This is a genomic window from Lentzea kristufekii (assembly GCF_033949925.1).
GTDB lineage: Bacteria > Actinomycetota > Actinomycetes > Mycobacteriales > Pseudonocardiaceae > Lentzea > Lentzea kristufekii.
The window spans coordinates 1-115,343 of sequence record NZ_JAXAVV010000007.1 but is presented as its reverse complement, the minus strand read 5'-3'; the positions used below and the strand labels follow the sequence as shown (position 1 = coordinate 115,343).

Below are 115,343 nucleotides of genomic sequence, written 5' to 3'. Positions count from 1 at the left end.
TCTGGAACGCGGCATCCCGTTGGTCGTGGCGATCCTGGCGGTGCTCAAGGCCGGAGCCGCCTACACGGTGCTCGACGTCGCCTTCCCCGCTGCCCGGCTGGAGGCCGTGACCGCGCTCGCGGGCGTTCGCACCGTCATCACGACCGTGCCGGACGGCACCTCGGACGCTCCGCCCGAGGTCGCGGTGACACCGGCGGACTCAGCGTGCGTCATGTTCACCTCCGGCTCGACCGGCCGCCCCAAGGGCGTGCTGACCTCGCACGGCGCGCTCACCGGCACGCTGACCGGCCAGGACTACGTCGAGTTCGGCGCGGACGAGGTGTGGTTGCAGTGCTCGCCGGTGTCGTGGGACGCGTTCGCGCTGGAACTGTTCGGCGCCTTGCTGTCCGGTGCGACGTGCGTGCTGCAACCCGGCCAGTCGCCGGAGCCGGAGCGGATCGCGGAGCTGATCGCCGCGCACGGCATCACGACGGTGCACGTCTCCGCGAGCCTGTTGAACTACATGCTGGACGAGCACCCGGACGCGTTCATCGGCGTGCGGCAGCTGATGACCGGCGGCGAGGCGGCGTCACCGGCGCACGTGCGGACGGCGTTGCGACGCCACCCGGACCTCCGCCTGGTCAACGGCTACTCGCCGGTCGAGAACACGATCTTCACGCTCTGCCACCGCATCACCGTCGAGGACACCGAGCGGCGCAGCGTCCCGGTCGGCCGCGTTCTGGCGGGCAAACAGGTGTACGTGCTGGACCGGTGGTTGCGGCCGGTGCCGCCGGGAACGCCCGGTGAGCTGTACATGGCCGGCGACAGGCTGGCGCACGGCTATCTCGGGCAGGGCGCGGCGACGGCTCAGCGGTTCGTCGCGAACCCCTTCGGCGGTGGACGGATGTACCGCACGGGCGACCTGGCGCGTCAGGACGCGGACGGCACCGTCGAGTTCCTGGGACGTGCGGACGACCAGGTGAAGATCCGCGGCTTCCGGGTGGAGCCGGGTGAGGTGCGCGCGGTGCTGGCCGGGCATCCGGACGTGCGGCAGGTCGAGGTCGTGGTGCGGGAGGACCGGCCGGGCGACAAGCGGCTCGTCGCGTACGTGGTCGGTGGCGCCCAAGGGCTTCGTGACCACGCCCGCGCCCGGTTGCCCGAGCACCTGGTGCCGTCGGCGTTCGTGGTGCTGGACGCCCTGCCGCGCACCGACACCGGCAAGCTCGACCGGCGGGCGCTCCCGGCACCCGACGCGGTGGTCGTGGAGGGCCGTGCCCCGCGCACCGCGAACGAACGCGCGTTGTGCTCGTTGTTCGCCGAAGTCCTCGGCGTGCCGTCGGTGTCGATCGACGACGACTTCTTCCGGCTGGGCGGCCACTCGCTGCTGGTGATGCGGCTGCTCGGCCGGATCCGCCGGGAACTGCACGCCGAACTGTCCGTCGCCACCGTGTTCGACGGACCCACCGTGGCCGATCTGGCCGACCGACTCGTACTCGCGAAGAAGGCCAGACCCGCTCTGCGGGCGCGGGCCCGGCAAAAGGAGACGTTGTGAGCCCCCTGTCCTTCGCCCAGCGCCGGCTGTGGCTGCTGCACCGGCTCGACCCGGCAGGCGCGCTCTACAACGCCACCTACACGCTGCGGCTGCGCGGCCCGCTCGACGTGCACGCGCTGGAGTCAGCGCTGGCCGACGTGGCCCTTCGGCACGAGACGTTGCGCACGGTGTTCCCGGACGTCGACGGCGAGCCGCACCAGCTGGTGCTGGACACCGTTCCGGCGCTTCGGAAGGAGTCCGGCGAGACGGGCCTGTGGGACGCGATGACCGAGGCGTCCGGGTACGACTTCGACCTGGCGGCCGAACACCCGTGGCGGCCCACGCTGTTCCGGGTGTCCGAACAGGACCACGTGCTGCTGTTCGTGATGCACCACATCGCCACGGACGGCTGGTCCTGGGGCCCGCTCACCCGTGATCTCGCCACCGCCTACGCCGCACGGCTGACGGGGGAGGCGCCGGAGTGGGAGCCGTTGCCCGTCCAGTACGCCGACTACACGGTGTGGCAGCAGGAGGTGCTGGGCTCGGCCGACGACCCGGACAGCGAGATGGCCGGTCAGCTGGCCTTCTGGCGCGACGCCCTCGCCGGACTGCCCGAGCAGGTCGTCCTGCCCACCGACCACCCCCGTCCGGCCGCGGCGACCCATCGCGGCGCGGCGGTGGAGATCTCGGTCGGCTCCGCGGTGCACCGCCGGCTCTCGGACCTGGCCGCAGAGACCGGCTCGACGCTGTTCATGGTGCTGCAGGCCGGTTTGACGGCGTTGCTGTCCCGTCTGGGCGCCGGCACGGACGTCCCGGTGGGCACGGCGGTGGCCGGCCGCACCGACGAGGCGCTGGACGACCTGGTCGGGTTCTTCGTGAACACCCTCGTGCTGCGCACCGACCTGACCGGTGACCCGACGCTGCGCGAGTTGCTCGGCCGGGTCCGCAAGACCGACCTCGCCGCCTACGCGCACCAGGACCTGCCGTTCGAGCGGCTGGTGGAGGAGCTCAACCCGGAACGCTCGCGATCGCGGCACCCCCTGTTCCAGACGATGCTCGTGCTGCAGAACGCCCCGGAGGACGCGCCGGAGTTCGCCGGTCTGACCGTCGAGACCGGTTCGGTCGAGCTGCACCCGGCCAAGTTCGACCTCACCGTCGACCTCGCCGAGACCGCGGACGGCGTGCGCGGCTGGCTCACCTACGCGCTGGACCTGTGGGACGAACCGTCGGCAACCCTGCTGGCACGCCGCTTCACGGCGTTGCTGGACACGTGGTCGGCGCAGCCGGACGTGCCGCTGTCGCGCGTCTGCACGCTCCTTGATGAGGAACGGGTCGCGCTGGCGCGGTGGAACGCCACCGACGTCGCCTACCCGCACGACCGCACGCTGGTCGAGTTGTTCGAGGAGCGGGTGGACACGGCCCCGGACTCCGTTGCTCTGGTGTTCGACGGCGTCGAGGTGTCGGCCGCGGAACTGGACGCTTCGGCGAACCAGGTCGCTCACCGGCTGATCTCCCGTGGCGTCGCGCGCGGTGACCTCGTGGGTGTGCTGGTGCGGCGTTCACCGGACTTCGTGGCCGCGATCCTCGGGGTGCTGAAAGCGGGTGCGGCGTACGTGCCGCTCGACCCCGGGCATCCGGACGACCGGATCGCGTCCGTGGCGGGACAGGCACGCCTGGACCTGGTGGTGACCGACGACCCGGGCCGCCTGGCCCGTGTGGCGATGCCGCTGGGAACGGGCGAGGAGTCCGCTTCGTGGCCGGGCGTCGCAGTGCCGGCCGGACCGGGCGACGAGCCCACCACGCGCCCCGCTGTGGCGATCACGGCTGAAGACGTGGCGTGCGTGCTGTTCACGTCCGGCTCCTCCGGCGTGCCCAAGGGCGCGATGTCCTCCCACCGGGCCACGGTCAGGACCTTCTTCGGGCAGTCCTATGTGGACTTCGGGGGCTCCTGGCTGCAGTCCGCCCCGGTCTCCTGGGACGGGCTGACCCTGGAGATGTGGCCGCCCCTGCTGCACGGCGGGACCTGCGTGCTCGCCCCGGGCCAGGTCCCCGATCCCGCGGTGATCGCACGGCTGGTGGCCGAGCACCGGATCACCACGCTCTGGATGTCGGCCGGGCTGTTCGCGGCCGTGCTGGACACCCACCCCGAGGTCTTCGGCGTCGTCCGGCAGGTGATGACCGGCGGCGAGAGTCCTTCGGTCGCGCACCTCGACCGCGTCGTGCGGGAGTTCCCGGACGTGCGACTGGTGCACGGTTACGGGCCGGTGGAGAGCATGGTGTTCGCCACCACCCACCAGATCACCGAGGTCGACGGGCCGGTGCCGGTCGGCGGGCCGATCGCGAACACCTCCGTGCACCTGCTGGACGGCGACCTCAACCCGGTGCCACCGGGTGTCGCGGCGGAGATCTACCTCGCGGGCGACGGGCTCGCGCACGGCTACCTGAACCGGGCCGCCACCACGGCCGAGAGGTTCGTGGCGTGTGTCAATGGCAGACGGATGTACCGCACGGGTGACGTCGGTCGGTGGCAGCCGGACGGGACCGTCGAGTTCCTGGGCCGCGCCGACGACCAGGTCAAGATCCGCGGTTACCGGGTCGAGCCCGGTGAGGTCGAGGCCGCGCTGCTGAGCCATCCCGGTGTCGACCGGGCGGCGGTCGAGGTGCGCGCGGACGGGAGCACCGGCAAACGACTGGTCGCCTACGTCGTCGGCAGTGCCGACGGCCTCCGGGAGCACCTGGCGGAACGGCTGCCCGACTACATGGTGCCGGCGGCCGTGGTGGTGCTCGACGCGTTCCCGTTGACGCCCAACGGAAAGCTCGACCGGCGTGCGTTGCCCGAGCCCGAGCGCGCCCAGACCGGCGGCCGGGCACCCCGGACCGCGCGGCAGGAGGTGCTCTGCGGGATCTTCGCGGACCTCCTCGGCGCGGACCGGGTCTCGCTGGACGACGACTTCTTCGCGCTGGGCGGGCATTCGCTGCTCGCGGCACGGCTGGTCGCGAAGGCGCGCACCGCGTTCGGCGTCGAGATGGCGTTGCGGGACGTGTTCGACCGGCCGACCCCGGCGGCGCTGGACGCGTTGCTCGACTCGCTCGGCAACGCGCGCCAGGCGGTGACGCCGAGGCCGCGCCCGGAACGGATGCCGCTGTCCCACGCGCAGCGCAGGCTGTGGCTGCTCGAAGACGTGCACGGCCCGAGCGCCGCCTACAACGTCCCGATCGCCCTGCGCCTCAACGGATCGCTCGACCGGGACGCACTGCGCGTCGCCCTGGTGGACCTCGTCACCCGCCACGAGCCGTTGCGCACGGTCTTCCCCGCTGTGGACGGCGAGCCGTACCAGGTCGTGCTGCCCGTGGAGGTCGACCTGGTCCCGCTGGACCCGGCGGCACTGGAGGAGAGCGCGACCCGGCCGTTCGACGTGCGGACCGAACCGCCGCTGCGGGCGTACCTCGCTGCGGAGGCGCCCGATCGGCACGTGCTGTTGCTGGTCCTGCACCACATCGCCGCCGACGGCTGGTCGGTCGCGCCGCTGCTGCGCGACCTGTCCACCGCGTACGCCGCACGTCGCAACAACACCGCGCCGCAGTGGAAAGCCCTGCCCGTCGAGTACGCCGACCACGTGCTGTGGCAGCACGACCAGGACTTCAGCGAACAACTGGGCCACTGGCGCACGGCGCTGGCCGGCCTCCCCGACGAGGCGAGTCCGCCCGCGGACCACCTGCGGCCCGCCGCTCCCAGCCACCGCGGCGGCCTGGTGACGGCGCACGTCCAGGCCGACGTGGCCGGGCTCGCGCGGTCCGGTCAGGCGACCCAGGCGATGGTCGTGCAGGCCGCGTTCGCCGCGCTGCTGTCCCGCCTCGGCGCGGGCACGGACGTCCCGGTGGGCGTGCCGGTCGCCGGACGGGGCGACGAGGCGCTGGACGACCTGGTCGGGCTCTTCGTCAACACGGTGGTGCTGCGCAACGACGTCTCGGGCGACCCGACGTTCCGCGAACTCCTCGACCGGGTGCGGGAGACCGGCCTGGCCGGCTACGCGAACGCCGACGTGCCGTTCGACCGGGTCGTCGAGGAGCTGAACCCCGTGCGCACCCTGGCCAGGCACCCGCTGTTCCAGGTGATGGTCGTGCTGCAGAACAACGCCGAGGCCGACGCCGAGTTCCCCGGTTGCGAGACCGAGCTCGTCGAAGTGGACCGGCACACGGCCAAGTTCGACCTCACGCTGACCCTGCACGAGACCGGCGACGGGCTGACCTGTCACCTGGAGTACGCGACCGACCTGTTCGAGGACCGCACCGCCACCGCGATCCTCGACCGCTACGTGCGGCTCCTCACCGCCGTGGCGGAGAACCCCGGCCTGCGACTGTCCGAAGTGGACCTGCTGACCCCGGGGGAGCGGCACAGGATCGCGGTCGAGTGGAACGACACCGGCGCCGTCGAGTCCGACGAGTGCCTGCACGAGATCTTCACCCGCCACGCGCTGCGGACACCGGACGCCACCGCGTTGATCCACGAGAACGGACGCACCACCTACGCCGAACTGGACGCGCACGCGAACCGTCTCGCCCGGCACATCGACGCCGACGCGGGTGCGCTCGTCGCGATCTGCCTGCCCAGGGGACCGGAACTCGTCGCGGCCGTGCTCGCGGTGCTCAAGCTGGGTGCGGCCTACCTGCTGCTCGACCCCGACCACCCGGCGGAGCGGCTGGCCGCGCTGGTGCGGCAGGCAGACCCCGCGCTGACGGTGGTGGGCGGCCCGGAACCCCTGCCCGGCCGGTTGGTCGACCTCCACGGCGCCGCCGGACTGAGCGCCGAACCGCTGAACCGCCGCGTGCGGCCGGACGCCGCGATGTGCGTGATGTTCACGTCGGGATCGACCGGCAGGCCGAAGGGCGTGCTGACCTCGCACCGCGCGATCGTCGCGACCCTCACCGGCCAGGACTACGTGGCGTTCGGCGCGGACGAGGTGTGGCTGCAGTGCGCACCTGTCTCCTGGGACGCGTTCGCGCTCGAACTGTTCGGCGCCCTGCTCTCGGGCGCGGCCTGCGTTCTTCAGCTCGGCCAGTCACCCGAACCCGCGCGGATCGTCGAGCTGATCGCGGCCCACGGCATCACGACCGTGCACCTGTCGGCGAGCCTGCTCAACTTCGTGCTGGACGAGTACCCGGCCGCGCTCCACGGCGTCCGCCAGGTGATGACCGGCGGTGAGGCCGCGTCGAAGGCGCACGTGCGGACGTTGCTGGAACGCCACCCGGACGTCCGGCTGGTCAACGGCTACTCGCCGCTCGAGAACACCATCTTCACCCTGTGCCACCGGATCCTGCCGCGCGACGCCGGACGCCGGAGCATCCCGGTCGGCCGCCCGCTCGCGGGCAAGCAGGTCTACGTGCTGGACGAGCACCTGCGGCTGGTCCCGCCGGGCACGCCCGGTGAGCTCTACATGGCCGGCACCGGTCTGGCGCACGGCTACCTCGGTCAGGGTGCCGCGACCGCCGAGAGGTTCGTCGCCTGTCCGTTCGGCGGCCGCATGTACCGCACCGGTGACCTGGTGCGGCAGGACGTGGACGGCACGGTCGAGTTCCTGGGACGTGCGGACGACCAGGTGAAGATCCGCGGGTTCCGGGTGGAACCCGCTGAGGTCGCGGCCGTGCTGAACGCCCACGAGGACGTCCGGCAGGCGGAGGTCGTGGTGCTCGACGGGCCGCGGCTGGTGGCCTACGTCGTGGGTGGCGCCGATCCCGTCGCGCTGCGCGGGTTCGCCGCGGCCAGACTGCCCGACCACCTGGTGCCGTCGGCCTTCGTGCTGCTCGGCGAACTGCCCCGCACCGCCAACGGCAAGCTCGACCGGGCCGCCCTGCCCGTTCCCGACATCACCACGTCCACCGGGGACGCCGCTCGCACGCCACGCCAGCAGATCCTCTGCGGCATCTTCGCCGGCTTGCTGGGCCTGCCCGAGGTGTCGCTGGACGACGACTTCTTCGCACTGGGCGGGCATTCGCTGCTGGCCGCCCGGCTGATCAGCAGGGTGCGCACGGTCCTGGGCGTGGAACTCGCGCTGCGCGAGGTCTTCCGCACGCCGACCGTGCGCGGTCTGGACGCCCGCGTCGACTCCCTCGCCGCGGCCAGGCCGTCCGTGCGCGCCGCCGAACGTCCCGACCGGCTTCCGCTGTCGGCCGCCCAGCGCCGGCTGTGGTTCCTGAACCGCATGCAGGGGCCGGGAACGACCTACCACGTGCCGCTCGCGCGCCGGCTGCGCGGACCGCTCGACACCACCGCACTGCACGCCGCGCTCGGTGACGTTCTCGCACGGCACGAGGTGCTGCGCACGGTGTTCCCCGACCGCGACGGCGTGCCCGAGCAGGTAGTCCTGCCCCACGCCGAGTGCGCGCTGGACATCACCAGATGCGATGAGAGCGAGCTGGACGCGCTGCTGGCCGCCGAGTCGGCGAGGCCGTTCGATCTCGCGACCGACCTTCCCCTCCGGGCCACGCTGTTCCGTCTGTCCGAAGAGGACAACGTTCTGCTGGTCGTGATGCACCACATCGTGACCGACGGCTGGTCGTGGGGACCGCTGCTGCGTGACCTCGGCACCGCCTACGACGCCCGCCGCGCCGGTGCTGAGCCCGACCTGCCGCCGTTGGAGGTCCAGTACGCGGACTACGCGCTGTGGCAGCAGGAACTCGACACCGACGCCCAGGCCGGGCACTGGCGGACGGCACTCGCCGGGCTGCCGGAGGAGATCGCGCTGCCCACCGACCGGCCGCGTCCGGAGACCCCGAGCCACCGCGGCGAGCAGCTGGCCGTGTCGCTCGACGCCGAGGCACACCGCAGGTTGCTGGCGATCGCCCGCGAGTGCGACGCGACGCTGTTCATGGTCGTGCAGGCCGCGCTGGCGCTGATGCTGTCCAGGCTGGGCGCGGGCACGGACGTCCCGCTGGGCACGGCGGTGGCCGGCCGCACCGACGAGGCGCTGGACGACCTGGTCGGGTTCTTCGTGAACACCCTGGTGCTGCGCACCGATCTCGCCGGTGACCCCACCTTCCGCGAGCTCGTCGGCCGGGTCCGGGAGACGGACCTGGCGGCGTACGCGAACCAGGACCTGCCGTTCGACCAGGTCGTCGAGGAACTGAACCCGGTCCGCTCGCCCGCACGGCACCCGCTGTTCCAGGTGTTCGTGACCGTCCAGCCCGCCACGCCCGCCGCCGAGCTGTCCGGAGTGGACGGTGAGCCGGTCGAGATCGCGGTGACGGCGGCCAAGTTCGACCTCGCGCTGATGCTGGCCGAGACCGTGGACGAGGACGGCCCTGCCGGGATCACCGGCACGCTGGAGTACGCGGCGGACCTCTTCGAACCCGCGACGGCCCGGGCGCTGATCGCGCGGTTCGAACGCGTCGCGACCGATCTCGACCCGGACGCGCGGGTGTCGAGGGTGGACGTGCTGTCCGCCGAGGAGCACGACCTGCTCGCCGAGTGGAACGACACCTCCGCCGACTACCCGCGTGACCGGTCGCTCGTGGACCTGTTCGAGGAACAGGCACAACGCCGCCCGGAGAGGGTCGCGCTGGTCTTCGGCGACGAACGGCTGACGTTCGCCGAGGTGGACGCATGGGCGAACCAGGTGGCGCACAAGGTGCTCGAACACGGCGTGGGCCGGGGCGACCTGGTCGGTGTTCTGGTCGAGCGGTCACCGGCGTTCGTCGTGGCACTGCTGGGAGTGCTGAAGACCGGGGCGGCCTACGTGCCGCTCGACCCGACGCACCCGGTGGCGCGCATCGTGGACGAGGCACGGCTCGACCTGGTGGTCAGCCACCCGTCCGTCGCCGGTCTGCTGCCGGACCACCTGGACGTGGTGCGGGTGGACGACGTGCACGGCGAATCCCCGACCAGGCCGGGATTCCCGGTCGGCGGGGACGACGTGGCGTGCGTGATGTTCACGTCCGGCTCGTCGGGCGTGCCGAAGGGTGTCGTCACGACGCACCGGGCGGCCGTGCGGATGTTCTTCGGCCAGCGTTTCGCCGAGACGGGCGGGGTCTGGTTGCAGGTGGCGCCCGTGGCGTGGGACGCGGCGGCGTACGAGCTGTGGCAGCCCCTGGTGCACGGCACCACGTGCGTGCTCGCACCGGGCCAGGTGCCCGATCCGGCGTTGATCGCCGAGCAGGTGTCGCGGTACGGCGTCGACAGGATGTTCCTGTCGGCCGGTCTGTTCGCCGCACTGGTGGACACCCGTCCCGAGGTCTTCTCCCAGCTCGCCGAGGTCTACACCGGCGGTGACTCCGCGTCGCTCGCCCATCTCGGTCTTGTGACGCGCGACTACCCGAACGTCCGGCTGGTGCACGCGTACGGGCCGGTCGAGAGCATGATCTTCGCGACCACGCACCAGATCACCGAGGTGACCGGGCCGGTCCCGATCGGGGCGCCGATCGCCCACACCACGGTGCACGTGCTGGACGGTGACCTCAACCCGGTGCCGCCCGGTGTCGCGGGGGAGATCTACGTCGGCGGCGACGGCCTCGCACTCGGGTACCTCGGCCGGCCGGGCGCGACCGCCGAACGGTTCGTCGCCTGCGCGGGCGGCCGCCTGTACCGGACCGGCGACCTGGGCCGGTGGCGCGCGGACGGCGCGATCGAGTTCCTCGGCCGCGCGGACAGCCAGGTCAAGATCCGCGGCTACCGGGTCGAGCCGGGGGAGGTCGAGGCGGCGCTGACCCGCCACGACCGCATCGCCCACTCGGTCGTGGTCGTGCGGGAGGAACCGGCGACCGGCAAGCGCCTCGTCGGCTACGTCGTACCGGCGGCCGGGTGCCAGGTCACCGCCGAGGAGGCCCGCGAGCACGTCGGCGCGCTGCTCCCGGCGTTCATGGTGCCCGCGGCGGTGGTGGTGCTGGACGCGCTCCCGCTGACGCAGAACGGCAAGGTCGACCGCCGGGCACTGCCCGCGCCGGTCGTGCAGGCCGGTGACGACGCACCGCGCAACGCCCGCCAGGAAGTGCTGTGCGGCATCTTCGCGGACCTGCTGGGCACGCCGAAGGTCGGTCTGCGCGACGACTTCTTCGCACTCGGCGGGCACTCGCTGCTCGCCGCGCGGCTGGTGGCCAGGATCCGAGCCGCGTTCGACACCGAGATCGGACTGCGCGAGGTGTTCGACGCGCCGACCGTGGCCGCGCTGGAGGCACGTCTGGACACCGGCCGCCGTGCCAGGGAACGGGTCGTGCCGGTCGAACGACCGGAGATGGTGCCGCTTTCGTCGGCGCAGCAACGGTTGTGGACGGTCGAACAGGTCCAGCAGCCCGGTGCCGCCTACCACGTCCCGATCGCTCTGCGACTGACCGGCGACCTCGACGTGACGGCACTGCGCGCGGCACTGGAGGACGTCGTGCACCGGCACGAGGCGTTGCGGACGGTGTTCCGTCAGCGCGACGGTGTGGTGTACCAGGAGGTCCTGCCGGCGGCGGTCGACTTCGCCGAGTCGCACGGCACCGTCGAGGAGGAGTCCCGCAGGCCGTTCGACCTCACCGCGAGCCCGCTGCGGGTACGGCTGATCCGTGCCGGCGAACGCGAACACGTGCTGCTGATCGTCGTGCACCACATCGCGGCCGACGGCTGGTCGATGCGACCGCTGCTGACCGGCCTCGCCGATGCCTACACGGCCCGCATCGGCGGCAACGCTCCACAGTGGACGCCGTTGCCGGTCCAGTACGCGGACTACACCCTGTGGCAGCAGCGGTTCCCGATCGACGACCAGCTCGCGCACTGGCGGCAGGCCCTCGCCGGCCTGCCGGAGGAGGCGACGCTGCCGGCCGACCGGCCCCGTCCCGCCCGGCCCGCCCACCAGGGCGACGTCGTGCCGTTCACCATCGGCGCGGACGTGCACCAGAGCCTCACGGCGGTGGCACGGGCCGCCGGTGCCACGTCGTTCATGGTGCTGCGCGCCGCGTTCGCCGCCCTGCTGTCCCGGCTGGGCGCGGGCACGGACGTCCCGCTCGGCACCCCGGTCGCGGGACGGGCCGACGAGGCGCTGGACGACCTGGTCGGGTTCTTCGTCAACACGCTCGTGCTGCGGACCGACCTCTCCGGTGACCCGACGTTCCTGGAACTGCTCGGCCGGGTCCGCGAGCACGACCTCGCCGCCTACGACCACCAGGACCTGCCGTTCGAACGGCTGGTGGAGGAGCTGAACCCGGCCCGCACCACGGCCAGGCACCCGCTGTTCCAGGTGATGGTCGTGCTGCAGAACAACGCCGAGGGCGAGCTGACGCTGCCGGGCCTGGAGGTGCGGACGCTGCCCGCGGCGACCGGGGCGGCGAAGTTCGACCTCACCCTCGGCCTGCGGGAGGCGTTCGCGCCGGACGGGACGGCGGCCGGCCTGACCGGTGAGCTGGAGTACGCGACCGAGCTCTACGACCGGGAGACGGCCGAGGCCGTGGTGACCCGGCTGGCCCGGTTGCTCAAGGCGGTCGCCGGGAACCCCGGCACTCCGCTGTCCACAGTGGACCTCCTGGGAGCGGACGAACTGCACGTCGTCACGGGGGAGTGGAACTGCTCCGGCGACAGCCCGCACCGGGACGCCACCCTGCCGGAGCTGATGACCGGACGGCCCGACGCCGTGGCGTTGATCGACGACCGCGAGGCCGTCACCTACGCCGAACTGCACGCTCGCGCGAACCGGCTCGCCAGGAGGCTGGCGGCACAGGGCGCCGAAGCCGGGGACACGATCGCGGTGTGCCTGCCGCGCGGCGTGGACCTCGCCGTCGCCATCCTCGCCGTGCTGAAGGCGGGTGCGGCGTACGTCCTGCTCGACCCCGACCACCCGGCCGACCGCCGGCAGGCGCTGCTCGACCAGGCCGGACCGGTGTTCGTGCTGGAGGACGTCGACGGCGGCCACTACTCCTCGGACGACTTCACCCGCGTGATCACCGCGGACAGCCCGGCGTGCGTCATGTTCACCTCGGGCTCCACGGGACGTCCCAAGGGCGTCGTCGTGTCGCACCGGGCGCTCGTCACCACGCTGACCGGCCAGGACTACGTCGGTTTCGCCGAGGACGCGGTCTGGCTGCAGTGCTCGCCGGTGTCCTGGGACGCGTTCGCGCTGGAGCTGTTCGGACCGCTGCTCTCCGGCGCCGCCTGCGTGCTGCAACCCGGCCAGACCCCGGAGCCGGCGCAGATCAAGCGCCTGGTCGACACGCACGGCGTCACCGCGCTGCACGTCTCGGCCAGCCTGCTCAACTTCCTGGTCGACGAGATGCCCGAGGTGTTCGACGGCGTCCGCGAGGTGATGACCGGCGGCGAACCCGCCTCCATCCCGCACCTGCGCACGCTGCTCGACCGGCACCCGTTCCTGCGGATCGTGAACGGCTACTCGCCGCTGGAGAACACCATCTTCACGCTCTGCCACGCGGTCGAGCCGCGGGACCTGGAACGGATCAGCGTGCCGGTCGGCCGCCCCGTGACGGGCAAGCGGGTGTTCGTGCTCGACCGATGGCTGCGTCCGGTGCCGCCGGGCACCCCCGGTGAGCTGTACATGGCCGGTGACGGCCTCGCGCACGGGTACCTGGGCCAGACTCCCGCCACCGCGCAACGGTTCGTCGCCAATCCGTACGGCGCGCCCGGCGAACGCATGTACCGCACCGGCGACCTGGTGCGCCAGGACCGCGAGGGCGTGGTGCACTTCCTCGGCCGCGCCGACGACCAGGTCAAGATCCGCGGCTTCCGGGTGGAACCCGGCGAGGTGCGCGCGGTGCTCGCCCGTCATCCGGGCGTGCGGCAGGCCGAGGTCGTCGTCCGCGAGGACAGTCCCGGCGACAAGCGGCTCGTCGCGTACGTCGTCGGCCGTGCCGAAGGCGTGCGGGAGTTCGCCGCGAAGCACCTGCCCGACTACCTCGTGCCGGCCGCGGTCGTGGCGCTGGAGTCGTTGCCGCGCACGCCCAACGGGAAGCTCGACCGCGCCGCACTGCCCGTCCCGGACGTGCGACGGGTCGCGGGCCGGGCGCCGCAGACCCCGCACGAGGAACTGCTCTGCGGCCTGTTCGCCGAGCTGCTGAACGCGCCCGAGGTGACCGTCGACGACGACTTCTTCGCGTTGGGCGGCCATTCGATCCTGGTGATGCGCCTGGTCAGCCGGGTCAGGTCGGTCTTCGGCGCGGAACTGGGCGTGCGGACCGTGTTCGAGAACCCGACGGTCGCGGGCCTGGCCGCCCACCTGCCGGCGGCCGCCCGTCCCGCCCCACGGCCCGTGCTGCGGGCCCGTCCGAGGTCCAAGGAGACGTTGTGATCCCCCTGTCGTTCGCCCAGCAACGGCTGTGGTTCCTCGATCGGCACGAGGGAACCGGCGCCGCCTACAACATCCCGCTCGCACTCCGGCTGCACGGAACGCTGGACACAGAAGCACTTGAGCTCGCACTCACCGACGTCGTCGGACGGCACGAGGCGTTGCGCACCACGTTCCCCAGCCGTGACGGCGAGCCGTACCAGGAGATCCTGGACGACGCGAAGGTCGTGCTCGCCGTGCTCGAACCGGGCGATCCGGCCGTCGTGCTGGGCCGCGCGGCGCGGGAGGCGTTCGACCTCGCCGCCGACCCGCCGTTCCGGGCGCACCTGCTCGAGCAGGGGCCGGAAGACCACGTGCTGTTGCTGGTGATGCACCACATCGTCAGCGACGGCTGGTCGCTCGGACCGTTGCTGCGCGACCTCACCACCGCCTGCACCGCACGGCTGGCGGGCAAGGCGCCGGACTGGGAGCCGTTGCCCGTGCAGTACGCCGACTACACGTTGTGGCAGCAGGACGTCCTCGGCTCGGCCGACGATCCGGGCAGTGTGCTCAGCGCCCAGCTGGCGCACTGGAAGGCGAAGCTGGCCGGTCTGGCGGAGGAGATCCCGCTGCCGGTCGACCGGCAGCGCGACGGCGACACCGGCACCGCGGGCGCCGCCGTGACCACGCTGCTCGACGCCCGCACCGCGCGCGGACTTGCCGTGCTCGCCGAGGAGTCCGGCGCGACGCTGTTCATGGTCGCCCAGGCCGCGTTCGCCGCGTTGCTGGCCCGCAGCGGCTCCGGCGAGGACGTCCCGATCGGCACGGTCGTGACCGGCCGCGGCGAGGAGGCGCTGGAGGACCTGGTCGGGTTCTTCGTCAACACGCTGGTGCTGCGGGTGGACGTGTCCGGTGACCCTTCGTTCCGCGGGCTGCTGGCCAGGGTCCGCGAGGAGTCGCTGGACGCCTACGGGCACCAGGACCTGCCGTTCGACCGCCTGGTGGAGGAGCTGAACCCGGTGCGGGCACCGGGCAGGCACCCGCTGTTCCAGGTCATGGTGCTCGCCGACACCGGCGACGACTCGAACGGGCTCGCCCTGCCCGGCCTCACCGCCACCGCCGAGCCGATCGGGCCCGGCGCGGCGAAGTTCGACCTCACCCTGTCGCTGCGCGAGGGGCGGGACGGGGTGGCGTGCTCGCTGGAGTACCTGACCGGCCTGTTCGACGACGCGACCGCCGAGATGCTGCTGGAGCGGCTGGTCCGGCTGCTGGACCAGGCCGCGGCCGACCCGGACCGGCCGTTGTGGGACCTGGACGTGCTGTCCGCGGAGGAACGCGCCGCGGTGCTCGCCACCACGGAGCCGCCGGCGACCGCCGCCACGGTGCACGAGCTGTTCGCACGCCAGGCCGCTCGCACCCCGCACGCCGTCGCGCTCGTGTCGGGCGACACCGAGATCACCTACGCGCGGCTGAGCGCCGAGGCCGACAATCTCGCCGGTTTCCTTATCTCACAGGGGATCCGGCGTGGGGACGTCGTGGGTGTCCACATCGGACGCGGCGTGGAGATGGCGACCGCGTTGCTGGCCGTCCTCAAGGCGGGCGCGGCCTACTGCGTGCTCGACGTCGACTTCCCGCCCGCACGGCTGGCGTCGATGGTCGCGTCCCTGCCGGTGCGGCTCGTCCTGACCGACCGCCCGTTCGACGTGGACCTGCCCGTGGTCGCGCTCGACTACGTCCGGCCGATGCCCTTCACAGCAACGGAAACCGGTCCTGACGACCTGGCGTGCGTCATGTTCACCTCGGGCTCCACCGGTGCCGCGAAGGCCGCCGGCACCCCGCACCGCGCGCTGACCGGCACGCTCGTCGGCCAGCGGTACGCGGGGTTCGGCCCCGGCGAGGTGTGGCTGCAGTGCGCCTCCGTGTCGTGGGACGCCTTCGCCACCCAGCTGTTCGGTCCGTTGCTGGCCGGCGGCACGTCGGTGCTGTACCCCGGTCAACGGCCGGAGCCCGCGGTCATCGCACGGCTCGTGGTGCGCCACGGCGTGACGGTGCTGGACGCGTCCGCCAGCCTGTTCAACCACCTCTGGGACACCAGCCCGGAGATCTTCACCGGACTGCACTGGGCGTTGACCGGTGGTGAAGCCGCCTCGGCCGGGCACGTGCGCGCGGTGCTGGCCGCCGTACCGGGCATCGGCGTGGTCAACGGCTACGGGCCCGTCGAGAGCATGGGCTTCACCACCTCGTTCACCGTGCCGCCGGGCTGGGACGGCACGGCGGTGCCGATCGGTTCCCCGTTGGCGGGCAAGGTCGCGGTCGTGCTCGACCACCGGCTGGCGCCCGTGCCGACCGGTGCGGTGGGGGAGTTGTACGTCGGCGGAGAGGGCCTCGCGCACGGCTACCTCGGCCGGCCGGGACTGACCGCCGAACGGTTCGTCGCCTCGCCGTTCACCGCCGGGGCACGGCTGTACCGGACCGGCGACCTGGTCCGCCGCCGCGCCGACGGCACGCTGACCTACCTGGGCCGCGCCGACGACCAGGTGAAGATCCGCGGGTTCCGGGTCGAGCCCGCGGAGATCGAGGCGGTGCTGACCGCGCATCCGGACGTGACGGCCGCGGCCGTGGTGGCACGCGAGGACGGCCCCGGCGGCAAACGGCTCGTCGCCTACGTCGTCGGTGACGCCGACCCGAAGCGCCTGCGGGAACACCTGGTGGAGCGGCTGCCGGAGCACATGGTGCCCGCCGCCTTCGTCGCGCTCGACGCGTTCCCCCTGACGCCCAACGGAAAGCTGGACCGCCGCGCGTTGCCCGCGCCCTCGTACGCCGTCGGCGGCAGCCAGCCGCGCACGCCCCGGCAGGAGATCCTGTGCGGGCTGTTCGCCAAGGTGCTCGGGCTCGAGGCGGTCGGGCTCGACGACGGGTTCTTCGACCTCGGCGGGCACTCGCTGCTCGCGGCGCGACTGCTCGCCTCCATCCGCACGGTGTTCGGCGTCGAGCTGGGCATCCGCGTGCTGTTCCGCGACCCCACGCCACGCGGTCTCGACGGTCACCTGGACACCACGGCGCCGATGCGCACCGCGCCCCGCCCGGAACACCGGCCGGAACGGGTGCCGCTGTCGTCCGCCCAACTGGGTGTGCGGCTCGCGATGGAGGTGGCCGACCACGCCTACACCGCGCCCCATGCGTTGCGGCTGCACGGCGATCTGGACCTGGCGGCCCTGCGGACGGCGTTGCTCGACGTCGTCGAACGGCACGAGGCCCTGCGGACGGTGTTCCCCGAGGACGCCGCCGGATGGCACCAGGTCGTGCTGCCGGCGGACGAGCTGGTGTTCGAGGTCGGGGACTGCGCCGAGGCCGAGCTGGAAGGCACCTTGGCCGCGCTGGTGGCGCGCCCGTTCGACCTCGCCGCCGACATCCCGCTGCGGGTGCACGTGCTGCGCATCGGCGAGCGTGACCACGTGTTGTTGCTGGCGCTGCACCACATCGCCACGGACGGCTGGTCGACCGGCGTGCTGCTGCGCGACCTCGCCGAGGCGTACCGGGCTCGTATCACCGGCGTGGCACCGGACTGGCGGCCGCTGCCGATCCAGTACCCGGACCACAGCCTGCGGCAGGAGCTGTCCGACGAGTCGCTCGAGTTCTGGGCCGAGACGCTGAACGGTGTCCCGGACGAGCTGCGCCTGCCGGTGGACCGGCCACGTCCGGTGGTGTCCAGCAACGTCGGCGACGAGGTCCGTGCGCACATCGACGCTGGCACGCACGGTGCGCTGGTCGCGTTGGCACGGGCCAACCACGCGACGGTGTTCATGGCGTTGCACGCCGCCGTGGCGACACTGCTGACCAAGCTCGGCGCGGGCACCGACGTCGTGGTCGGCACCGTGGTCGCCGGCCGCGGCCCGGAGGACCTCGACGACCTGGTCGGCCTGTTCGTCAACACGCTCGCGCTGCGGGTGGACCTGTCCGGTGACCCGGACTTCACCACGGTCCTGCAGCGCGTGCGCGAGGCCGACCTGGCCGCCTACTCCCACCAGGACGCGCCGTTCGACCGCGTTGTGGAGCGGGTCAACCCGGAGCGTTCCAGCACCAGGCACCCGCTGTTCCAGGTGTCGCTGGCACTGCAGGACGGGGTGGACGGCGTCGAGGACGACGCGCTGGGCCTGCCCGGCCTGGACGTGCACACCCTCCGCACGACGACCGGCGGGGCGAAGCTCGACCTGTCGCTGGGATTCGGGCAGACCCCCGACGGACTGGAGGTGTGCCTGGAGTACGCCGTCGACCTGTGGGACCGCGCCACCGCCGAGAACCTGCTGACCCGGCTGGTCCGTCTCGTCGAGACGCTCGTCGCCGACCCCTCGGCACCGCTGAGCCGGATCGACGTGCTGACCGCGAACGAGCGGGAAGCCGTTCTGCGGCAATGGAACGACACGTCCGCCGACCACGATCTCGACCGGCCCGTGCACGCGCTGATCGCGGAGGTCGCCGCGCGCACGCCCGGCGCACCGGCGGTCGTCGCCCACGACGGCACGCTCACCTACCGCGAGCTGGACGAACGGGCCAACCGGCTGGCGCACCACCTGATCACACTCGGCGCGGGCCGCGGCACCGTCGTCGGGGTCTGCACGGACCGGGACACCAGCAGCATCGTGGCGTTGCTGGCCGTGCTCAGGACCGGCGCGGCCTATCTGCCGGTCGATCCCACCTACCCGGCGGAGCGGCTGGTCTACATGCTGGCCGACGCGGACGCGCCGGTCGTGGTGACCCAGCACGCGCTGGCGCACCTGGTCGCGTCCAGCGACGCGGCGAAGGTGCTGCTGGACGGGGAGATCCCTGGAAGTCCGGTGGCGTCGGCGCGCCTGGGCGATGCGGCGAAGGTGCTGCAGGGTGGGGAGATCCCTGGAAGTCCGGTGGCGTCGGCGCGCCTGGGCGATGCGGCGAAGGTGCTGCAGGGTGGGGAGATCCCTGGAAGTCCGGTGGCGTCAGCGCGCCTGGGCGATGCGGCGAAGGTGCCGCCGTACGGAGAGATCCTCGCCTACCCGGTGACGCCGCCCGTCGTGCACGTGCACCCGCGCGACGCCGCGTACGTCATCTACACCTCCGGCTCCACCGGCCGTCCCAAGGGCGTGGTGGTCGAACACCGCGCGCTCGCCAACCAGACGGCCTGGCTGGTGCCCGCGCTCGGGCTCGTGCCGTCCGACCGGTCCAGCCACCTGTCCGCGCAGGGCTTCGACGCGGCGGTCGCGGAGATCTGGCCGACGCTCGTGTCCGGCGCCGCCCTGCACCTGCCGTCGCAGCAGGTGCTGGAGGACACCGAGGCGCTCGCCGAGTGGATCGCGGAGAGCGCGATCACGGTGTCCTCACTGGCCACCCCGCGACTGGAGGCCATGCTCGACGAGCCGGCGCTCGCCGCGTCCTCGGTGCGCGTCCTGCACACCGGAGGCGACGTGCTGCGCCGTCGTCCGCCCGCCGGCATGCCGTTCGAGCTGTACAACACCTACGGCCCAACGGAATGCACGGTGAACTCGACGTGCGGCCCGGTGCCGCCTGGCGCGGACGTGGACCTGCCGCCGATCGGCACGCCGATCGACAACTACGTCGCTCTAGTGCTGGACGAGCACCTGCGGCCCGTGCCGCCCGGTGTGGTCGGCGAGCTGTACGTCGCGGGCGCGGGCCTCGCGCGCGGTTACCTGGGCGCCCCCGGCCTGACCGCGACCCGGTTCGTGGCCTCGCCCACCGGCGGGCGGATGTACCGGACGGGCGACCTCGTGCGCTGGCTCCCGGACGGGCGGCTCGCGTTCCACGGCCGCGCCGACCAGCAGGTGCAGATCCGCGGCCTGCGCATCGAGACCGGCGAGATCGAGGCGGCGCTGTGCGCCCTGCCGGAGGTCGCCCAGGCGGCCGTGATCGTGCGCGACGACCGGCTGGTCGCGTACCTCGTCGCGCCGGACGGGATCGACCCGGCGGCGGTGCGGCGCCGGCTCGGCGAGTTCCTGCCCCGCTACATGGTGCCCGAGGCGTTCGTCGTGCTGCCCGCGTTGCCGTTGACCCCCAACGAGAAACTCGACCGGCGAGCCCTGCCCGCACCGGAGGTCGTGACCGCGGAGGCCCGCCCACCAGCGACGGCCCTGGAAGCGACGCTCTGCGCGTTGTTCGCCGAGGTGCTCGGCCGGGCGTCGGTCGGGCCGGACGACGGTTTCTTCGACCTCGGCGGCCACTCGCTGCTGGCGGCCAAGCTCGTCTCCCGGATCCGGGCGGAACTGGGCGTGCGCCCGGAACTGCGCCTGCTGTTCGACGCCCCGACCCCGGCCGCCCTGGCCGAACGGCTCGGCACGTCGGCCGCCGGTGATCCGCTGGGCGTGCTGATCCCGTTGCGCGCCAACGGGGATCTCGCACCGGTGTTCTGCATCCACCCCGGCGCCGGCATCGGCTGGGAGTACTTCGGCCTGCTGCCGCACCTCGACCCGCGCCGCCCGGTGTACGCCCTGCAGGCGCGCGGCCTGACCGACCCGTCCTCGATGCCCGCGAGCCTCGCCGAGATGGCCGCCGACTACCTGGACCTGGTCCGCACCGTCCAGCCGGACGGCCCGTACCACCTGCTCGGCTGGTCGTTCGGCGCGGTCGTCGCGCACGAGATGGCGACCCTCCTGTCCCCGTCCGACGTCGGCCTGCTGGCCCTGCTGGACGGCTATCCCGAGACCGAGGAACACCCGCCGGTGTCACCGGACGACCCGGACCTGCTCACCCCGTTGCTGCTGTCCCTCGGCTACGAGCTCGACCGGCCCGTCCGCGACCGCGCCGAGTTCGACGAGGCCATCCGCGACCAGGCCGGCCCGCTCGCGGGCTTCGGCGGGGCCGCGCTGCCCGAGGTGTTCGCGGCGAACGTCAACCTCCACAACCGCCACAGGCCGTCACTCCTGGCCGCGGGCGCGCACGTGTTCGAGGCCACGCAGGGCAAATCCCCGGCCGACCCCACCCCGGACACGTGGCTGCCGCACTTCACCGGCCGCGTCGAGGTCCACCGCGTCCACAGCACCCACGGCGGCCTGACCGCCCCGGAACCACTGGCGTCCATCGGCGCCGTCCTGTCCACCCACCTCTCCAGCGAGGAGCCCCGCTCATGACCGCCACCCTGAACACCACCCACGTCACCTCCGTCCACCGCTACTACGAGCTCGTCGACGCAGGCGACGTCACGGGCCTGGTGAACATGTTCAGCCCCGACGCCACCTACCGCCGCCCCGGCTACGCCCCGATGGTCGGGCACCAGGAGATGACCGCGTTCTACGGCGGCGCCCGCGTGATCCGCGAAGGCCATCACACCGTCGACAAGGTGGTGGAGGGCGAGGACGAGGTCGCGGTCTACGGCACGTTCGCCGGCGTGCTGCACGACGGCAGCGACGTGAACCTGAGGTTCTCCGACTTCTTCGAGTTCACCGACGACGGCCACTTCGCCCGCCGGGACACGTTCTTCTTCGCCCCGCTGGTCTGACGCCTGCGGCCCGCCGGTGAACCACACCGGCGGGCCGTGGCTCACAGGTCGGCCAGCGGTACCGGCCTGCCCAGCAGGAACCCCTGCGCCTGGTCGCACCCGAGCGTCCGCAGGATCTCCAGCTGCTCCACCTGCTCCACCCCCTCGGCGATCACGGTCATGTCGACCGCGTGCGCCATGGCGATGATGCTCGTGACGATCGCCTCCGCCTCGTCGGACCGGCCCAGCCCCGTCGTGAAGGAACGGTCGATCTTGAGCGTGTCCAGCGGCAGGGTGAGCAGCTGCGCGAGTGACGAGTAGCCGGTGCCGAAGTCGTCGATCGCCAGCCGCACGCCCAGGTCGCGCAACGCCGTGAGGGTGCGGGCTGCGAGCGCCGGGTCGCGGGTCAGGGCGCTCTCGGTGATCTCCAGGCACAACGAGCTGGGGTCCAGCCCCGCCTTGTGGGTGGCGTGCCGGATCGCGGACACCAGCCACGGGTCGTCGAGCTGGCGGGCCGACAGGTTCACCGTCAGCTCCAGGCCCGGTGCCAGGTCGGCGATCTCACGGGTGGCGGTGTGCAGCATGTGGGCGCCGACGATGTTGATCAGGTCGCTCTCCTCGGCGAGGGTGATGAACTCCGCCGGGGAGATGAGGCCGTAGCGCGGGTGCGTCCAGCGCAGGAGGCCCTCGACGGCGGTGCGCTCGTCCGTGCGGAGGTCGACGATCGGCTGGTAGGCCACCCACAGCTCGTCGCTCAGCGGCGCCGTGCGGAGGTCCTGTTCCAGCTGCAGCCTGCGCTGGATGCGGTCGCGCAGCTCGACGTCGAAGAACGCGATGCGGCCCCGGCCCCTGGTCTTCGCGTGGTACATCGCGAGGTCGGCGTCGCGGAGCAGGTCGGCGCCGTCGCGCGGGTCTCCCGGTTCGGCCAGCACGATGCCGACGCTCGCGTCGACGTGCAGCCGCCGGCCGTCCACGGAGATCGGCCGGTTGAGCTCGGCGCGGACGTGGTCGGCGAGGGAGGTCGCCTCGTCCGGGCCGGCCACGCCGTAGGCGATGACGGTGAACTCGTCGCCGCCGAGCCTGCCCACGACGTCGCCGCGGCGGGAGCTGCGGCTCAGCCTCGACCCGACGACCCGCAGCACCTCGTCACCGGCGCTGTGGCCGAGGGAGTCGTTGATGACCTTGAACTTGTCCAGGTCGATGAACAGCACTGCGGTGAGCCCCGACCGGTGGGCCCTGGCGGCGGGGCTGAGGCGGTTGATCGTCACCGTGCGGTTGCACAGGCCCGTCAACGCGTCGTGCGTCGCCTCGTGCTCCAGCTGGCTGTCGATCATGCGGCGTTCGGTGATGTCGGTGAACGAGATGACCGTCGCCGAGGGCGTCATCCCGTCCTGGGTCAGCGCGCGGGCGCTCAGCGACAGCCAGACGTGGCTGCCGTCGGGACGCCGCGCACGGAGGATCCGGCCGTGTTGAGCCTTGCCGGTGGCGCGGGTGATGGCCGACGCGTACTGCGCGTGCGGGACCGGCTGCCCGGACTCGTCGTACAGCTCGGCCAGGGACGCGGGCTGGCCGATCACCTCCTGGGCGCGCACGCCGAGGATCCGCTCGGCCGCGGGGTTGACGGACTCGACGAGGCCGGTGGCCCCGACGACCAGCACGCCCTCCTCGATGGCCGCGACCACCGAGGTGAAGTGGTGCTCGGCCCGCCGGCGCGCGGTCTCGTCGGCGCAGATCAGCACGTACCCGCCGTCCATCCGGGCGACCGACACCCGCACCGCCAGCGCACCGCCGTCGGAGCGCCGGTGCACCGCGTGCACCACGCCTCCGGCCTCCAGCACCTCCAGCGGGTCCAGCGGCGCCCCCACCACCTGACCGATGGACTGCCCGATCGCCTCGGCCGCGCGCCGGCCGTAGACGTTCTCCGCGCTGCGGTTCCAGCTGGTCACGACGCCGTCGGAGGTGGTCGCGATGAGCGCGTCGCTGACGTGCGCGGCGAGGGCGGCCTGGTAGCGCAGGACCGCCGCGGCCGCCTTCTGCTCGGTGACGTCCCGCATGATCACCTGGAACGCCGGCCGGCCCTCCCACGTCGTGCGCACGGAGACCGACTCGATGTCGGTGGTGCCGCCGTCGAACCGGACCAGCACGGCGTCGGCCGGGTCGCTCGTCGCGCCCGGCTCGGTCAGCTTCGAGATCCGCTGCATCATGTCCTGCTGCGAGTCGGGGTGCACGAAGTCGGTGATCGGGCGCCCGACCACGTCGGACTCGGACCGCGCCCGCACGAACTGGACCGCCGCCGGGTTCGCGTACACCAGCAGGCCCGCCTCGTGCACCACGATCGCCTCGGGGGCGAGGTCCACGAGCAGCCGGTAGCGGTCGGCGAGGTCCGCGAGCTCCTGCTGCTGGACGTGCCGCCGGGTCACGTCGGCGACGACGCCGACCAGGGCGCGGGCCGGGCCGTGGGTCGAGACGCGGGCGCGGAACTGGAGCCAGCGCGTTCCGATCGGTGTTTCGAGAGGTTGTTCCAGCTCGAAGTCCTGCCACGCCGCCGCCTTCGTGGCCACGTTCAGCGGTGCGGTCAGCTCGGCCAGCCGGGCGCGCACGGTCTCCTCGTCGGCGCCGGGCACGCCGATGACCGCGTCGAGGCCGGGCATCCAGCCGAGCTCGCCGGCGTCGAGGTCCAGCCACCACACGACGGCGGCGCCGACCGAGAGCGCGAGCTCGACCAGCAGTTCCTGATCGAACCCGGCGTCGCCGATCAGGCCGCTCACGTCTCGGCCCCCAGATCCGGGTGTTGGCACTGTGAAGTCCTACTACACACTCGACCAGAGCCGCATCCGTCTGGCGTGAACATGGTGAGCCGTTATATCCGGTCGCCGGGACCGCCCGATGATCAGGGTTCGCTTCTGACAGTCCACTGTGGACGGTTGAGCGCCTTTCCGCAAGCCGGTTTACACCGTTATCCTTCCCCGAAGAGGTGTCGGCCCTCAGTCTGGGGGAGCTGGATATGGTCGCGCAAAGCATGGGCATTTGCGGAATCGGCGTGGTCAGCGCGTACGGGTGGAACCGCCGGTCGCTCTGGGAGGGACTGATGAGCGGCAAACCCGCCGCGTCGATCGTCCCGGAGCTGAACCGGTTCCCGGGCGACACGGTCTGGGCCGCGTACGTCGCGCAGGGCGGTGACCCGGTCGACGGGCCGAGCCGCTTCGCGCGTGCCATGCGAGCCGCCGCCAGGGAGGCGATCGACGACGCGGGCGCTCGCGGCTGGCGTCCCGGTCGGAGGGTCGGGCTGCTGCACGCCGTCGTGCTGGGCGAGGTGGACCTGTGGCGCGACTTCTACGTCACGCGCGGTGGCGAGTTACCCGTGCACGACTACTTGGCGTTGATGCCGTCCACGCCGATGTCGACGTTCATGCAGGAATACGGTTTCCACGGCCCCGCCATGAACGTCTCGGCGATGTGCGCGTCCGGCAACGCCGGATTGATCACGGCGAAAGCGTGGCTGGACGCGGGAATCGTCGACGACGTCGTGTTCGTCGCAACGGATCTGTCTCTGACCCCGGAGAACGTCTCCCACTTCGTCCGGTTGGGAGTGGCCATCGTGGACGCGGAGCCGCTCGACGCGTGCCGCCCGTTCCAGGAGGGCAGCAGGGGGTTCGTGATGGGCGAGGCGTCGGTGGCGTTCGTCCTCTCGCGAAACTCGGTCAACCCCTACGCCCTCACTCTCGGTGGCGCGATGTCTCACGACGCGTACCACGTGACGTCGATCGATCCGCGGCTCGACCAGGTCACCGCGTGCTTCACCGACGCACTCGACAACGCCGGGGTGAGCGCGGCCGACGTGCGCTACTTGAACGCCCACGGTCCGGGCACGGCGCAGTGCGACACCGCTGAAGCGGCGGTGCTGGACCAGCTCTTCGGCCCGGACACCGGGATCTACTCCGTGAAGCCGCTGACCGGGCACTGCCAGGGCGCGGCGTCCGCGATCGAGGTCGCGGTGACGGCGATGGCGTACGACACGGGGACGATCCCGGCGTCACCGGTCGTCGCACCGGCACATCCCCGGCTGCTGGACGGGCCGACGCCGTTGCGCGGCGGCCTCACGATCAAGTCGTCGCTCGGCATGGGCGGCCACAACTCGGTGGTGGTGCTGGCGCCACCGGCCTGAGGCATTGCGTTCTACCGCAATGGGTGTCGCCGCGGCCCCGTGGTCCCTACGGTCGGCCTGATGTGGAAGCTGATGACGGCGGCACTCGCGGTGCTGGCGAGCGTGGTGGTCCCTGCTCAGAGCGCTGCGGCGGCCGAACGGTTCTGGGAGCTCCAGCTGAACCTGTGCAACAGCGGGATCGCCGGCTGCTACCGGCAGGGCCGTTCGGTCACCGAGGCCGGAGACCTGATCGTCCGCCTGCGACCGGACCTCGTGACGCTGAACGAGATCTGCCGCAACGACCTGCCGGACCGCCTCGTCCCGTCGATGGTCACGGCCTGGCCGGGTGACCGCGTCTACCAGTTCTTCGCGCCCGCGCTGAGGAAGGACACCGGCACGCCGGTGAAGTGCACCAACGGCCAGGACTACGGCAATGCGGTGATCGGTCGCGTGGCGGCGGCGGACTACCAGGGCGTGAAGACGTGGACCGGCAGGTACACCAGCCAGGACAGCGGCAACGAGCAGCGGACGTACGCGTGCGTGTACGCGATCGGTGACCACCTGGGCTGCACGACCCACCTGTCGGCGTCGAGCGAACCGGTCGCGCTCGCCCAGTGCCGGTCCCTGCTGTTCGACGTGATCCCGCAGATCAGGGCGGCGGAAGGCTTCACCGGCAGGACCGTCGTCGGCGGCGACTTCAACCTGGAGTACGACACCTCCGACCCGGAGAACGCCCAGAACTGCGTCCCGCCCGGCCACGTCCGCAAGGGCGACAACAGCGTGCAGCACGTCGTGTTCTCCCACGACCTGACGTTCGTCAGCACGCAGAAGTACTCGATGCGCTACACCGACCACCCCGGCTTCCTGGTCCGCCTGACCAGGCCCTGAGCCCGGCCAGGCGGGACCTCGTTCAGCAGGCGGGGAAGAACGCCCTGGTGCCGCCGGTGGCCTGCCGGTCGCTGAACCGGCATCCGAACCGCGGATCGTCCGTCCGGCGCACGTCGTCACCGGCCGGCCGCTTGCCCCGGTCCACCCACGTGGTCAGGTCGCTCCACGCGGTCCCGGCCTCGGCGGGGGAGAACTCGCAGTGGTCGACCGTGCGGATGGCGCGCTGCACCACCAGGTGGGTGCGGCCGAAGCGGGCGGCGTCGTCGCGGTAGTCCTGCTCCATCGAGAACGGCACGAACAGGTCGCCGATCCCGTGCAGCGACACGACGGGAGCACTCGGCAGGCCCTGCACGGCGGGGATCTGGGTCAGGGCCCACGTGTGGCGCGCGACGGGGTTGGCGGCCCGGACCCGTTGCACGGCCGCGTTGACGTCCACCGGCGAGTTGGGCCGGTAGCGGGTGGTGAGGTTCGTGGCGATCTGCAGCGGGTTCTCCGCGAGGCTGGTGGTGGAGGAGTTGGTGACCAGCCCGAACAGGAAGTCCTTCCAGTAGGCGTAGGCCGCCTCGGTGCCGGGCCGAGCACCGCCGGACAGGGTGGCGACGATGGCCTTGAACTGGTCGTCGCGGCCGGCCAGCGCTTCCTTGATCCGGGGCACCACGACGGTCGCGTAGTCCGGCGGCAGCGGGTAGGCCTTGATGCCGGTCAACGCCTGCGCGACGAGGTGGTAGCTCAGGAAGTAGTCGAACAGCTCGTGGTCGCCCAGCACCCCGCACATCGGCAGCGCACCCGCGTAGAACCCCGGATACTGCTCCAGTGAACGGGCGATGACGTGCCCGCCCATGGACGCACCGGCCAGGAAGACCTTCGACGGCCGCTGCACCTTCCGCGCGAACAACGCGGCGAGTTCACGGGTCGTCGTGACACCGGCCCGGACGTCGTAGGCGTTGCTGTAGTAGGAGGACGCGGCCCACGCGTAGCCCTCGTCGAGCCAGCGCTGCCGTAGTCCGAACGGCGGAGCGTCGACGGTGAGGACCTTGCCGTCACCGCGATAACCGTGCGCCCACATCGCGAGCCGCCCGTTCCAGCGCGGCGGCACCTCGATGATGTAGCCGGCGTGGCTGTGCACGCCCTGCAGGACCTTCGCCGGCTTGCCACCGACCAGTGCCGGGGCGAGAGGCGGGTTGACGATCGTGTAGCCGGGCAGCGGCTGATCGCCACCGCCGGTGGCCGCCGCCGGCTGCGCGACGACGGACACGAGGAGGAACGACAACGCGACGCTGAGCAGTCGTCTCATGTCCGGGGACGCTACCTGCGGGCGGGCGTCGGCGACAGGAGTCCGTTCGGCCGTACGGCGATCGGCTCACAGGAAGAGGTCCATGGGGGATGCGGCGGGTCGCGATCCGGACAGCTTGTAGTAGAGCGCGTAGCACTGGCCGTCGGTCAGCGTGCAGAGGTAGTCGAGGATGCAGCGGTTGGTGTTGCCGCCGCTCGGCGCGTACGTGGTGATCTCGTCGCGCAGCCTGCGCGGGAGGCGTTTGAAGTCGGCGTTGGAGTTCTTCCACCGCAGGAGGTACTTGACGAGCTCGCGCAGGATTCGCTGCTGGCCGCGTTGCAGCAGAGCGATGTCCGGCCGCTTGATGACGAAGTTCTTCGTGACCTCCTTGAGCAGCTGGACCTCGTGCCACGCCTCCGCGTCCAGCGCGATGTACGGGCCGTGCGTCCAGAACACGTCGTCGCTGATCTCGACGCTGTTGATGTACTTGCCGATCAGTTTCGACCCGGCGGAGCGGGCCCGTCCGACGGTCTGGACGCCGCCGTCGTTCTTCGCGGAGAACGAGGCCTTGAGCTCCTCCTTGACGACCTTGACCGCCTTGGCGAAGAGGTCCTCGCTGAAGTAGTCGGGGTAGTCGATGCCGAGCCGGTCCCGGAGCTTGCGGAGCAGGCCGTCGTCCTCGTCGAGGCGCAACTCGTCGAGCACCGCGCGGACGTCGAGGATGCCGGCGAGGTAGAAGTCCTCCAGGTCGTGGATCGCGTAGGTGATGTCGTCCGCCACGTCCATGATGGACGCTTCGAGCGACTGGGTGTCGGGGAGGAACCCCTCGATGTCCGCGATGAACTCGCGCGCTTTGTCGAAGTCGTCCTTCTCCGACCGGTACACGCTGAACTTCCGCCAGCGCCTGCGGTAGTTCGCGTCGTTGCGCAGCTTGGCGCGGTGGTCGTCCTTGAGGGTCGGGTCGCGCTGCCAGGGGTACTTGGCGATCGCGACCAGCGTGGCGCAGGTGAGGTTCAGGCCGTGGTAGTCGTTGCTGCGCGTCTCGCCGAGCAGCACGGTGCGGAACGTCTGCGCGTTGCCCTCGAAGCCGTCCGGCAGCCGCAACAGGCCGCGCGCCACCTTGTCGAGGGTGATCTCGCCGATGTGGCCGAACGGCGGGTGGCCGAGGTCGTGCGCGAGTGCGGCTGCCTCGACCACGTCCGCGTCGATGCCGCCGAGCCGGACGACGAGTTCACGCGCCGGCTTGTCGTGCAGGAGGCGCTCGGCGATGCTGCGCGCCACCTGGGCGACCTTCTCGGAGTGCGTGAGCCTGTTGTGCATCAGGGCCATGTCCTCGAACGGCGTCACCACCTGGGTGACACCGCCGAGCCTGCGCCAGGCGACCGAGTAGAGGATCCGGTCGCGGTCGCGGCGCGCCTCGGAGCGCGTGTCCTGGGCGCCCCTGGCGTGCCGGGGCACGACCAGCCTGGCGTGGCGGCGGGGGTCTCCGCTGGTCAGTCGTACCAGTTCGTGTTCGGGACGGTGCCCGTCGTCCTTGGTCATGGCGCATGGTGACGTGCCGTGGTTGACCGGTTGTCGACCGGTTGTGGATGCTCCGGTCAAGGGAAAAGTTGGCCGATATGTGCCACCCCGACCACCTTGCCGCAGGTGCGGCGTCTCATTAGCGTCATTTCCGGTAAGGCCGAATTCCCTTCTGGCACAACGGTTGCCGGAGCCCCGGAGGACTCGATGGTGAGCTCGCCCGCGCGTGCGAACGCGCTGCTGTCCGTGCAGGGGCTGGTGAAGCGCTTTCCCGGCGTGACCGCGCTGGGAGGTGTGGACTTCGACGTCCGCGCGGGGGAGGTCCACTGCCTGCTCGGGCAGAACGGCGCGGGCAAGTCGACGCTGATCAAGGTGCTGTCCGGTGCGCACCGTCCCGACGAGGGCGAGATCCGCTGGCGGGGCGAGGTCGTGGAGTTCGGCGACCCGACGGCCGCGATGCGCAGCGGTGTGGCCGCCATCTACCAGGAGCTCGACCTCGTGGCCGGGTTGTCCGTGGCGGACAACGTGTTCCTCGGCCACGAACTGTCCACAGCGGGCTTCAGCCGGCGGGCGGAGGCGCGCCGCAGAACGCGTGCGCTGCTCGATCGTCTGGGGCACAGGGACATCTCGCCCGACCGTGACGTCGGCCGGTTGTCGGTGGCGCACCAGCAGGTCGTCAGCATGGCCCGTGCGCTGTCGCTGGACGGGCAGCTGCTGATCATGGACGAGCCGTCGGCCGTGCTGGACCCGGACGAGGTGCGGGTCCTGTTCGGTGTCATCAGGGAGCTCACCGCCCAGGGGGTGGCGGTGATCTACATCTCGCACCGGCTGGCCGAGATCAGGGAGATCGGCGACCGGGTGACCGTTCTCAAGGACGGCCGCACGGTCGCGACGGGTCTGCCCGCCCGTGAGGTGAAGACCTCGGAGCTGATCTCGTTGATGACCGGGCGGGTGCTGGACAACGTGTACCCGCAGCGGTCACCTCTCGACCCGGCCGCACCCGAGGTGCTGGTGGTGCGCGGACTGGCCGACGGCGACCGCTTCGCCGGCGTGGACCTCACGGTCCGCGCCGGTGAGGTGGTCGGGCTCGCCGGTCTCGTGGGATCCGGACGCTCGGAGATCCTGGAGACCGTCTACGGCGCGCGCAAGGCGGCCGAGGGCACCGTGGAGGTCGACGGCAGGCGCCTGCGACGAGGAAGCGTCGGCGCCGCCGTGCGCGCGGGAATGGGGTTGTGCCCCGAGGAGCGCAAGAGCCAGGGGCTGCTGCTGGACCAGGCCGTGTACCGCAACATCACCGTCTCGTCGATGTCGTCGTTCGCGAAGTTCGGGTTCCTGGACGACCGCGCCGAACGGGTCCGCTCGAGCCAGCTGACCGAGGCGCTGGACGTCCGGCCGGCCGGCGTCGACCGCGTGGTGCGCGGACTTTCCGGAGGCAACCAGCAGAAGGTCGTGCTCGCGCGGTGGTTGCTGCGGGAGTGCCGGGTGCTGCTGCTGGACGAACCCACCCGCGGCGTGGACGTGGGGGCGCGCAGCGAGATCTACGAGCTCGTCCGTCAGCTGGCCGACTCCGGTGTCGCCGTGGTCGTCGTCTCCAGCGACGTCGAGGAGGTGCTGGGCCTGGCCGACCGGGTCCTGGTGGTGCGCGAGGGCCGGGTGGTGCACGACGGCCCGGCCGACGAGATCGACGAGTCCCGGGTCCTCGACCTGGTCATGGAAGGACAGCCCGCATGAGCGAGGACACCGCCGCCGTGCCCACGCAGCAGCAGACGCCCCCGGTCGCCAAGGAGTCCGGCATCACGGCGCTGCTCGGCTCCCCGGCAGGCCGCAACACCGGTCTCGTGGTCGCACTGGTCCTGTTGTGCATCGGCGGTGTGGTCACCGCGGGCGACCGGTTCGCCGACATCGACAACGTGCTCACCATCCTGCGGCTCGCGGCGGTGATCGGCGTCGTCAGCATCGGCATGACGTTCGTGATCACCGGCGGCGGCATCGACCTGTCGGTGGGCGCGATCGTCGCGCTCTCCTCGGTGTGGGCGACAACCCTTGCCACGCAAGGGATCGCGAACGACACGCACTGGATCGTCATGGTGTTCACCGCGTTGCTGGTGGGCGGTGCGTGCGGACTGGTCAACGGCGCGCTCATCGCCTACGGCCGGGTCGTGGCGTTCATCGCGACGCTGGCGAGCCTGGCCGCCGCCCGCGGTCTCGCCGAGATCATCTCCAACCGCAAGACGCAGATCGTGAACGTGCCGGGCTTCGCCGCCTTCTTCGACGCGTCGGTGCTCGGGACACCGGTGCTCGTGCTGATCTTCGCACTGGTCGCCGTGGCCGGGTGGGTACTGCTCAACCGCACCACGTTCGGGCGGCGGACGTTCGCCGTCGGCGGCAACCCGGAGGCGGCCCGGCTGGCCGGCATCGACGTGCGGCGCCACACCGTGATGCTCTACTCGCTGCTCGGCCTGTGCTGCGGCCTCGCCGCCGTCATGCTCATCGCCCGCACCACGACCGGCAGCGCAACCCACGGCGGCTTGTACGAGCTCGACGCGATCGCCGCGGTCGTCATCGGCGGCACCCTGCTCTCCGGTGGCCGCGGCACGATCGCCGGCACCGTCTTCGGCGTCCTGATCTTCACCACGCTGTCGAACGTCTTCACCCTCAACAACCTCTCCATCTCCGCCCAGGCCGTCGCGAAGGGCGCGATCATCGTGGTCGCCGTCCTCCTCCAGCAGCGGCTCGCCCGACGCAGCGGCGCTTGAGGCCGCCACCACCACCGCCGCACTCCGAGGAGATAGAAACCCATGCAACACAAGAGAGTCGTCCGATTCGCCGCCGTGCTGACACTCGGCGTCGCGCTCACCGCGTGCACGGGCAACACCCCCGAGCCCCAGGGCGGCGGGAACCAGAGCGGCGGTGTGAAGGTCGCCAACGACGAGCCGGGCAAGAAGGTCGTCATCGGCTTCTCCGCACCGGCCGCCGACCACGGCTGGATGGCCGCGATCACCGACGCCGCCAAGAAGGAGGCCGGCAAGTACTCCGACGTCGAGCTGCGCGTCGTCGAGGGCACCAACGACCCCAACCTCCAGATCAGCCAGGTCGAGACGTTCATCAACGACAAGGTGGACGCGATCGTCCTGCTGCCGTTCGACGGCGCGGCGCTCACCCCGGTCGCGCTGAAGGCCATGAAGGCCGGCATCACCGTGATCAACGTCGACCGCCAGTTCGACAGCCCGTTCGCGGCGCGGTCCACCGTGCTCGGCGACAACTACGGCATGGGCGTGTCCGCCGGCACGTACGTCTGCGAGCGGCTCAAGGACAAGCCGGGCTCCGTGGTCGCGGAGATCGCCGGCATCGACTCGCTGCCGCTGACCCAGGACCGCAGCAAGGGCTTCGCGGAGGCGCTCGCGGGCTGCGGGCTGAAGGTCAGCAACCGCGTCGCCGCCGAGTTCACCGTGGAGAGCGGTGAGCGCGCCGCCGCGAACCTGCTGCAGGCCGCACCCAAGATCGACGCCCTCTGGAACCACGACGACGACCAGGGTGTCGGCGTCACCGCCGCCATCAAGAACTCCGGCCGCAGCGAGTTCTTCATGGTCGGCGGCGCGGGATCGGCGAACGTGATGCGGGAGATCAAGGCGGACAACGGCCCGCACAAGGCGACCGTGATCTACCCGTCCACCCAGGGCGCCGACGGCATCCGGCTCGCGCGGCTCGCCGTGCAGAACAAGGCCCTCGGCGACCTGGTCGAGGTGGAGGTCCCCCGGCAGGTCCAGCTCTACGCCCCGGTCGTCACGAAGGACAACGTCGACCGCTATTTGCCGACCGCCTTCGAGTCCTGAGAAACCGAGAGGACCGCATTGTGACGACGCCGGAGCTGGGCATCGCGATGATCGGCCACGCCTTCATGGGAGCCGCGCACTCCCAGGCGTGGCGGGTCGCGCCGCGCTTCTTCGACCTGCCGCTGCGACCGGTGATGTCCGTGCTCTGCGGCCGCGACGCCGAGCGCACCGCGGCCGCCGCCGAACGCCTGGGCTGGGCGGAGGCCGTGACCGACTGGAAGTCCGTGCTGGACCGCGACGACGTGCACGTGGTGGACATCTGCACGCCGGGTGACACGCACGCCGAGATCGCGGTCGCCGCCCTGGACGCGGGCAAGCACGTGCTGTGCGAGAAGCCGATGGCCAACAGCGTCGCCGAGGCCGTCGCCATGGCCGAGGCCGCCGAACGCGCCGCGCAACGCGGGGTCCGGGCCATGGTCGGTTTCAGCTACCGGCGGGTGCCCGCCCTGGGCCTGGCCCGCGACCTGGTCGCCCAGGGCAGGCTGGGGCGCATCCACCACGTGCGCGCCCAGTACCTCCAGGACTGGATCGTGGACCCGGCCGCACCGCTGTCCTGGCGGCTGGACAAGGAGAAGGCGGGCTCCGGCGCGCTGGGTGACATCGGCGCGCACATCGTGGACGCCACCCAGTTCGTCCTCGGCGACACCATCAGCGAGGTGATGGGGACGCTGGTGACGTTCGTGCCGGAGCGTCCGCTGGCCTCCACGCACTCCGGTCTGTCCGGTACCGCCGCAACAGGGCAGACCGGTCCCGTCACCGTGGACGACGCGGCGCTGTTCCTGGCGCGCTTCGCCGGTGGCGCGCTCGGCTCGTTCGAGGCCACGCGCTTCGCCAACGGCCGCAAGAACGCGCTGCGCATCGAGATCAACGGCTCGAAGGGCAGCCTGGCGTTCGACTTCGAGGACATGAACGTGCTGGAGTTCTTCGACGGCACCGAGGACTCCGCCGTCGCGGGGTTCCGCCGGATCATGGTCACCGAGCCGGAGCACCCGTACGTGGGCGCCTGGTGGCCCGCCGGGCACGGCCTGGGCTACGAGCACGCGTTCACCCACCAGGCCGTCGACTTCGTGCGGGCGGTGGCCGCGGGCACCGACCCCACGCCGACGTTCGCCGACGGACTGCGGGTGCAGCAGGTCCTCGCCGCAGTCGAGGCCAGCGCCGAATCCCGCACGTGGCAGCAGGTTTGAGCAGGGTTTGAGGAGGAGACCGGAGATGGCACGTCCGATCACGCTGTTCACGGGCCAGTGGGCCGACCTGCCGTTCGAGGAGGTCGCCCGGCTGGCCTCCGGCTGGGGCTACGACGGCCTGGAGATCGCCTGCTGGGGCGACCACCTCGACCCGTGGCGGGCCGCGGAGGACGACGACTACGTCGCGGACCGGCTCGCGATCCTCGCCAAGCACGACCTGAAGGTGTGGGCGATCTCCAACCACCTCACCGGCCAGGCCGTCTGCGACGACCCCATCGACGAGCGGCACCAGGGCATCCTGTCCGCCCGCAACTGGGGTGACGGGGACCCCGAGGGGGTGCGGCAGCGGGCGGCGGAGGAGATGAAGGCGACCGCGCGGGCCGCGGCCAGGCTCGGCGTCGACACCGTCGTCGGGTTCACCGGCTCGTCGATCTGGAAGGCCGTCGCGATGTTCCCGCCGGCGCCCGCCTCGATGATCGAGCGGGCTACCAGGACTTCGCCGACCGCTGGAACCCGATCCTGGACGTGTTCGACGAGGTGGGCGTGCGGTTCGCGCATGAGGTCCACCCGTCCGAGATCGCCTACGACTACTGGACCACCGTCCGGGCGCTGGAGGCGATCGGGCACCGGCCCGCGTTCGGCCTCAACTGGGACCCGTCGCACTTCGTCTGGCAGGACCTCGACCCGGTCGGGTTCCTGTGGGACTTCCGCGACCGGATCTACCACGTCGACTGCAAGGACGCCCGGCGCCAGGTCGGCAACGGCCGCAACGGGCGCCTCGGCTCGCACCTGGCGTGGGCGGACCCGCGGCGCGGCTGGGACTTCGTCTCGACCGGACGCGGTGACGTGCCGTGGGAGCAGTCGTTCCGGATGCTCAACACCATCGGTTACTCCGGCCCGATCAGCGTCGAGTGGGAGGACGCGGGGATGGACCGGCTCACCGGTGCCCCCGAGGCGCTGGAGTTCATCCGCCGCAACGCCTTCGACCCGCCGTCGGCCTCGTTCGACGCCGCGTTCAGCTCCGGCGGGTGACGACCGCGAAGCGCCTTCCCCTGCCGATGTGACAATTGTTCGATGGAGAGCACCTTGGGTGTCGAGGCGGGTTCGCCGGCCGCAGTGCTGCGCATGCTGATGGACGGCAGCCCGCGCACCCGAGCGGAGATCGTGGCCGCGACCGGCCTCGCCCGTTCCACCGTGCGCGCCAGGCTGGACCTGCTGGTGGCCGCCGGCCTGGTGACCGGCAGCGGCACGGGGGAGTCGACGGGCGGCCGTCCGGCCGGCAGGTTCGGCTTCAACCCCTCCGCCCATCTCGTGCTCGCCGCCGAGGTGGGCGCCACCCACGCCACCGTCGCGATCTCCGACCTGGCCTGCCGGCTGCTGGCCGTCGAGCAGGTGGACCTCGACGTGGCCGACGGCCCGGAGGCCATACTCCCGCTCCTCGTCACGACCTGGCGCTCGTTGCTGCTGACCGTCGACGCCGCGGAGATCGCCGGTGTCGGTATCGGCCTGCCGGGCCCGGTCGAGCACTCCACCGGCCGCCCGAACAACCCGCCGATCATGCCGGGCTGGGACGGCTTCGACGTCCCCGCGGCCATCGCGGCGGAGTTCGGCGTGCCGGTCCTGGTCGACAACGAGGTCAACCTCATGGCCCTGGGCGAGCACACCGCCTCGCACCCGGACGTGCGGCACATGATCGTGGTGAAGGCGGCGACCGGTATCGGCGCCGGCCTGATCAGCAACGGCGTCCTGCACCGCGGCGCGGCGGGTGCCGCGGGCGACCTCGGCCACATCAGGGTGCCGCAGGGCGGCGAGGCGCTCTGCCGCTGCGGCAACACCGACTGCCTGGAGGCGGTCGCCGCCGGCCCCGCGCTGGCCGCGAAGCTGCGCGACCTGGGCCACCCCGCGGACTCGACGGCCGACGTGGTCGCCCTGGTCAGGGCCGGCAACCTCGAGGCGGGCCGCGTCGTGCGGCAGGCGGGCAGGGACATCGGCGAGGTGCTCGCCGGCTGCGTGAGCATGTTCAACCCGTCGCTGGTGGTCATCGGCGGCCTGCTCGCGGAGGCGGGCGAGATGCTGCTGGCGGGCGTGCGCGAGTCGATCTACCGCCGTTCGCTCCCGCTGGCCACGGAGAACCTCCGCATCGTCGCGTCGGGTGCCGGTGTGACCGCCGGAGCCCTGGGCGCGGCGGCGATGGTAGTGCGGCACGTGCTGTCGCCCGAGGTGCTGGACGCTCGGCTGGGCGAGGTCGCCGCCGGTAGCGCCGCGCCTGAAGTGCAGCTTTCCTCCAGCGCCACCTAGGCGCGTCGCTTCCACGGATGTCTGTCCCGCCGAGGGGCAGTGATCACGCATGCCCAGGTAATGGCGGCCTTCATCCTGAAGATGGGTGCATCTTGACAGCTAAGTGCCGACTTTTGATTGACGGCCGCCAATAGTCCGGCATACAGTCGCCCTATGACTGTGACCCGCGTAACACCGGGGGTGGTCACCCACCTGACCGTGGGCCAGGAGCCCACGATGGCGACTCAGCGCCTGCTGTGGCTCATGCGCACCGGCGCGACCGACCGCGCGATCGCGCGCGAGCTGGACGTCAGTCTGCGCACCCTGAACCGGCGCATCGCGCGCCTGCAGTCACTGCTCGGCGTGCAGTCGAGGTTCCAGCTCGGCATGCTCGCCGCCGAGCTGGAGTGGTTCGCGGTGCCCCCGCGGGCGCAGGCGGCGGGGGAGTGAACGACGGCTCCCGCGCGGGAGCCGTCGTGCCGGTGGCGTGGGACAAAGCAGGTTGCCGGAAGTTGTGTCCGTTACTCGCCCGGCGGACATGCGTCCGGCTCCATGGCGTCTGCAAGTACCACCAACTCAACATCAACAGGCACTTCGCTACCACCAACAGGCCTGTTCTGGCCTGAGGGAGGTACAACGGTTCGGCGGGCGAGCGGCGGGCTGGGTGTGGTTGACGGCGATTCGATCATGAGTTGGTGGTACTTGCAGACGCACTCGGCGCCACCGAGCCCAGATGTTCCGGACAACACCTCTGGTCAGGTGCTTAGATGCCGCAGCTAGGTGCGGACCAGAAGCGGCTGGACTTGTGCGCGACGTGCACGTGGTCGTTGTGGCCGGTGTAACCCGGGCCGAGGATCTCGTTGAAGCCGTGGTTGCGGGCCTGCTTCGCCAGCGCGCAGAAGCCCTGGGCTCCGGCGCCCAGGTCGACGGCGTCGCCGTAGAGGTGCCGGCTTCCGGCCGCGCCGCCGACGGCGTTGTTGCACGAGACGCTGCGGAAGCCGCCGTTGACGTCGATCGGCCTGTCTCCCATGGCGTGCCGCATCGCCTGCAGCTTCCACATGGACACCAGGGCGTTGGCGCGTGCGGTCGCCGCCGAGACGTTGCCGCCCGACCAGTCGGAGTTGCAGTTGTTCAGCTCGTCGTAGGAGAAGTTGACCGGCGTGCAGTCGTTGTCCTGCAACGCGTAGATCTTCGAGAACGTCGCGGACCCGGCGATGCCGTCGGCGCCGAGGCCGTAGGCCTGCTGGAACCGGGTCACGGCCGCCTTGGTGGCGGGCCCGAACTGCCCGTCGAGGCCCAGCACGCCGCCGTAGCCGGGGTAGCCGGCGACCCGGATCTGCAGCTGGCGCACGTCCTCGCCTGACGCTCCCTCCGACAGGGTGCGTCCCCAGGTGTAGCAGGCGTCGGCGGTCGTCACGGGGTCCGCCTCCGCTGCCGCGGCAGGGGTGACGACCACGGCGGAGAGCAGGGCGAGGACCGGTAAGAGGAAACGGAGCTTCATGACAAGCGGCACCTTTCGATCACAGGGAGGTGCAGCGTGTCGAGTCCGCGCCGGGTCTGTCAATGAGCAACCAAATGAACTTCGAGTGTGGCGACGAGAAACCACCCGAACAGCCGTCACGACAAACGCCGTCAACGTCCACAAAGGACTGATGTCAGCCCTCGTCGCTCCCGAGTGCGATCTGCAGCAGGTCGCCCAGGTGGTCGAGCTGTGCGGCCGACAGTCGGCTGAACGACGACTCGACGATGCCGTCGGCCAGTGCCTGTCCCTCGGCTCGCAGCCGGGCGCCCTCCTCGGTGAGGCGGTGGCGCACGGCCCGTCCCGGACCCGGAACCCGTTCTATCAGCCCGCGATCGGCCATGCGCACCGCCAGTGAGCCGAAGGACTGGTCGGTCTGGAACGTCAGCACCGCGAGGTCGTGCAGCGAGGCGTCCGGCCGGCGGTCCAGGTGGCGCAGGGTGTCCCACTGCACGAGGGACAGCCCGAGTGGCGCCAGGGCCTGGCTCAGCGCGCGGTGGTGGCGGTGCTGCAGGCGTTTCACGGCGAGCGCGACGTCGGCTGGACGGTGCTTCACGCCGTCCAGCTTAATCAACCATGCTTATATAAGCATCCTTACCTAAGGTTGCTTATATGACTCAGGCGTACCTGCTCCTGCACGGCGGGGGCGGCGCCCCCACGATGACCGCGTTCGCCGCGTTGCTGGCCGACCGCACGCAAGCCGAGGTGCTGGCGCCCACCCATCCCGGGTTCGGCGGCACCCCCAGGCCGGCCGAACTGACCAGCGTCCGCGAGCTGGCGCGGTACTACGTCGCGATGCTGGACGAGCTGGACCTCACGGACGTCGTGGTGGTGGGCAACTCGTTCGGTGGCTGGCTGGCCGCCGAGATCGCGCTGTGCGCGAGCCCGCGCGTCAGCGGCGCCGTGATCGTCAACGGGATCGGCGTCGTGGTCGTGGTCGCCCCATGACCGACGTCAGCGGCCTGAGCGCCGCCGAGATCCGCTCGTTCTCGTTCCACGACCCTGCGAAGCTGCCCGTGCCACCCGCGGGCGGTGCCGAGCCCGGACGTGCGGGCGCTCATCGGGTACGCCGGACCGTCCATGTCGGACCCCTCGCTGCTCGGCAGGCTCGCCGACGTGAAGATTCCCGTCCACGTGCTGTGGGGCGAGAGCGACCGCATCGTCGATCCCGCCTACGGCAAGGCCTGCGCGGCCGCGATCCCGTCGGCGACGTTCACGCTGCTTCCCCGCACCGGCCACCTGCCGCAGGTCGAGACGCCCGAGGAACTCCTCGCCGCCGTGGCATCCGTCCTGTCCGGCTCGTGATGCCTCAGCCTGGCCGGTGCCCGGCGAGGAACCGGTGCACGACGGTCTCGGGATCGGCGGGCGCCTGGGTGGCCCGCTGATCCACCCTCCGCGCGATGGCCCGCATCATCACCGGCCCGACCAGCGCGAAGAACGTGTGCCGCGGCGGTTCGACGACGAGGGCGCCTCGTCGCTGGTGGTGCAGGATCACCGCGTCCACCCGTTCCAGCAGCTTCTCCGGTTCGGTGAGGACCGCGGCCACCTCCGGGCTGAACTTCGCCTCCCTCATGAGGGTGAGCACCACGCCGCCGCGCGTCTCGTAGAGCCGGGAGTAGTAGCTCACGATCGTGACGAGGTCGGCGGCCACGTCGTCGCCCGGTGTGTCGAGATCGAGCGCGAAGCCGGTGAAGTTGCTGCGCACGGCCTGCCGCAGCAGGTTCTGCTTGGAGGTGAACCGGCGGAACAGCGTCGCCTCGTTGATCCCGGCGGCGTCGGCGATCGCGCGGGTGGTCGCCCGTTCGTACCCCTGTTCGGCGATCACCGCCAGCGCCGCGTCGAACACCGTCTCGTCGGTCACCCGGCCGGCCACGCGTCCTCCTCGATGTATGCAAGTGGGCACTTGCATCAGCGTGACAGGATGGCTACCTTGTTTGCAAGTGACCGCTTGCAATTCAGCCTACCGAAGGACAGGGCCCATGGCCGACACCAGCTTCCCGGCTCGCTCCTCAGTTCTCGCGCCCAGTGCCGGAGAGGTCGTCGTCGGCCTCCTGGGTTCCGCTGTGGTCTCGATCGCGGTCAACGCCCTGATCGCCCTGGTCGCGGGCAAGTTCATCCCGGCAGGCACCGAACGCATGGGCCTCGCCCTCGCGGAGTACGCGCCCGCCACGGTGATCGGCGTCCTGCTCGGCACGCTCGGCTGGTACCTCGTGCGCCGCTCCGCCCGCGACCCGCGGCGAGTGCTGCGCGTCCTCGTGCCGGTCGTCGTCGTGCTCTCGTGGATTCCGGACCTCGGCATCCTCGCGGGAGGCGCCTCCGTGGTGAACTCAGTCGCGCTGATCGCGATGCACACCGTCGTCGCCGCCACCACGGTGCCCGTGCTGGCGCGCGTTCTGCCGCTGCCCGTCCGGTGAACCCGCCGGGCCGGCCTCCTCGGTGAGCCACGTGGCCGGCGCGGGCCGCACAACGTCCGAACTCGTGACCGCGTCCTGCGCGAACCGGAGGGCTCGCGGATTTGTAGGCTGCACTCCGGTGGAACGCGCGGCGGCCGGCGCGCGTCGACTCGTACGGACGAGACGCGCGGGACACGAGGACGATGACGCAGGAGACGTTCGGGCCGTACCGGATCGAGCAACTGCTCGGTCGCGGCGGGATGGGCGAGGTGCACCGGGCCTACGACACGGCGCACGACCGGTTCGTGGCGCTCAAGAGGTTGTCGCCCGGCTACCACGACGACGAGGACTATCGAGCCCGCTTCCGCCGCGAGGCGCAGATCGTCGCCCGGCTGCGCGAACCGCACGTCATCCCCATCCACGCCTACGGTGAGATCGACGACCGCCTCTACCTGGACATGCGGCTGGTGGAGGGCGCCGACCTGTCGGACGTGATCCGCGAGGGGACCGTCGAACCGGCACGGGCCGTGCGCATCGTCGACCAGGTGGCGAGCGCCCTGGACGCCGCGCACGCCGACGGTCTCGTGCACCGCGACGTGAAGCCCTCGAACGTCCTCGTGACGTCCGGCGACTTCGTGTATCTGGTGGACTTCGGCATCGCCCGCAGCGTCTCACCGGCCGCGACGAGCCTGACCGCGTCCGGCTCCGTGGTCGGCACCCTCGACTACATGGCCCCGGAACGCTTCGAGAGCGGCCCGGTGGACGGCCGCGCGGACGTGTACGCCCTGGCGTGCGTCCTGTTCGCCTGCCTGACGAACCGCCGTCCGTTCACCGCCGACGGCACCGCCGCCCAGATCTGGGCGCACCTCAACGAGGCACCGCCCAAGGCGTCCCCGCTGAACCCCGCTGTCCCGGCGGCGCTGGACGACGTCATCGCGAAGGGCATGGCCAAGAACCCGGCCGACCGCTACGCCACTGCGGGCGCGTTCGCACGGGCGGCGGCCGAGGTGCTGGCCGCACCTGCCGGGCAACTCGGGCCGGTCGGCGGCGCGACTCCGGTCGGGGGGATCGCAGCTCCTGCACCCGGCGCCGCGACCCCACCCGTAGGACAGCCCGGTCTGTCCGCCCCTCCGACCCCGCTCGCGGGACAGCCCGGTCTCTCCGCCCCTTCGACCCCGCCAGGCGGGCAGGTTGCACCCCCGACCCCACCGGGCGGGCATGTCGCACCCCCGACCCCACCGGGCGGGCACGCCGCACCCCCGGCGGGCTGGCCACGGCCCGTCGCGCCGGTTCGGCAGGGCCGCCCGCAGTTCCCCCAGCCGCCCGCACCCCAGCCCTGGGCACCGGCCCAGCACATCACGACCGGCCCGCAGCAGGTCGCGAACCCGACGCCGTACCCACCGACCCGCACCAAGTCCGGCCCCGCCAAGCGGATCGCCCTCGCTGCCGGTGTCCTCGCGGTCGTGGCCGGGCTCGTCACGACGGTGCTGATCATCGGGAACGGCGACAAGACCCTCGGCTCCGGTACGTCCAGCAGCACCCCGGCCAGCACGACCACGACGACCACCACCACGACCACGAGCGCCACCCGGACGCGGACGCCGCAGGACGACGCGCTGCTGGCCGCCCTCCCGGTCGTCTACCAGAACGCCAAGTCCTGCGCGCCCACCGCGCCCGACAAGGACACGGTCGCCACCGTCCGCTGCACCACCGTGACCGTCAACGACCCCTACGCCCCGCCGCCGGCCGAGGCCGAGTTCCGGCTGTTCGCCGACCAGGCCAAGCAGAACGCGTTCTTCCTGGCACTGGTCACGAGCCGGGGCATCCCGCGGATGGACGAGCGCGGTGGGTGCCGGCCGAAGTCCGACCCCATCCACTACGCGCTCTTCTACCGCGACACCTCCGGCCCGCTGCCGAACGAGTTCACCACCTGCTTCCTCGACGGCGGCACCGCCCAGGTCTGGTGGGTCGACACCAGGAACCTCACCATCGGCACGCTGAAGAAGCCGGGCGACATCGACACCCTCGACAAGCTCGACCTGTGGTGGAACCACCAGATCCTGACGGCGTTCTAGGCCTCAGGCCTGTGCGTGACCGGCCGCGACGTCGAGGATCCACGTCACGCCGAACCGGTCGGTGAGCATGCCGAAGCCCGGCGCCCACTGCGCGGGGCCGAACTCCTCGATCACCGAGGCGCCCTCGGCGAGGCCCTTCCAGAGGGTGGCGACCTCCTCGACGGACTCGCCGCGCACGGAGAGGAAGAACGGCTCCGTGGTGATCGTGGTGCCGTTCGCCCGGTGCGTGGTGGGCTCGCCCTGGACGAACGGGACGTTCTCGCCGGGCACGTCGTAGGCCATGACCCGGAAGCCGTTGTCGGCGACGACCTGGCCGAAGACCACGTTCCGGGCGCCGGGCAGGTCGGCGGGCATGCCGAAGTCGGCGTAGGTGGCGATGGTGGCCTGTCCGCCGAACACCGACCGGTAGAACTCCAGGGCCTCCCCGGCCTGGCCGCGGAAGTTGAGGTGGCGACTGCGTTGAGCGACATGGTGTCCGGTCCTTCACGAGTGGTTCTCGCCGCCGGAGGTCTCCGGCGACAAGAACCACGATGTCAGCGGTAGAGGACAGGGAACGTCCTCTTCTCCTGCCAGACTGGGAACCATGCCGACGGCTTCCTCGACGACCACCTCCGCGCGTCTGCTGGCGCTGCTGTCGATGCTGCAGGCACGCCGCGACTGGCCGGGAGGCCTGCTCGCCGAGCGCCTGGACGTCAGCGAACGGACGGTGCGCCGTGACGTCGACAGGCTGCGCGAGCTCGGTTACGTCGTGCACGCGGTCAAGGGACCCGACGGTGGTTACCGGCTCGAAGCCGGCAGCCAGATGCCACCGATGCTGTTCGACGAGGAGCAGGCGATCGCGCTCGCCGTGGCGCTGCGGATCGCGGTGAGCGCGGGCGCCGGCATCGAGGAAGCCGCCGCACGGGCCCTGGTGACCGTGAGGCAGGTGATGCCGTCCCGGCTGCGGCGCCGCGTCGACGCCCTGGAGATCACCGCGGCCGGTGCAACGGCTCCTCAGGTGGACACCGAGGTGCTGCTCACCCTGAGCACCACCATCCGCAACCGTGAGGAACTGAGGTTCGACTACCACTCGCCGGGCCGCCCGGACGACGCCGAGCCACAACCTCCTCGGCGCGTGCAGCCGCACCACCTGGTCGTCCGGAGTGGTCGCTGGTACCTCCTGGGGTGGAGCGACGAACGGCAGGACTGGCGCACCTACCGCGTGGACCGGATGACGCTCCGCGTCCCCACCGGTCCCCGCTTCACCCGGCGGGAGGTGCCCGGCGGGGACGTCGCGGCGTTCCTGTCCGCCCGGTTCAAGGGCTCCGCCGGTGCCGACGCCTGGCCTTGCCGGGGCGAGGTCGTTCTCGGCCTCCCGCTGGCCGAGGTGGCGCTGTTCGCGGGCGACGGCACCGTCGAGGAGGTGGGCCCCGCCAGGACGAGGCTGATGGCCGGCTCCTGGTCGTGGGCCGCGCTCGCCGCCCGGCTGGCGCGCTTCGACGCCGAGATCGAGGTCGTCGGACCGCCGGAGTTGCGCGACGCCTTCGCCGCACTGGCCGGGCGCGCGGCGCGGGCGGTCAGGGGGTGAACTCGCGGTGCACCGGCGAGTCCTCGTCGAGGGCGACGAGAACCTGGTGCAGGAGTTCGGCTGCGGTGTCGACCACCGACCGGTCGACGGGGTGGAGGACCCGGCCGATCACCTCGGTGACGGCCGTCCCGGCCTCTCGAGCGACGTCAAGCCCTTGCGCGGTAAGGCGAACGATGTTGCTTCGTGCGTCAGCGCGATTCGCCTCGCGCGTTATGTGCCCGTCGTTCTGAAGCCTGCGCAGGATGTTGCTGATGCCGCCGGTGGTGAGCAGCAACTGCGAGGAGAGCTCCTGCGGGCGTGCGCCGGCATCACCGCACGAGGCCAAGGCTCCCAGCACGTCGAGTTCGCTGCGCGAGAGCCCGTGCTTCTTGAGCACCTCGGTGATGTGCCGCTCCAGCAACGTTTGCAGCCTCACGGCGTGCTGGGCGAGTGACAGCGAGGACATGCCCGGATCCTACCAGATGGCTTTCGTGATAGCTTTCATAAAAGCTAAATCGGGAGGCGTGATGACGACGGCGATCGAGAACGTCCGGGTGTTCGACGGCTCGGTGGTGAGCGAGCCCCGGCGGGTGGTGTTCGGCGAGTCGGTCCTCGCGGACGACGCCGCTGCGGCCGGCACGGTCGTCGATGCGGCGGGAGGCGTGCTGCTGCCCGGTCTGATCGACGCGCACATGCACACCGTGCGCGGCCGGGCAGATCTTGAGGATCTCGCCCGCTGGGGCGTCACGACGGGGCTGGACATGGGCGCCTGGCCGCTCGCGTTCGTGGATGGGATGCGGCGGCAGAAGGGCGTGGCGCAGATCCTGAGCGCCACGATCCCGGCGGTCGGGCGGGGCGGTCACCACGCGCGGATGCCGGGCTTTCCGGCGGAGGGGATCGTGACCGGCCCGGACGAGGCGCGGGCGTTCGTCGGACGGCGCGTCGCCGACGGCGCCGACTACGTCAAGATCGTCACCGAGGCCGCACCGCCCGAGGGCATGGACCAGGCGACCGTGAACGCCCTCGTCCAGGCCGCGCACGAGCACGGACTGCTGGTTGTCGCGCACTCCGTCACGACGGGCGCGTTCCGCGTCGCCGTGGAGTCCGGTGTGGACGTCAGCACGCACGTGCCCCTCGACGCCGTCCTCGACGACGACACCATCGCGCGGATGCGGGAGATCGGGATGGTGTCGGTGCCGACGCTGACGATGATGGAAGGCACCGCGAAGCTGTTCGCCGGCGCCGGTTTCCGCTACGAGCACGCTCGCGACACGGTGACCGCGTTCCACGACGCCGGCATCCGGGTGCTGGCCGGGACGGACGCGAACTCGGCGGCCGGAGCGCCGTTCGCCCCGAAGCACGGTGAGTCGATGCACCGCGAGCTCGAGCTCGTGGTGGCCGCCGGCCTGACTCCGGGAGAGGCACTCGCGAGTGCGACGACGCTGCCCGCGCAGGTGTTCGGTCTCGGCGACCGCGGTGCGATCGCGGCCGGGATGCGTGCGGATCTGCTCCTGATCGACGGCGACCTCACGGCCACGCGGAACATCGCCGGAGTCTGGATCGCCGGAGACCGCGTCCGATGAGCGACGCAGCCGAGGAGTGTCCTCGGCTGCGTTCACCTGAGCGCTACTGCGCGGTCGGGAGGGGGTGGCCTTCCGAGGCCTGCACCACGACGATGCCCTGACCCGTCAACGCGAGCTGGTACGCCTCGCCGGAGCCGCGGCCGATGACGGCACCGAGCTTGGCCGTCTTGCGGATCGAGGACTGCAGCGAGGTGGACCACAGGACGGCGGACTGCATGTCGACGAACGTCGGCTGGTCCACGTTCAGCACGACCGGGGTGCCGTACGCGGTGATGGCCAGTGCGCCGGTGCCCGTGAACGTGGTGTTGAACAGACCGCCGCTGAGCATCGACGCGCCTTCGGTGCGGTTGATGTCCCACTTGAGCGTGCTGTCGAAGGCGAGCACGTTCTTGCCGTTGACCGTGACGCCCTCGTCCTCCAGGTACAGCACGAAGATCTCGTCGGCGTCCTGGGCGAGGAAGACGTCGCCGCTGCCCGACACCTTCATCAGCGACATGCCCTCACCGGTGAAGGCCTTCTTGAACAGCTTGCCGAGACCACCGCTGCCTTCGTAGGCGAAGTCGACGTCGCCCTGGTAGGCGACCATCGATCCCTGCTTGGCGAAGAAGAACCCGCCGCTGCCGGTGAGGTCCACCTTGAGCATGCGTTCGTTCTGCAGTTGGAAGCTTCCGGGCTCGACGGACCGCTCTTCGTGGTTGAACAGTGAGCTGCGCATGGGGAGATCATGCCGCAGACGCTTTTCGGACGATCCCGCGCGCCATCGTGGCGAACACGACGTCGTGCAACGGCTTCTGCGCCACCCAGTACAGCTGGCCGAGCAGCCCGTCGGCGGTGAACGTGATCTTCTGCCGGTAGCGCGTGCGATCACCTTCGCGATCCACGCGCATGTCGAGCAGCGTGCGGCCGGGCATCTTCATGTCCGCCCGCAGTACGAGCTGCTTCGCCTCGTCGTCGCGGTGCACGACGGTCCAGAAGTCGACCACGTCGCCTTCGCCGACCTCGGGTGCCCGGCCGCGGTAGAGCCCGATTCCGCCGAGCAGGTGGTCGATCGCGCCCCGGACCGTCCACACGAGAGGGATGGTGTGCCAGCCGTCCTTGCCGCCCAACGTGTTCACGGTGCGCCACACGTCCTCCGGTGACGCGTCGGTCAGCACCGTCCGTTCCTCGGTGAACACCTCGCCGCCGTCCTTCTCGGCCTCCGGTTCCGTCGCGGCGCGGATGGCGTTGTCGACGCTGGTCATGCCACCGGGCGGCGCGGGCAGCACATCCGTGACGAGTGGCCCGTCGGCCGCGAGGTCGTGCTCCAGCGACGCGAACAACGGTTCCGCGACCGCCGCGCGCACCGGTGTCACCAGTCCGGCGACCTGTGCGGCGAGCTTGTGCGACCACAAGGGGGCGGGCACGGGCAGCCGGACCGGGAGCCGCAGCACGCGCGCACACCGCTGCACCAGCTCCAGGTAGCTGAGCCGCTCCGGGCCCGGCACGTCGAACATGCCGCCGACCGGTTCCGGGAGATTCGCGGCGGCCACCAGGAAGTGCACGACGTTCGCGACCGCGACCGGCCTGCTGGTGTTGTGCATCCACGACGGCACCGGCACCCACGGCGTGAGCCGCGCGGACGACCGCAACAGCTCGAAGCTCGCCGAGCCGGCACCGATGATCATCGACGCCTGCAGCACGAGTGCGGGCACCCGCCCAGCGGCCAGGACGTCGCCGACCTCGGCCCGTGAGGCGAGGTGCGCGGACAGGCCGGGGGAGTCGGGGCGCGGTCCACCGACGTAGACGATCTGCCGCACCGCCGCGTCCGCCGTCGCCCCGGCCAGCACGGCGGCGGCCTCGGCGTCGACGCCCGCGAAGTCCGGCCGGTCCAGCGAGTGCACGAGGAAGTACACGATGTCGTTGCCCGCCAACGCTTCCCGGACCGCGTGCGGGTCCGTGGCGTCACCGGTGTGCACCATCACCCTGGTGGCGAACTGTGCTGCCTGCGCACTGTCGCGGACCAGTACGGCCACCTGGTGGCCGTGCCCGAGCAGCTCGGGCACGAGACGCGACCCGATGTGCCCGGTCGCGCCCATCACGAGGCACCTCGCCGGCTGCCCGTCTTCGTTGGTCGTCACCCGCATGATTTGCCCACTTCCGGGCCGGCGCAACCGTCCGTCCACGAACGCATGACGTCGCGGTTGCCGAGCCGGGTCGCCGGGTATCGCTCACCGGTGACGACGTCGATCGCCCTGTTCACCCGTGACCTGCGGGTCCACGACAACCCGGTGCTGCACGCCGCGGCCGCGGCGGACCGGTGCATTCCGCTGTTCGTGCTCGACGACGCGATCGTCTCGTCGGCGTTCTTCAACGCCAACCGCGCCGCGTTCCTGTCCGACTGCCTGGCCGACCTGGACCGGTCGCTGCGGGAGTGCGGCGGCAAACTGGTCGTGCGCAAGGGAAAGCTCGTCGACGAGGTCGCCAGGATCGTCCGCGCCCACGACGTCACCGAGATCCACGTCGCCGCAGACGTCAGCCGGTACGCCCGCCGCCGGGAGGAAGCCCTGGAGGCGCTGGGGGTGGACCTGCACGTGCACGACGCGTCGATCAACGCCGTCCCGCCGCTGTCCCTCACCCCGTCCGGCGGTGGTGACCACTTCGCGGTGTTCACCCCGTACTTCCGCAAGTGGGAGACCGTGCACCGCCGCGGCGTCCTGCGCGCGCCGCGGCGGCTGACCGTGCCCGAGATCAGCGGTGAGCAGCCGTGCAGGCTCCACGACGGCACCCCGTCACCGGACCTGGCCTCAGGCGGCGAGACCGTCGGACGCAGGTTGATGGTGAACTGGGTGCGCACCGGCGTGGACGACTACGCCGACCTGCACGACGCGCTGGCCGACGACGCCACCTCACACCTGTCGCCGCACCTGCACTTCGGCACGGTGTCGGTGACCGAACTGCTGGACCGCGCCGGCACCGCGTCCGAAGGCGCCCGCGCCTACACGCGTCAGCTCGCGTGGCGCGACTTCCACCACCAGGTGCTGGCCGCCCGTCCAGAATCCGCCACGAGGGACTACCGCACCCGCAACGACCGCTGGCGGCGTTCGGACCGCGACTTCGCGGCGTGGCGGGACGGCCGCACCGGCTATCCGGTCGTGGACGCGGCGATGCGCCAGCTCGTCCGGGAGGGCTGGATGCACAACCGGGCGCGCCTGATCGCGGCGAGCTTCCTGTGCAAGACCCTGTACCTGGACTGGCGTCTGGGTGCCCAGCACTTCGTCGACCTGCTGGTGGACTGCGACCTGGCGAACAACCAGATGAACTGGCAGTGGGTGGCCGGCACGGGCACCGACACCCGCCCGAACCGCGTGCACAACCCGCTGGCTCAGGCTCACCGCTACGACCCGGACGGCACCTACGTCAAGCGTTACCTGCCCGAACTTGCTGCGGTGGACCCGAGGCACGTCCACGAACCGTGGACGCTGCCCGATGAGGAACGGAAGGCGCTCGACTACCCGCCGCCCGTCGTGGACCTGCGCGAAGCAGCGGCCAGGTTCGCCGCAGCGCGTTCCCGCAAGGCCTGAACTGCCGTGTTGCTCCAGTGCAGACCAAAACCGACCTGAGATCGGAAATGGCCGTCCGGCACGGGCCCGCTCGCGATGGGCCCGTGCCGGCGCGTTCTCCGAAGCCGTCGTCAGGCGACGCGGCAGGAGACGGTGGGCCAGTTCCAGTTACCGCCGTGCATGATCGTGAAGCCGAACGTGTTGCCGCTGCCGTTGGGGCGTGCGGTCATCACGTTCGCGGAGTCCCAGCTGGCGCTGGTGTTCCAGGTGGCGATGATCCGCTGCGGTGAGCTGACCGTGACCGTGACGATCCAGTTGTCCGTGCCCGAGACGGTGACCTGGCCGTTGAAGCGGTCGCTCCACTTCTCGCCCTCGGAGTACGTCGCGGTGCAACCCCCGCCGCCGGGGTTGGACGTCGTGGTCGTGGTGCTGGTGGGTGGCGTGGTGGTGCCCGTGCCGGCGTTCAGTGCGTTGAGCACCGAGGTGTAGGCGGCCTTCTTGTTGCCGCTGCCGTCGAACAGCAGCGGGGTGCCGGACGCGCGCCAGGAGTCGGTGTCGCGAATGCCCCACACGGTGATGCCGGTGCACCGCGCCACGGCGAGACACGCCTGGGTGACGCCCTGGTACTGCTGGGCCTGGGTGCTGCCCGAGCCTTCGATGTCGAGCTCGGTGATCTGCACGTCGACGCCGAGGGCGGCGAAGTTCTGCAGGGTGGTGTGGTAGTTGGACGGCACCGGGTTGCCACTGTTGAAGTGCGCCTGGAAGCCGACGCAGTCGATCGGGACACCGCGGGACTTGAAGTCCTGCACCATCCGGTAGACGCCCTGGGTCTTGGCGTGCGACCAGTTGTCGGTGTTGTAGTCGTTGTAGCAGAGCTTCGCGCCGGGGTCGGCGGCACGGGCGGCGCGGAACGCGGCCTCGATCCAGTCGTTGCCGGTGCGCTGCAGGTTGGAGTCGCGGCGTCCGCCGCTGCTGCCGTCGGCGAAGGCCTCGTTCACCACGTCCCAGGCGTAGATCTTGCCCCGGTAGTAGGTCGCGACCTGCGTGACGTGGTTCAGCATCGCGTTGCGCAGCGCCGTGCCGGACATGTTCTGCATCCAGCCGGGCTGCTGCGAGTGCCACGCCAGCGCGTGCCCGCGCACCCGCTTGCCTTGGTTGCGCGCCTGGTTGACGATCCGGTCCGCGTTGCCGTAGCTGAACTGCCCCTGGTTCGGCTCAGTGGCGTCCATCTTCATCTCGTTCTCGGCCGTGACCATGTCGAACTCGCGGTTGAGGATCCCGGTGTAGGTCGAGTCCCCGAGCTTGTTCGCGGCCACGGCCGTACCGAAGTAGCGACCGCTCTGCTGGGCCGCCGCGGCGAGCGTGGAGGCGGCGCCACTGGCGGGTGACGCCGCGAGGACCGCGGCTCCCGCGGCGGCGAGGACGAGGGTGGACACGAGGGACACCCGTGCGACTGACTTCACTGTCAGCGTCATGTTCGGCGCTTTCTGAGAAGCACTCGCGAGAACGCGAGTGGAATGGGCCGGGCGGTGCGGACTGCGCCATGTCCGCGTCGCTCGATCTGAAACGCTGACAGTATTAGCCGAGGTCGTTCTACCTATCAAGGCGTGCTTCCCGACCCGCTGCCGCAGTGGTGCTGAACTGGACGATCACTGGTGGGCAGGTCGCTGACTTTTCGAATGCCCGTCGAACGCGCAGGTGGGACCGCCTGTTCGACGGGACGGAATTCGGAGCGATTTCCCGCGTTGCGCGGGGTGTTTCGCGGACAATTGTGTGAAAGTTTCGAAACAAGTTTCGAAACTCAAGGCCAGTCGCCTGAGGTCATTTCCGCCAGAACAGGTGGTGGGTCACGCCGCTCGGGCTGGGCACGACGTCGAGGTGGAACCGGTCCAGCAGTTCGTCGGGCGACTTCCACAGCGGCACGCCGTACCCGAGCTCGACCGGGGCCACCGCCACGTGCAGGGTGTCGATGAGGTCGGCGTCGAGGAACGACCGGACCGTGGTGGCGCCGCCGCCGATCCGGACGTCCTTGCCCTGCGCGGCCTCCTTCGCGAGCGCGAGGACGTCGGCCGGGTCTCCGTTCACGAAGTGGAACGTCGTGTCGGACAGGGTGAACGACGGCCGTTCGTGGTGGGTCAGGACGAAGACCGGCGTGTGGAACGGCGGTTCGTCGCCCCACCAGCCCTGCCAGTCGTGGTTCTCCCACGGGCCGCGATGCGGGCTGAACTTGTGGGCGCCCATGATCTCCGCGCCGATGTTGTGCCCGAAGTCGCGGGTGAGGTAGTCGTCGAGGCCGCGGCTGCCGCCGGGATCCGTGCGGTTGGGCCAGCTCGCGGTGGCACCCGCCCACGCGAACATCGTGCCGGGATCGGCGTGGCCGAACGGCCGTTCGAGGGTCTGGTCCTCGCCGGCACCGAACCCGTCACTCGACACGACGAAGTTCTGGACCTTCACCAGCTGGGTCATGTGGCTTCCTTCCGTTCCTGGGTCGATGGTTGGACCGCGGCGGGCGCGCGAACTCATCGGTCCCGGTCGGAAAGCGACGTTCGGGCGGGGCCTACTCGTCGGGCTGGATGACCATCAGCCGGAACGTCGTCGACGGCGACTCGCGCCCGCACGTCTGCAGCATGTGCCAGGCCAGGTTGCCGGGCCCGTTGCCGGCCTGAGGCAGTCGCTGCCTGCTGATCCCGAGGACACCGTCCGGGCTCTTCGCGAGGATCTCCGGCGTGCCGACGAGCACCGCGATGCCGAACGCCAGCACGTCGGCACGCAGGTCGTCGTCCAGGTCGTCGGTGAGCCCGATCTTGCACTGGGGCTCGTTGTTCTCGTCGGCGCCGATGCCGACCAGGCCCGCGAGTCCCGCGCTGTGCGCCACGGGCACTTCGAACACGCGGATGTCCGTACCCATCGCCAGCGCCATCAGCCTGGCTGTCGGGGTGGTGAGGAGGGGGTCGTTGATGGAGGCGCCGCCATTGCCCGCGGGGTCGTTCATGCGCTGGCCCATGATGCGTCAGATCGTACTGCGGACAACCCCACCCTTTTGGGTGGTCATGTCCGCTGCTACTGCGCACGCGTTCGGTGCGTCGCCAACCGGTAGATGCCGCGGCCCACGCGTTCCAGGTCGTCGTAGGTGGTTGCAGCGTGGTCGGGTGCGTTGCGGCACAGGTGCGAGACGACCATGGTGCGGATCGAGGTCGATTCCGTGGCGTCGCGCGATGCCGGGCATGTACCTGCGCAACTGGTCGCGGTCAACGCCACCGGTCGGGGCCGTCCGGCCGCCAGGTCGACACGCGAGCCCTTCAGTACGGGGTGCGTGCCTCGAACTGCAACAGTGCTGGCTCGACACCGGCCGCCATCAAGGCTTTTGGCGGTGGCGAACCGCACCACGCCCTCGGTGAGCAGCCCGTGGAACCCTGCTCCCGGTGGCCGGGTCGGTGTCCTGGGGGATGCGGGCGGCGGCTGCGGCGACGGTTGCCAGCTCTTCGCTCGAGAAGCCGGCGCGGCTCAGCACCGCCAGCGATTTGTTCGTCGCCAGCGCGCACAAAGCCAGCTCTGCCGCCTCCTGCTCATCGGCCCCCGCGGCCAGCAACGCCTGCTCCAGCATCGCCCGCACACCGTCGATCATGGCGCGGACCATCGCCCGGCCCTCCGCGTCGAGGGCGGGGAACTGCGTTGCCGACACCGTGACCAGGCAGCCGTCCGGGACCGTCGGGTCGGCGATGCGGTTCAGCGTGACCTGCAGGTAGGCGGCCACGACGGCGCTCGGGTTCGGGTGCGAGCCGGACAGTGCCTGGGAGTACAGCGGGTGGTAGGTCTGCTCGTACCGCTGGAGGCTCTTCCGGAACAGGGCGCTCTTGTCGCCGAAGGTGCTGTAGAGCGAGCTCCGGCCCAGGCCCGTGCCCTCGGTGAGGCGGTCGATCGAGGCCTCCGAATAGCCCCAGCGCCAGAAGACGTGCATCGCGTGTCGCAGCGCCTCGTCCACGTCGAATTGCTTGCGGCCCACCATGGTTCGTCAGCCTACAGATCTTGCACCGATCGTTTCAAGATGCGTAGGGTCGCCGGCATGACAAGTTGGACTGATCGTTCCATGATGAGCGCGGCGGACGGCACGGCGAGCTTGAGTGCGCTGCGGCTGCCTGAGGGGTTCACCGACGTCTTCGTCAGCCGGCTCGTGCAGCTGGACGGACTGCGGCTGCACGCGGTCATCGGCGGGGACGGCCCGCCGCTGCTGCTGGTCGGCGGGTGGCCGCAGACCTGGTACGCCTGGCGGGAAGTGATGCCGGCGCTCGCCCGCGAGCACACCGTCGTCGCCGTCGACTCGCGCGGGGCCGGGCTCTCCGACAAGCCCGACGACGGTTACGACGCCGGCACGCTGGCCGCCGATCTGGTCGCGCTGATGGCCGCGCTCGGGCACGACCGGTTCGACGTGGTCGGCCACGACATCGGCATGTGGATCGGATACGCCCTCGCCGCCGATCACCCCGAGCGGGTGGGCCGGCTGGCCGTCGTCGACGCGATCATTCCCGGTCTCACGCCGAGCCCGCCGGTCTTCGGCCCGGCCGCGGTCAACCACCGGCTGTGGCACTTCGGTTTCAACCGGCTCCCCGGCCTCAACGAGGAGCTGGTGCGGGGGCGGGAACATCTCTTCTTCGGCTACCAGTTCGCCACCAAGGCCGCCACGCCGGGCGCGATCCCCGCGTACGCCGTCGACGTCTACGTGGAAGCGATCGTCGCGGATCCTCGTGGCCTGCGGGCGAGCTTCGCGTACTACCGGGCGCTGGACGAGACGGTCGCGCAGAACGAGCAGCGCAGGAAGACCCGGCTGACGCTGCCGGTGCTCGCCGTCGGCGGCGCGCGGAACAGCGGCGCGCTGGTCGCCGAGACGATGCGGCTGGCGGCCGACGACGTCACCGGGGTGGTCATCGACGACTGCGGCCATTACGTGGCCGAGGAGCAGCCGGCGCAGTTCACCGAGATCCTGCAGGACTTCCTCGGTGGCACACCGGTAACAGGTGTGCCGCACGGCTGTGGCACTAGCGGGGCGTCCCGCTGATCGTCCTGCACGCGCTGACGAACTCGATCAGCTCGGTGACCTTGTCCGACTTGGCGTCCACCGCCCGGTTCACCACCTTGATCAGGTACTCGTAGGCGTCGGTGTGGTCGTAGCGCGCGCTGTCCGCGATGCGCAGGGCCCAGCGCCAGTACCCGCGGATCGTGTCCGCGAGCGGCATCCGGAAGTCGGCGATCACGTCCCGGATCGGCTCGACCACCGCGTCGCCGTGCCGCCGCAGATAGCGCTGCACCACGTCCGCGAAGAACGTGAAGTGCCGTGCCTCGTCCCGGCTGAGCCGTGTGAGGATCTGCGCCAGCACCGGCTCGTCCACCACCTGCCGCAGGTTCTGGTAGTACAGCTGGGTCGCCTTCTCCTGCACGAGCGGATAGGTGAAGAACTGCACGGCGTCGGCATAGGACGTCTCGAACCGCTTCTGCCCCTCGACGGCGAGTGACTCGCGCAGCGTCGCGGGGTCCGTCATGCCGGACGCGACCTGGTAGCGGCTCAGCACCCGTGCGTGGGTGTCCTCCTCCTGGGCCCACCGGATCGAGAAGTGGTACAGCTCGCGGTTGTGCACGAACACTTCCCGCTCGACGCTGTCGTCGAGCGGGAAGTTCTGGTCGTACAACGCGAAGTAGCCGGGCAGGTGGTCCTCGATGATCGTGACGAACTCCACCGCCGACCGTTCGCCCTCGGTGAGCCGGTTCGCGTCGGCCTGGCTCCAGTCGAAGGAGAACTCGTCCCAGCGCCGGTCGGCGGGGCTCGACCGGATGAAGGTCGTCACCGCCTCGTCCATCTCCGAGGCGGGCAGCAGCGGGCCGCCGATCTGGCGGAGGTCCTTGTCGTCCACAGTGGATCATCGCCTCTTCGTGCAGGTGAGCGCGTAGTGCTTGGTGGTGAAACCCCACCCCGCGTTGGCCGTGCGCAGGTACCGCGTCAGCTCGCCCGCCAGACCCGGCCGGATCTCCTCCAGCCGGGCCGCGTTGCGTGCGACACCGCCGAGCCAGTCCTCGATCGTGCGGTGGTAGTGCTCGGTCAGGTCGTCCACCGCGACGACGCTGAAACCGGCGTCCTCCGCGCCGCGCACGAGATCGGACAGCGGGCGCATGTCGCCCCAGCCGAAGATGTCGTCGCGGACGAACGCCGCGGACTCCCGTTCGCTGAACGCGGCGCGCTTCCCGGCGTTGCGGTAGCAGCTTTCCGACACGTAGAGCATTCCGCCGGTCCGCAACGCCCGGTGGCACCGTGCGAACACGGCGCCGAGGTCGGGCATGTGCACGATCGAGCCCAGCATCGTGATCGCGTCGAACGTTCTCGGCGCCTGCTCGCTGTTCTCGAAGTGCCCGACCTCGGTCGACACCAGGTCGTCGAGACCGCGTTCCCGCGCCAGCCGTCTGATGTACTCGTGCTGCTGCGGCGCCGGGCTGATCCCGGTCACGCGGGCGCCGTAGTGCTCAGCCATGAACAGGACCAGCGCACCCCAGCCGCATCCGACGTCGAGCAGCCGCTGACCCCGGCGCAGGCCCAGCCGGTCCGCCACGAAGTGCAGCTTCGCGCGCTGCGCCTCGGCAAGCGTGTCGTCCGGCCCGCGGTAGAGCCCGGAGCTGTACTTGCGCATCGGATCCAGGTAGAGCGAGAAGACCTCCGGGTCGAGGTCGTAGTGCTGGTTCGTGTCGGCGACCGTCACCGCTGCTCCCCGAGCACGGCGATCACCAGCTGCGCGGCGTCCCGGACGGTCTTGAGCCCGAACACCTGGTCGTCCTCGAGCTCCACGTCGTAGGTGCGTTCGAGCTTCGCGACGGTGCGCAGCACCTTGACGGAGTCGGATCCTTCGAGCGAGCTGAGGTCGGCGTCGGCGCCGATCTCGTTCTCCGGCAACCCGAACTCGGCGGCGACGAGCTTGGTGACGGTGGCGATGACGTCGTCGACGGTGACGTCGTTGAGCGCGTTCGACATGGTTTCCCCCTGTGCGGTCAGTTCTCGATGCGGTGCGCGGCGATCGCCTGCTGGACGAGTGCCGCGTCGGAGTCGGAGATGGCCATCCGCTCCCGTGCCTGTTCCTCGGTCGCGGGCTGGTAGACGCCGAAGGCGGTGACGTGCGGGCTGCCGTCCGGCCCGAGGATCTCCGCGTGCGCCCGCAGCGGCGCGGGTGTGTCCGGCCCGGCGTCGGTGGACGCCACGCAGCGGTACGCGACACCGACCTCCAGCGGCGCGAGGTACCTGGTGCGCAACGTCGTGGTGAACACGGTGGCGCCGAAGCGCAGCACCAGCAGGTTGCCCATGATCTCGTCGCACACCGTGGTCGCGATGCCGCCGTGCACGATGCCCGGATACGACTCGAAGGCTCGGCCGAACAACAGCCGCGTCTCGATGCCGTCCCCGTTGCGGGTGAACGTGAGCTTCAGCCCCTGCTCGTTGGACGGTGAGCAGCCGAAGCACTGGTAGCCGGGCAGCACCTGCCACGGCACCTCGATCGGCGCCGTCACGCCAGTGCTTCGGCGAGGGCCCTGCGCACCCGGCCGTTCGTCGTGAGGTCCTGGTCGACGAGCTGGCCGAACACGCGGCGGATCTTGGTCTGCAGCTCCTGCAGCTCGCCCTCGTCGGCCACCTGCTCGAGGAACAGCTCGAAGCCGGTGTCGATGGTCTCGTGGTCGTCGAGCTCGGTGAGGCTGCTCTTGAACATGCTGACCGGGTGCTTGATCTTCGCGTCGGAGGTGTAGACGTACAGGGTCTCCAGCACCGACGGGATCTCGTCGGGACGCTTCGCGAGCCTGCCCCGGCAGTAGTGGATGAACTCGCGGGCGTGCCCGGCCTCGTCCCGGCTGGCGCGCAGCAGGATGTCCTTGAGCACCGGTTCGTCCACGGCGGCGGCGACGCGGCGGTAGACGTGGTTCACCGTCAGCTCCGAGATGATGTTGGTGGCGAGGGTGGCGCTCGGCGTCGTGCCGGGTGCGTACGGTTCCCGCATCGCTTCCACCGGCGCGTCGTCGACGTGCTCGCCCACGGCGTCGAGCCACGTCTTGAAGGCGTAGTGGTGTTGCACCTCCTGGTAGCCCCACACCACCGCGAACGTCGAGAAGTCGTAGTCGTCGACGAACTCGTTGAGGAAGCCGTGCACCGCGGCGATCACGTTCGACTCGCCCATGACGCCGCTCTTGGCCATCGTGACGTGCTCCGGCCGGACCAGGTCCCTGCGCACCCGGGTGAAGTCGATGTCCTTGAGCTGCCAGTGGTTGCGTTCGTACTGGGTGAAGACCTCGTAGCTGTGCATGCTGGATCGCTCCTTCGTCAAGGTCAGCTGAAACGGCCACGGGAAGCGAGGCGCTGAAGCTTGCCGCTGCTGGTGCGCGGGATGCTCTGCGGCACGACCAGCACCACCCGCAGGTCGTCGAGCCCGGTCAGCCCGGCCACGCGCCGGCGGAGTCTGGTGGTGAGCCGGTCGCGGTCCGCCGGGTCGGTCAGGGTCGTCTCGGCCACCAGCGTCATGTGCTCGCCGTCCCCGACGTCGTCGACGAAGGCCACGCAACGCCTGCGGTGCACGCCGGGATCGGTGCGGACCGCCGCCTCGACGTCCTCGGGGTAGAAGTTCTCACCGCGCAGGATGATCAGTTCCTTGAGCCGCCCGGTGACGTGCAGCTCGCCGCCGGCGAGATAGCCGAGGTCGCCCGTGCGCAGCCAGCCGTCGGCGGTGAACGGCTGCTCGTCCGCCCGCAGGTACCCGGTCGTCACGGAGGCGCCGCGGATCTGCACCTCGCCGACCTCGCGCTCCCCGACCGGTTCCCCGGTGCCGGGTCCGGCGATCCTGACCTCCATGCCCAGCACCGGTGAGCCGACGGCGACCACCCCGCGTGCCGACGGGGAGGACCGCTCGACCGGCACGGCGCGGCGGTGCTCGCTGAGCTGGACGCGGTCCACCCAGTCGGCCCGCACGGGCCTGCCCAGCGGCGGGAAGGTGACCGCGAGCGTCGCCTCGGCGAGCCCGTACACCGGCATCATCGTCGCCGGCCGGAAACCGGCGGGGGCGAAGTGCCGCAGGAACGTCTCGACGGTGTCCACCGCGATCGGTTCGGCACCGTTGAACGACACCCGCCACCGGCTCAGGTCGTACGTCGCGACCTCTGTCTCGTCCACCGCGCGCAGCAGGTAGTCGTAGGCGAAGTTCGGCAGCGCACAGGCCGTGACCTTCCGCGTCTCCAGCTCCCGCAACCATCCCGCGGGGTCCTTGACGAACGCGGACGGCGGCCACACGGTCAGCGGTACGCCGCTGCTCAGTGCGGCGAGCGAACCGAACAGCCCCATGTCGTGGTAGAGCGGCAGCCAGTTCCCCGCGTGGTCGCCCGGTGTGCCCAGCCGCATCCCGTGCACGATGGCCGTCAGGCAGGCCAGCACGTTGGCGTGGCTCAGGCGGACGCCCTTCGGCGCGGCCGTGCTCCCCGAGGTGAACTGGACGATCAGGTCGTCGCCGGGGGAGACCGGTACCGGCGTGAACCGGCCGTCGCCGCGCAGTTCGCCGGTGGTGACCTGGACCGTGTCCGCGAACGCGGCGGCCAGCAGCGAACGCATCCTGGCCAGCCGGGACGACACCACGACGAGACCGATCCCCGCCGCCGTCACGACGCCGCGAATCCGGGCCGCGTAACCGTCCCGGCCCGTGGTGGGCAGGGGAAGGGGGCACGCGCAGGCACCGAGCATGCTGAGCGCGAACAACGTGCGGAAGAAGTCGGCGTCGTTGGCGCACAGCACACCCACGCGGTCGCCGTGCCGCACGCCCGCCCCGGCCAGTGCGACGGCGACGCCCTCGGCCTGCGAGAACAGGTCCGCGAGCGTGATCTCCTCGTGGTCCGCCGGAAAGGTGACCACGGCCGGCGGGGCCGCGCGCAGGGCGTCGTGCAGGGTCGCCTCACCCATCGAGTCTCCCTTCGGGAACGAATCGCCAGCTTTCGCCGTCCTGCAGCGGTTTCCACACCTGCGCCGACACCGACGGAGGCCGGGGCGCGCGCACGGTCAGTCCGAAGTGGCGGCCGTTCAGCTCCACGACCCTGGTCAGCAGATCCGTCCGACGCTCTCGATGGTCCACAGTGGACCACCGCAGCACCGGGTTGTGCGCGAAGGAGATCGAGCGCAGCCCGGCGCGCAGACCGCGGCCCATCGCCTTGGCCGCGCTCTCCTTGGCGGTCCACCACATCCTGGCCGGGAGCCCGCCGGTCAGCTCGGCCGCCGAGCAGAACCGGTACGCCACCTCGGCCAGCTCGTGCTCGGCAGCGTCCTCCACGTCGACCCCGCACGCCACGTCGCTCACGGCCACCACGAGCACCGTCCGGTCGTGGCTGATGCTGAAGGACGTCCGGGAGTCCTGCGCTCTGGGCGGGCCGAACTCGTCGGCGGTGATGCGCACCGGTCTGCCCTCGCGCTGCGCCAGCACGGTGTGCGCGAGCGCCCGTGACGCTCCGCGCGTGTGCCGCGGCAGTGAGGTCAGGTGCACCACCACGTGCGTCATGAGGGTGATCCGACGTGGGCGGGCAGCTCGGCGAGGCCGCGGAACTGGAGGTTGTCCGCACGCCACCGCAACGGGCCGTCGGAGGTCAGCGCGAGGCCGGGCACGCGTCGAGCCAGTTCGGTCAGCGCGTGCACACCCTCCAACCGGGACAGTCCCGCGCCGAGGCAGTAGTGGATGCCCGACCCCAGCGCGAAGTGCCCAGACTCCCCGCGGGTGATGTCGATGCGATCGGGATCGGTGAACCTCGCCGGGTCGCGGTTGCCCGACGCGCGCACGAGATAGGCGAGCTGACCCTGCCGGAGCAGGCGTCCGCGCAGTTCGACGTCCGCGGTCAGCAGGCGGTGGGTGAGCTGGACGGGACCGTCGTGGCGCAGCACCTCCTCGACCGCGCCCGCCGCGAGACCCTGGTCCCGGACGAGCATCTCCCACTGGTCGCGCTGGGTGAGCAGGCCCGCGAGCCCATTGCCGAGCATGTCCACAGTGGTCTCGAACGACGCCATCAGCAACAGCAGCAGGTTCGAGCACAACTCGTCGTCGTTCAGCCGGTCACCCTCGTCGTGGGCGTGCACCAGGCTGCTCACCAGGTCGTCGCGGGGCGCGGCACGGCGGTCGGCGATCACGAGCGTCAGGTAGTCGATCATCTCCGCGATGGCCGCGGCGGCGCCCGCGCCGGACCCGCCGAGGTCGGGGGAGCCGCCGAGGAACACCTTGATCGCGTCGCACCACCTGGTGATCAGCGGGGCGTCCGACCGGGGCAGGCCGTACAACTCGACCAGCACGAGCGCCGGGACGGGGTAGCAGAACTCGGCGATCAGGTCGAACTCGCCCTTCGCCAGCAACGCGTCGACCAGTTCGGTGACGATGCCGCGCACGAGCGGTTCGAGCCGGCGCACGTCCCTGGGGCTGAACCCCTGGTTCATCAGCTTGCGCACCCGCGTGTGCTCCGGCGGGTCCAGCATCCACATCCAGTGCGACGCCAGTGAGGCGAACCTCGCCATCGCGGGGGAGCGGCCGGTGTCGACCCGGCTGGAGACCAGCAGGCCGAGACGGCGCGAGGAGAACGTCCCGTGGTCGCGCAACGCGTGGTCGATGTCGTCGTAGCGGGTGATCACCCAGCCGTTGAGCTGCTCGTCCCAGTGCACGGGATCGTGTTCGCGCAGCAGCGCGTAGGCCGGGTACGGGTCGATCATCACGTCACGGGTCAGCAGCGTCAGCCCGGTCGTGGGACTTTTCTCGGTCGCGGATTCCGCCATCGTCTCACCCCGATTGTTTCGAGGGAAATGCGTTTGCGCATCATGCGCATCGGTCTTCGAGTGAACACGATCTCGTGTCATGTCGGCAAGAAAGAACGGCTGTGCACGCGAGGTTGGACAGAATGTGCGCAATCCCGTATTTCTGGTGCGCGGGTCTGCCCGCCGTCCGCGTGTGCAACAGAAGAAAATCCTCAGTTGCGCAAGTTCGCGCCCGGTGCCCGGCGGGCGTTCCCCGTCAGCCGCGGGACTCGTAGCCTGCGAGCGTGGACGACGACCAGGACCACGGCGAAGAAGCCTTGTTCGGCAACAGCTTCCTGCGCGACACGCACGCCGTTCAGGCGAGGTTGTGCGCGCTGGCGCCGGTTCACCGTGCCGTCGCGCCCAACGGTGCGCAGGTCTGGGTGGTGCTCCGCTACGACGACGCGCAGGCCGCGTTCACCGATCCCAGGCTGAGCAAGGACGCGGCCGGGCTGCGGGCCGCGCTCGCGGCGAAGCTGGGGGAGTCCGCGCGCGGCGTCGCGCTCACCCGGCTGGTGATGCCGCACATGCTGCACAGCGACCCGCCGGACCACACGCGGATGCGCCGGCTCGTGGTGAAGGCCTTCACCCGCCGCCAGATCGAGTCGCTGCGACCGAGGATCACCGAGTTCGCCAGGGCGCTGCTGGACCGGCTGGGCGGGCGGTCCGAGGCCGACCTGGTGGCCGAGTACGCCTTTCCGTTGCCCACCATGGTGATCAGTGAGCTGATCGGCGTACCGCTGGAGGACCAGGAGCGGTTTCGCGGCTGGTCGGACGACTTCGCGCGCGGCGGGGACCCCGGCGAGCAGGCGCGTGCGGCGGGCAGGATCACCTCCTACCTCGCCGGACGGCTGCCGGTGGTGCGCGCCGAGCCGAAGGACGACCTGCTGTCGGAACTGGTGCGGGCGCACGACGACGATGACGACCGGCTGAACGACGAGGAACTGCTCGGCACGGTGCTGCTGTTGATGGTCGCCGGGCACGAGACCAGCGCGAACCTGATCGCCAACGGAACCCTCGCGTTGCTGCGGGAACGCGGGCGGTGGGAGTCGGTGTGCGCGGAACCGGAGTCGTTGCCCGGCGTGATCGAGGAACTGCTCCGGTTCGACGGGCCGGGCACCATGGCCAGTCTCCGGTTCACCACGGCGGAGGTGGAGATCGGGGGCGTCGCCATCCCTGCGGGGGAGATCGTCCTCATAGGACTGAGCTCGGCGAACAGGGATCCGGCGCGCTTCCGCGATCCCGACCGGCTCGACCCGCGGCGGGAACCGAAGGCGCACCTCGCTTTCGGCCACGGCATCCACTTCTGCGCCGGTGCGCAGCTGGCCCGGATGGAGGCGGAGATCGCCTTCCGCGAGCTGACCGGGAGGTTTCCCGGGATGCGGCTCGCGGCCGCCCCCGATCGGCTGAGCTGGCGTCCGTCGCTGCTGTTCCGCGGACTGCACGCGCTACCGGTTGCCCCAGGCCCCTGACGGGCGCCTTTCGCAATGGATTCTCGGGGCGAATCGCCGGAAAGGTGGAACGGTCAGGACGCGCTTGACCGTTCTCGCGGGCACTGCTATATCTCTGTTCAGGGGGTCGAATTCGACGGGTGTGCGGAATTCACCCTCGTCCTTTCGTCGAGTGGATCGAGATGAATTCGATGACGACCATCCCGAGTGCGCAGGGCGACGTCACGGTCGGGGACGTGCTGACGACGAGCAGGACGTACACCGTCGACGAAGTGCGGGAGTTCCGCCGGCTCAGCGATCCGGCCGCGGCGGCCGCGGACGTGTCGCACCTGCCGTACCTGCTGGTCGTCGCTCCGCTCACCAAGCTCGGCGGCGACCTGAACTACCTGTCCGGCCACATGGTGTGGACCGTGTCCCGTCCCGTCGCCGTCACCGAGACGGTGACCGCCGAGCTCGAGATCACCAGGCTCACCCCGGCCGGCAACGGCACGAAGATCGCGTTCGAAGCCCGCATCCGGTGCGGCGACGAGGTCGTCGTGTCCGGGCAGAGCCGGGGCATCGTGCTGTCCGCCTGACCGCGTCCCTCGTCCGTCCACCACGTCAGGAAGAGCCGATGACCGACCTCAACGCACTCGCCGTGGGCGCCGTGCTGACCACCAGCCGCAAGATCGAGGACGACGACATCGACGCGTGCGCCAGGCTGACCGGCGACTTCGGCGCGCACCACATCGCGGGCCTCGGCGGCAGGAAGATGGCGCAGGGCCTGCTGACCCTGTCCGCCGCGCCGGTGCTGGGCGCGGACGGCGTGCACGTCGCGGCACTGGACCTGCGCTTCCTCGCACCCGTCTACGCGGGCGAGGAGGTGACCGCGAGGACAGAGATCACCTCGCGGGACGAGGAGCCCGGCGGCCAGGTCTCCCTCGGCGTCAGCGTCGTCATCACCAGCGCGGCCGGTGAGGTGCTGCGCGGCACCGGCGTCGCCGTCGTGCCGCGCTGACACCGCTTTGCCTCGCGACGATCGAGCACCGTCGCACCGGCACAGGCGTCGTTCGTCGTGCCGCGTGGACGCCGCCCTCCGCTCACGACGCTGATCGAGTAGCAGGACCGGCGTCGTTCTGCTGACGCACTGGCCCTGCCTTCCCCAGTGATGCCGAACGAGCAGCACCGGCGTCGCTGACGTCCCGCGCCGACACCGTGCTCCGCCCGCGACGCTGATCGAGTAGCAGCCGCATCGGCGCCGGCGTCGCCGCCTTCCTCCGCAACGCCGATCGGGCAGTCGCCGCGCTCAGTCGGCGTACGCGCGTGCCTGAAGCGAGAAGAGGTCCGCGTAGCGCCCGCCCGCCGCGATCAGTTCGTCGTGGTTACCGGACTCGGCGATCGTTCCCTCGTGCAGGACGACGATGAGGTCGGCCATGCGGACCGTCGACATCCGGTGGGTCACGTACACCGTCACCCCGCCCGTGGCGGACGCGACCCGTGCCGCCGTCTCCTGGTACGCGCTGAGCATTCGCTGCTCGGCGTCCGAGTCGAGCGAGTGCCCCGGTTCGTCGAGCGACAGCGCCAGCGGCCGGGTGCGCAGCAGGCCGCGGGCGAAACCGACGCTCTGCCACTGGCCGCCGGACAGGTCGGCGCCGTCGGCGTAGCCGCCCCCGAGGACCGTGCCCAGGTCGTGGCCGACGCGGTCCAGCAGCGGTTCGGCCTTCGCCCGCCGCACCGCCGCGAGCACGGCGGTCGCGGAGTCCACTTCGGACAGATCGCCCACGCCGACGCTGTGCTGCAACGACAGCTCGATGCGCGCGAAGTCCTGGAACAGCACGGCGGTCCGGGCGCGCCACGACTCCGGCCGCACCCGCGCCAGGTCTTCGCCGTCGACGAGGATCCGGCCGGTCGTGGGCCGGTACAGGCCGTTGAGCAGCTTGATGAGCGTGCTCTTGCCCGCCCCGTTCTCCCCGACCAGGGCGACCGAGGTGCCGGCCGGGATCCGCAGGGTGATGTCGTTCAGCACCTCGCGCGCCGATCCGGGGTAGGCGAACCCGACGTGGTCGAAGTCGATTCCCGACGCCAACCGGTCGAGCGTCATCTCCCGGCGTGGCTGCTCGCCCTGATGGCCCGCCTGGTCCCGCAGGTCCAGGTACCTCCGCAGCCCGGCCGCAGAACGGTGCACCCCGCTGAGCAGTTCCAGTCCCTTGGCCATCTGCGTGCTCGTCTGCGTGGCCAGCGCGATGACGAGCACGATGTCACCGGCCGTGGCTTCACCGCGCCTGGCGAGCAGGTAGGCCAGCAGCACCGAGGCCGCGTACCCCAGGCCGAACACGAGCTGGCCCGTGCCGCGCAGGACCGCGTGCCGCACCTGGGCTCGATCGGTGGTCCGCTGGTACTCGGCCAGCAGGTCGTCCTGGCGCGCCACCAGGAACTCGGCGTTGCCGCAGAGCTGGACCTCCTTCTGCGAGGCGGGGGAGGAGGCCAGCACCCGGACGTGCCGTGCCGCGCGGAGCAGGGGTGCGGTGCGTTCCCGCGCGGCCTGCAGCTGCCGTTCCGCGCGCTTGCCCAGGACGACCGGCACGACTGCGATGGCGGGCAGCAGGAGGTACCACGGTGTCAGCGAGGCCAGCACGACGGCGGTCGCCAGTGCCTGTGCGATCACCGCAGCCAGTTGCACGGTGGCGTGCATCGTCAGCCGCATCTGCACGATCTCCTGGCGCAGCAGGTCGATCGAGTCGGCGAACTCCGGGTCGTCGCACCGGTCCAGCGCGCTCGTCCCGTTGACGACCCGCAGAAGGTCGCGGTTGAGCCGTTCCTCGACGATCTCCGCGAGCTCGAAGTAGTGCAGGTGCGCGAAGTGCCCGAGCATCAGCTCGCCGATGAGTGCCGCGGTCGCGACGACCGCCCACGTGCCGGCGTCGCCGATCCTCGCCTCGACCGCGGCGTCGACGAGGTGCTTGAGCGACACGGCGACGACCGGGGTGGCCAGTGCGCCCAGCAGGATCAGCGCGCCGCCGATGAGCAACCGGCGCCTGTCGAGGCTCCACGCGAGGCGGAGCAGGTACGTGACGCAGAACAGGAACTCCTTCACGCCTTCCCTCCCGCCCGCGCGAACCTGCTCGCCTGCGCGCTGAACAACCGCGCGTACTCCCCGCCCGCCGCCACGAGGTCGTCGTGCCCGCCGCACTCCGCGACCGAGCCGCCGTCGAGCACGACGATCCGGTCCGCGCGGCGCACCGAGGAGAAGCGGTGCGAGATGATCATGCTGGTCACCCCGCGGGTCAGCTCGAGGAACATGTCGTAGAACTCGGCCTCGCCGCGGGCGTCGAGCTGGGCGGTCGGCTCGTCGAGCACGAGCACGGACGCGCCGTGGCGGACCGCGAACAGCGACCGCGCGAGGGCGAGGCGCTGCCACTGACCGCCGGACAACTCGCGTCCGTCGGCGGTGGCACGGGTGAGCGGCGTGTCGAGCCCGGACGGCGAGGAGGCCACCAGCTCGCCGAGGCCCGCCCGGGAGAGCTCGGCCAGGATGCCGGCGTCGTCGTCGAGATGGGTGATCGCGCTCATCGCGACGTTCTCGCGGATCGTCAGCTCGTAGCGGACGAAGTCCTGGAACGTCACGGCGAACTGGCGTCGCCAGGCCTCCGGTGGCAGGTCCACGAGATCGGTGCCGCCGACCAGCACACGACCCTCGTCCGGGCGGTACAGGCCGGTCAGCACCTTGACGAGGGTCGTCTTCCCGGCGCCGTTCACCCCGACCAGCGCGGTCGAGGTGCCCGCGGACAGCTGGAAGCCGAGGTCGCGCAGCACTGGTCGCCTGCCGTCGTAGGAGAAGGAGACACCGTCGAACGTGATCGTCCGCGATCGCAGGGCCGCGAGATCCGGGACGTTCTCCGCGGTGGTGCGGCGACGCCGTTCCCCTGCCGTCGCCGCCAGGCAGACCCGCTCGAACTCCAGCAGCGCCTCCCAGGCGTTGCGGCCGTACACCATCTTCGTGTCGGACTCGCTGAACATGACGCCGAACCGCGCGCACAGCACCACGCCCTGCACGGCCATCGCCAGCGGCCCGACGGACGCCGTTCCCCCCGCCCCCAGGCCCGCGACGGCCAGCAGGGCGGCGGCGGTGCCCGCGAGGCCGAGCAGGGTGTAGACGACGAACGGCCTTCCGTAGACCGCGCGCCTCGACCGCCACAACGGCTCCAGGTGGCCCCGGCTCTCCGCGGCGTAGCGGTCGTCGATCCAGTCGATCAGCCCCAGCGTGCGGATCTCCTTGGCAGCACGGGTGCTCGTGGCCAGATCTCGCACGTAGGCGGTGCGCCTGCGGGCGGGTGCGGCCAGCCGCACGTGCTTGCCCCACCTGTTGAAGGCCGCGGACTGACCACGGCGCGTCACCACGGCGACGAAGGCCGCCCCGAGCGCCGCCCACGGGCCCGCCGTCACCGCCACGACCACGACCGCGCCGGCCAGCTGGGTGTAGCGGGCGATCAACGCCAGCGCGCCTTCGGCCGCGGCGCCCGGTGTCAGCGCCATCTGCTCGAACGCCTCGTTCGCCTGGCTCAGGCGGTCCGCGACGGCGGGGCGTTCCAGAGTGCGCAACGGCGCACGGGTGAGCGCGAAGCCGGTGAACCGGCGCAGGCAGTACCGATCGACCTGGCGCGCGATCATCTCGGACAACAGCAGTTGCACGGGCGCGAGCAACTGCTGGAGGAGGAAGGCGGAGAGGCCGGCGGCCAGCCACCACACCGCGATGCTTCCGCTCTCGCTCACGAGCAGCTGCAACGCACGGCCGAGACACACGAGGAACACGATCGGCATCGATCCGGCCACCAGGTGGGCGAGGATCGTCGAAGCGACGGCGCCGCGGCCGGCACGACTCAGCAGACCGGCCAGCTGGCGAGCCGCCCTGCGGCGTTCCCCCGCGCGGTCCGAAATCCGGCGCAAGCGTCCGGAAGCGCGCGCCCGGGCGCCATGCGTCTGTTCCGGCATGCTTCTCCAATCGCGCACGCGAATCAGGAAGATTTCGGCGCTTGCGTTACCAGTTCGTGCAGCACCGCCCCGCACTGTTGTACCGGAACACCGCTGTGATTGTCTCCTATTCGATGCTCGTGCTAGGTTCGGAAAACCGACAGGGCTTCCGCCAGTGAAATGGCAGTCCATTCGCTGGGCGTCCCTGCTGATGCGTAAATCTGGGGGACATGCTCGTGGACGCGATTCTGGAACGAGGCCGCCCCGGCACGGCGGAACTGCGCCGGCTGCTCTGCTGGGCGGCGGGCAGGCCGGGCTCTCCCGGGGTGGCCGAGGTGGACGCCCCGTCGTTCCTGGCGGCGTTGGACGCGCACCGCCTGGACGGGCGGTTCCTGCGCCGCGTCGCGCGCGAGGACGACCACCCGTTCCCGCCCGAGGTCGTCGCCGCCGTGACGGACCGCCACGAGCAGGTCAGGCGCCGGGTCGCGGGTCAGGTGCGGACCGCGGTCGAGGCGACCGGGTTCACCGGCGAGGACGAGCGGCTCGTGCTGCTCAAGGGGTTCAGCCTGTACGCGAGGACCGGTGACCCGCTCGCCATGCGGCGCAGCGGCGACGTCGACGTGAACGCGTCCGATCTCGGCGGGTTCGTCGAGCGCGCCCTGCGGTCGGGGTTCGACCGGCACGGCGAGCCCGAGGTGCTGGACGAATACGCGGTGCTCGTGCGCCCTGACGGCACCGAGATCGAGGTGCACAGCTACTACCCGGTCACGTACCTGCCCACCGGGCCGTCGCCGGCCGAGTACGACCCGCTGGCCCACCAGGGCGCCTGGGAACAGCGTTCGCCGTTCCGCGTGCACCAACTGCTCCACGCGGACCTGCTGGCGCACTGCACGCGCCCGACCGTGGTTCCCGTCGGCACCCTGGCGGTCCTGGACCCCGAGATGCTGGTCCTGGTCTACGCGTCGCACTTCTTCTGCGACTACGTCCTGAACTTCCTGCCCCTGCCGATGGCCACGATCCGGCTCGACGAGGTGGCCACGATCGTCGACCTGACCGCGCTGCCCGAGTTCCGGCCGGACGTGTTCCGCGATCTGGTCGAGCGCTACGACGGCCACCAGGTGGTGGCGCTGGCCAGGACGATGGCCCGTGACCTCCTCGGCGTCGACCCCTTCGTGGACCTGTGGAGCGCCGACACGCCTTCCTTCCTGCCTCGTGACCTGTGGTGGGACGGCGTCGACGGGTTCCCGGTCGACCTGGGCTGGGACGCCGCCGAGACGGTGGTCCGCGAGGTCGGGATGGCCGACCTCCTCGACCGGCTGGGCGCCGGCACCGTGCGGGTCCCGTTCGGAGGCGCCCCGGCGCGGGCCAGTGCGCTCACCGGCCGGCCGTCCGACCTCTCGCGGTTCGTCCACCGCGTCGTGCCCGGCGCGCGCTTCGACGTCGACTGCGAGTTCACGGCCACCGAGCACTCCCTGGAGGTCCGGGTGTCGATGCCCGCCGCCGCCGAGGACGTGATGACCGGTCTCTCGTTGAATTTCGGTGATCACCGATTCGAGTTCTTCTACAAGCCCGCAATCGGCCACTTCCGGTCCGCGGACTACTCGAATCTTCCGGTCGCGGAAAACGGCGTGGTCTCGCAGGCGGAAACGCGCGAAAAACGTGATTTTCTGTTCGCGTCGATTCCCTGGAAGAGCATCGGTGAGCCGGTGGGAAGGTCTGCTCCGCTCACCCTGCTGCTCGGGGCACGACAGCAGAAGCGCGAGTGGAGCAGGATGACCGGAGGTGCGATTCTGCCGTTGTTCCTCGACCTCACGGCCTGAGCCGTGGGGCACAGGCCGAGTGCGAGAGGTGTCCGAGTGACGTCCCCATCCAGAGCGTTCGTGGTGTCGGCGCACCTCGACGACGCTGTCCTGTCCGCGTCGGCCAGGCTGATGCGCCCGGGAACCACCTTGGTCACCGTCTTCACCGGCATGCCACCGGACGGGATCCCGCTCACGTACTGGGACCGCCTCACCCGTGCCGAGTCCTCCCGGCACCGGCAGGTCGAACGGCTGGCCGAGGACGACGAGGCACGCGGCGTCCTCGGCTGCGACACGGTGCGCCTCGGCGAACTGGAGGAGCAGTACCGGTCCGCCCCGGTGGACGCCGAACGGCTGGCCGCGCGCATCGGCGAGGCCGTCGCGCACGCGGCCGAGGTCTGGATCCCCGCGGGGATCGGCGGGCACAACGACCACCTCGCCGCCCGGGACGCCGCGCTCGCGGCGGTGCAGGCCGCGCCGGAACGCCCTGAGGTCCACCTCTACGCCGACATCCCCTACGCGCTCTGGCACGGCTGGCCGTGCTGGGTGACCGGTGGGGAACCCGGCCCGTACCTGGACGTCGACGGCTGGCTCGACGGGGAGCTGAGCTCCCGTGGCCTCGACCCGGACCGGATGGTCCGGGAGGTGCACGCGCTGCCGCCGCAGGCCCGTGCCCTCAAGGAGAAGGCGGTGGCCGCGTACCGCTCGCAGTTGCCCGCGCTGTCCCTCGACGGCTCGAACCCGCTGCGGCTGCAGAACACCCTCAGCCACGAGGTCTCCTGGCTCCTCCAGCCGTGAGAAAGTCCGAAGTGGACGATGCCTGGCTCACCACCCCGCGGTGAGTCCCTCCTGCCTGCCGTCGTCGAGCCCGTAGAGCGACTCCGGGTGCCGCCCCAGCACCCGCAGCACCCCGCCGACGCTGGTGCGCACCCGCAGCGCGTGTCCCGCGCCGCTGAGCCACTCCTGGACGTCCACCGGCATCGACGAGTCGACCTGCAGGTGCGGCGGGACGCCGGCCTCGGTCTTGTCCGCGCCGGGCAGGTAAGTCCATCGTGGACGGTTCAGCGCCGCCAGCGGGCTCACCCCGTCGACGAGCAGTGCCGCGAGCACCTGGGTGTTCCACTGGCACTGGCCGTCGCCGCCGGGGGTGCCGCCGAGCCAGCGCACCCCGTCGGCGTCGCCGGCGCTCCAGGCGAAGATGGTGTTGACCGGGCGCCTGCCGGGGGAGACGCCGTTCGGTTCGCCGGGGGAGAGGGTGGCGCTGCGCCCCAGCCGGTTGCACAGCAGCAGACCCAGCTCGCCGACACCGACTCCGGCCCCGAACCCGAGCCCGAGGCTCTGCGTCCAGCTCACGCTGTTGCCCGCCTCGTCGATGACGGCGAAGTGCGTGGTGTCGCCGTCGGTGTAGTGCCCGGCGTACCGGGTGGCACTGCGCTTGTCCGGGTCGACCTCGCCCGCCAGGTCCGCGAGCACCGGCTCCGCCAGCGGGTCTGCCGGCGGCGTGCACGCGGGGTCGCCCAGGTGCGCGATCCGCCACGCGTACGTCTGGTGGACGATCTCCGAGAGGATGTGCACGTTCGCCGCGGAGTCGGCACCGCCGTGCTCCCGCAGCCGTTCGTACAGCGCGAGGTTCTGCAACAGCAGCACCCCTTGCGTCGGCGCGGGGTTCGTCGCCACCTGCGCGCCTGCCACCGTCGTGGTCGCGGCGGGCACGACCTCCCCGATCCGGACCCCGCAGTCGCCCGGCGCGAAGAACCCGCCCAGCCGCTCGCTGAGCCTGGTCACGCTCGCGTCGAGCTCGGCTTCCAGCTCGTCCACCGACCTCGCCAGCAGCCGGTACAGCGCGGCCAGCCCCGGATTGCGCAGCCGGCCGCCCACGGCGGAGGTGTGCGGGCCGTACAACCCCGCGAACTCCGGCTGGCTCAGCACCTTCACGTTGTCCTGGATCCAGCGCGCCGTCTGCGTGGTGACCGGGGTACCCCGCTCGGCCAGGTCGACGGCCGGGGCGAGCAGCCGGGACCACGGCAGCGTGCCGTGGCGTTCGTGCAGGGCGCACCAGGCGCCCAGCAGACCCGGTGTGGTGGCCGACTCGATGCCCCGGCCGGGCACGGTCCGATGGCCGCGGGCGGTGAAGTTCGCCGCGGTGGCGTGGGTGGGCGCCCGGCCCAGCCCGGTCAACGACCAGGCCTGGGCCGAGCCCGCGAGGTGGAACACCGCCGCTGCGTCACCGGCGGGGCCGGACGCCATCGGCATCGCCACCGTGAGCACCGCCGACGCCGTGATGGCGGCGTCGAACGCCGTGCCACCGTCCCTGAGCACGTCCAGTGCGGCCAGCGTCGCGGCGGAACTGCCGGTGGACACCATCGCCCGCGTTCCCCACTGCTGGCGGTCGCGCAACACGTCACGCATGCGTTTCCTTGCGCAGCCGCAGGAACACGCTGGCGTGCACCAGCTCCACCTCCCCGTCTCCGAGCACCGAGCACAGCGCGCCGACGGCGTCCTGCACGGACGCCTGCGCCGCCGTCCACGGCCCGCCGCTGGCGACCCACCAGCGGGCGCGGACCTCCGCCGGGACGGACGTGGTGCGTTCCAGCACGAAGGAGTCCTCGACTTCGAACCCCGCGCCGCGCGCGAGTTCCTCGGCCTGCGCCACCGTCAACCTGCGCGCCTCGAACGGATCCGGCTCGGACAGTCCGGTCAGGCGGGTCAGCGCGGCCTGGGACTGCTCGGCGAACCGGTCCGTCGCCGCCGTGCGGCCCGCCGTCGCCGCACAGACCAGGCCGCCGTCGGTCAGCAACGCGTTCATCGTGGCGAACACGTCGGGGTAGCGCGGGTGCATCCAGTGCAGCGCGGCGTTGGAGAACACCGCGTCGTAGCGCTGATCCGCTGCCACGTCGGGAAAAGCTCCCTGGGTGAAGCGGACCCGGTCCGGCCAGTCCTTCTCCGCGGCCACCGCCAGCATGTCGGCCGACACGTCGACCGCGTCGATGCGCGCGGAGGGCAACCGGTGCACCAGCGCCTCGGTGAGAGCGCCGGTGCCGCAGCCGATCTCGTACGCGCTGCGCGGTTCGGCCGGTCGGGGGTGCAGCCCGGCGACCAGCTCCGCGTTGCGGAACTGGATGCGCCGGGCCAGCACGTCGTAGTCGGCCGCGCTGTTCCAGCGGTGGGCGGTGACCGTCACGTGCGCACCACCTGCGGCAGGCCGATGATCTCGCGGACCTGCTGCGGCGTCGCCGGTTCGCGGCCCATCTCCCGCGCGATGCGCACGATGCGCTCCACCAGACGGGGGTTCGTGGTCGGTTCCTTGGTCTTCCAGTCCAGGTACGGGTTGTCCTCCAGGCCGACCCGGACGTGACCGCCGAGGCTCAGCGCCAGCGAGTTCGCGGCGAGCTGGAACCGGCCGATGCCCGCGAACGCCCACGTGGACGGCTGCGGCAACGAGCTGAGGACGGCGGCGGCGTTGGCCGCGCTGACCTCGGCGGTGCCGATGGAGCCGAACAGGATGTTGAGGTAGTACGGCGGCTTGAGGATGCCGCGGGAGATCAGGTAGTTGGCGTAGTTGACCATGCCGATGTCGAAGATCTCCAGCTCCGGCACGATGTCGCGCTCCTGCATCGCCCGCGCCAGACCCTCGATCGTCTCGGGCGAGTTCACCGACGGCCCGGACACGAAGTTCATCGACCCCAGCGTGAGCGAGGCCATCTCCGGGCGAGCGAGGTTGTCCACCGTCAGCGACGCGGCGCGCTTGTCGAGCTCCGACCAGTTGCGGCCGCTGGTGGTGACGACCAGGACGATGTCCGGCGTCAGCGTCACCACCGCGTCCACGATGTCGGTGAACCGCTGCGCGCTCCAGGTGGGTTCCTCGTCGTCTTCCCTGGCGTGCAGGTGGACCATGCCGGCGCCCGCCTCGTAACAACGGCGGACGTCCTTGGCGATCTCGTCGGGCGTGATCGGGACGTCCGGCACCTTCGCCCGGCGCGGCACCATCCCGGTGGGACACAGATTGATGATGACCTGGTCGGGAAGACTCATACCCCTCGCCTCTCCTCGGTCGCGGGCGACCGCCACACCCCGGTCCACTGTCCGGGAGCGGGCGACGGCCCAGCGGGTCGGCAGCGCAGTGTCGCGCCACCGTCTATGTCGATCAGTTCGTGGCCGCCGGCGGCGGGATCGCCCGCGTCGAGCACCACGGCGTGCTCCGGTGCCAGGTCGCGCTCGGCGGCCGGCTCCCAGCGATAGCGCCGGACGTCGGGATCTCTGCGCCACAAGGGTTTCGCGGACGCCCAGAACGCGGTCAGCGCGGACGGCGGTGCAGCCCAGACCGCCTCCCGGTCGGCGAAGTCCCGCCACAGCCAGTACACGCACAGCTCGGTCTCGTCGTCCGGACGCACCAGCACCTGGTACCTGAGCAGGCCGGGCACGCTCAACGCCCGGCCCAGCGCGACGTTGAGCCGCAACAGCTCCGCGCCCTCGCCGGGGCGCGCGAACTGCCTGCCCAGCACCGCCACCGCGGTGCCGCTCATCCGGCCCGCCCGCCGCCCGCCGAGTCCAGGTGACCCATGAGGACGTCCTTGATCCTCAGGTACTCGGAGTTGTGCGCGCTGACGAACCCGCCGTGCGGCACCCGTTCCACCGAGAGCCCGGCGTTGACGAGCGCCTCGATCTTGGCCGGGTTGTTCGTCGCCAGGCGCAGGTGGGACACGCCGAGCTGGCGCAACGCCTCCGCCGCGGCGCGGTAGTCACGGGCGTCCGCGGGCAGGCCGAGGTGGACGTTCGCCGCGACCGTGTCCATTCCCTTCTCCTGCAGGGCATAGGCCTTGATCTTGTTGACCAGGCCGATGCCCCTGCCCTCGTGCCGGGTCAGGTACAGCAGGATGCCGTGCTGCTCCTTCGCCAGCAGGCGCACCGCGGTGTCGAGCTGGGGCCCGCAGTCGCAGCGCAGCGAAGCGAGGATGTCGCCGGTGAAGCAGGCGCTGTGCATGCGCACCAACGGCTGTTGGTGCGCGTCCGGACCTCCGCGCACGAGCGCGATGACGTCCTCACGGCCGTCATCGTCGCCGAAGACGTGCAAGGTGAAGTCGCCGTAGGACGTCGGTAGCTCGCAACTGGCGAGCAACGTCGTTGTCAGCACTTGATGTCTCCCCCGAGTAACGTGCCGGTCAGTCGCGATAGCGGTCGATGCGGCCGATCGGCTCCTCCGGTTGCCACGACAGCAGGGGGATGTGGGCGTTGACGGTCTGGCCGTTGTTCAGCAAGGCCGACGACGGGTGGTACAGGTGCAGCATCTTGTCGTCGTACTGGTCGAACGCCGTCGCCAGTTGCACCCTCAACACGAAGTCGAGGTCCTCGCGTCCCCATCCCTCGAACCGTTCGTCCATGCCTCCCACCGCGTTGAACACGTCCCGGCGCAGCCACACGCACAGTCCGGGCGCGCGATGGACCAGGAAGCCGCGCAACCGGTCCGGGTCCGCCTCGGCCCTTCCTGCCACGCAGCGGTCCGCGACCGCGCGCACGGACGCAGGCTGGTCCACGTACGTCACGTCCCGGAACGGCATGAACCCACCGGCGCCGTCCCGGTCGAACCGGGCCACGTTGCGTTCGACGAACTCCCTGTCCACCAGGCCGTCCGCGTCCAGGACGCAGATGACCGGCGCCGGCCGCGCGGTGTTGACCACGCCGACGTTCACCGCCCAGCACTTGTTGAACGGCCCGCCGTGCGGTGCGAAGAGGTGCTCGTCGGCGTAGTTCTCCGCCAGGTCCCGCCACCGCGGCTCGTCGTCCGACTCGACGACCGTGACCTGGTAGCTCGACCGGTCGGCGCTCTGGTCCGACAGGGACTTCAGGCAGGCGGCCAGGTTCCTGGTCCGGTACTCGTTCCGGTCGCGGTTGCGGAACGGGATCACGATCTGCGCCAGCAGTTCGCCCGAGCCGGAGGGCTTGGCGGCCTCCCACCGCGACCAGCCGCCGTCGTCCGTCGCCGTCCGGTCGTAGGCTCCGCCGACGTGGTAGCCGAGCCTCGACCGCCGCGACAGGTCCCACGCGGCCTGGGTCAGGTCCTCGGTCTTGCGGTCCGGATCGTCCATGGCGGCCTTCGCCAGCTCACGGACGCGTTGCCAGCGGCCGACATCGGCCGGATCGGCCTCGAGCGCCTCGATCGCAGCGGACAGTTCCGCGTCGCCACAGGACACGACCGCGTCCGCCACGGCTGTGAGCAGGTCCTGGATGCGGTGCCAGTAGTAGGGATTCGCGCCTCGCGCCCCGTCGTCCGCCTTCAGCACGGCGGCGTCGGCGACGGCGCGGGCCGGGTTGTCGGAGTCTGCTGGCGGCGTCATGTGTCCTCTTCTCATGCGGGTGCGGATTGCCGCGCGGTCTTCGCGCGCGGCGGTGTCTTCTCGTCGATCTCGGCGGGGAACCGCTGGTGCAGCAGGAACAACACGATCGCGGCCCCACCGGCGAACGCGGCGAACACCTGCCACACGGCCAGGGCCGACGTGGCGAGCAGGGCTCCCGCGATCGCGGGCCCGCCGATGTTCGAGATCGACCAGGACATCTGGAACACCGCCACGTAACGCCCGCGCCACGCGGGCGGCGCGGCCGCGACGGAGAGACTGCTCGCGGCCGGGCCGGCGGCGGTCTCGCCGAGCGCGAGGAACACCACCCCGCCGAACACCAGCGCGACCGCGGCCGCGGTGCCGGTCACCGCCGACGCGCAGGCCAGCAGGACGATGGCGACGAGGAAGAACCCGGCTCCCACGATCGCGGTCGTGGTCCGGCGCAGGACACCGAGCCGCGCGGTGACCAGCGACTGCAGCACCGCGGCCAGCACCATCTTCACCGTCAGCGCCGACGCGGCCACCCACACCGCGAGCACCGTGTACCTGGCCACGTACAGCGGCAGCACCAGCGACGGGATCAACCAGCCGAACGTGAGCAGCGTGTTCGCGAACGTCAGCTGCAGGTACCTGCCGTCCCGCAGCAGGGCGGGCCAGCCACCCCGCGGCACCGCAGCGCGCGTCCCCTGCCCGCCGCGCACCGACAGGAACAGCGCACCGGCGATGAGCGACGACGCGATGTTCACCGCGAGCATCACCCGCAGCCCGTCCGTGCCGCCGGTCGCCAGCGCGGCGGCCCCGAGCGCGCCACCCGCCGCGAGACTCGCGCTCTTGACCATGTTGACCGTGGAGTACCACCGGTCCAGCCCTTCTTCGCCGACCTGCTCGCCGACGAACACCGGCCAGGTGGCCCAGTACATCCGGTCGGAGAGCGTCACCAGCGCGACCCCGCACACCAGCACACCCAGCCCGGTGACGTGGAAGTAGAAGGAGAACCCGGCCGCCGCCACCACCGTCTGCGCCACCAGCACCCGCTGCGCGCCGAAGCGGTCGACGAGCTGGCCGATCAGCGGGGTCACCGGCAGTCCGACCAGGCTCGCCACGGTGATCACGAGGCCGAGGCGCGCGAGCGGGATGTCGGTGGTCTCCGAGAGGTAGAGGAAGGTGAGCGGGAAGAACGCCCCCGCGCCGACCGTGTCCACCAGGACCGCGACGAACAGCCGGCGTCGGCCGGCCGGGGCAGCGGTCACCGGTTCACCACATCCGGTCCACAAAGGACAGATGACGACACGTCTCGTACCCCCAGCACGGTCCTCCGGACGGCCCTGCGCCCGTCCCCCGTTCATGTATAGCACCGTCTGCGGCCTTTGTGGATCTGGCGGCAGGGGAATCGCGTCATGCAGTGCAGCGTGACGAAACATGCTTCGCGCTGGCCTTGTTGAGCGATATTCCACGCGACGGGTGACGTTGGAAACCGGGAAGTTTTCCGGTTCTCGAAGACGATTTCCCGCTCCGGGGAACGGGCGCGTGCAGCCTGACGCAAATGCTCCTAAGTGGACAGTGCGGGCGCGGGAAGTGCGCGGGAGCCCGAAGGTCCACTGGGGACTGCGGAGGCACCGTCGCGGGGACGGTGCCTCCGGTGCTCACAGCGCCGTCGAGGTGTCCGGGGCGTCCGAGGTGCGGCGGGCGCGCTCCTCCAGCTTCCGGGCGAACAGCGCCCAGGACTCGGCGCAGTGGTGGGCCGCGTCGGCCAGTACGCCGACCGCGTGCGCGGGCACCATGTCGGTGTAGCGCTGCCATTGGTCCGGGCTGAAGGTGCCCACCTCCAGCACCCGCAGGACGCCGCGGCCGATCTCGCTGAACCTCATGGACGGATCGCGCTTGAGCAGCCCCAGGTCCGGCGCGGGACGCGGCTCGCCCACCGGGCGGACCGGGGCCTCGGCGTGTTCGGCCAGCCGCTGCCGCGCGGGTACCGGGTCGGCGCCGTCGCGCAGACGGCGACGCACGTCGCGAACCGTGCCGACGGAGACGTTGGCCCGCCGCGCGACCTCCCTCAGGCTCGCGCCGGGCTGGGAGACCAGCAGCTTCCCCGCCTGGCGGCGCCCCTCCGCCGTGGTGAGCGGCCGCACCCTGCCGTCGCGGCCGATCCTGGCGGGCGCGCCGCCCGCGGGCACCGCGCGGCGAAGCACCCCCACGGTCTTGGCCGACAGGCCGACGACGGCCGCGATCGCCCGGTCCGACCACGCGCCGTGCGTGGTGATGATCCGCCGTGCGGCGGCGTTGCGATCGGCCTGGCTCAACGGCAGGCCGTGCGCGGCGTTGAGCCGCACGGTGAGCAGGAACGCCTCGTCAGCGGTCCCGTCGAAGAACAGCACGTCGATCATCCGCTCGTCGCGCAACCGCGCGGCGCGCACCCGGTGCAGCCCGTCGACGACCCTCATCGTCGGGCGGTGCACGACGATCGCGGGCAACGGACCGTCCGCCTCGGCCAGCGCGCGCACGTGCTCGGGGTCCTCCCCGGCCACCCGAGGCGAGTCGCCGACGACCAGTGCGTCGAGCAGCACCCGGCCGGACGCGCATCGCGCCAGGTACCGGTCGACGTCGGTGAAACTTCCTTCCTCCGCGGCCCTGTCAAGCGGGGCCACCCCTTCGACCACGATCTCCCCCATGAGTGCCTTGTTCGCGGACCGGATCACCCTCGCCGGCGAGCACGCCGGGGGTGGGCAGGTCCGCTGACTGCGCCCCCAATGTCGCACCGAGCGCCACTCCCCACAGCGACGACATGGTGACTTTCGGTGAGTCGACCGTAACAAGATGATCTGTCATCAGGCAACGTTGTCACTCGGTCGCCGAGGCCTGGCCGCTGTGCCCACGAGTGCGCCGCGGCACCGGGTCCGCGGTGCTGCGACAAGATGCGGATCCGTCGTGCCGATGTTTTGTTCAAATCCGAATCCCCGTGTCGCGGGCACGCATGGACGTCGTGCGTTTTACTGGGTTCGTCCGCAATTCGAACAGAATGGTCGAGCCTGGTGCGTCGTCGCGCGGAAGGCGTGAAGTTGCCAGTCCTCGGCGAAGCCTGTCAACGTTTCGAGTTCACAGTTGCACATCGGTCAGTCGGGGTCTTTCTGGATTCCTTCGGTCTGTCTCGTGCTCGTTTGCGCTGTTCAGGCACGTATTTGACGGCCGGACGCAGATCCGGTATTTCGCGCGGATCGGTGGCTATTGGTGTCGGTCTCGTCCGCGTCGAGCCACTTCTGGATATTTCTTGCCAGCCTCGTCGAATGCGGGTAGTAATGAATGGCGACGCGAGGGTGATTGTCGTCCCGGCATGGACGTGGATCGGGGACTGTGTGTCGACGGCCCTGGATCTGCTCAATTGCCTCGAGTCACTCGAAACAAATCTGAGGGGAGGGTGACATGACGCGCAAGCACACGGCGAACCTGCGACCGAAGCTGGTCGTGAAGGGCAAGGGCAAGTGATCTGAGGCGGGGGTGGGCACACGCCCACCCCCGCCGCTCATCCGCCGGAGGGGGAGCGGTGTTCGCGGTCGAGACGATGGACAACGGGGTGCGCGTCGTCCTGGACGGTTCGCTGGGCGTCCGCAGTGCGACCACGTGCGTGGTCGTCGGCGCCGGCTCGCGCACCGACGCTCCCGGCGCACCGGGACTCGCGCACCTGCTGGAGCACCTCGTGATGGCGGCGCCCGTCGAGGGAGGCGACTCGCTGAGCAAGTGGGTCGACACCGTCGGCGGCCAGTCCAACGCGTCCACCTCGCACGAGTCGCTGCACTTCTGGACGAGGGTGCCGCCGGAGGCCGCTGTCGAATGCGCGCGCCGGTTCGCCGCGGCCCTGACCGCGCCCGCGTTCACGGACGCGCTGTGCGCGGCGGAGAGCCAGGTGGTGGTGCAGGAACTGCTGGCCGCCGCGGACGACCCGGTCGACGTGGCGCACGAGGCGTTCTACGGCGCGTTGTTCGCGGGCGGGCCGCTGGCGCGCCCGGTGGGCGGTTCCGTGCCGTTCCCGGAGTTCACCGCGGCGGACGTGCTGCGCGAGCACGCAGCCGGCCTGCGGTCGGCGCCGATCGGGGTGTCCCTGGTCGGGCCCGCCGACCTGCTCGGCGAGACGGTGGACGCGTTGCGCACGGGCGGGCTCGCGGCCGTGCGGCGCGAGCCTGGGGCACGTGCGCCCGGTGGGTCGCATGGCGCGCCCACCGCCGCGATGGCGCCGGACGCGGAGTACGCCTACCTGGTCGCGGGTGGCGAGGGCGTGGGCCGCGAGGACCCGCTGTGGGCCGCGGCCGAGGTGCTGGCCGCCGCGGTCGGCGGAACCCCCGGCTCGGTGCTCTACGAGCGGCTGCGCGGCGAACTCGGCGTCAGCTACCAGCTCGGGTCCACGCACACCGCCTACGACGACGCCGGCGTCTGGTCCGTCGTGGCCGGTACGCCGCCGGCCGAGGTCGAGCGGGTGGAGAAGACCGTCCGGAGGTGCCTGCAAGAGGTCGAGGAAGGCGCTTTGGGCGACGAGCGCTTCGCCGCCGCGCGCAGGCAGGCCGTCGGCGCCGTGCTGCTCGACCACGAGGACCCGGTGGCACTGGCGCATCTGAACAGCACGTGGGCCGCGCACCACGAACCCGCCGAGCCCCCGGTCGACCGGGCCCGGCGCCTGCTGGCCGACGTGACGCACGCCGACGTGCGCGCCGCCGCGTCCCGAGTGTTGAGGAGCTACACCAGTGTCGTCGCCTCCTGATCCGGTCGCGGAGCTCGTCGGCCGCGGCGTGCGGGCGGAGCTGGCCGCGGAGCTCGCGGAGTCCGGGCTGCTGGTGCGGGTGGCCGGTGAGCCGGTGGTACTGGCCCCGGACGCCGACCCGGTCACCGGACGCCCGCGCGTGCTGGCGACCCTGCTGGGCGGCCCGGTGCCGGTGCCGCCCCTGACCGACCTGGTCCGCTCGCGCCATCCCGGTGCGGAGTCGGTGATGCTGGTGCTGCCCGCGAGCGTGCCGGAGCCGGCCGCCGGCAGGCCGTACATGCGCTACCTGCTGGCCACCGACGCGCTCACGCCCGCCAGCGAGGAGCCCGGGTGGCTGGTGCGCCGCGCGGGCGAAGGCGACGCGCCCGACGTGCTGCCGCTGCTGGTGAAGGCGATGGTCGACGGCTACGAGGGCGCGGGCAGCCCGGTGGCCGCCGAGTCACTGCGCGAAGACGCCGAACGGGTGTTCGCCCAGGCACTGGCCGAGGGCGCGGTGTTCGTCGCCCACGACGACAGCGGGTTCGCCGGGCACGCCACGGTGGTGCCCGACGAGGACGAGCTGACCGGCCTGCCCAGGCTGGAGCTGTTCGACACCTTCGTGCTGCCCGCTCGCCGGGGCTCGCGCGCGGGCGCGCTGCTGAACTCCGCGGCGCTGCGGTACGCGCGGGAGCTGGGCCTGCCGCTGCGCGGATACGTGTCGGGCCACGACGACAACGCCGAGCGGGTGCTGGCGAGACTGACCGCGCACGGGTGGCGGCGGGACACGACGTACTGGTCGCTGCCGCTCGCGGACGAGCGGCCCGCCGGTGGCTGATCCCGTGCTGACCGTGTCCTCGGAGGTCCGGCCGGACCTCCGCACCACCGGCATCTGCCTGACCGTGGCGCTGGGCTCCCGCACGGATCCACCCGAACTGGGCGGGTTGACCCACCTGCTCGAACACCTCGTGATGTCCGCACCGCTCGACGGCCGGTCGTTCAGCGCGCGGACCGAATGGCTGGGCGGCAGCGTGAACGCGCACACCGGGCTGGAGGAACAGCAGTTCTACGCGCGGGTGCGCGCCGAGGACGCGGACGCGGTGATCGCCCTGCTGCTGCGGGCCGCGTTCGCGCCCGACCTGTCCGACGCGGCCGTCACGGCGGAGTCGGCGGTGGTGCTGCGCGAGCTGGCCGCGTCGGCGGCGGACCCGAACGAGGTCGTGCAGGACGCGGTGCTGGCCGCCCTGTTCCACGGCCACCCGCTCGGCCGGCCGGTGGGCGGTACCCCGGCGGGGATCCGTGCGGCGAACCCGGATGCCGTGCGCGCCCACCACGCGACGCGGTTCCTCGGCGCCCCCGCGCACCTCGCGGTGGTCGGACCGCACCCACCGGTGCTGCCGCGAGGCGGTCCTGCCGTGACACCACTCGGGTCCACCGCGCCGCACATCACGCCGGAGCCGTTGCCCCCGCTCGTCGCGGGGCCGGTCCGCTGGCCGGAGGACTTCGCGTGGGTGTGCCTGGGCGCGCGCTCGCCGGGCGCGGGGGATCCGCGCCGGCCCGGTCACGACGTGCTGGCGGCACTGCTCGGGTCGAGCCCGTCATCGCTGCTGTACCGGCGGCTGCGGGAGGAACTGGGCCTGGGCTACGCGTTCGAGGCGTGGGACCGCGGCTACACCGAGGCGGGCGCCTGGCGGGTGCTGGCCGGTGCCGGCGAGGGCGACGGCGCCCAGGTCGTCGACGTGGTGCGGGACCTGCTGGCTGACCTGGCCGGGCGCGGGCCCGCCGACGAGGACCTGGACGCGGCCAGGCGAGGTCTGCAGATGCGGCTGCTGGTCGACTCCGAGGACCCGCTGGAGGCCGCGCGGTCGCTGGGTGTGCGCACCCGTGCGGGCACCGCGCCGTGGTCGGCGGAGGAACAGCAGGCGGCGATCCGTGCCGTCACGGCCGAGGACGTGGCCGCCGCGGCGCGCGCGGTGTGCGCCGGCCTGATCACCGTGGTGAGACCGGAAGGACGACCGAGATGACCACCGCCGGGATCACGACCGCCCGGATCGACCTGCCGCTGTGCGCGCGGGCGCTGGGCGTCGACGAGGACGAGGCGCCGGACGTGCTCGTGCACGCCGCCCGCCGCCGTGGCTGGACGCTGCCGATGCTCCTGCTCTCGCTGTACGAACGGGACGGGCACGTGCTGGGCAGCGGCGCTCTCGACGAGCTGCGGCGCGCGCGTCGCAGGCGCGACAACTACGACCGGGTCGTCGCCGCGCTCGAGGCCACGACCAGCGCGCGGATCCTCAAGGGACCGTCCCTGGCCGGGCACTACCCGCCAGGGCTGCTGCGCCCGGTCGGCGACCTGGACGTGGTGGTGTCCGGCGAGGACGAGCTGTGGCGGGCGGTGGACGCGGTGAAGGACGCGGCGCCGGTCGCGGACGTGCACGTGTCGTTGTACGGCCATCCCGAGCGGCACGTGCTGCTGCAGCTGACGTGGCCCGCCGAGGACCCGCTGCTCGACCGGCACTACTCCGTGGAGCTGTCGACGGCGGCCTTCGCCGGCGGGACCGGCCCGGTGCGGGTGCGCGCGGAACTGCCCGCCGACCCGGTGGTGACGGATCTGCTGGCGCTGGCCGAAGAACGCTTCCAACGGCCGTACGGCCTCAAGGACGCGGTGGACACCGCGGTGCTGGGCGGCCTGTCCGCGTGCGCGGCCGTGGCCGGTGACCTGGTGGCCGCCGCGGAACACTGGCTGGTCGCGCCCGAGTTGCTGGAGCTGGTCGAGTTCACCGCCGCCCTGACGGATCCGGGCTGCCTGGGCGATCTCGCCGCACCACTGCGCGCCGCCGCCGAACGGGAACGGGCGCGGCGGGACGCGTGGACGCCGCCGTCCGCTCCGGCCGGAGCGGACGCGATGACCAGGGCGCTGACCGACGCCAGGCCGGTGGGCGGGCTGCTGCTGCGGGAACCGCCCGCGTCGCGTGCTTCCTCCCTCGTGCGCGCCTATCCCGGCGGTGCGCTGCTGGCCACCCCGGTCGGCGACTACCTGCTGGTCGACCAGCAGCTGGTGACGCAGGAGCAGTACGACGAGGCGGTGCGGCGGTTGCCGCTGCTGGACGGGGAGTGAACGTGGACGCGGTGGAAGTCGCAGGCCTCGGCCGGGAGTACGCGCGCCGTCGGCAACCGCCCCGTGTGGCGCTGGCGGGGTTCGACCTGACCGTGCCGGTCGGTGAGGTGCACGGTCTGCTCGGCCCGAACGGCGCGGGCAAGACCACGTTGTGCAAGATCCTGTCGACGGTGCTGTTGCCCACCTCGGGAACGGCACGGGTGTTCGGCCGGGACGTGGTCACCGACACCAAGGCCGTGCGGACGCTGGTGGGCGTCGTGTTCGGCGGTGAGCGCGGCCTCTACGGCAGGCTCACCGCACGGCAGAACCTGCTGTACTGGTCGGCGCTGTACCGGCAGCCGCGCGCGGTGGGCCGGGCCCGGGCCGACCGGCTGCTGGAGCGGCTGGGACTGACCGGCCGCGCGGACGAACGGGTGGAGACCTTCTCGCGCGGCATGAAGCAGCGGCTGCACCTCGCCCGCGGCCTGGTCGGCGACCCGAGACTGGTGATCCTGGACGAGCCGACGGTGGGCATGGACCCGGTGGCGGCCAAGGACTTCCGGTCGCTGGTGCGCGAACTGCGCGACGAGGGCCGCACCGTCCTGATCACCACGCACGACATGGCCGAGGCCGAGGCCGTCTGCGACAGGGTGTCGCTGATCGACGGCGGCAAGCTGCTCGCGACCGAGGACCCGCGGACCATCGGCGGCTGGCTGACGAAGTACGAGCGGGTCGTGGCCGAGGACGTGCCGCGGGAGGTGCTGGCGTCGCTGTCCTCGGTGCCCGGCGTCCGCGGAGTGTCCACTGAGGACCGGACGACCGTGGTGGAGACCGAGGCGCGGGGCGCGGCGGGGGCGGTGGTGCAGGCGCTGGTGCGGGCGGGCGTCACCACGATGTCGACGGGGAGGCCGTCGCTGGCCGACGTGTACCTCCACGTGATCGGCGACCGGGGGAGCGTGGTGCGGTGATCCGCGTCTTCCTGTCCGCCGCGTGGTTCCAGCTGTTGATGCTGCGCGGGCCGGCCGACCTGGCGGCGTTGTTCAACACGCCGCTGTTCACGCTCGCGTTGCTGGCGATCATGCAGCACGCGGGGCGGGCGGACCTGGCGCCCTACGCGGTCGTCGGCTCGACGGTGATCGCGGTGTGGAGCATGGCGATGCTGGTGTCCGGCGACATCATCGACTCCGACCGCGCGAACGGCACCCTGGAGGCGGTGATCGGCACTCCCGCGCCGCTGACGGTGGTGGTGCTGGGCCGGACCGCGACGGTGACCGTCGTCAGCATGGTGGCGCTCCTGGAGAGCGTCGCCGTCGCGTGGCTGGCGTTCGACGTCGTCGTGGCACCCGAGCACGTCGGCGTGCTGCTGGCGACGCTCGCGGTGACCGTGGTGGCGATGGTCGGTACGGCGACGGCGATGGCGGGCGTGTTCGTGCTCGCCAGGTCGGCCCGGACCTTCCAGAACGCGCTGTCCTACCCCTTCTACCTGCTCAGCGGAGCGGTCGTGCCGACGGATCTGCTGCCGGCGTGGTTGCAGCCGGTGAGCCGGGTGGTGTTCCTGTCCTGGTCCACGGACCTGGTGCGGGACAGCCTGCGCGCCGCGCCGGTGCCGGACGTCGCGGCCCGGCTGGCGGTCGTGCTCGCACTGGGACTGCTGGGCTACCTCGGCGGGACGTGGATGCTGGCGACGGTGCTGCGCCGGGTGCGGACCACGGGGGCGGTGGGGTTCGCGTGATCAGGGACGAGGCCCGCCTGCTGGCGGCGGCGGTCGCGAGTGCGCGCGCCGATCTCAAGGCCATCTACACGTGGCGGACGTGGTCGTTCGCGTGGCTGTCCAGAATCCTGTGCCAGGTTGCGTTCTTCGCGGTGATCGGACGACTGCTGGGATCCCCGCAGCACACGCACTTCCTGTTGGTGGGCAACGCCGTCTACATCGCGGCGCTGGTGTCGATGTTCGTCTGCGCGTCGACGGCGTGGGAGCGGCAACTGGGCACGCTGCCCTTGCTGGTGGCCGCACCGGGCACCCTGTTCACCCTGTTCGTCGGCCGCAGCGTGCAGTGGCTGCTGGACGGGACGGCGTGCGCGTCGGTCGCGTTGTTCGTGCTGGGGCCGCTGTTCGACGTGCCGATGCCGATGCCGGCGGCGCTGGCCGCGGTGCCGCTGATCGCGCTCGTGTCGGTGTCGACCTACTGCTTCGGCCTGGTGCTGGCCGGACTGGCGTTGCGGCGGGTGGAGCTGCGCAACCTGGTGGGACAGCTGGGCGGGCTGACGCTGATGGTGCTGTGCGGCGTGCAGGTGCCCTCGTCGTTCTGGCCCGCGCCGCTGCACGCGGTGGCTCAGGTGCTGCCGGTGACCCACGGGCTGGAAGCGGTGCGGGCACTGCTGTCCGGCGCGCCCGCCGGTGTGGTGCTGGGTTCGGCCGCGGCCGAGTTGTGCGTCGCCGCGGGCTGGTTCGCCGTGGCGGCACTGACCTTCCACCGGTTCGCGGAGAGCGGCCGGCGCGACGGGTCGATCGAGTTCGGTGACTGATCCGGCCGGCGACCTCAACCACTCGGGCCGTCCGGCGCCTGCCACCGGCCGGCTCGTGACTCGATCCATGAGATGAAGGGGCTTCGATGTCCAGGACGGAACGGGACAACTGGCAAGATCCGGACGAGATCGCTCGCCGGGTGCAGGACGGAACTCTCACTCGGCGGAACCTGCTCAAGTTGTTCGGCGTGTCCGCGGCGTCGGTCGCGTTCACCTCTGCCGCCACGGGAACGGCCGGGGCGGAGGGGGTTCGCTACGACTACGTCGTCGTGGGCGCCGGCTCGGCCGGGTGCACGCTGGCCGCGCGGCTGCTGGCGGACTCGCGCGCGAGCGTGCTGCTGATCGAGGCGGGCGGTTCGAACGACCTGCCGGAGGTGCGGGACTTCACGAAGGCCGGCTCGCTGACCGCGCCGGGTTCGAGGCTCATCTGGCCCTTCCAGTCCGAGCCGCAGCCCGCGTTGCTGAACCAGCCGCAGTCGTTCGTGTGCGGGAAGTTGGGCGGCGGCAGCAGTTCGGTGAACGGGATGGTGTGGGTCCGGGGCAACCCGGCCGACTACGACCACTGGGCCGCCCAGGGCGCGACCGGCTGGAACTACGCGAACGTGCGCTCGTCGCTGGACGCGCTGACCGGTCCCATCAAGCCGTCGAGCGAGCTGACGCGGCGCAACCTGCTCTCGCAGGCCACGGTGAACGCGGCCGTCGACGTGGGCTACGCGTACAACCCGGACTACAACGGCGCGACCCAGTTCGGCGTCGGCTACACGCAGCTCAACGTGGTGAACCAGATCCGCCAGGACGCGTTCACCACGTTCCTGACGCCGTACCTCACCGACCCGCGCCTGACGATCATGACCGACGCGGAGGTCGCGCGGCTGACGTTCGACAGCCGCAAAGCCGTGACCGGTGTCGTGATCAAGGCGGGGGACCGCCAGTTCACGGTCCGGGCGGAGTGCGAGGTCGTGCTCAGCACGGGCACGATCAACACCCCCCGGCTGCTGCAGCTGTCCGGCGTCGGCGCGGCGCGCGATCTGGCGCCCCTCGGCATCCCGGTCGTCGCGGACCTGCCCGGGGTCGGCGCCAACCTGCACGACCACCTGATCTCGGTGACGTTGAAGAAGCTGCGGGTGCCGGAGCCCGAGTCCCACCTCACCGCGATGGACGTGAACGTGTTCACCGGCAGGGGAAGGGTGCCGGGCACGCCCGCGTACGAGTTCCAGGTCTACTACACGCGGGACGGGTACCCGCCCTATCCGGGCAACTCGATGTCGGTCGGGGTGATGAACCTGCACCCGACCAGCCGGGGCCACGTGAAGCTGCGGTCGGCCGATCCCGCCGTGCCGCCGATCATCCAGCCGAACTTCCTGCAGACCGCGGAGGACCTCGACACCCAGGTGGAGGGCTACCGGCTGGCGATGGAGCTGATCAACTCGCGGGGCCTGCGCGACTGGGTGACCGACGAGGGTTCCCTGCCGGGGCCGGGTTTCGACACCAGGGAGAAGCTGATCGAGGCGGTGCGCACCTACTCCCAGGCCGACTTCCACGCGGTCGGGACCTGCCGGATGGGCACCGACGCGAACGCCGTCGTGGACCCGCAGCTGCGGGTGCGCGGTATCACCGGGCTGCGGCTCGCCAGCGCCGCGATCATGCCCAGCGTGACGTCCGGCAACACCAACGCGCCGTCGATGATGATCGGTGACCGCTGCGGGCGGCTGATCCTGGGCCGTTCCTGACGACACCACGCGGACCGCTGTGCAACCGGGGAATTTCCCTTGTCGCACAGCGGTCCGCGGTCCGTCTCAGGCTTCGAGCTTGCGCCAGTCGGCCAGCCGTTGCAGCGCGAAGATGTCGGAGACCGACGCGATGCTGTCCTCCAGCGCCGTCGAGTCGCCGTGCTGGTAGATCGACCGGAACGCGGAGCGCATCGAGGCGATCGTGGCGCGCAGTCCCTGGTTCGCGTAGATCACCACCGACACCCCGGCGCGGGCGGCGTCCTCGACGTGCCAGTCCGGGTACGTGGTGGGCACGACGACGACCGGCCGGCGTCCCTGCCACTGCGCCAGGAACTCCAGGATCTGGCTGTTGGTGCGGGCCTTGGAGTGGATCAGCACGGCGTCGGCGCCGGCGTCGGCGTAGCGGTGGCAGCGGTCCAGCGCCTCGGCGACGGGCTGCCCGCTGATCAGGGCTTCGGTGCGCGCGATGACGAAGAAGTCGTCGCCCTGCTGTGAGTTCTTCGCCGTCTCGATCTTGTGGGCGAACTCCTCCGCGGGCAGGAGCGTCTGGCCGCCCGCGGCGAAGCTGTTCATCTTGGGGAAGAGCTTGTCCTCCAGGCTCACCGCCGTGATCCCCGCGGCCTGGTACTCGTGCACCATGTGGGCGACGTTCATCGCGTTGCCGTAGCCGGTGTCGCAGTCCGCCACCACGGGGACGCTGAGCGCCTTCTGCATGTTCGCGGCGGCTTGCAGGTACTCGGTCATCGTCAGCAGGCTCGCGTCCGGCAGGCACCGCGCGGCCGACACCTCGAGGCTCGACGACCACACGGCCTGGAAGCCGGACTCCTGGGCCAGGACGCCCCCGAGCGCGTCGTGCGCCCCGGCGACGCGGACGACCCCGCCTTCGTCGAGCACCGAACGAAACGAAGGAAAGCTTGCTTTCTGCATCGGCATCCCAAATTGTCATCGGTGAGCAAGCCCGCCGCAGTTGTCACCGGCGGGCTTGAACGCGCGTGAAATCGTCACGTGGAAAGAACGGCATGGCCAGGACCGCGACCGAGAACGAAGATGTGGAGGTCTGATCCTCCCGCGCCCTGGCTCATCGCCTACCGGCGATCGGCCTGCCCCAACGGGCGGTGAACGCGAGGTTAGCACGGGGGAACCGGCGGTCACCAGTGCGCTTTGACCAGCGGATCTCTGTCCTCCGCCGCCCCTCGTGCAATTGCTGGGAGCGATCGGTCAAACGGAGAACAGGGAGCCGGAACGGGTATTTCGAGTCTAATTCGGGGCTTGCTTCCAAGCGGGTCGGCGAATGTTTGTCAAGTCCTTGCCGGGTGTGCGCGAACATGACACTTCGGGAATTGTCGGTTAGCATCGCCATCGCACTGTGCGAACCCGGTCGTGCCGGGAATGCCGCCGTGCACTCTATTCGCGGCCCGAGGGGGGAGGCTCGTGGAAGACAGCGCCGTGCGCGCCAGGCCGAAGGTGCTCGTGCTCGATCCGATCCACGCGGAGGCGGTCGATCGGATGCGCGCCGGCTTCGACGTCGTCGTCCACCTCCAGCCACCGCCGGACGTGCTGCTCGACCTCGTGTCCGATGTGGACGTGGTGGTGCTGCGCAGCGGGGCCCGGCTGCCCGCCGAGGTGTTCGAGCGCGCCCGCAGCCTGAAACTGGTGGCCCGCGCCGGTTCCGGGGTCGACAACATCGACCTGGACGCCGCGCGGCGAGCCGGGGTGCAGGTCTTCAACGTCCCCGGCGGATCGGCCGGCGCCGTCGCCGAGCTCGCCATCGGTCTCATGCTGAGCGTGATGCGCCGGATCTCGCTGGCCGACCGGCAGGTCCGCGCCGACGTGTGGAACAAGGCGGCCCTGGAGGGCGACGAACTGGCGGGCAAGACCCTGGGCGTCGTCGGCTTCGGCAACATCGGTTCCCGGATCGCCCGGATCGCCTCCGGTTTCTCACCGCGGATCCTCGCCACCGCCGAGCACCTCTCGGAGTCCCGCCGGATCGAGCTCGCCGACCGGGGTGTGGACCTGGTCGCGCTGCCCCGGCTGCTCGAGGAGTCGGACGTGGTGTGCGTGGTGGTGCCGCTGACCGGCCGGACGCGCTCGATGATCGGCACGGCCGAGCTCAAGGCAATGAAGCCGGGTGCCTACCTCGTGAACATCTCGCGCGGCGGGGTCGTGGACGAGACGGCGTTGCTCACCGCGTTGCGGGACGGCGTCATCCGGGGGGCCGCACTCGACGTCCACGTCAGCGAGGGAACCACGAGTCCGCTGGCGGAGCTGGACAACGTGGTGCTGACCCCGCACATCGGGGCGATGTCCGCCGACGCCCAGCGCGCGATCGGACACGTCGTGGTCGACTCCGTCGTGCTCGCACTGGCCGGCGGCGCCGTGCCGAACCGGGTGTGCTGACCGTGCGGACCACCACGGCTGCCGTCCTCGAAGAGGTGGGCACGATCGCCACCCGCGCCATCACCCGGCCGGACCTCGGGCCGTCCGACGTGCTCGTCAGGGTGCTCACGACCGGCATCTGCGGCTCCGACCTCGCGACCTACCTCGGCACGCACCCGTACAAGACCGCACCCGTCGTGCTCGGGCACGAGATGTGCGGGATCGTCGAGGCGGTCGGCGCGGAGGTGGCGGACCTGCGACCGGGTCAGCGCGTGTGCTCGGCCGCGTTCTCCCCGTGCGACGCCTGTGCCGCGTGCCGCACGGGTGCGGTGAACCTGTGCCGGGACAGGGAGAACCTGAGCCACCGGGGGTGGCACGGCTCGTTCGCCGAACACGTCGTCCTGCGCCGCAACATGGCGTTCGTGCTGCCGGACCACGTCCACCCCGAGGCCGGTGCCATGGCGGAGCCGCTGTCCATCGCCTGGCACGCGGCGTGCCTGCCGGGCGACCTGAGTGGGCGCACGGTCGCGGTGCTCGGTTCGGGCAGCATCGGACTGTCCTGCGCCCTCGTCGCCCGGCAGCGTTCGGCACGCGCGGTGGTGTGCACGGACCTGGGACCGGGCAAGGCGGCGCTGGTCACGCGCGCCGGTGCGGACGAGTACGTGGACGCGGCGGGCGGTGCGGTGGACGGTGTGCTGGCGCACCTGCCCGGCGGCGCCGACGTCACGTTCGTGGCGTCCGGGCACCCCGGCGTGCTCGACGAGGCGTGCGCGGTCACCCGGCCGGGCGGTGACGTGGTCGTGGTCAGCTACTTCGCCGGTCCGCAGACCTGCGCGCCGAACCCGATGGTGTCCGCCGAGCTGACGGTGCGGTTCTCGGCGCTGTCCACCCCGAGCGACTTCGCCGCGGTGATCAGCAGGCTGGCGTCGGGTGCGATCGACCCGCTTCCGCTGATCACGCACCGGTTCCCGCTGGCCAGAGCCGCCGAGGCGATGCGCGTGCTGGAAGCGGGGACGGGCGGCGTCGGCAAGGTCATGCTGCACTGCACGGGCGAAGGGGGACAGCGATGACGCGCGCCGGGGGACTGACCGTCGGGGTGGTCGGCGGGACCGGGCACACCGGCGGCGAGCTGTGCCGGCTGCTGCTCGGCCACCCGGAGGTCCGCACGATCCTGCCCACCGCGCGCACCGAGGCCGCGTTCGCGCTGGTGCACCCGAACCTGACCGGCAGCGGGCTGGCGTTCCTGCCCGTGGAACGGCTGGCGGAGCGGGCGGGCGAGCTGGACGTGGTCTTCTTCTGCACCCCGTCCGGCGAGGCGATGCGCCAGGCCCGGCACTACGCCGGCCGCGGGGTGTGCACGATCGACCTCGGCGCAGACTTCCGGTTCGCCGACCCTCTTGTCTACCAGCGGGTCTACGGCGCGGAACACGCCGATCCCGGCCTGCTGGCGCAGGCGCGGTACGGCGTGACGGAGCTGAACCGCGACGAGATCGCCACCGCCCGGCTGATCGCCAACCCCGGGTGTTACGCGAACACCGCGATCCTGGCGCTGGCACCGCTGCTGCGCGCGGGCCTGGCGCGGCCGGACGTGCCGATCGGCATCCACGCCGTCAACGGCACCACCGGCGCGGGCAACACCCCGAAGAAGGCGATCATGCACGCCGAGGTGGCCGGGGCGATGCTGTCCTACAGCCTGGAGGGGCACCGGCACGGCCCGGAGCTCGAAGCGTTCTTCACGACGTTCGCCGGGCGGCCGGTCGAGGTGGACCTCGACACCGCCCACGGCAACTTCGCCCGCGGCATCCACCTGCGGGCCGACGTCCACCTCACGGCCGCGCACACGCGGGACGAGCTGCTGGAGCTGTACACCGAGGCGTACGGCGGCGAGCACTTCGTCGTCGTCAACACGCAGCCCAAGCTCGGTGCGCTGAACGAGAAGCAGTACGAGATCTACCCGAACCTGAACCACGTGGTGGGCTCCAACTTCTGCCACCTCGGCCTGGACACGGGCCGCGGCGGACAGGTCGCGAGGATCGTCGCCGTGACCGACAACCTGGTCAAGGGCGCGGCCGGATCGGCGATCCAGAACATGAACGTCGCGCTCGGCATCGACGAGCGCACCGGGCTGACGGCGTACGCGCTGTGAACAGGCTGCGCGACAAGGAGATCCGGCCCGGTGACCGGTGGGTCTACTCGGCCGGGTTCAACGTCCGGCCGGACCTGCGCGACACCGGCCGCATCGACGCGGAGATCCCGGACCTGAGGCGCATCCTCGACGCGGGCGGACGGGTCGCGATCCTGTCGCACCAGGGCAGCCACGGCAGCGCGGACGAGCTCGATCACGTGGCCGCCCACCTCACCACCCGCCTGGGGTCCACAGTGGACTACGTGTGGGACAACGACACCCCGCAGGCGGCACGGCTCGCCGGAGAACTGCGTCCCGGCACGGCCGCCCTGTTCGGCAACACCCGCAGGCACGCCGGCGAGCAGCGCAACGACCCGGCACTGGCCCGCAGGTTCGCCGCGCTCGGTGACGCCGTCGCCGTCGGAGGGTTCTCCAAGGCACACCGGGCACACGCGTCGAACGTGGGCGTCCTGCGCACCCTGCCCGGCTACGTGACCGACAGCGTGCTCCGCGAGACGGAACTCCTCGCACCGTGGGCAGGCCCGTCGGACCGCTTCTCGATCGCGGTCCTCGGCGGCGTCAAGCGGGAGAAGACCATGACGGGTCTGGACGCGGTCAGCCGCCACTACGACGTGGTCGTACCGGGCGGCGTGGTCCTCAACACCGTGCTGAGGGCACTAGGTCACGACGTGGGCGCCTCGGAGCTGGGTGAGGACCCCGAAGGCTGCCTGCGGGTGGCGCGCACGGTGCTCGGCCGCACCGGCCGGGCCAGGATCCACGTCCCCCGCCACGTCACCGTGACGCGCGACGGAGCCGTTCGCATCGTCGGGGTGCACCAGATCCCGCCCGGATGGGCCATCGCCGACCTGGTGCCCAGGCCGTGGCTGCGCGACGCCCTCGCCCGGCTGGTCTCCGGAGGTGGTCGCGCCTTCGTCGCGGGCACGCCGAGCCGGTACGCGGAAGGCTTCCGCAACAGCGCGGACCAGCTGCTCGCCGCGTTCTCCGCGCCGGGCGTGGACGCGCTGCTGATGGGCGGGGACACCGTGGCCGAGCTGCCGTGGGACGGACCCGTCTCCACCGGTGGCGGCGCCGCGCTGCACTTCCTCGCCCACGGGACCTGTCCTGTTCTGGACGCTGTCCGCACTGGACCGGGAGAGGCGGCGTGATGACCGACCTGCGCTTCGTCACCTGCGGGAGGTGCGTCGTCCGGGGCGAGCTGCGCTTCCTCGCCTACAGCACGTGGGTGGTTCTGGATGCCGTGCGCACTGCTCAGACGGAGGCTGCGTGATGATCGACCTTCGCTTCCTCGTCCACGGCCCGTGTTCCGTTCCGGACACTGTCCGTGCTGGTGCCACGGGAGGTCGCGTGACCGTCAGCCTGCGCTTCCTCTCCCACGGCACATGCGCGGTTCTGGATGCCGTGCGCACCGCTCAGACGGAGGCTGCGTGATGATCGACCTCTGCTTCCTCGCCCACGGCGCGTGTCCCGTTCCGGACGCCGCCCGCACCGGACCGGAGGAGACCGCGTGATCATCGACCTGCACGTCCCGACGACGGTCGTCTTCGGGGCGGGCCGCTTCGCCGAGCTGGGCGGTCACGCCGCGCGGTACGGCGGTCGGGTGCTGCTGGTGTGCGGGCGGTCGGCCGCGCGGCAGTACGGGCTGCTCTTGGCGGCCACGGCCGAGCTGGAACGCGCCGGTCTCGTCGTCACGGTGTCGGACAACATCTCCGCGGAGCCGCTGGCGTCCGAAGTGGACGCTGCCGTCGAGGCCGCGGCGCGGGCGCGGTGTGACGTGGTCGTCGCGTTGGGCGGGGGCAGCGCCATCGACGCGGGCAAGGCCGTCGCCGTCGGGCTGCGCGCCGGGGCGGTCGGACCGCTGGTCGGGACGACGCTGGCGGCCACGGGGGGCGCGGTTCCGGTGATCGCCGTTCCGACGATCGCGGGCAGCGGCGCCGAGGTGACCAAGGGCGCCATCATCACCGACGACGCGCGGTCCCTGAAGTCCGGGATCCGGGGTGAGGACCTCTTTCCCCGTGTGGCGATCATCGACCCGGACCTGACGAGCACGGTGCCGGCCGCGGTCGCGGTGGCGTCCGGGTTCGACGCGCTGACCCACGCCGTCGAGGGGTACGTCGCGCGCAAGGCCAACCCGATCACCAGGTCCCTCGCCGAACAGGCGCTGGAGGTGCTCGGCCGCTGCCTCCCGCGGCTGGCTGCGGGAGCGAACGACCCCGCGCTGCGAGAGGAACTCGCGCTCGCCTCGCTGCTCGGCGGGATCAACGTCGCGAACGCCAGCACCTGTCTGCCCCACCGCCTGCAGCAGGCGATGGGCTCGGTGCCGAGGGTGGCGATCTCCCACGGGCGCGGGCTCGCCGCGGTCTACCCGGCCTGGCTGCGTCGCGCGGAACCGCACGCCGGGGACGCGTTCGCCACGGTCGGTCGCGTGCTCGGTGCCGGGGACGCGGTCACCGCGGTGGGCCGGTTGCTCCGCAGCACCGGCGTGGGCGCTTCGCTGCGTTCCCACGGCTTTCGCGCCACCGACGTCGGCACGCTCGTCGGCGGCGTCACCGGGAACACCGGCAACGACCCGATTCCCGGCATCGACGACGACCTAATCCGCTCCCTGTTCGAGGAGTCGTTGTGAATCGCGAGCACATACCGAGGAGAGGCAACCGATGACCGTCGTTCCGCCCGCGCACATCGCGGACCACATGACGACCGAGCTGGACGGACGTTCGTCGTCCGTCTTCCTCGTCCTGTCCGGCCCCGGCGGGACCGGCAAGAGCTCGCTGATCCGCATGTGGCGCAAGGCCGATCCCGACATCGGGTACGTCAAGAACGTCACGACCCGCGGCCGCCGCCCGGCGGACCCGGTGTCCGGAGTGGACGACGACGACTTCTTCGACTTCGTGTCACGGGAACGGTTCCGCGAGCTCGTGGAGACCGATCAGCTGGCCCAGTGGGTCAACCCGCAGGAGGGGTACTACAGCGGAACCCCGCGCCAGCCGCTCCTCGACGCCATCGCACAGCGCCGCGACCTGCTGTTCGACTACACGCCGCAGCTGTACCTGAACCTCCAGCGCGCCTTCCCGGAGCAGGTGGTCGGTGTGTTCGTGGCACCGCCGTCGATGGAGGTGCTGCGCGAACGGCTGACCGGCCGCACGTCGGGGGCGGGGGACAAGCTCCAGCTGAAGTTCAACATGGGCGTGCAGGACCTGTCCTATGTGGACATGCACCGCTACCACGTGACGAACCACGACCTGACGGAGACCCTGGAGACGCTGCGCGGCATCCTGCGCGCGGAGAAGTCGCGGCTGGACCGGCTGCCCGAGCTGCGCGAGCGGTACGAGGCGATGAAGGACCGCCGCCAGATGCTCTTCTACTACGACCCCGCCGGGACTCGCATTGACGGCATCTGACGATCCGGGCGGGACGGCCCACGACTGGGGGTCGATCTGCAACACGCGGGACCTGAGCAGGTACGTGCCGTTCGTGGCGGGCGGGTTCCACCTCGGGTGGATCCACCGCACCAGGGTGGGCCTGGTCCGCGCCGAGCGGGTGTTCACGGTCCTCCCGGACCTGGTCGTGCTGGGCGAAGGCCTGGCGACGCCCGCGCAGCGGACCGCCGCGGTGGCGGAACTGGCGCAGCGGTGGCGAGAGCTCGGTGTCGTCCCCGGCTGGCGCGACGAGCTGTACGACGTCGTCCCGTACCCCGGCGGTCCGGTGGTCATGCGGATGGAACGCGCTCTCACCAGGCTGTTCGGGCTCATCAACATCGGCGCGCACGTCAACGGCTACGTCCGGGACGGGGCGGACGTGCTGATGTGGGTCGCCAGGCGGTCGCCGGACAAACCCACGTACCCCGGCCTGCTGGACCAGATGGTCGCGGGCGGGGTCATCGCGTCGATGACCCCGGAGGCGGTGGCGCGCAAGGAGGCGTGGGAGGAGGCCGGCATCGGCGCCGGTCTGATCGGTCCGCTCCGGCAGACCAGTGCAGTCACGATGTTCATGGAGCACGGTGACGTGATCTCCCGCGACTTCGAGCACGTCTTCGACCTGGAACTGCCGGCGGACTTCGTGCCGAGGCCGGTCGACGCGGAGGTCGCGGGGTTCGAGCTGTACCCCGTCGACAAGCTGCTGGACGTGGTGACCGGGTCGGCCGAGTTCAAACCGGACTGCAACCTCGTGGTCCTCGACTTCCTGATCCGGCACGACCACCTCCGCGCGGGGGATCCGCTGTACCAGCAGTCCGTTCTCGGGCTCAGAAGGGGAGTGCTATGACCACCGTCAACGACGTGCGAGCCGATGTCGATCTCGCGGTCCGGGCCGCGGGGTACCGGATGGACGTCATCGACCTGATCCGCTCGGCGGGCAACGGGCACATGGCGGGCAGCTTGTCCTGTTTGGACATTCTGACCGTGCTGTACGAACGGGTTCTGCGGATCTCGCCGGAGACCTTGGAGCACCCGGAACGGGACCGGTACGTGCAGAGCAAGGGTCACGCGGTGGAGGCGCTGTACGTCGTCCTCGCGGGCGCGGGACTGCTCGACCGCGCGTTGCTCGACACCTACCTGAGGTTCGGCACGAAGCTGGTCGGCCACGCCACCCGTTCCGTGCCCGGCATCGAGCAGTCCACGGGAGCGCTGGGGCACGGGTTGTCCATCGGCGTCGGCATGGCGATCGCCGGGAAGCAGAACGGGCTCGGCTACCGCGTGTTCGTGCTCATGGGTGACGGCGAGCTCGCGGAGGGGTCGGTGTGGGAGGCCGCGATGTCCGCGGGCCACTACGACCTCGACAACCTGGTGGCGATCGTCGACCGCAACCGCTACCAGATCGCGGGTTCGACCGCGGAGATCATGAACTCCGAGCCGCTGGCGGAGAAGTTCGCCGCCTTCGGCTGGACCGTGCACGAGATCGACGGGCACGACCTCGTCCAGATCGAGCACACCCTGTCCTCGGCGCCCACGGTGCCCGGCCGTCCGACCGTGGTGCTGGCGGACACCGTCAAGGGCAGCGGCATCTCGTACATGGAGCACAACATCCGCTGGCACCACAAGGTGCCGAACGACGAGGAGTACGCCGTCGCGCGGCAGGACGTCGAGAACCGCATCGCGGAGCTGAGGAGCAGGGCATGAGCCAGAACACCGTGGCCGAGCCGAGGCTCGCGAACCTCCAGGTGCTCGACGCGACCCTGCGCGACCTCGCGGCCTCCGACCCGGCCATCCGGGTGCTCACGGCGGACTCGCGCATCTCGGGCAAGCTCGAACCGTTCGCCCGGGAGTTCCCGGACCGCGTGGTCGAGCTCGGGATCGCCGAGCAGAACCTGGTCGGCGTGGCCGCCGGGCTCGCGTCGTGCGGGATGAAGCCGTTCGTGATCTCTCCCGCCTGCTTCCTGACCGCCAGGTCGCTCGAACAGATCAAGGTGGACGTCGGCTACGGCGGCAACGCCGTGCGGCTCATCGGGATCAGCGCGGGGATCAGCTACGGCGCGCTCGGTGCCTCGCACCACTCGATCGCCGACTACGCGGCGCTGCGCGCGATGCCCGGCATCCCCGTCGTGGCGCCCGCGGACAACTGCGAGGCGGAGGCGGCCATCCGGCTGGCGGCGGCGACCGACGGTCCCATGTACGTCCGGTTCGGGAAACGGGCCTTGGCGTGCGTGCACGGGCCCGCGTCCGAACCCGTGGCGGTCGAGCGCGCCACCCGGCTGCGGACCGGGGGCGACGTGGGCATCATCGCGACCGGCGAGACGGTGGGCATCGCTCTCGGCGCGGCGGAGGCGCTGGCACGCGACGGCGTCGAGGCGACGGTCGTCAGCATGCCGATGGTGCGGCCGCTGGACACCACGACGCTGTTCGACGTCGCGCGCCGGGTGCGCGGGCTCATCGTGGCCGAGGAGCACAGCGTGCACGGGGGTCTTGGGGAGGCGTGCGCGGCCGCGCTCATGACCGAGGGCGTTCCGGTGCGGTTCCGTGCGCTGGGCATCCCGGACGAGCCGATCGTCAACGGTCCGCAGCTCGACGTCCTGGCGCACTACGGCATCGGCGCGGACCGGCTCGCCGCACTGGCCGGGGAGCTGCTCGGGTGACGGCGACGACCGGCTGGGAGTCGCTGACCAGGTTGCCGGAGAAGGCGTCCGCGTTCCGCGCCGACCCGCTGGCGCGAACGGCACTGGCGGTCGCCGGGGAGAGCGATCTCGCCGCCCGGCTGTGGGATCTGGCCCTGGTCGTCGTGAAGCCGGAGGCGCTGGTCAGCGGGCGCATGGCGGGCGTCCGCCGGTTCCTCGCCGCGCACGGGCTGTCGGTCGTCGCCTCGTTCGACGCCGAGCTGGACGCCGCGCGGTCGCACGCCCTGTGGTCGTATCCGTGGGTCAAGGCGACCACCGACCGCATCCGCCTGCACGTGATGATGTCCGAACGGGAGCAGGCCCGGTGCCTGCTGGTGCGCAGGGACGAGCCCGGCGGCGACGTGCCGCTGACGATGTGGGTCGCCGTGCGCAAGGGTTCGTCGAACGGGCGGCGGCGGACGGCCGGGCAGCTGCGCACCGAGCTGGGCATGTCCAACCGCATGATCGCGTTCGTGCACTGCCCCGACGAACCCGCCGACCTGCTGCGCGACATGTACGTGCTCGGTGGCGCACCGGCGGTCGGCCTGCTCTTCACCGCGCCGCGGACGGCCGTGCGGACCGAGCCGTGGGCATCGGTCACGCCGGCCGGGACGAGCCTGGACCTGCCCGTCCTGCTGGACGGCCTGACGCCGCACGGCCGGGAGCAGATGCGGGCACGGCTGACGGCGCTGCGCGAAGGCGGCGAGCCGACCGGCCTGGACGACGCGCTGCACGAGGTCCGCTCGTGGGGCGCGCGTGGCCGATGGCCGGAGTGCGCCCTCGCCGCCGAACTGATCCCGCACGACCTGCCCGGAGTCACGGCGGAGTTCGACCGCCTCTCCGTCGAGCAGCTCGCCGGCCTGTGGCAGTGCTCCGCGGACACCACGCGCAGGACGACCGAGGTCTTCTGAGTCGATCCTCATGGCCGGTCTGACCTGCGCGTTCTCCGCGTCAGGACAGACCGCCCGCGACATCGCGCCCTTGTGTCATCCGGCCGCTCGTGCCTATATTTGCCGAATCAGCAGAATGTAAGCGCTTACATAACAAAGAGTCACATGTAAGCGCTTACATTCACCAGGCGGTGACGAACAGGGCGGCGAGCAGCGCAGATGGGAAAGCCAGCCTCTCCCGAGGCCAAGCCGGGGGCGACGATCTACTCGGTCGCCGAGCACGCCGGCGTCAGCATCGCCACCGTGTCGCGGGTGCTGCAGGGTGCTGCGGTCGTCGCCGAGGCCACCCGGCAGAAGGTGCTCACCGCCGTGGACGCGCTCGGGTACGTGCCGCTCGGCGCCGCCCGCAGTCTCGCGGTGCGGCACCACGAGGCGCACGGGCTCGTGCTGCCGGAGCTGTCCGGGCCCTACTACGCCGAGCTGCTCATGGGTTTCGAGGCTCGCGCCGCCGAGCTCGACCAGTCCGTCGTGCTCGTGCTCACCGACAGCAGGACCGATCTGGTCGCGGCGGTGCGGCAGCTCGCGACCAGGGTCGACGCCATCGCGGTGTTCGGGTCGGCGGCGATCCCGGCGGACGTGGTGCGGTCGCTGCGCGCCAAGAAGCCCGTCGTCGTCATCGCGGGTGAGCCGCACGACGGCATCGAGGCGGTCGTGGCGGAGAACGTCGAGAGTGCGCGGGAGCTGGCCGGGCACGTGCTGGACCACGGCCGGCGGCGCGTGCTGTTCGTCGGTGATCCGGACAGCGGGTCCGACGTGCGCAACCGGCACGCCGGCTACGTCGCGGCGCACCGGGATCGCGGGCTCGACGCGGCGGAACCGGTCCGGGTCGCGCTGAGCGAGGCCGACGGTGCCGCGTTCGCACGGCGGTTGCTCGCGGGTGAGCACGAGGCGGACGCCCTCATGTGCGCCAACGACGAGCTCGCGTTGTCGATCATGACCGCGCTGCAGGACGCGGGCAGGGACGTGCCGGGCGACGTCGCGGTCGTCGGCTGGGACGACGTCATGACCTCGCGGTACGTGCGGCCGGGTCTCACGACCGTGCGCCAGCCCGTCCACGAGCTCGGCGCGCTGGCCGCGAGCCGCCTGCACGAACTGGTGAGCGGAGAGCCGCCGCGCGAAGACGCGCAGATGCTGCCGACGCAGCTCGTGGTGCGCGGCTCGTGCGGCTGCACCTGATCACCGCATCCGAAGACGAAGGCCCGAGAGGAAGCGAGAAGCAATGGCGCGCAGAACTTCCAAGACGCTCGCGGGGGTGTCGGCCCTGGTGCTGGTCCTCGCCGCCTGCGGGCGCGGCGACGACCAGTCCGGTGGGCAGACGGGCACCGACGTCGCGCAGGGGCCGGCCACCGGCACGATCACCGTCTGGGCCATGGGCGCGGAGGGGGAGAAGCTCCCCGCGCTCGCGGAGGAGTTCGAGAAGGCCAACCCCGGCGTCGACGTCCAGGTGACCGCTATCCCGTGGGACGCCGCCCACAACAAGTTCACCTCGGCGATCGCCGCGGGGCAGGTGCCCGACGCGGCCATGGTGGGGTCGACGTGGATGGGTGAGTTCGCGGGCATGGGTGCACTCGACCCGACGCCGTCCTCGATCGACAAGGGCGCGTTCTTCGACGGCGCGCAACGCACGACCGAAGTGGACGGAACGTCCTACGGAATTCCCTGGTACGTCGAGACGAGGCTCCTCTACTACCGCAAGGACCTGGCCAAGACGGCCGGGTACGAGACACCGCCGAAGGACTGGCCGGGCCTCAAGGAGATGGCCAGGGCCATGCAGGCCAAGGCCGGCGCCAAGTGGGGCATCGGGCTGCAGGCCGGCGGCACCGGGTCGTGGCAGTCGCTGCTGCCCTTCGCCTGGTCGAACGGCGCGTCGCTGACCAAGAACGGCGACTCCGCCTACAACTTCGACAGCCCGGAGATGCGGGAGACGCTGGAGTACTACGGCTCGTTCTTCTCCGAGGGCATCGCGGACAAGGAGGCGCCCGCGCAACCCACGACCGAGCCGGACTTCGCCAGCGGGCGCGTGCCGATGTTCATCTCCGGCCCGTGGATGATGTCCGCGGTCGAGAAGGTCGGCGGCGAGGGCTTCAAGGACAAGTACGACGTCATGCCCATGCCGACGAAGAAGACCTCGTCGAGCTTCGTCGGCGGCTCGAACCTCGTCGTGTTCAAGGAGACGAAGAACCGCGACTCGGCCTGGAAGTTCGTGCAGTGGCTGGCGAACCCGCAGACGCAGGTGAAGTGGTACCAGCGGTCGACCGACCTGCCGTCGGTCAAGAGCGCCTGGCAGGACCCGGCACTCACCGCCGACACCAAGCTCGCGACGTTCGGCAGGCAGCTCGACACGGCGCAGTCGCCGCCGACCTTCGCCACCTGGGAGCAGGCGATCACCGCGCTCGACACGGAGGTCGAGAAGGTGGCCCGCTCGGGCGCCGACGCGGCCGGTGCGCTGAAGGCCGCCCAGGCCGCCGCGGACTCCATCGGTACCGGCAGGTGAGCTCGCCCGTCGCGGTGCGCCGCCGTGGGGTGGAACGGGCGGCGTGGTTCCTCGTCCTCCCGTTCTGCCTGCTCTTCGGCATCTTCACGGCGTGGCCTGTGGTCCAGTCGCTCTTCATGAGCTTCACCGACACCCGCAACCGGGACCTGCGCTCGCCGTTCGCGGTGGAGTTCGTCGGGCTGGACAACTACGTCAAGGCGTTCGCCGACCCGCTGTTCCGCACGGCGGCGGCGAACACCGCGTACTTCGTGCTGGTCGGCGTGCCGCTCACGCTGATCATCGCGCTCGCCGCGGCGGTGGTGCTGGACAAGGGGATCACGCGGTTCCGCGCGTTCTTCCGGCTGGGCTTCTACACGCCGGTGATCACCTCGATCGTCGCGGTCGCGGTGGTGTGGAGGTTCCTGCTGCAGGACGAGTTCGGGCTGATCAACACAGTGCTCGGCTGGGTCGGTGTCGAGGGGCCGAACTGGCTCGGTGACCCGGACTGGTCGATGCCCGCGCTGATCCTCATGGCCGCGTGGCGCAACTTCGGCACCGCGATGATCATCTTCCTGGCCGGGCTGCAGGCGGTTCCGGCGTCGCTGCACGAGGCGGCGTCGATCGACGGCGCCGGTCCGGTGCGGCGGTTCCGGTACATCACGCTGCCGTTGCTGCGCCCGACGCTGCTGTTCGTCTCGGTGACGACGGCGATCGGCTACCTGCAGTTCTTCGAGGAGCCGTACGTCATGACCAACGGCGGTCCGCTCAACTCGACGATCTCCGCGTCGATGTACACCTACCGGCAGTTCGGGTTCGGCAACTACGGCTACGCCTCCGCCATGAGCTACCTGATCTTCGTGGTGATCGCGGTCGTCACCGTCCTGCAGTTCCGGTTGTTGCGCGAGAGGGGATGACATGACCGCAAGCCGCACGAAGAACCGTTGGTGGATCTACGTTCCGCTCACGGTCGCGTTCGTCGCCGTCGTCTCGCCGTTCGTCTGGATGGTCCTCGGCAGCTTCAAGGGCGAGGGCGAGATCCGGGCCAACCCGCCGACCTGGTGGCCGGAGGCCGCGTCCCTGGACAACTACACGCAGCTGTTCGCCCGCCTGCAGTTCGGGACGTACTTCCTCAACTCGGCGATCGTGGCCGTGCTGGTGACCGCCGGCAACCTGATCTTCTGCTCGATGGTCGGCTACGCACTCGCGATGCTGGAGTTCCGGGGCAAGCGGGCGCTCTTCGTCGTCGTCATGGCGACGCTGATGATCCCCGGCGTGGTCACGTTCGTGCCGCTGTACGTCCTCGTCGTCAACGCGGGCCTGGCGAACTCGCTGCCCGCGCTGATCCTGCCGTTCCTCGCCTCCCCGTTCGGCGTCTTCCTGATGCGCCAGTACATCGTGGGCCTGCCGAAGGAACTGCTCGACGCCGGACGCGTCGACGGCGCCGGCGAGGTGCGCATCTTCGCCCGGATCATCCTGCCGCTGTGCGGCCCGGCGCTCGCCACGCTCGGCATCCTCACGTTCCTGGGCAGCTGGAACAACTTCCTCTGGCCGCTGGTGGTGGCGCAGCAGGAGAGCGAGTACACGCTCCCGGTCGCGCTCGCCCTCTACTCGACCGGCCAGAACTCGATCCAGTACGGCCTGCTGCTCGCCGGGGCCACGATCGTCGTCCTCCCTGTCCTGCTCGTGTTCCTCGTCTTCCAGCGGCGCTTCATCGAAGGCATCGCGACCACCGGCATCAAGTGAGAAGTCCGAAGGGGGCTCACATGACATCGCCAGCCAGGATCAGCCGCCGAACCCTGCTCGCCGCGAGCGCGGCCGCACTCGCCGTTCCCGCGTCCGCCGCGGCCGCGCCGAGGCACGCCGACCCCGTCCGGATCCGGGGATGGGCCCGCGACACCTGGCGCAGCCTCGTCGCCATGACCCCGGCGAACACGGGCCTGCCCGCCGACAACATCCCCGAGTCGCTCGCCCCGGCCGACCGCTCGGGCTACACCTCGCCGACGAACATCGGCGGCTACCTGTGGTCGACGGTCGTGGCCCGCGAACTCGGCTTCATCTCGCCGGGGGAGGCGTCCGCCCGGCTCGTCCGGACGCTGTCCACAGTGGAACGGATGGAACACCACACCCCGAGCGGCATGTACTTCAACTGGTACGACGAGGCGACCGGGAAGGCGTTGCGGGCCTGGCCCGGTACCGGCGCGACGGTCCACCCGTTCTGCTCCAGCGTGGACAACGGCTGGCTGGGCGCGGCACTGCTGGTCGTGGCGGAGTCCGACCGCGCCGCGGCGGGACAGGCGCGGCGGATCTTCGGCCGGATGCGGTGGGACGCCTTCTACAACCCCGGCGACGACCCCGCGCACCCCGTGCGGCCGGGTGGCCTGATCCACGGAGGGTTCTTCCCGTTCGACCACGACCGGCCGGGCGGGGTGTACCAGGGCACGCACATCGGCGGCGACCCCGTGTGGCTGACCACGCACCACTACGACACCACGGTGTCCGAAACGCGCATCACCAGCTACCTCGGCATCATCACGGGCCAGATCCCGCCGAAGCAGTACTTCGCGATGTGGCGGACCCTGCCGGCCTCGTGCGACTGGTCGTGGCACGAGATGCAGCCGGTGGGGGAGAACCGGACCTACTACGGCATCGAGGTCTTCGAGGGCGCCTACACCTACCGCGGCATGCGGATCGTGCCGGGCTGGGGCGGTTCGATGTTCGAGGAGCTCATGCCGGACGTGTTCGTGCCCGAGGCGAAATGGGCGCCGCGGTCGTGGGGCCGCAACCACCCGCTGCACGTGCGCGCGCAACGCGAACACGGGCTGCTCGAGGCGAAGTACGGGTTCTGGGGCTTCAGCCCGGCCAGCAACCCGGCCGGCGGGTACCGCGAGTACGGCGTCGACGCGCTCGGCATGGGACCCGGCGGCGAGCCGGGGAACCCCGCCAGCGGCTACTTCTCCGACCAGGAGATGACGAACTACGACATCGGCTTCGGAACTTGCCGACCCGCCACCGCGCCTACACCGGTCTTCGGCGACGGTGTCGTCACGCCGCACGCGGCGTTCCTGGCGATGATGCACGAGCGCGACGAGGCGTACACCAACCTGGTGAAGATCCAGGAGGACCTCCGCGCCTACGGGACGGGCGGGTTCTTCGACGCGGTCGCCGTGCGGTCGGGCACCATCGCGCGCCGCTACCTCTCGCTGGACCAGGCGATGGTCATGGGAGCGATCGGGAACGTGCTGTGCCGCGACGTGATCCGCAGGGCGTTCTCGACACCGGCGGTCGAACGCGCACTGCGTCCGGTGATCGGTGTCGAGGAGTTCGGCGCGAGCCGAGTCCGATGAGTGGTGGAGGTGATGGGATGCGGCCGGTGCGGCTGATCTCCGAGGACGGTGTCGAGTACCGCGACCTCAACGGCAACGGCGTCATGGATCCCTACGAGGATCCGCGGCTGCCCGTGGCCGAACGGGTCGAGGACCTGCTGGGGCGGCTTTCGCTGGAGGAGAAGGCGGGCCTGCTGTTCCACACCGTCATCGAGGCGGGCACGGACGGCACGGTGAAGGAGGCCCCCGGTGCCATCAGCAAGTCGCCCACGAGCGTTGTGGTGACGCAGAAACACCTGTCGCACTTCAACGTGCACGCGTTGCACGACGCACGGATGGCGGCGCGCTGGTACAACAACCTCCAGCTCATCGCCGAAACCACGCCGCACGGCATCCCGGTCACGATCTCCACCGACCCGCGGCACGCGTTCATCGAGAACGCCGGGGTGTCGTTCAGCGCCAAGGCGTTCTCCCAGTGGCCCGAGTCGCTGGGGCTCGCCGCACTGCGCGATCCGGCGCTGGTGGAACGGTTCGCCGACATCGCCCGCCAGGAGTACGTCGCGGTGGGCATCCGCTGCGCCCTGCACCCTGCGATCGACCTGGCCACCGAACCGCGCTGGGCGCGGCAGGCCGGAACGTTCGGCCAGGACAGCGTGCTGACGGCGGACCTTGCCGTGGCGTACGTGCGAGGTTTCCAGGGCACGTCACTGGGGCGAGAGTCGGTCGCCTGCACCAGCAAGCACTTCCCCGGCGGCGGCCCGCAGAAGGACGGCGAGGACGCGCACTTCCCGTACGGCCGCGAGCAGGTCTACCCCGGCGGCCGGTTCGCCGACCACCTCGCCCCCTTCCGCGCCGTCGTCGAGGCGGGCACCGCGGCCGTGATGCCGTACTACGGCATGCCGATCGGCCTGGAGGTGGACGGCGAGACGATCGAGGAGGTCGGGTTCGGCTACAACCGCCAGGTGGTCACCGGGATGCTGCGCGAGGGCCTCGGCTTCGACGGCGTGGTGCTCACCGACTGGGAACTCGTCATGGACAACCACGTGGGCGACAAGGTGCTGCCCGCACGTGCTTGGGGCGTCGAGCACCTCGACGCGCACGGCCGCATGGAGCTGATCCTCGCGGCGGGCGCCGACCAGTTCGGTGGCGAGGAATGCGTCGAGGTGCTGCTGGAACTGGTGGCACAGGGACGCGTGAGCGAGGCTCGGATCGACGAGTCGGCCCGCAGGCTCCTCACCGTCAAGTTCCGCCTGGGCCTGTTCGACGATCCCTTCGTGGACGAGGACCGGGCCGCGGAGACCGTGGGACGGCAGGACTTCCGCGACGAGGGCCACGCCGCGCAGGCTCGTTCGGTCACCGTCCTGCACAGGGGCGAGGACGCGGCCCGGTTGCCCTTGAGGCCGGGCTTGAAGCTCTACGTGGAGAACGTCTCGCCCGAGGTCGCCGCGCGCCTGGGGACCGTGGTCGCCACACCGGAGGAGGCGGACGTGGCGCTGGTGCGCCTGATGGCCCCGTTCGAGCCGCGGTCGGACCTGTTCCTCGAATCGTGGTTCCACCAGGGCTCACTGGAGTTCCCGCCGGGCCTGGCCGCGCGCCTGGCCCGGATCTCGGCGGTCTGCCCGCTGGTCGTGGACGTGACGCTGGACCGTGCCGCGGTGCTGACACCGTTGTTGCAGGTCGCGTCGACGTTGATGGTCAGCTACGGCACCACGGACGAGGCCCTGGCCGACGCGGTGTCGGGGGTCATCCCGCCGGAGGGCAGGCTGCCGTTCGACCTGCCGCGCTCCATGGAGCAGGTGCGCCGGCACCCCGAGGACGTGGCGGGCTACGAGGACCCGCTCTTCCCCTTCGGCCACAGGGCATAGCGCGCGGAGTTTCACGGATCCGCAGGTGTATTCGGGCGCACAGCGGGTATGCGTGGCCTGCCGGCAGCGGACCGCCGGTCCGTTGTGGAGTCCAGCGTGCGGTCTCGTCGCGGACCGGGGCGCTGCACAGGGAGGAATCACCGATGCGAATCCTGGTGCTGCGCGCACTCGGACTGGGCGACCTGCTCACCGCTGTACCCGCGCTGCGCGGCTTGCGCCGGGCGTTCCCCGGCGCCGAGATCACGCTCGCCGCGCCCGGCTGGCTGGCGGACGCGGTGGCGAGGATCGACGCCGTCGACCGGCTGCTGCCCACCGACGGCCTCACGCACATCGAGTACGACCGCCCCGATCTCGCCGTCAACCTGCACGGCCGCGGACCGCAGAGCGTCGAGCGGCTGATGGCCACGCGGCCCCGGCTGCTGATCACCCACGACGAGTGGCCGGAAGAGCGCCACGAGGTGCTGAGGTGGTGTGACCTCCTGGAACAGCACGGAACTCCGTGCGATGCGGACGATCTGCGGCTGTCTCCGGCCGGACCGCGCACCGAGCGGATCGTGGTTCATCCAGGTGCGAGCCACGGCGCGCGCAGGTGGCCGGTGGAGCGGTTCGCCGAGGTGGTGCGGGAGTTGGACGGCCACGACGTCGTGGTGACGGCCAGTCCGTCCGAACTCGAGGCGGCTCGCCGGATCGTGCCCGAACCCGTGTGCGGCAGCCTCGCCCGGCTGCTCGACCTCGTCGCCACGGCCGGGCTCGTGATCTGCGGCGACACCGGGGTGGCGCACGTCGCGACGGCCTACGGCACGCCGTCCGTGCTGCTGTTCGGTCCGATGCCGCCGAGCCTGTGGGGTCCCCGTTCCGGGCCGCACCACGTGCTGTGGCACGGCGGAACGGGGGACACGTTGGCCTCCGAGCCGGACCCCGGTCTGCTGCGGATCACCGTGGACGAGGTCCTGGAGGCGGTGAAGGACTTCCGGCTGGTCACGGCAGGCCGAGGTGCACGACCTTGACGGTGGTCATCTCGTCGAGCAGTTCGGGTCCGTAACCGAACCCCGTGCCGGACGCGCCACGAGGCTGAGCCGCGCCGCCGGGAGCGCCACCGAACACGGCGTTCACCTTCACCGTGCCGACCGGCAGGGCGCGCCAGGCCTGCTGCGCGTGCTCCATCGAGCGGGTCAGCACCGTCGCCGCCAGGCCGTACTCGCCGGAGCACGCCTCGCGCAGGCCTTCGTCGAACGACGGCACCACGCACACCGGCGCCACCGGGCCGAACGTCTCCTCGCGCATGATCCGCATGTCCGGCGTGCAGCCGGTGAGCACGGTGGCCGGGTAGTGCGCGCCGGGGGCGGCCGGGATCTCACCACCGGTCAGCGCCCGCGCGCCGGCCTCGAGCGCTTCGGCGACCTGGGCGTGCACGAACTCGCGATGCCTGTTGTCCACCAACGGTTGTGCGTTGGCCGTCCACTCCTTCGCGCGAGCGCACAGCGCGTTGACGAACGCCTCGGCGACCTCTTCGTGCACGTAGATCCGTTCCACCGAGGTGCAGAGCTGGCCCGCGTTGGTGAACGCGCCGAGCGCCGCCTGCTCGGCGGCCCGGTCCGGATCGACGTCCGCGTCGACGAGCAACGGGTCGTTGCCCCCGTTCTCCAGCAACAACTTCGCCCGCGACGCCTGAGCGATGGCACGTCCTGTCGCGGTGCTGCCGACGTGCGCGACGACGTCGACGTCTTCGCGCACGAGCTGCGCGCCCGTCGTTCCGTCACCGATCAACGTTCGCAGCACGTCCGCGGGAAAGTGCGGCCGTAGCACCGTGTCGAGCAGCATGCCGGTGTGCGGACAGCGTTCGCTCGGCTTGTGCAGCACGGTGTTGCCGGTGACCAGCGCCGCGCCGAGCAGTCCGCAGGCGACGGCCACCGGGTCGTTCCACGGTGTGAGCGCCACGACGACACCGCGCGGTTCCGGGATCATGAAGTCCACGGCCGAACCGAGCAGTGACCGTCCGCGGTGGACCGGGCCGAGCTCGGCGTACTGCTCCAGCGTGGACGCGCCGGCGAGCACACCTTCCCGCGCCGACGCGTACGGCCTGCCCGTCTCGGTCTCCACCACGATCGCGAGGTCACCGGCCCGCGCCCGGAGGTCCGCGGCGGCCGCCTTCACCGCGGCACCGCGTTCGGCCGCGGACGTGGCGGCCCACGCGGTCTGCGCTTTCCTGGCGGCCGCCACCGCTGTTGTCGTCTCGGTCTCGGACGCGGCCGGGAGCCAGCCGACCAGCTGACCGTCGAGTGGACTGTGGACGTCGATGGCGTGGGTGGCGGTCATGCGATCCGGGTACCCGGACGTCCCGGTCGAAACATGGAGGAACCATGCCCGGACGAGAGGAACTCCCCAGCACGGTGGCGCGGTCGTCGAAGAAGGCGCAGCGCACCTGGACAAAGGCCCACGACTCGGCCGTGGAGACCTACGGAGAGGGCGAACGTGCGCACCGCACGGCGTTCTCCGCGTTGAAGCACTCGTTCGAGAAGGTCGGCGACCATTGGGAAGCCAAGGCAGAAAAAGGACCTTCCGACCGTCAGGCGGCCAGGAGCACGCCGGCACAGGGTGAGACCGCCGGTGGCGTGGACGCGAACGCGAGCAAGGAACACCTGTACGACATCGCGAAACGGCTGAAGATCGACGGCCGCTCGCGGATGACCAAGGACCAGCTCGTCGAGGCGATCGGCAGGGCGAACGACCGTGCGACAGCGGCTGCCCGCTCGTGATGGTCGCCGTCGCCGCTGACGACGGTTTCTGACTCAGCGTTCCGAGCGGGTCACAACGCGTTGTCCTCCGTGGTGGGGAGAACCGCTTCGGTGAGTAGCGTTTCAAGCCGTTCTTCTCGGCTAAATCTCCTCTATGGATCGGACCATCGAGGCGGTGCTCTTCGACCGCGACGGCACGCTCGTCCGTGATGTGCCGTACAACGGCGACCCGGCTCGCGTGGAGCTGATGCCCGGCGCCCGTGAAGCGATCAGGGACCTGCGCGCACACGGAGTGCGCACCGGAGTGGTGAGCAACCAGTCCGGAATCGGCAGGGGACTGCTCACCGAAGGCCAGGTGCGCGCGGTCAACGCCCGCGTGGAGGAACTGCTCGGACGGTTCGGCACGTGGCAGATCTGCCCGCACCACCCGGATGACGGCTGTGCGTGCCGCAAACCCGCGCCCGGCCTGGTGCTCGCGGCGTGCGAGGCGCTCGGGGTGAGTCCGCAACGCACGGTGGTCGTGGGAGACATCGAGGCCGACGTCGTGGCCGCGCGCAACGCGGGCGCGACGTCCGTGCTGGTCCCCACGGACGTGACCCGGCCGGAAGAGGTGGAACGCGCGCCGCGCACGGCCGCGGATCTGCGTGCCGCGATGGGGATGATCCTGTGAGGACGTTGGTGGCGCGCTTGGACAGTGACGGCGACGTGCTGCTCGCGGGTCCGGCGATTCGCGCGGCGGCCGCGTCCGGCGAGGTCGTCCTGATGTGCGGGCCCGGCGGAGTGCGGGCGGCCGAACTGCTGCCCGGCGTGAACCGGATCATCGAGTGGGAATGCCCGTGGATCGTGAACCCGGCGCCCGAGGTCCGGCCGATCGACATCGAGGCCGTGGTGGCACTCGTGCACGGAGTCCGGGCCGACGTGGCGCTGGTGCTGACGTCGTTCCACCAGAGCCCGTTGCCGCTGGCCCTGCTGCTGCGGCTCGCCGGGGTGCCGAAGATCGTGGCGCGCTCGACCGACTACCCCGGTTCACTGCTGGACGTGCGGCTGACCGGCGACCCGGACGTGCCCGAGGCCGAACGGGCGTTGGAGGTCGCGCGCGCGGCCGGGTTCGAGCTGCCGCCGGGCGACGACGGCCGGCTCGCCGTGCTCGGCCCGCCCGAACTCGAACTCGCTGAACTGAGCCACCCGTACGTGGTGGTGCACCCCGGTGCGACGGCGCCCGCCCGCACCTGGTCGCCCGACCGGTGGGCGAAGGCCGTGGTCGCGTTGAACGCGGCAGGGCATCGCGTGGTCGTGACCGGCGGACCGGCGGAAGCCGCTCTGACCGCTCATGTCGCCGGCGCGTGCGGGACAGATCTGGGCGGGCGCACCACCTTCCGCGAGCTGAGCGGCGTGCTGGCCGGTGCCGAGGCGGTCGTCGTCGGCAACACCGGCCCTGCTCACCTCGCGGTCGCGGTCGGCACACCGGTCGTGTCGTTGTTCGCACCGGTCGTGCCCGCGGCCCGCTGGGCACCGCACGGAGAACACGTCCTGCTCGGCGACCAGCACGCACGGTGCCGGAACAGCCGTGCCCGCGAATGTCCGACACCCGGCCACCCATGTCTCGACCTCGTGGAACCCGCCGAGGTCGTCGCGGCCGTCGCGGAGGTGACCCGATGAGGATCCTGCTCTGGCACGTGCACGGGTCCTGGACGAACTCCTTCGTCCAGGGCGACCACGACTACCTGGTCGTCGGCCCTCCTGACGGCATCGGGCTCGCCGGACGTCCCTGGCGTGCGACCGAAACGTCTCTGTCCGAAGTGGACGCCGATCTCGCGGTGGTGCAGCAGCCGGAGCAACTCGGCCTGGTACCGCGCGGTGTTCCGGTGGTGTACCTGGAGCACAACACGCCGAGCGCGCCGGGACAGCGGCATCCGATGGCGGACTGGGACGGGCTCCTGGTGCACGTCACGCACTTCAACGACCTGATGTGGGACTGCGGATCCACCCGGACGGTCGTCGTCGAGCACGGCGTCGTCGACCCCGGCCCGCTCTACACCGGCGAGCTCGCCCGCGCGGCCGCGGTCGTCAACGACCCGGTCCGGCGCGGCCGGATCGTCGGCACCGACCTGCTGCCGCGGTTCGAGCCGATCGACGTGTTCGGGATGAACACCGAGCCGATCGGTGGTCTGGGTGATCACGACCTCGGCTCGCTGCACCGGGAACTGGCTCGGCGGCGCGTCTACGTCCATCCGATGCGCTGGACCTCGCTGGGGTTGTCGCTCATCGAGGCGATGCACATCGGCATGCCGGTCGTGGCGCTCGCGTGCACCGAGGCCGTGCGCGCGGTGCCTGAGGAGGCCGGAACGGTCTCGACGGACGTGGAGGACCTGGTGCGCGCGACGCGGGAACTGATCGCGGATCCCGCTCTCGCCCACGAGAAGGGAAAGAGGGCGCGCGAGTTCGCGTTGGCCCGGTACGGACTCGATGCGTTCCTGCGGAGCTGGGACGACGTGGCGAAGGAGGTGGCCGGATGAGGATCGTGACGATCTCCGAACATGCCAGCCCGCTGGCGGTGGCGCGATGAGCGTCGAGAAGCACCTGAACGGCTTGGCCGGCACGCTGACCGCACTGCGGGCACAAGCCCCGCGGCTCACCCGCTGGGGCAGCACGCTCGCCCGCAGGCTCACCGAGGGCGGCAGGCTGCTCGCCGCGGGCAACGGCGGGTCCGCCGCCGAGGCGCAGCACCTGACGGCCGAGCTCGTCGGCCGCTACCGGCACGACCGCGCGCCGTTCTCGGCACTGGCGCTGTGCGCCGAGACGTCGAGCGTCACGGCGATCGCCAACGACTACGGCTACGACCAGGTCTTCGCCCGGCAGATCGCGGCACACGCGCGGCCACGGGACATCGTCGTGCTGCTGTCCACGAGTGGCCGCAGCGAGAACCTGCTGGAGGCCGCCCGCACTGCCAGGAAGGTGGGGGCGCAGGTCTGGGCGTTCACCGGCCCGGCGCCGAACCCGCTGGCCGACCTGGCGGACGACGTGCTGGACCTGCCTGGCGACCCCTGTCACGTGCAGGAGGCGCAGCTCGTCGCGGTCCACGCCCTGTGCGAGGCGTTCGAGGCGGCCCTGCCCACGACCCTGCGGAGGGTCTCATGAGGCTGGTGGTGGTCGGCGACTCGCTGCTGGACGTCGACGTGGAGGGCACGGCCGAGCGGCTGTGCCCGGACGCGCCCGCTCCCGTCCTCGACGTGTCCGCCGAACGGGCCAGGTCAGGTGGTGCCGCGCTCGCGGCGACGATGGCGGCGCGCGACGGCATGGACGTGACGCTGGTCAGCGCACTGGCCGACGACGAGGACGGGCACCGGATCCGCTCGCTGCTGGAGGTGCCCGGTGTGTTCGGACGTTCAGGCGCGCCCACGTCGGTGAAGACACGCCTGCGTTGCGGAGGAACCTCGTTGGCGCGCATGGACCGCGGTGGCGGCCCGTCGGAGCCCAAGGCCACCGATGACATGCTCGACGCCGTGCTGTCCGCCGACTTCGTGCTGGCGTCCGACTACGGCCGCGGACTGCTCCGCGACGAACGGCTGCGGTCGGTGCTCACCCGCGTCCCGGTGGTGTGGGACCCGCATCCACGTGGTCCGGCGCCGGTGCCCGACGCCCGGCTGGTGACGCCGAACCTCGCCGAGGCCACGGCGTTCAGCGGCCACTCGGACCCGTTCGAGGCGGCGGAGGAGCTGCTGGGCCGGTGGCGTTCGCGTGCGGTGGTGGTGACGCGGGGTTCCGGCGGTGCTCTGCTCCACTGTGGAGGGACGCCCGTCGCGGTGCCCGCGCCGAAGGTGTCCGTGCTCGACCCCTGCGGGGCGGGGGACAGGTTCGCGGTGACGGCGGCGGCGCGGCTGGCCGCGGGCGCCACTCCCGACGAGGCCGTGGCGGACGCCGTTCTCTCGGCCGCACGATTCCTGGCCGACGGCGGTGTCTCGGGAATGACCGGCACACCTATGTCCACTATGGACGCTGTGCGGGCTCGTGGCGGAGTGGTGGTGGCCACGGGCGGATGCTTCGACGTGCTGCACGCCGGCCATGTCCGCATGTTGCGGGCGGCGCGGGAGCTCGGCGACTGTCTTGTGGTGTGCCTCAACTCCGACGCGTCGGTGCGCAGGCTCAAAGGACCGGAGCGTCCCGTGAATCGCCAGGCCGACCGCGTGGAGGTGCTGCGCGCGTTGGGCTGCGTCGACGAGGTGGTGGTGTTCCCCGAGGACACACCGGAACGCGTCCTGCGCGATCTGCGTCCGGACGTGTGGGTGAAGGGCGGTGACTACACCGCCGAGTTGTTGCCGGAGACGGCTGTGATGCGGCACTGGGGCGGCCGGACGGTCGTCGTCCCGTACCACCGCGGCCGTTCGACGACCGAAATCCTGTCGAGGAGGGGCTGATGCTGGGAAACGTGCTGGTGACCGGAGGTGCGTCCGGACTGGGGGCGGCGGTGGTCGACGCCGTGCACGAGGCAGGCGGACGGCCCCTCGTGCTGGACAAGGCGGCGCCGTCGGCACCGCACGTGGCCGACTTCGAGTCGGTCGACCTGTCGGACACCGACGCCGCCGAACGGGCCGTGCGGGACCTGGTCTCCCGCAACGGCAACCTGGGCGCCGTGGTGACCGCCGCGGGTGTGGACAGGTGCGGACGTCTCGACGAGGTGCCCACGGAGGAGTGGGAACGCGTCGTGCGGGTGAACCTGTTCGGCACGGTGGCGGTCGTGCGCGCGGCGCTGCCGCACCTGGAGAACGGCCGGGTGGTGACCATCGCGTCCACCCTCGGGTTGCGCGCGGTCAGCGACGCAACGGCGTACTGCGCGTCGAAGTTCGGCGTCGTCGGCTTCACCCGCGCGCTGGCGGCCGAGACGGCCGGCCGGGTCGGCGTGACGCTCGTGGTTCCCGGCGGCATGCGCACCCACTTCTTCGACGACCGCGACGAGCAGTACAAGCCGACGGACACGGCGAAGCTGAACCCGCCGGACCGGGTGGCGGCCGCGATCATGTTCGCGCTGAGCCGGCCGGCGGGGTGCGAGGTGCGTGAACTCGTCGTGGCGCACGCGGAGGAACCGTCCTGGCCGTGAGCCGGACCGGCCTCGCTCAGCAGGTCGTGGTGCGGACGCACCTTGATCCGGTCTAGGTTCGTACCCGACGTCGGATCGGGCCGGGCTGACCGCGCGACCGCGGGGTTAGAGGACGGGTGTTGGACGGGCAGCGTCGGGAACGGCTCACGCGGGCGGTGGAGGAGTTCACGACCGCGGCTTCCGGGCGTGCGGGTCTGGCGCGCGGGCTGTGTGCCGCGTGCCTGCACGTCCTGCCCGGCGTGGACGCCGCGGCACTCACGTTGCGCGGCAGCGCACGCGCGGAGGAGATGGTCGGCGCCAGTGACGAGTGGGCGGCCCGGCTGGAGGAGATCCAGTACACCCTCGGGGAGGGACCGGGGGTGACGGCGTTCAGGGACGCCGCCCCGGTGCTGGTGGCGGACCTGAGCGCGGACGGCGTGCGGTGGCCGGGTTTCGACGCGGCGGCCGCGGCGGAGGGCCTGGCGGCGATGTTCGCGTTCCCGTTGCGGGTCGGCGGCATCAGGCTGGGCACGCTCGACCTGTACCGCCGCCGCCCCGGTGGCCTGAGCCCGGCGGCGGTCGCCGACGCGACGATCCTCGCGGACGTGGTGACCTACGCGTTGCTGGAGCAGGACGACTCCGCCGACGAGGACGAACAGCTGCGGATGACCTTGTCGTACCAGGACGTGAACATGGCGACCGGGATGCTGGCCGCTCGGTCGAGGATCAGCCTGGAGGACGCGTTCGCCCGGTTGCGCGCACACGCGTTCTCGTCGGGCCGTTCGGTGCTCGACGTGGCGCATGACCTGCTGGAACGGCGCATCCCGCTGGACCGGCTGGCGGACTGACTGTGCCGCGAGCACCGTGCCTTGCCGGGTCGTATGCTGCGGGAGTGCCCCTTGTC

General features: G+C 71.3%; 90 protein-coding genes and 2 pseudogenes (1 of these 92 running past the window's edge). 58 read left to right on the top strand and 34 right to left on the bottom strand.

Annotated elements, in window-relative coordinates; genetic code table 11:
* The 4 genes in view from SK571_RS16365 to SK571_RS16350 are tightly spaced (each overlapping or abutting the next) and all read left to right on the top strand, a layout consistent with a single transcriptional unit that may run on beyond the window.
* On the top strand, nt 1-1,531 hold the 3' portion of the coding sequence (locus tag SK571_RS16365; RefSeq protein WP_319984938.1) for a non-ribosomal peptide synthetase. 3,209 nt of this gene lie to the left of the window's left edge; only the last 1,531 of its 4,740 coding nucleotides appear in the window; its start codon lies off the left edge, out of view; its stop codon occupies nt 1,529-1,531.
* On the top strand, nt 1,528-13,773 hold the full coding sequence (locus SK571_RS16360) for a non-ribosomal peptide synthetase (protein ID WP_319984937.1): 12,246 nt from the start codon (nt 1,528-1,530) through the stop codon (nt 13,771-13,773). The genes SK571_RS16365 and SK571_RS16360 overlap by 4 nt, the downstream gene beginning before the upstream one ends.
* Nucleotides 13,770-20,864 carry a non-ribosomal peptide synthetase gene (locus SK571_RS16355; protein ID WP_319984936.1) on the top strand — a complete coding sequence of 2,365 codons (7,095 nt, stop codon included), beginning with the start codon at nt 13,770-13,772 and terminating at the stop codon, nt 20,862-20,864. Before SK571_RS16360 ends, SK571_RS16355 begins: the two co-directional genes overlap by 4 nt.
* A complete protein-coding gene (locus SK571_RS16350; protein WP_319984935.1) occupies nt 20,861-21,232 on the top strand; it encodes a nuclear transport factor 2 family protein in 372 nt (123 codons plus the stop codon). The genes SK571_RS16355 and SK571_RS16350 overlap by 4 nt, the downstream gene beginning before the upstream one ends.
* A 41-nt stretch (nt 21,233-21,273) precedes the next feature.
* Here the strand turns inward: SK571_RS16350 and SK571_RS16345 are convergent, their stop codons facing one another.
* A complete protein-coding gene (locus tag SK571_RS16345; protein WP_319984934.1) occupies nt 21,274-23,979 on the bottom strand; it encodes a sensor domain-containing protein in 2,706 nt (901 codons plus the stop codon).
* Between the two features lie 236 nt (nt 23,980-24,215).
* Between SK571_RS16345 and SK571_RS16340 the strand changes: the two genes are divergently transcribed.
* A complete protein-coding gene (locus tag SK571_RS16340; protein ID WP_319984933.1) occupies nt 24,216-25,376 on the top strand; it encodes a beta-ketoacyl synthase N-terminal-like domain-containing protein in 1,161 nt (386 codons plus the stop codon).
* A gap of 60 nt (nt 25,377-25,436) precedes the next feature.
* Nucleotides 25,437-26,243 (top strand): endonuclease/exonuclease/phosphatase family protein, encoded by an 807-nt coding sequence (locus SK571_RS16335; protein WP_319984932.1) that lies wholly within the window; start codon nt 25,437-25,439, stop codon nt 26,241-26,243.
* A 22-nt stretch (nt 26,244-26,265) separates the two neighbouring features.
* Here the strand turns inward: SK571_RS16335 and SK571_RS16330 are convergent, their stop codons facing one another.
* Together SK571_RS16330 and SK571_RS16325 are read right to left on the bottom strand one after the other, a co-directional pair.
* Entirely contained in the window at nt 26,266-27,537 is a 1,272-nt protein-coding gene (locus SK571_RS16330) for a hypothetical protein (protein WP_319984931.1), read from the bottom strand.
* 66 nt (nt 27,538-27,603) lie between these two features.
* A complete protein-coding gene (locus tag SK571_RS16325) occupies nt 27,604-29,058 on the bottom strand; it encodes a deoxyguanosinetriphosphate triphosphohydrolase family protein (RefSeq protein ID WP_319984930.1) in 1,455 nt (484 codons plus the stop codon).
* A 186-nt stretch (nt 29,059-29,244) separates the two neighbouring features.
* On the opposite strand from SK571_RS16325, the gene SK571_RS16320 reads away from it, so the two are divergent.
* The 7 genes and pseudogenes from SK571_RS16320 (at nt 29,245) to SK571_RS16285 (ending at nt 36,784) form a co-directional block, all read left to right on the top strand.
* Nucleotides 29,245-30,768, top strand: a complete 1,524-nt coding sequence (locus SK571_RS16320; protein ID WP_406601990.1) for a sugar ABC transporter ATP-binding protein — start codon at nt 29,245-29,247, stop codon at nt 30,766-30,768.
* Entirely contained in the window at nt 30,765-31,793 is a 1,029-nt protein-coding gene (locus SK571_RS16315) for an ABC transporter permease (RefSeq protein WP_319984928.1), read from the top strand. Before SK571_RS16320 ends, SK571_RS16315 begins: the two co-directional genes overlap by 4 nt.
* A 42-nt stretch (nt 31,794-31,835) precedes the next feature.
* On the top strand, nt 31,836-32,870 hold the full coding sequence (locus tag SK571_RS16310; protein ID WP_319984927.1) for a substrate-binding domain-containing protein: 1,035 nt from the start codon (nt 31,836-31,838) through the stop codon (nt 32,868-32,870).
* A 47-nt stretch (nt 32,871-32,917) separates the two neighbouring features.
* Nucleotides 32,918-34,057, top strand: coding sequence for a Gfo/Idh/MocA family protein (locus SK571_RS16305; protein WP_319985111.1), 1,140 nt, complete (start codon nt 32,918-32,920; stop codon nt 34,055-34,057).
* A gap of 25 nt (nt 34,058-34,082) precedes the next feature.
* Nucleotides 34,083-35,089 (top strand): annotated as a pseudogene (locus SK571_RS46410) (sugar phosphate isomerase/epimerase family protein).
* Between the two features lie 42 nt (nt 35,090-35,131).
* Nucleotides 35,132-36,355, top strand: coding sequence for an ROK family transcriptional regulator (locus tag SK571_RS16290; protein ID WP_319984926.1), 1,224 nt, complete (start codon nt 35,132-35,134; stop codon nt 36,353-36,355).
* A 153-nt stretch (nt 36,356-36,508) separates the two neighbouring features.
* A complete protein-coding gene (locus tag SK571_RS16285) occupies nt 36,509-36,784 on the top strand; it encodes a helix-turn-helix domain-containing protein (protein WP_319984925.1) in 276 nt (91 codons plus the stop codon).
* Nucleotides 36,785-37,097: 313 nt separating this feature from the next.
* Here the strand turns inward: SK571_RS16285 and SK571_RS16280 are convergent, their stop codons facing one another.
* Nucleotides 37,098-37,835, bottom strand: a complete 738-nt coding sequence (locus SK571_RS16280) for a D-Ala-D-Ala carboxypeptidase family metallohydrolase (protein ID WP_319984924.1) — start codon at nt 37,833-37,835, stop codon at nt 37,098-37,100.
* Between the two features lie 154 nt (nt 37,836-37,989).
* The gene (locus SK571_RS16275; RefSeq protein ID WP_319984923.1) at nt 37,990-38,409 is read right to left on the bottom strand and encodes a MarR family winged helix-turn-helix transcriptional regulator; all 420 of its coding nucleotides are present in this window, start codon (nt 38,407-38,409) and stop codon (nt 37,990-37,992) included.
* Between the two features lie 56 nt (nt 38,410-38,465).
* On the opposite strand from SK571_RS16275, the pseudogene SK571_RS46405 reads away from it, so the two are divergent.
* Nucleotides 38,466-39,158: pseudogene (locus tag SK571_RS46405) on the top strand (alpha/beta fold hydrolase).
* Between the two features lie 4 nt (nt 39,159-39,162).
* On the opposite strand, the gene SK571_RS16260 reads toward SK571_RS46405, so the two are convergent.
* Nucleotides 39,163-39,726 carry a TetR/AcrR family transcriptional regulator gene (locus tag SK571_RS16260; RefSeq protein ID WP_319984920.1) on the bottom strand — a complete coding sequence of 188 codons (564 nt, stop codon included), beginning with the start codon at nt 39,724-39,726 and terminating at the stop codon, nt 39,163-39,165.
* A 106-nt stretch (nt 39,727-39,832) separates the two neighbouring features.
* Here SK571_RS16260 and SK571_RS16255 point away from each other — a divergent pair, with 106 nt between their 5' ends.
* On the top strand, nt 39,833-40,267 hold the full coding sequence (locus SK571_RS16255) for a DUF6069 family protein (protein WP_319984919.1): 435 nt from the start codon (nt 39,833-39,835) through the stop codon (nt 40,265-40,267).
* A gap of 182 nt (nt 40,268-40,449) precedes the next feature.
* Nucleotides 40,450-42,321, top strand: coding sequence for a serine/threonine-protein kinase (locus SK571_RS16250; RefSeq protein WP_319984918.1), 1,872 nt, complete (start codon nt 40,450-40,452; stop codon nt 42,319-42,321).
* 3 nt (nt 42,322-42,324) lie between these two features.
* Here SK571_RS16250 and SK571_RS16245 read toward each other — a convergent pair whose 3' ends face one another.
* Complete coding sequence (locus SK571_RS16245; protein ID WP_454780187.1) at nt 42,325-42,720, bottom strand: VOC family protein; 396 nt, start codon at nt 42,718-42,720, stop codon at nt 42,325-42,327.
* Between the two features lie 184 nt (nt 42,721-42,904).
* Here SK571_RS16245 and SK571_RS16240 point away from each other — a divergent pair, with 184 nt between their 5' ends.
* On the top strand, nt 42,905-43,888 hold the full coding sequence (locus SK571_RS16240; RefSeq protein ID WP_319984917.1) for a helix-turn-helix transcriptional regulator: 984 nt from the start codon (nt 42,905-42,907) through the stop codon (nt 43,886-43,888).
* On the opposite strand, the gene SK571_RS16235 is transcribed toward SK571_RS16240, so the two are convergent.
* On the bottom strand, nt 43,878-44,333 hold the full coding sequence (locus SK571_RS16235; protein ID WP_319984916.1) for a MarR family winged helix-turn-helix transcriptional regulator: 456 nt from the start codon (nt 44,331-44,333) through the stop codon (nt 43,878-43,880). The genes SK571_RS16240 and SK571_RS16235 overlap by 11 nt on opposite strands.
* 61 nt (nt 44,334-44,394) lie before the next feature.
* On the opposite strand from SK571_RS16235, the gene SK571_RS16230 reads away from it, so the two are divergent.
* On the top strand, nt 44,395-45,450 hold the full coding sequence (locus tag SK571_RS16230; protein WP_319984915.1) for an amidohydrolase family protein: 1,056 nt from the start codon (nt 44,395-44,397) through the stop codon (nt 45,448-45,450).
* A gap of 43 nt (nt 45,451-45,493) precedes the next feature.
* Here the strand turns inward: SK571_RS16230 and SK571_RS16225 are convergent, their stop codons facing one another.
* Nucleotides 45,494-46,165 (bottom strand): AIM24 family protein, encoded by a 672-nt coding sequence (locus SK571_RS16225; RefSeq protein WP_319984914.1) that lies wholly within the window; start codon nt 46,163-46,165, stop codon nt 45,494-45,496.
* Between the two features lie 7 nt (nt 46,166-46,172).
* A complete protein-coding gene (locus SK571_RS16220; protein ID WP_319984913.1) occupies nt 46,173-47,567 on the bottom strand; it encodes a DUF2867 domain-containing protein in 1,395 nt (464 codons plus the stop codon).
* Nucleotides 47,568-47,663: 96 nt separating this feature from the next.
* Here SK571_RS16220 and SK571_RS16215 point away from each other — a divergent pair, with 96 nt between their 5' ends.
* The gene (locus SK571_RS16215) at nt 47,664-49,010 is read left to right on the top strand and encodes a cryptochrome/photolyase family protein (protein WP_319984912.1); all 1,347 of its coding nucleotides are present in this window, start codon (nt 47,664-47,666) and stop codon (nt 49,008-49,010) included.
* Between the two features lie 110 nt (nt 49,011-49,120).
* On the opposite strand, the gene SK571_RS16210 is transcribed toward SK571_RS16215, so the two are convergent.
* The 4 genes from SK571_RS16210 to SK571_RS16195 form a co-directional block, all read right to left on the bottom strand.
* Complete coding sequence (locus SK571_RS16210; RefSeq protein ID WP_319984911.1) at nt 49,121-50,464, bottom strand: endo-1,4-beta-xylanase; 1,344 nt, start codon at nt 50,462-50,464, stop codon at nt 49,121-49,123.
* A 346-nt stretch (nt 50,465-50,810) separates the two neighbouring features.
* Entirely contained in the window at nt 50,811-51,455 is a 645-nt protein-coding gene (locus SK571_RS16205; RefSeq protein ID WP_319984910.1) for a dihydrofolate reductase family protein, read from the bottom strand.
* 91 nt (nt 51,456-51,546) lie between these two features.
* A complete protein-coding gene (locus SK571_RS16200) occupies nt 51,547-51,993 on the bottom strand; it encodes a hypothetical protein (protein ID WP_319984909.1) in 447 nt (148 codons plus the stop codon).
* Nucleotides 51,994-52,344: 351 nt separating this feature from the next.
* Nucleotides 52,345-52,995 (bottom strand): TetR/AcrR family transcriptional regulator, encoded by a 651-nt coding sequence (locus tag SK571_RS16195; protein ID WP_319984908.1) that lies wholly within the window; start codon nt 52,993-52,995, stop codon nt 52,345-52,347.
* A gap of 57 nt (nt 52,996-53,052) precedes the next feature.
* Between SK571_RS16195 and SK571_RS16190 the strand changes: the two genes are divergently transcribed.
* Nucleotides 53,053-54,042 carry an alpha/beta fold hydrolase gene (locus SK571_RS16190; RefSeq protein WP_454780186.1) on the top strand — a complete coding sequence of 330 codons (990 nt, stop codon included), beginning with the start codon at nt 53,053-53,055 and terminating at the stop codon, nt 54,040-54,042.
* Here the strand turns inward: SK571_RS16190 and SK571_RS16185 are convergent.
* The 8 genes from SK571_RS16185 to SK571_RS16150 are packed head-to-tail and all read right to left on the bottom strand — an operon-like array spanning nt 54,023 to nt 60,792.
* On the bottom strand, nt 54,023-54,892 hold the full coding sequence (locus SK571_RS16185; RefSeq protein ID WP_319984907.1) for an acyl-ACP desaturase: 870 nt from the start codon (nt 54,890-54,892) through the stop codon (nt 54,023-54,025). The two genes, SK571_RS16190 and SK571_RS16185, sit on opposite strands and share 20 nt — an antisense overlap.
* A gap of 6 nt (nt 54,893-54,898) precedes the next feature.
* Entirely contained in the window at nt 54,899-55,729 is an 831-nt protein-coding gene (locus tag SK571_RS16180) for an SAM-dependent methyltransferase (protein WP_319984906.1), read from the bottom strand.
* Nucleotides 55,726-55,998, bottom strand: coding sequence for an acyl carrier protein (locus SK571_RS16175; protein ID WP_319984905.1), 273 nt, complete (start codon nt 55,996-55,998; stop codon nt 55,726-55,728). The genes SK571_RS16180 and SK571_RS16175 overlap by 4 nt, the downstream gene beginning before the upstream one ends.
* Nucleotides 55,999-56,015: 17 nt before the next feature.
* The gene (locus SK571_RS16170; protein WP_319984904.1) at nt 56,016-56,528 is read right to left on the bottom strand and encodes a PaaI family thioesterase; all 513 of its coding nucleotides are present in this window, start codon (nt 56,526-56,528) and stop codon (nt 56,016-56,018) included.
* A complete protein-coding gene (locus SK571_RS16165) occupies nt 56,525-57,313 on the bottom strand; it encodes a ferritin-like domain-containing protein (RefSeq protein WP_319984903.1) in 789 nt (262 codons plus the stop codon). The genes SK571_RS16170 and SK571_RS16165 overlap by 4 nt, the downstream gene beginning before the upstream one ends.
* Before the next feature lie 23 nt (nt 57,314-57,336).
* Nucleotides 57,337-58,950, bottom strand: coding sequence for an AMP-binding protein (locus SK571_RS16160; RefSeq protein WP_319984902.1), 1,614 nt, complete (start codon nt 58,948-58,950; stop codon nt 57,337-57,339).
* Nucleotides 58,943-59,539, bottom strand: a complete 597-nt coding sequence (locus SK571_RS16155) for a 4'-phosphopantetheinyl transferase family protein (RefSeq protein WP_319984901.1) — start codon at nt 59,537-59,539, stop codon at nt 58,943-58,945. The genes SK571_RS16160 and SK571_RS16155 overlap by 8 nt, the downstream gene beginning before the upstream one ends.
* A complete protein-coding gene (locus SK571_RS16150) occupies nt 59,536-60,792 on the bottom strand; it encodes a cytochrome P450 (RefSeq protein ID WP_319984900.1) in 1,257 nt (418 codons plus the stop codon). The genes SK571_RS16155 and SK571_RS16150 overlap by 4 nt, the downstream gene beginning before the upstream one ends.
* A gap of 263 nt (nt 60,793-61,055) precedes the next feature.
* Here SK571_RS16150 and SK571_RS16145 point away from each other — a divergent pair, with 263 nt between their 5' ends.
* From SK571_RS16145 to SK571_RS16135, 3 genes are all read left to right on the top strand, one after another.
* Nucleotides 61,056-62,282 (top strand): cytochrome P450 family protein, encoded by a 1,227-nt coding sequence (locus SK571_RS16145; protein ID WP_319984899.1) that lies wholly within the window; start codon nt 61,056-61,058, stop codon nt 62,280-62,282.
* Nucleotides 62,283-62,452: 170 nt separating this feature from the next.
* Nucleotides 62,453-62,836: a hotdog family protein gene (locus SK571_RS16140; protein ID WP_319984898.1), complete on the top strand. Its 384-nt coding sequence runs from the start codon at nt 62,453-62,455 to the stop codon at nt 62,834-62,836.
* Nucleotides 62,837-62,874: 38 nt separating this feature from the next.
* Complete coding sequence (locus SK571_RS16135; RefSeq protein ID WP_319984897.1) at nt 62,875-63,258, top strand: MaoC family dehydratase; 384 nt, start codon at nt 62,875-62,877, stop codon at nt 63,256-63,258.
* A gap of 288 nt (nt 63,259-63,546) precedes the next feature.
* Here SK571_RS16135 and SK571_RS16130 read toward each other — a convergent pair whose 3' ends face one another.
* Complete coding sequence (locus tag SK571_RS16130; RefSeq protein ID WP_319984896.1) at nt 63,547-65,334, bottom strand: ABC transporter ATP-binding protein; 1,788 nt, start codon at nt 65,332-65,334, stop codon at nt 63,547-63,549.
* Complete coding sequence (locus SK571_RS16125) at nt 65,331-67,229, bottom strand: ABC transporter ATP-binding protein (RefSeq protein WP_319984895.1); 1,899 nt, start codon at nt 67,227-67,229, stop codon at nt 65,331-65,333. The genes SK571_RS16130 and SK571_RS16125 overlap by 4 nt, the downstream gene beginning before the upstream one ends.
* Before the next feature lie 215 nt (nt 67,230-67,444).
* Here SK571_RS16125 and SK571_RS16120 point away from each other — a divergent pair, with 215 nt between their 5' ends.
* Together SK571_RS16120 and SK571_RS16115 are read left to right on the top strand one after the other, a co-directional pair.
* On the top strand, nt 67,445-69,028 hold the full coding sequence (locus SK571_RS16120) for a nucleotidyltransferase family protein (protein WP_319984894.1): 1,584 nt from the start codon (nt 67,445-67,447) through the stop codon (nt 69,026-69,028).
* 36 nt (nt 69,029-69,064) lie between these two features.
* On the top strand, nt 69,065-69,805 hold the full coding sequence (locus SK571_RS16115) for a PIG-L family deacetylase (RefSeq protein WP_319984893.1): 741 nt from the start codon (nt 69,065-69,067) through the stop codon (nt 69,803-69,805).
* 27 nt (nt 69,806-69,832) lie between these two features.
* On the opposite strand, the gene SK571_RS16110 is transcribed toward SK571_RS16115, so the two are convergent.
* The 8 genes from SK571_RS16110 to SK571_RS16075 all read right to left on the bottom strand — a co-directional run bounded on the left by SK571_RS16110 (nt 69,833) and on the right by SK571_RS16075 (nt 78,008).
* Nucleotides 69,833-71,416, bottom strand: coding sequence for a gamma-glutamyltransferase family protein (locus SK571_RS16110; protein WP_319984892.1), 1,584 nt, complete (start codon nt 71,414-71,416; stop codon nt 69,833-69,835).
* Nucleotides 71,409-72,188: a class I SAM-dependent methyltransferase gene (locus SK571_RS16105; RefSeq protein WP_319984891.1), complete on the bottom strand. Its 780-nt coding sequence runs from the start codon at nt 72,186-72,188 to the stop codon at nt 71,409-71,411. The genes SK571_RS16110 and SK571_RS16105 overlap by 8 nt, the downstream gene beginning before the upstream one ends.
* Nucleotides 72,185-73,039: a BKACE family enzyme gene (locus SK571_RS16100; RefSeq protein WP_319984890.1), complete on the bottom strand. Its 855-nt coding sequence runs from the start codon at nt 73,037-73,039 to the stop codon at nt 72,185-72,187. Before SK571_RS16100 ends, SK571_RS16105 begins: the two co-directional genes overlap by 4 nt.
* Nucleotides 73,036-73,530: a putative quinol monooxygenase gene (locus SK571_RS16095; protein WP_319984889.1), complete on the bottom strand. Its 495-nt coding sequence runs from the start codon at nt 73,528-73,530 to the stop codon at nt 73,036-73,038. Before SK571_RS16095 ends, SK571_RS16100 begins: the two co-directional genes overlap by 4 nt.
* Nucleotides 73,527-74,138 (bottom strand): GTP cyclohydrolase II, encoded by a 612-nt coding sequence (gene ribA / locus SK571_RS16090; protein ID WP_319984888.1) that lies wholly within the window; start codon nt 74,136-74,138, stop codon nt 73,527-73,529. The genes SK571_RS16095 and ribA overlap by 4 nt, the downstream gene beginning before the upstream one ends.
* A 28-nt stretch (nt 74,139-74,166) precedes the next feature.
* Nucleotides 74,167-75,339: a glycosyltransferase gene (locus tag SK571_RS16085; RefSeq protein ID WP_319984887.1), complete on the bottom strand. Its 1,173-nt coding sequence runs from the start codon at nt 75,337-75,339 to the stop codon at nt 74,167-74,169.
* A gap of 11 nt (nt 75,340-75,350) precedes the next feature.
* Nucleotides 75,351-76,589 (bottom strand): MFS transporter, encoded by a 1,239-nt coding sequence (locus SK571_RS16080; RefSeq protein ID WP_319984886.1) that lies wholly within the window; start codon nt 76,587-76,589, stop codon nt 75,351-75,353.
* Nucleotides 76,590-76,982: 393 nt separating this feature from the next.
* Complete coding sequence (locus tag SK571_RS16075; RefSeq protein WP_319984885.1) at nt 76,983-78,008, bottom strand: streptomycin biosynthesis protein; 1,026 nt, start codon at nt 78,006-78,008, stop codon at nt 76,983-76,985.
* A gap of 869 nt (nt 78,009-78,877) precedes the next feature.
* Here SK571_RS16075 and SK571_RS16070 point away from each other — a divergent pair.
* The 8 genes from SK571_RS16070 (at nt 78,878) to SK571_RS16035 (ending at nt 87,412) form a co-directional block, all read left to right on the top strand.
* Nucleotides 78,878-80,086 carry a M16 family metallopeptidase gene (locus SK571_RS16070; protein ID WP_319984884.1) on the top strand — a complete coding sequence of 403 codons (1,209 nt, stop codon included), beginning with the start codon at nt 78,878-78,880 and terminating at the stop codon, nt 80,084-80,086.
* On the top strand, nt 80,070-80,900 hold the full coding sequence (locus SK571_RS16065; protein WP_319984883.1) for a GNAT family N-acetyltransferase: 831 nt from the start codon (nt 80,070-80,072) through the stop codon (nt 80,898-80,900). The genes SK571_RS16070 and SK571_RS16065 overlap by 17 nt, the downstream gene beginning before the upstream one ends.
* Entirely contained in the window at nt 80,893-82,086 is a 1,194-nt protein-coding gene (locus SK571_RS16060) for a M16 family metallopeptidase (protein ID WP_319984882.1), read from the top strand. Before SK571_RS16065 ends, SK571_RS16060 begins: the two co-directional genes overlap by 8 nt.
* Nucleotides 82,083-83,177: a hypothetical protein gene (locus SK571_RS16055; RefSeq protein WP_319984881.1), complete on the top strand. Its 1,095-nt coding sequence runs from the start codon at nt 82,083-82,085 to the stop codon at nt 83,175-83,177. Before SK571_RS16060 ends, SK571_RS16055 begins: the two co-directional genes overlap by 4 nt.
* Nucleotides 83,178-83,179: 2 nt before the next feature.
* Nucleotides 83,180-84,124: an ABC transporter ATP-binding protein gene (locus SK571_RS16050; RefSeq protein WP_319984880.1), complete on the top strand. Its 945-nt coding sequence runs from the start codon at nt 83,180-83,182 to the stop codon at nt 84,122-84,124.
* Entirely contained in the window at nt 84,121-84,888 is a 768-nt protein-coding gene (locus SK571_RS16045; RefSeq protein WP_319984879.1) for an ABC transporter permease, read from the top strand. The genes SK571_RS16050 and SK571_RS16045 overlap by 4 nt, the downstream gene beginning before the upstream one ends.
* Complete coding sequence (locus SK571_RS16040) at nt 84,885-85,682, top strand: ABC transporter permease (RefSeq protein WP_319984878.1); 798 nt, start codon at nt 84,885-84,887, stop codon at nt 85,680-85,682. The genes SK571_RS16045 and SK571_RS16040 overlap by 4 nt, the downstream gene beginning before the upstream one ends.
* Before the next feature lie 86 nt (nt 85,683-85,768).
* Nucleotides 85,769-87,412 (top strand): GMC family oxidoreductase, encoded by a 1,644-nt coding sequence (locus tag SK571_RS16035; protein WP_319984877.1) that lies wholly within the window; start codon nt 85,769-85,771, stop codon nt 87,410-87,412.
* Nucleotides 87,413-87,478: 66 nt separating this feature from the next.
* Here SK571_RS16035 and SK571_RS16030 read toward each other — a convergent pair whose 3' ends face one another.
* On the bottom strand, nt 87,479-88,306 hold the full coding sequence (locus SK571_RS16030) for an isocitrate lyase/phosphoenolpyruvate mutase family protein (protein ID WP_319984876.1): 828 nt from the start codon (nt 88,304-88,306) through the stop codon (nt 87,479-87,481).
* A gap of 537 nt (nt 88,307-88,843) precedes the next feature.
* Here SK571_RS16030 and SK571_RS16025 point away from each other — a divergent pair.
* From SK571_RS16025 to SK571_RS15945, 17 genes are all read left to right on the top strand, one after another.
* On the top strand, nt 88,844-89,809 hold the full coding sequence (locus tag SK571_RS16025) for a hydroxyacid dehydrogenase (RefSeq protein ID WP_319984875.1): 966 nt from the start codon (nt 88,844-88,846) through the stop codon (nt 89,807-89,809).
* 2 nt (nt 89,810-89,811) lie between these two features.
* Entirely contained in the window at nt 89,812-90,858 is a 1,047-nt protein-coding gene (locus SK571_RS16020) for a zinc-dependent alcohol dehydrogenase (protein WP_319984874.1), read from the top strand.
* The gene (argC, locus tag SK571_RS16015) at nt 90,855-91,934 is read left to right on the top strand and encodes an N-acetyl-gamma-glutamyl-phosphate reductase (RefSeq protein WP_319984873.1); all 1,080 of its coding nucleotides are present in this window, start codon (nt 90,855-90,857) and stop codon (nt 91,932-91,934) included. The genes SK571_RS16020 and argC overlap by 4 nt, the downstream gene beginning before the upstream one ends.
* A complete protein-coding gene (gene pgk, locus SK571_RS16010; RefSeq protein WP_319984872.1) occupies nt 91,931-93,079 on the top strand; it encodes a phosphoglycerate kinase in 1,149 nt (382 codons plus the stop codon). Before argC ends, pgk begins: the two co-directional genes overlap by 4 nt.
* A 359-nt stretch (nt 93,080-93,438) precedes the next feature.
* The gene (locus SK571_RS16005) at nt 93,439-94,557 is read left to right on the top strand and encodes an iron-containing alcohol dehydrogenase (RefSeq protein WP_319984871.1); all 1,119 of its coding nucleotides are present in this window, start codon (nt 93,439-93,441) and stop codon (nt 94,555-94,557) included.
* A gap of 31 nt (nt 94,558-94,588) precedes the next feature.
* The gene (locus SK571_RS16000) at nt 94,589-95,332 is read left to right on the top strand and encodes a guanylate kinase (protein ID WP_319984870.1); all 744 of its coding nucleotides are present in this window, start codon (nt 94,589-94,591) and stop codon (nt 95,330-95,332) included.
* Complete coding sequence (locus SK571_RS15995; protein ID WP_319984869.1) at nt 95,319-96,194, top strand: NUDIX hydrolase; 876 nt, start codon at nt 95,319-95,321, stop codon at nt 96,192-96,194. Before SK571_RS16000 ends, SK571_RS15995 begins: the two co-directional genes overlap by 14 nt.
* The gene (locus SK571_RS15990; RefSeq protein ID WP_319984868.1) at nt 96,191-97,048 is read left to right on the top strand and encodes a transketolase; all 858 of its coding nucleotides are present in this window, start codon (nt 96,191-96,193) and stop codon (nt 97,046-97,048) included. The genes SK571_RS15995 and SK571_RS15990 overlap by 4 nt, the downstream gene beginning before the upstream one ends.
* Nucleotides 97,045-98,001 (top strand): transketolase family protein, encoded by a 957-nt coding sequence (locus SK571_RS15985; protein ID WP_319984867.1) that lies wholly within the window; start codon nt 97,045-97,047, stop codon nt 97,999-98,001. The genes SK571_RS15990 and SK571_RS15985 overlap by 4 nt, the downstream gene beginning before the upstream one ends.
* Nucleotides 97,998-98,930, top strand: coding sequence for a hypothetical protein (locus SK571_RS15980; RefSeq protein WP_319984866.1), 933 nt, complete (start codon nt 97,998-98,000; stop codon nt 98,928-98,930). The genes SK571_RS15985 and SK571_RS15980 overlap by 4 nt, the downstream gene beginning before the upstream one ends.
* Before the next feature lie 198 nt (nt 98,931-99,128).
* Nucleotides 99,129-100,145, top strand: a complete 1,017-nt coding sequence (locus tag SK571_RS15975) for a LacI family DNA-binding transcriptional regulator (RefSeq protein WP_319984865.1) — start codon at nt 99,129-99,131, stop codon at nt 100,143-100,145.
* A 43-nt stretch (nt 100,146-100,188) separates the two neighbouring features.
* The gene (locus tag SK571_RS15970) at nt 100,189-101,463 is read left to right on the top strand and encodes a sugar ABC transporter substrate-binding protein (RefSeq protein ID WP_319984864.1); all 1,275 of its coding nucleotides are present in this window, start codon (nt 100,189-100,191) and stop codon (nt 101,461-101,463) included.
* Nucleotides 101,460-102,356, top strand: a complete 897-nt coding sequence (locus tag SK571_RS15965; RefSeq protein WP_319984863.1) for a carbohydrate ABC transporter permease — start codon at nt 101,460-101,462, stop codon at nt 102,354-102,356. The genes SK571_RS15970 and SK571_RS15965 overlap by 4 nt, the downstream gene beginning before the upstream one ends.
* Before the next feature lies 1 nt (nt 102,357).
* Nucleotides 102,358-103,185 (top strand): carbohydrate ABC transporter permease, encoded by an 828-nt coding sequence (locus tag SK571_RS15960; RefSeq protein ID WP_319984862.1) that lies wholly within the window; start codon nt 102,358-102,360, stop codon nt 103,183-103,185.
* A gap of 20 nt (nt 103,186-103,205) precedes the next feature.
* Entirely contained in the window at nt 103,206-104,786 is a 1,581-nt protein-coding gene (locus tag SK571_RS15955; RefSeq protein ID WP_319984861.1) for a glucoamylase family protein, read from the top strand.
* A gap of 17 nt (nt 104,787-104,803) precedes the next feature.
* On the top strand, nt 104,804-106,630 hold the full coding sequence (locus SK571_RS15950; RefSeq protein WP_319984860.1) for a glycoside hydrolase family 3 protein: 1,827 nt from the start codon (nt 104,804-104,806) through the stop codon (nt 106,628-106,630).
* Between the two features lie 143 nt (nt 106,631-106,773).
* Complete coding sequence (locus SK571_RS15945) at nt 106,774-107,637, top strand: glycosyltransferase family 9 protein (RefSeq protein ID WP_319984859.1); 864 nt, start codon at nt 106,774-106,776, stop codon at nt 107,635-107,637.
* On the opposite strand, the gene SK571_RS15940 is transcribed toward SK571_RS15945, so the two are convergent.
* Nucleotides 107,609-108,946, bottom strand: coding sequence for an aldehyde dehydrogenase family protein (locus SK571_RS15940; protein WP_319984858.1), 1,338 nt, complete (start codon nt 108,944-108,946; stop codon nt 107,609-107,611). The genes SK571_RS15945 and SK571_RS15940 overlap by 29 nt on opposite strands.
* 44 nt (nt 108,947-108,990) lie before the next feature.
* Here SK571_RS15940 and SK571_RS15935 point away from each other — a divergent pair, with 44 nt between their 5' ends.
* The 8 genes from SK571_RS15935 to SK571_RS15900 all read left to right on the top strand — a co-directional run bounded on the left by SK571_RS15935 (nt 108,991) and on the right by SK571_RS15900 (nt 115,287).
* Nucleotides 108,991-109,386, top strand: a complete 396-nt coding sequence (locus tag SK571_RS15935; protein WP_319984857.1) for a ChaB family protein — start codon at nt 108,991-108,993, stop codon at nt 109,384-109,386.
* Between the two features lie 133 nt (nt 109,387-109,519).
* Complete coding sequence (locus tag SK571_RS15930; RefSeq protein ID WP_319984856.1) at nt 109,520-110,035, top strand: D-glycero-alpha-D-manno-heptose-1,7-bisphosphate 7-phosphatase; 516 nt, start codon at nt 109,520-109,522, stop codon at nt 110,033-110,035.
* Nucleotides 110,032-111,024 (top strand): glycosyltransferase family 9 protein, encoded by a 993-nt coding sequence (locus tag SK571_RS15925; protein ID WP_319984855.1) that lies wholly within the window; start codon nt 110,032-110,034, stop codon nt 111,022-111,024. The genes SK571_RS15930 and SK571_RS15925 overlap by 4 nt, the downstream gene beginning before the upstream one ends.
* Nucleotides 111,021-111,881: a glycosyltransferase gene (locus tag SK571_RS15920; RefSeq protein ID WP_319984854.1), complete on the top strand. Its 861-nt coding sequence runs from the start codon at nt 111,021-111,023 to the stop codon at nt 111,879-111,881. The genes SK571_RS15925 and SK571_RS15920 overlap by 4 nt, the downstream gene beginning before the upstream one ends.
* 46 nt (nt 111,882-111,927) lie before the next feature.
* On the top strand, nt 111,928-112,503 hold the full coding sequence (locus tag SK571_RS15915) for a D-sedoheptulose-7-phosphate isomerase (protein ID WP_319984853.1): 576 nt from the start codon (nt 111,928-111,930) through the stop codon (nt 112,501-112,503).
* Nucleotides 112,500-113,780, top strand: coding sequence for a D-glycero-beta-D-manno-heptose 1-phosphate adenylyltransferase (gene rfaE2, locus SK571_RS15910; RefSeq protein ID WP_319984852.1), 1,281 nt, complete (start codon nt 112,500-112,502; stop codon nt 113,778-113,780). The genes SK571_RS15915 and rfaE2 overlap by 4 nt, the downstream gene beginning before the upstream one ends.
* Complete coding sequence (locus SK571_RS15905; RefSeq protein WP_319984851.1) at nt 113,780-114,460, top strand: SDR family oxidoreductase; 681 nt, start codon at nt 113,780-113,782, stop codon at nt 114,458-114,460. Before rfaE2 ends, SK571_RS15905 begins: the two co-directional genes overlap by 1 nt.
* Before the next feature lie 116 nt (nt 114,461-114,576).
* A complete protein-coding gene (locus SK571_RS15900) occupies nt 114,577-115,287 on the top strand; it encodes a GAF and ANTAR domain-containing protein (protein ID WP_319984850.1) in 711 nt (236 codons plus the stop codon).
* Nucleotides 115,288-115,343 lie beyond the last annotated feature (56 nt).

Bases quoted from the DNA above. Each gene is read 5' to 3' on its own strand.
- SK571_RS15920 (WP_319984854.1), top strand. From the start codon at position 111,021: ATGAGGATCCTGCTCTGGCACGTGCACGGGTCCTGGACGAACTCCTTC.
- SK571_RS16310 (WP_319984927.1), top strand. From the start codon at position 31,836: ATGCAACACAAGAGAGTCGTCCGATTCGCCGCCGTGCTGACACTCGGC.
- SK571_RS15935 (WP_319984857.1), top strand. From the start codon at position 108,991: ATGCCCGGACGAGAGGAACTCCCCAGCACGGTGGCGCGGTCGTCGAAG.
- SK571_RS16250 (WP_319984918.1), top strand. From the start codon at position 40,450: ATGACGCAGGAGACGTTCGGGCCGTACCGGATCGAGCAACTGCTCGGT.
- SK571_RS16200 (WP_319984909.1), bottom strand. From the start codon at position 51,993: ATGGGCCAGCGCATGAACGACCCCGCGGGCAATGGCGGCGCCTCCATC.
- SK571_RS16075 (WP_319984885.1), bottom strand. From the start codon at position 78,008: ATGGGGGAGATCGTGGTCGAAGGGGTGGCCCCGCTTGACAGGGCCGCG.
- SK571_RS16280 (WP_319984924.1), bottom strand. From the start codon at position 37,835: ATGAAGCTCCGTTTCCTCTTACCGGTCCTCGCCCTGCTCTCCGCCGTG.
- SK571_RS16335 (WP_319984932.1), top strand. From the start codon at position 25,437: ATGTGGAAGCTGATGACGGCGGCACTCGCGGTGCTGGCGAGCGTGGTG.
- SK571_RS15990 (WP_319984868.1), top strand. From the start codon at position 96,191: ATGACCACCGTCAACGACGTGCGAGCCGATGTCGATCTCGCGGTCCGG.
- SK571_RS16210 (WP_319984911.1), bottom strand. From the start codon at position 50,464: ATGACGCTGACAGTGAAGTCAGTCGCACGGGTGTCCCTCGTGTCCACC.
- SK571_RS16165 (WP_319984903.1), bottom strand. From the start codon at position 57,313: ATGCACAGCTACGAGGTCTTCACCCAGTACGAACGCAACCACTGGCAG.
- SK571_RS15945 (WP_319984859.1), top strand. From the start codon at position 106,774: ATGCGAATCCTGGTGCTGCGCGCACTCGGACTGGGCGACCTGCTCACC.
- SK571_RS16175 (WP_319984905.1), bottom strand. From the start codon at position 55,998: ATGTCGAACGCGCTCAACGACGTCACCGTCGACGACGTCATCGCCACC.
- SK571_RS15960 (WP_319984862.1), top strand. From the start codon at position 102,358: ATGACCGCAAGCCGCACGAAGAACCGTTGGTGGATCTACGTTCCGCTC.
- SK571_RS16230 (WP_319984915.1), top strand. From the start codon at position 44,395: ATGACGACGGCGATCGAGAACGTCCGGGTGTTCGACGGCTCGGTGGTG.
- SK571_RS15970 (WP_319984864.1), top strand. From the start codon at position 100,189: ATGGCGCGCAGAACTTCCAAGACGCTCGCGGGGGTGTCGGCCCTGGTG.
- SK571_RS16340 (WP_319984933.1), top strand. From the start codon at position 24,216: ATGGTCGCGCAAAGCATGGGCATTTGCGGAATCGGCGTGGTCAGCGCG.
- SK571_RS15950 (WP_319984860.1), top strand. From the start codon at position 104,804: ATGCGGCCGGTGCGGCTGATCTCCGAGGACGGTGTCGAGTACCGCGAC.
- SK571_RS16305 (WP_319985111.1), top strand. From the start codon at position 32,918: ATGATCGGCCACGCCTTCATGGGAGCCGCGCACTCCCAGGCGTGGCGG.
- SK571_RS16350 (WP_319984935.1), top strand. From the start codon at position 20,861: ATGACCGCCACCCTGAACACCACCCACGTCACCTCCGTCCACCGCTAC.
- SK571_RS15905 (WP_319984851.1), top strand. From the start codon at position 113,780: ATGCTGGGAAACGTGCTGGTGACCGGAGGTGCGTCCGGACTGGGGGCG.
- SK571_RS16320 (WP_406601990.1), top strand. From the start codon at position 29,245: ATGGTGAGCTCGCCCGCGCGTGCGAACGCGCTGCTGTCCGTGCAGGGG.
- SK571_RS16125 (WP_319984895.1), bottom strand. From the start codon at position 67,229: ATGCCGGAACAGACGCATGGCGCCCGGGCGCGCGCTTCCGGACGCTTG.
- SK571_RS16195 (WP_319984908.1), bottom strand. From the start codon at position 52,995: ATGGTGGGCCGCAAGCAATTCGACGTGGACGAGGCGCTGCGACACGCG.
- SK571_RS16110 (WP_319984892.1), bottom strand. From the start codon at position 71,416: ATGCGTGACGTGTTGCGCGACCGCCAGCAGTGGGGAACGCGGGCGATG.
- SK571_RS16100 (WP_319984890.1), bottom strand. From the start codon at position 73,039: ATGAGTCTTCCCGACCAGGTCATCATCAATCTGTGTCCCACCGGGATG.
- SK571_RS16095 (WP_319984889.1), bottom strand. From the start codon at position 73,530: ATGAGCGGCACCGCGGTGGCGGTGCTGGGCAGGCAGTTCGCGCGCCCC.
- SK571_RS16290 (WP_319984926.1), top strand. From the start codon at position 35,132: ATGGAGAGCACCTTGGGTGTCGAGGCGGGTTCGCCGGCCGCAGTGCTG.
- SK571_RS16330 (WP_319984931.1), bottom strand. From the start codon at position 27,537: ATGAGACGACTGCTCAGCGTCGCGTTGTCGTTCCTCCTCGTGTCCGTC.
- SK571_RS16140 (WP_319984898.1), top strand. From the start codon at position 62,453: ATGACGACCATCCCGAGTGCGCAGGGCGACGTCACGGTCGGGGACGTG.
- SK571_RS15975 (WP_319984865.1), top strand. From the start codon at position 99,129: ATGGGAAAGCCAGCCTCTCCCGAGGCCAAGCCGGGGGCGACGATCTAC.
- SK571_RS16325 (WP_319984930.1), bottom strand. From the start codon at position 29,058: ATGACCAAGGACGACGGGCACCGTCCCGAACACGAACTGGTACGACTG.
- SK571_RS16035 (WP_319984877.1), top strand. From the start codon at position 85,769: ATGTCCAGGACGGAACGGGACAACTGGCAAGATCCGGACGAGATCGCT.
- SK571_RS16155 (WP_319984901.1), bottom strand. From the start codon at position 59,539: ATGACGCACGTGGTGGTGCACCTGACCTCACTGCCGCGGCACACGCGC.
- SK571_RS15955 (WP_319984861.1), top strand. From the start codon at position 103,206: ATGACATCGCCAGCCAGGATCAGCCGCCGAACCCTGCTCGCCGCGAGC.
- SK571_RS16055 (WP_319984881.1), top strand. From the start codon at position 82,083: ATGACCACCGCCGGGATCACGACCGCCCGGATCGACCTGCCGCTGTGC.
- SK571_RS16235 (WP_319984916.1), bottom strand. From the start codon at position 44,333: ATGTCCTCGCTGTCACTCGCCCAGCACGCCGTGAGGCTGCAAACGTTG.
- rfaE2 (WP_319984852.1), top strand. From the start codon at position 112,500: ATGAGGCTGGTGGTGGTCGGCGACTCGCTGCTGGACGTCGACGTGGAG.
- SK571_RS15940 (WP_319984858.1), bottom strand. From the start codon at position 108,946: ATGACCGCCACCCACGCCATCGACGTCCACAGTCCACTCGACGGTCAG.
- SK571_RS15930 (WP_319984856.1), top strand. From the start codon at position 109,520: ATGGATCGGACCATCGAGGCGGTGCTCTTCGACCGCGACGGCACGCTC.
- SK571_RS16190 (WP_454780186.1), top strand. From the start codon at position 53,053: ATGACAAGTTGGACTGATCGTTCCATGATGAGCGCGGCGGACGGCACG.
- SK571_RS16285 (WP_319984925.1), top strand. From the start codon at position 36,509: ATGACTGTGACCCGCGTAACACCGGGGGTGGTCACCCACCTGACCGTG.
- SK571_RS16150 (WP_319984900.1), bottom strand. From the start codon at position 60,792: ATGGCGGAATCCGCGACCGAGAAAAGTCCCACGACCGGGCTGACGCTG.
- SK571_RS16085 (WP_319984887.1), bottom strand. From the start codon at position 75,339: ATGACGCCGCCAGCAGACTCCGACAACCCGGCCCGCGCCGTCGCCGAC.
- SK571_RS16160 (WP_319984902.1), bottom strand. From the start codon at position 58,950: ATGGGTGAGGCGACCCTGCACGACGCCCTGCGCGCGGCCCCGCCGGCC.
- SK571_RS16000 (WP_319984870.1), top strand. From the start codon at position 94,589: ATGACCGTCGTTCCGCCCGCGCACATCGCGGACCACATGACGACCGAG.
- SK571_RS16240 (WP_319984917.1), top strand. From the start codon at position 42,905: ATGCCGACGGCTTCCTCGACGACCACCTCCGCGCGTCTGCTGGCGCTG.
- SK571_RS15915 (WP_319984853.1), top strand. From the start codon at position 111,928: ATGAGCGTCGAGAAGCACCTGAACGGCTTGGCCGGCACGCTGACCGCA.
- SK571_RS16315 (WP_319984928.1), top strand. From the start codon at position 30,765: ATGAGCGAGGACACCGCCGCCGTGCCCACGCAGCAGCAGACGCCCCCG.
- SK571_RS16225 (WP_319984914.1), bottom strand. From the start codon at position 46,165: ATGCGCAGCTCACTGTTCAACCACGAAGAGCGGTCCGTCGAGCCCGGA.
- SK571_RS16135 (WP_319984897.1), top strand. From the start codon at position 62,875: ATGACCGACCTCAACGCACTCGCCGTGGGCGCCGTGCTGACCACCAGC.
- argC (WP_319984873.1), top strand. From the start codon at position 90,855: ATGACGCGCGCCGGGGGACTGACCGTCGGGGTGGTCGGCGGGACCGGG.
- SK571_RS16205 (WP_319984910.1), bottom strand. From the start codon at position 51,455: ATGACCCAGCTGGTGAAGGTCCAGAACTTCGTCGTGTCGAGTGACGGG.
- SK571_RS15985 (WP_319984867.1), top strand. From the start codon at position 97,045: ATGAGCCAGAACACCGTGGCCGAGCCGAGGCTCGCGAACCTCCAGGTG.
- SK571_RS16255 (WP_319984919.1), top strand. From the start codon at position 39,833: ATGGCCGACACCAGCTTCCCGGCTCGCTCCTCAGTTCTCGCGCCCAGT.